Origin of the sequence: Bordetella avium, assembly GCF_034424645.1 — a bacterium.
Classification (GTDB): domain Bacteria; phylum Pseudomonadota; class Gammaproteobacteria; order Burkholderiales; family Burkholderiaceae_B; genus Bordetella; species Bordetella avium.
Genome location: NZ_CP139969.1, coordinates 741,774 through 853,070, shown reverse-complemented (window position 1 = coordinate 853,070; position 111,297 = coordinate 741,774). Strand labels below are relative to the sequence as shown.

116 protein-coding genes and 4 tRNA genes (1 of these 120 cut by a window edge) are annotated in these 111,297 nt (G+C 59.7%); 41 read left to right on the top strand and 79 right to left on the bottom strand.

All coding sequences use genetic code 11. The features are described from left to right. Positions 1-672, bottom strand: the 5' portion of a protein-coding gene (locus U0029_RS04070; RefSeq protein WP_114852264.1) for a 3-hydroxybutyrate dehydrogenase. 111 nt of this gene lie to the left of the window's left edge; 672 of the gene's 783 nt are visible here — the first part of the coding sequence; it begins with the start codon at positions 670-672; its stop codon lies off the left edge, out of view. 347 nt (positions 673-1,019) lie between these two features. Here U0029_RS04070 and U0029_RS04065 point away from each other — a divergent pair. Then, a tRNA-Ser gene (locus U0029_RS04065) sits at positions 1,020-1,109 on the top strand. A 125-nt stretch (positions 1,110-1,234) separates the two neighbouring features. Here the strand turns inward: U0029_RS04065 and U0029_RS04060 are convergent. From U0029_RS04060 to ppk2, 3 genes are all read right to left on the bottom strand, one after another. Further along, positions 1,235-1,762 (bottom strand): rhodanese family protein, encoded by a 528-nt coding sequence (locus U0029_RS04060; RefSeq protein WP_012418320.1) that lies wholly within the window; start codon positions 1,760-1,762, stop codon positions 1,235-1,237. Positions 1,763-1,784: 22 nt separating this feature from the next. Continuing rightward, on the bottom strand, positions 1,785-2,096 hold the full coding sequence (locus U0029_RS04055; RefSeq protein ID WP_012418321.1) for an ArsR/SmtB family transcription factor: 312 nt from the start codon (positions 2,094-2,096) through the stop codon (positions 1,785-1,787). Between the two features lie 105 nt (positions 2,097-2,201). Beyond that, positions 2,202-3,257 (bottom strand): polyphosphate kinase 2, encoded by a 1,056-nt coding sequence (gene ppk2, locus U0029_RS04050; RefSeq protein ID WP_012418322.1) that lies wholly within the window; start codon positions 3,255-3,257, stop codon positions 2,202-2,204. 651 nt (positions 3,258-3,908) lie between these two features. Between ppk2 and U0029_RS04045 the strand changes: the two genes are divergently transcribed. Next, positions 3,909-4,526 (top strand): GGDEF domain-containing protein, encoded by a 618-nt coding sequence (locus U0029_RS04045; protein WP_114852262.1) that lies wholly within the window; start codon positions 3,909-3,911, stop codon positions 4,524-4,526. Positions 4,527-4,549: 23 nt separating this feature from the next. On the opposite strand, the gene U0029_RS04040 is transcribed toward U0029_RS04045, so the two are convergent. Next, positions 4,550-4,744 (bottom strand): hypothetical protein, encoded by a 195-nt coding sequence (locus U0029_RS04040; protein WP_041937529.1) that lies wholly within the window; start codon positions 4,742-4,744, stop codon positions 4,550-4,552. Between the two features lie 281 nt (positions 4,745-5,025). Between U0029_RS04040 and U0029_RS04035 the strand changes: the two genes are divergently transcribed. Beyond that, positions 5,026-5,346, top strand: a complete 321-nt coding sequence (locus U0029_RS04035; protein WP_012418326.1) for a hypothetical protein — start codon at positions 5,026-5,028, stop codon at positions 5,344-5,346. Between the two features lie 67 nt (positions 5,347-5,413). Here the strand turns inward: U0029_RS04035 and U0029_RS04030 are convergent, their stop codons facing one another. From U0029_RS04030 to serS, 3 genes are all read right to left on the bottom strand, one after another. Then, the gene (locus U0029_RS04030) at positions 5,414-5,545 is read right to left on the bottom strand and encodes a hypothetical protein (protein WP_256682151.1); all 132 of its coding nucleotides are present in this window, start codon (positions 5,543-5,545) and stop codon (positions 5,414-5,416) included. Then, positions 5,532-5,780 carry a hypothetical protein gene (locus U0029_RS04025; protein ID WP_012418327.1) on the bottom strand — a complete coding sequence of 83 codons (249 nt, stop codon included), beginning with the start codon at positions 5,778-5,780 and terminating at the stop codon, positions 5,532-5,534. Before U0029_RS04025 ends, U0029_RS04030 begins: the two co-directional genes overlap by 14 nt. Positions 5,781-6,210: 430 nt before the next feature. Beyond that, the gene (serS, locus tag U0029_RS04020) at positions 6,211-7,560 is read right to left on the bottom strand and encodes a serine--tRNA ligase (protein ID WP_114852356.1); all 1,350 of its coding nucleotides are present in this window, start codon (positions 7,558-7,560) and stop codon (positions 6,211-6,213) included. Positions 7,561-8,275: 715 nt separating this feature from the next. Between serS and U0029_RS04015 the strand changes: the two genes are divergently transcribed. The 4 genes from U0029_RS04015 to U0029_RS04000 all read left to right on the top strand — a co-directional run bounded on the left by U0029_RS04015 (position 8,276) and on the right by U0029_RS04000 (position 16,309). Next, positions 8,276-9,742: a basic amino acid/polyamine antiporter gene (locus U0029_RS04015; RefSeq protein WP_012418329.1), complete on the top strand. Its 1,467-nt coding sequence runs from the start codon at positions 8,276-8,278 to the stop codon at positions 9,740-9,742. A 49-nt stretch (positions 9,743-9,791) separates the two neighbouring features. Next, on the top strand, positions 9,792-12,170 hold the full coding sequence (locus U0029_RS04010) for an Orn/Lys/Arg family decarboxylase (protein WP_114852261.1): 2,379 nt from the start codon (positions 9,792-9,794) through the stop codon (positions 12,168-12,170). A gap of 68 nt (positions 12,171-12,238) precedes the next feature. Continuing rightward, the gene (locus tag U0029_RS04005; protein WP_082011676.1) at positions 12,239-13,741 is read left to right on the top strand and encodes a basic amino acid/polyamine antiporter; all 1,503 of its coding nucleotides are present in this window, start codon (positions 12,239-12,241) and stop codon (positions 13,739-13,741) included. 1,509 nt (positions 13,742-15,250) lie between these two features. Continuing rightward, positions 15,251-16,309, top strand: coding sequence for an ATP-binding cassette domain-containing protein (locus tag U0029_RS04000; protein ID WP_114852260.1), 1,059 nt, complete (start codon positions 15,251-15,253; stop codon positions 16,307-16,309). A 141-nt stretch (positions 16,310-16,450) separates the two neighbouring features. On the opposite strand, the gene U0029_RS03995 is transcribed toward U0029_RS04000, so the two are convergent. Next, on the bottom strand, positions 16,451-17,782 hold the full coding sequence (locus tag U0029_RS03995; protein ID WP_114852259.1) for a replication-associated recombination protein A: 1,332 nt from the start codon (positions 17,780-17,782) through the stop codon (positions 16,451-16,453). A 139-nt stretch (positions 17,783-17,921) separates the two neighbouring features. Between U0029_RS03995 and U0029_RS03990 the strand changes: the two genes are divergently transcribed. Beyond that, a complete protein-coding gene (locus U0029_RS03990; RefSeq protein WP_012418335.1) occupies positions 17,922-19,181 on the top strand; it encodes an amino acid deaminase in 1,260 nt (419 codons plus the stop codon). A gap of 279 nt (positions 19,182-19,460) precedes the next feature. On the opposite strand, the gene lolA is transcribed toward U0029_RS03990, so the two are convergent. Together lolA and U0029_RS03980 are read right to left on the bottom strand one after the other, a co-directional pair. Beyond that, entirely contained in the window at positions 19,461-20,090 is a 630-nt protein-coding gene (gene lolA / locus U0029_RS03985) for an outer membrane lipoprotein chaperone LolA (RefSeq protein WP_012418336.1), read from the bottom strand. After that, entirely contained in the window at positions 20,090-22,447 is a 2,358-nt protein-coding gene (locus U0029_RS03980) for a DNA translocase FtsK (RefSeq protein WP_114852258.1), read from the bottom strand. Before U0029_RS03980 ends, lolA begins: the two co-directional genes overlap by 1 nt. A 41-nt stretch (positions 22,448-22,488) precedes the next feature. Here U0029_RS03980 and trxB point away from each other — a divergent pair, with 41 nt between their 5' ends. The 3 genes from trxB to U0029_RS03965 are packed head-to-tail and all read left to right on the top strand — an operon-like array spanning position 22,489 to position 24,423. Beyond that, positions 22,489-23,442 (top strand): thioredoxin-disulfide reductase, encoded by a 954-nt coding sequence (gene trxB, locus U0029_RS03975; RefSeq protein WP_012418338.1) that lies wholly within the window; start codon positions 22,489-22,491, stop codon positions 23,440-23,442. After that, a complete protein-coding gene (locus U0029_RS03970) occupies positions 23,429-24,097 on the top strand; it encodes a Smr/MutS family protein (RefSeq protein ID WP_012418339.1) in 669 nt (222 codons plus the stop codon). The genes trxB and U0029_RS03970 overlap by 14 nt, the downstream gene beginning before the upstream one ends. Then, a complete protein-coding gene (locus tag U0029_RS03965) occupies positions 24,094-24,423 on the top strand; it encodes a DMT family transporter (protein WP_012418340.1) in 330 nt (109 codons plus the stop codon). The genes U0029_RS03970 and U0029_RS03965 overlap by 4 nt, the downstream gene beginning before the upstream one ends. Before the next feature lie 4 nt (positions 24,424-24,427). Here the strand turns inward: U0029_RS03965 and U0029_RS03960 are convergent, their stop codons facing one another. Then, positions 24,428-26,494 (bottom strand): sodium:solute symporter family protein, encoded by a 2,067-nt coding sequence (locus U0029_RS03960; protein WP_114852257.1) that lies wholly within the window; start codon positions 26,492-26,494, stop codon positions 24,428-24,430. Next, a complete protein-coding gene (locus U0029_RS03955) occupies positions 26,494-26,739 on the bottom strand; it encodes a DUF4212 domain-containing protein (RefSeq protein ID WP_114852256.1) in 246 nt (81 codons plus the stop codon). The genes U0029_RS03960 and U0029_RS03955 overlap by 1 nt, the downstream gene beginning before the upstream one ends. A gap of 608 nt (positions 26,740-27,347) precedes the next feature. On the opposite strand from U0029_RS03955, the gene kdpF reads away from it, so the two are divergent. The 9 genes from kdpF (at position 27,348) to U0029_RS03910 (ending at position 37,533) form a co-directional block, all read left to right on the top strand. Beyond that, positions 27,348-27,437 carry a K(+)-transporting ATPase subunit F gene (gene kdpF, locus U0029_RS03950; protein WP_039051291.1) on the top strand — a complete coding sequence of 30 codons (90 nt, stop codon included), beginning with the start codon at positions 27,348-27,350 and terminating at the stop codon, positions 27,435-27,437. Then, on the top strand, positions 27,437-29,221 hold the full coding sequence (gene kdpA, locus U0029_RS03945; protein ID WP_114852255.1) for a potassium-transporting ATPase subunit KdpA: 1,785 nt from the start codon (positions 27,437-27,439) through the stop codon (positions 29,219-29,221). Before kdpF ends, kdpA begins: the two co-directional genes overlap by 1 nt. Before the next feature lie 19 nt (positions 29,222-29,240). Then, positions 29,241-31,376, top strand: a complete 2,136-nt coding sequence (gene kdpB, locus U0029_RS03940) for a potassium-transporting ATPase subunit KdpB (RefSeq protein ID WP_114852355.1) — start codon at positions 29,241-29,243, stop codon at positions 31,374-31,376. 18 nt (positions 31,377-31,394) lie between these two features. Beyond that, the gene (gene kdpC, locus U0029_RS03935; protein ID WP_012418345.1) at positions 31,395-31,979 is read left to right on the top strand and encodes a potassium-transporting ATPase subunit KdpC; all 585 of its coding nucleotides are present in this window, start codon (positions 31,395-31,397) and stop codon (positions 31,977-31,979) included. 39 nt (positions 31,980-32,018) lie between these two features. After that, positions 32,019-34,763 carry a DUF4118 domain-containing protein gene (locus U0029_RS03930; protein ID WP_114852254.1) on the top strand — a complete coding sequence of 915 codons (2,745 nt, stop codon included), beginning with the start codon at positions 32,019-32,021 and terminating at the stop codon, positions 34,761-34,763. Between the two features lie 5 nt (positions 34,764-34,768). Then, entirely contained in the window at positions 34,769-35,461 is a 693-nt protein-coding gene (gene kdpE / locus U0029_RS03925) for a two-component system response regulator KdpE (protein ID WP_012418347.1), read from the top strand. 113 nt (positions 35,462-35,574) lie between these two features. Beyond that, on the top strand, positions 35,575-36,318 hold the full coding sequence (locus U0029_RS03920; RefSeq protein ID WP_012418348.1) for a TorF family putative porin: 744 nt from the start codon (positions 35,575-35,577) through the stop codon (positions 36,316-36,318). A 97-nt stretch (positions 36,319-36,415) separates the two neighbouring features. After that, a complete protein-coding gene (locus U0029_RS03915; protein ID WP_115600675.1) occupies positions 36,416-36,643 on the top strand; it encodes a hypothetical protein in 228 nt (75 codons plus the stop codon). 11 nt (positions 36,644-36,654) lie between these two features. Next, positions 36,655-37,533, top strand: coding sequence for a dihydrodipicolinate synthase family protein (locus U0029_RS03910; protein WP_039051294.1), 879 nt, complete (start codon positions 36,655-36,657; stop codon positions 37,531-37,533). Between the two features lie 10 nt (positions 37,534-37,543). On the opposite strand, the gene icd is transcribed toward U0029_RS03910, so the two are convergent. After that, a complete protein-coding gene (icd, locus tag U0029_RS03905; RefSeq protein WP_012418351.1) occupies positions 37,544-38,800 on the bottom strand; it encodes an NADP-dependent isocitrate dehydrogenase in 1,257 nt (418 codons plus the stop codon). 158 nt (positions 38,801-38,958) lie between these two features. Here icd and U0029_RS03900 point away from each other — a divergent pair, with 158 nt between their 5' ends. From U0029_RS03900 to U0029_RS03890, 3 genes are all read left to right on the top strand, one after another. Then, a complete protein-coding gene (locus tag U0029_RS03900) occupies positions 38,959-39,384 on the top strand; it encodes a DUF1841 family protein (protein ID WP_012418352.1) in 426 nt (141 codons plus the stop codon). 111 nt (positions 39,385-39,495) lie between these two features. Then, positions 39,496-40,362: an AAA family ATPase gene (locus U0029_RS03895; RefSeq protein WP_012418353.1), complete on the top strand. Its 867-nt coding sequence runs from the start codon at positions 39,496-39,498 to the stop codon at positions 40,360-40,362. A gap of 5 nt (positions 40,363-40,367) precedes the next feature. Further along, a complete protein-coding gene (locus tag U0029_RS03890) occupies positions 40,368-41,540 on the top strand; it encodes a vWA domain-containing protein (RefSeq protein ID WP_012418354.1) in 1,173 nt (390 codons plus the stop codon). Between the two features lie 9 nt (positions 41,541-41,549). On the opposite strand, the gene U0029_RS03885 is transcribed toward U0029_RS03890, so the two are convergent. Then, positions 41,550-41,870, bottom strand: coding sequence for a hypothetical protein (locus tag U0029_RS03885; RefSeq protein ID WP_012418355.1), 321 nt, complete (start codon positions 41,868-41,870; stop codon positions 41,550-41,552). 284 nt (positions 41,871-42,154) lie between these two features. On the opposite strand from U0029_RS03885, the gene U0029_RS03880 reads away from it, so the two are divergent. Then, entirely contained in the window at positions 42,155-44,905 is a 2,751-nt protein-coding gene (locus U0029_RS03880) for a M16 family metallopeptidase (protein WP_012418356.1), read from the top strand. A gap of 185 nt (positions 44,906-45,090) precedes the next feature. Here U0029_RS03880 and dnaJ read toward each other — a convergent pair whose 3' ends face one another. From dnaJ to hrcA, 7 genes are all read right to left on the bottom strand, one after another. Next, positions 45,091-46,212, bottom strand: coding sequence for a molecular chaperone DnaJ (gene dnaJ / locus U0029_RS03875; RefSeq protein ID WP_012418357.1), 1,122 nt, complete (start codon positions 46,210-46,212; stop codon positions 45,091-45,093). Between the two features lie 111 nt (positions 46,213-46,323). Then, positions 46,324-48,258 carry a molecular chaperone DnaK gene (dnaK, locus tag U0029_RS03870; protein WP_012418358.1) on the bottom strand — a complete coding sequence of 645 codons (1,935 nt, stop codon included), beginning with the start codon at positions 48,256-48,258 and terminating at the stop codon, positions 46,324-46,326. 79 nt (positions 48,259-48,337) lie between these two features. Further along, positions 48,338-48,712 (bottom strand): thioredoxin family protein, encoded by a 375-nt coding sequence (locus U0029_RS03865; RefSeq protein WP_012418359.1) that lies wholly within the window; start codon positions 48,710-48,712, stop codon positions 48,338-48,340. Between the two features lie 25 nt (positions 48,713-48,737). After that, on the bottom strand, positions 48,738-49,274 hold the full coding sequence (gene grpE, locus U0029_RS03860) for a nucleotide exchange factor GrpE (protein WP_012418360.1): 537 nt from the start codon (positions 49,272-49,274) through the stop codon (positions 48,738-48,740). 117 nt (positions 49,275-49,391) lie between these two features. Next, complete coding sequence (locus tag U0029_RS03855; protein WP_012418361.1) at positions 49,392-49,550, bottom strand: hypothetical protein; 159 nt, start codon at positions 49,548-49,550, stop codon at positions 49,392-49,394. Between the two features lie 30 nt (positions 49,551-49,580). Next, complete coding sequence (hemH, locus tag U0029_RS03850; protein ID WP_039051295.1) at positions 49,581-50,675, bottom strand: ferrochelatase; 1,095 nt, start codon at positions 50,673-50,675, stop codon at positions 49,581-49,583. A 47-nt stretch (positions 50,676-50,722) separates the two neighbouring features. After that, positions 50,723-51,727: a heat-inducible transcriptional repressor HrcA gene (gene hrcA, locus U0029_RS03845; RefSeq protein WP_012418363.1), complete on the bottom strand. Its 1,005-nt coding sequence runs from the start codon at positions 51,725-51,727 to the stop codon at positions 50,723-50,725. Between the two features lie 109 nt (positions 51,728-51,836). Here hrcA and U0029_RS03840 point away from each other — a divergent pair, with 109 nt between their 5' ends. Next, complete coding sequence (locus U0029_RS03840; protein ID WP_012418364.1) at positions 51,837-52,736, top strand: NAD kinase; 900 nt, start codon at positions 51,837-51,839, stop codon at positions 52,734-52,736. Between the two features lie 18 nt (positions 52,737-52,754). Continuing rightward, complete coding sequence (gene recN / locus U0029_RS03835) at positions 52,755-54,407, top strand: DNA repair protein RecN (RefSeq protein WP_114852253.1); 1,653 nt, start codon at positions 52,755-52,757, stop codon at positions 54,405-54,407. A 54-nt stretch (positions 54,408-54,461) separates the two neighbouring features. On the opposite strand, the gene fur is transcribed toward recN, so the two are convergent. Then, positions 54,462-54,881: a ferric iron uptake transcriptional regulator gene (fur, locus tag U0029_RS03830; RefSeq protein WP_114852252.1), complete on the bottom strand. Its 420-nt coding sequence runs from the start codon at positions 54,879-54,881 to the stop codon at positions 54,462-54,464. 227 nt (positions 54,882-55,108) lie between these two features. Here fur and U0029_RS03825 point away from each other — a divergent pair, with 227 nt between their 5' ends. Both U0029_RS03825 and dapB read left to right on the top strand, forming a co-directional pair. Beyond that, a complete protein-coding gene (locus tag U0029_RS03825) occupies positions 55,109-55,639 on the top strand; it encodes an outer membrane protein assembly factor BamE (RefSeq protein WP_012418367.1) in 531 nt (176 codons plus the stop codon). Positions 55,640-55,656: 17 nt separating this feature from the next. Further along, the gene (gene dapB / locus U0029_RS03820) at positions 55,657-56,448 is read left to right on the top strand and encodes a 4-hydroxy-tetrahydrodipicolinate reductase (RefSeq protein ID WP_012418368.1); all 792 of its coding nucleotides are present in this window, start codon (positions 55,657-55,659) and stop codon (positions 56,446-56,448) included. A gap of 28 nt (positions 56,449-56,476) precedes the next feature. Here dapB and murB read toward each other — a convergent pair whose 3' ends face one another. Next, complete coding sequence (gene murB / locus U0029_RS03815; protein WP_114852251.1) at positions 56,477-57,493, bottom strand: UDP-N-acetylmuramate dehydrogenase; 1,017 nt, start codon at positions 57,491-57,493, stop codon at positions 56,477-56,479. Positions 57,494-57,812: 319 nt separating this feature from the next. On the opposite strand from murB, the gene U0029_RS03810 reads away from it, so the two are divergent. After that, a tRNA-Gly gene (locus U0029_RS03810) sits at positions 57,813-57,888 on the top strand. A gap of 366 nt (positions 57,889-58,254) precedes the next feature. Here U0029_RS03810 and dsbG read toward each other — a convergent pair. The 3 genes from dsbG to U0029_RS03795 all read right to left on the bottom strand — a co-directional run bounded on the left by dsbG (position 58,255) and on the right by U0029_RS03795 (position 60,600). Next, positions 58,255-59,034 (bottom strand): thiol:disulfide interchange protein DsbG, encoded by a 780-nt coding sequence (gene dsbG, locus U0029_RS03805; RefSeq protein WP_012418370.1) that lies wholly within the window; start codon positions 59,032-59,034, stop codon positions 58,255-58,257. Between the two features lie 2 nt (positions 59,035-59,036). After that, entirely contained in the window at positions 59,037-59,861 is an 825-nt protein-coding gene (locus tag U0029_RS03800) for a TlpA disulfide reductase family protein (RefSeq protein WP_114852250.1), read from the bottom strand. A 229-nt stretch (positions 59,862-60,090) separates the two neighbouring features. Continuing rightward, positions 60,091-60,600, bottom strand: coding sequence for a DUF523 domain-containing protein (locus tag U0029_RS03795; RefSeq protein ID WP_114852249.1), 510 nt, complete (start codon positions 60,598-60,600; stop codon positions 60,091-60,093). A gap of 272 nt (positions 60,601-60,872) precedes the next feature. Between U0029_RS03795 and U0029_RS03790 the strand changes: the two genes are divergently transcribed. The 5 genes from U0029_RS03790 (at position 60,873) to U0029_RS03770 (ending at position 66,266) form a co-directional block, all read left to right on the top strand. Beyond that, positions 60,873-61,574 carry a GntR family transcriptional regulator gene (locus tag U0029_RS03790; RefSeq protein WP_114852248.1) on the top strand — a complete coding sequence of 234 codons (702 nt, stop codon included), beginning with the start codon at positions 60,873-60,875 and terminating at the stop codon, positions 61,572-61,574. Further along, a complete protein-coding gene (gene acnD, locus U0029_RS03785; protein ID WP_114852247.1) occupies positions 61,571-64,180 on the top strand; it encodes a Fe/S-dependent 2-methylisocitrate dehydratase AcnD in 2,610 nt (869 codons plus the stop codon). The genes U0029_RS03790 and acnD overlap by 4 nt, the downstream gene beginning before the upstream one ends. A gap of 44 nt (positions 64,181-64,224) precedes the next feature. After that, positions 64,225-65,403 (top strand): 2-methylaconitate cis-trans isomerase PrpF, encoded by a 1,179-nt coding sequence (gene prpF / locus U0029_RS03780; RefSeq protein ID WP_012418375.1) that lies wholly within the window; start codon positions 64,225-64,227, stop codon positions 65,401-65,403. A gap of 81 nt (positions 65,404-65,484) precedes the next feature. Continuing rightward, on the top strand, positions 65,485-66,093 hold the full coding sequence (locus tag U0029_RS03775; RefSeq protein ID WP_012418376.1) for a LysE family translocator: 609 nt from the start codon (positions 65,485-65,487) through the stop codon (positions 66,091-66,093). Between the two features lie 97 nt (positions 66,094-66,190). Next, positions 66,191-66,266: transfer RNA gene (locus tag U0029_RS03770), tRNA-Gly, on the top strand. Positions 66,267-66,465: 199 nt separating this feature from the next. Here the strand turns inward: U0029_RS03770 and U0029_RS03765 are convergent. The 12 genes from U0029_RS03765 to U0029_RS03710 all read right to left on the bottom strand — a co-directional run bounded on the left by U0029_RS03765 (position 66,466) and on the right by U0029_RS03710 (position 78,670). Then, a complete protein-coding gene (locus U0029_RS03765) occupies positions 66,466-67,245 on the bottom strand; it encodes an SRPBCC family protein (protein ID WP_012418377.1) in 780 nt (259 codons plus the stop codon). Next, a complete protein-coding gene (locus U0029_RS03760) occupies positions 67,242-69,635 on the bottom strand; it encodes a xanthine dehydrogenase family protein molybdopterin-binding subunit (protein ID WP_012418378.1) in 2,394 nt (797 codons plus the stop codon). The genes U0029_RS03765 and U0029_RS03760 overlap by 4 nt, the downstream gene beginning before the upstream one ends. After that, positions 69,622-70,131 (bottom strand): (2Fe-2S)-binding protein, encoded by a 510-nt coding sequence (locus tag U0029_RS03755; protein ID WP_114852246.1) that lies wholly within the window; start codon positions 70,129-70,131, stop codon positions 69,622-69,624. Before U0029_RS03755 ends, U0029_RS03760 begins: the two co-directional genes overlap by 14 nt. Further along, positions 70,121-70,996 carry an FAD binding domain-containing protein gene (locus tag U0029_RS03750; protein WP_114852245.1) on the bottom strand — a complete coding sequence of 292 codons (876 nt, stop codon included), beginning with the start codon at positions 70,994-70,996 and terminating at the stop codon, positions 70,121-70,123. Before U0029_RS03750 ends, U0029_RS03755 begins: the two co-directional genes overlap by 11 nt. Positions 70,997-71,007: 11 nt before the next feature. Next, positions 71,008-72,003, bottom strand: coding sequence for a substrate-binding domain-containing protein (locus tag U0029_RS03745; protein ID WP_082011630.1), 996 nt, complete (start codon positions 72,001-72,003; stop codon positions 71,008-71,010). Between the two features lie 6 nt (positions 72,004-72,009). Next, positions 72,010-73,005 (bottom strand): Bug family tripartite tricarboxylate transporter substrate binding protein, encoded by a 996-nt coding sequence (locus U0029_RS03740; RefSeq protein ID WP_114852244.1) that lies wholly within the window; start codon positions 73,003-73,005, stop codon positions 72,010-72,012. Between the two features lie 564 nt (positions 73,006-73,569). Then, a complete protein-coding gene (locus U0029_RS03735) occupies positions 73,570-74,196 on the bottom strand; it encodes an isochorismatase family protein (protein ID WP_114852243.1) in 627 nt (208 codons plus the stop codon). A gap of 32 nt (positions 74,197-74,228) precedes the next feature. Further along, the gene (locus U0029_RS03730) at positions 74,229-75,260 is read right to left on the bottom strand and encodes a M29 family metallopeptidase (protein ID WP_012418384.1); all 1,032 of its coding nucleotides are present in this window, start codon (positions 75,258-75,260) and stop codon (positions 74,229-74,231) included. 3 nt (positions 75,261-75,263) lie between these two features. Next, entirely contained in the window at positions 75,264-76,091 is an 828-nt protein-coding gene (locus U0029_RS03725; RefSeq protein ID WP_012418385.1) for an alpha/beta fold hydrolase, read from the bottom strand. A 12-nt stretch (positions 76,092-76,103) separates the two neighbouring features. Continuing rightward, positions 76,104-76,856, bottom strand: a complete 753-nt coding sequence (locus U0029_RS03720; RefSeq protein WP_012418386.1) for a maleate cis-trans isomerase family protein — start codon at positions 76,854-76,856, stop codon at positions 76,104-76,106. A 26-nt stretch (positions 76,857-76,882) separates the two neighbouring features. Beyond that, positions 76,883-77,845 carry an amidohydrolase family protein gene (locus U0029_RS03715; RefSeq protein ID WP_012418387.1) on the bottom strand — a complete coding sequence of 321 codons (963 nt, stop codon included), beginning with the start codon at positions 77,843-77,845 and terminating at the stop codon, positions 76,883-76,885. Positions 77,846-78,136: 291 nt separating this feature from the next. Next, positions 78,137-78,670: a MarR family winged helix-turn-helix transcriptional regulator gene (locus U0029_RS03710; RefSeq protein WP_012418388.1), complete on the bottom strand. Its 534-nt coding sequence runs from the start codon at positions 78,668-78,670 to the stop codon at positions 78,137-78,139. Positions 78,671-79,026: 356 nt separating this feature from the next. On the opposite strand from U0029_RS03710, the gene U0029_RS03705 reads away from it, so the two are divergent. The 3 genes from U0029_RS03705 to U0029_RS03695 all read left to right on the top strand — a co-directional run bounded on the left by U0029_RS03705 (position 79,027) and on the right by U0029_RS03695 (position 80,594). Beyond that, a tRNA-Cys gene (locus U0029_RS03705) sits at positions 79,027-79,100 on the top strand. Between the two features lie 488 nt (positions 79,101-79,588). Then, positions 79,589-79,783 (top strand): hypothetical protein, encoded by a 195-nt coding sequence (locus U0029_RS03700; protein WP_114852974.1) that lies wholly within the window; start codon positions 79,589-79,591, stop codon positions 79,781-79,783. Further along, positions 79,746-80,594, top strand: coding sequence for a DUF6414 family protein (locus U0029_RS03695; protein WP_147294789.1), 849 nt, complete (start codon positions 79,746-79,748; stop codon positions 80,592-80,594). The genes U0029_RS03700 and U0029_RS03695 overlap by 38 nt, the downstream gene beginning before the upstream one ends. A 294-nt stretch (positions 80,595-80,888) precedes the next feature. On the opposite strand, the gene U0029_RS03690 is transcribed toward U0029_RS03695, so the two are convergent. The 39 genes from U0029_RS03690 to U0029_RS03510 all read right to left on the bottom strand — a co-directional run bounded on the left by U0029_RS03690 (position 80,889) and on the right by U0029_RS03510 (position 107,259). Further along, on the bottom strand, positions 80,889-81,323 hold the full coding sequence (locus tag U0029_RS03690; protein ID WP_236824243.1) for a DUF2514 family protein: 435 nt from the start codon (positions 81,321-81,323) through the stop codon (positions 80,889-80,891). Between the two features lie 44 nt (positions 81,324-81,367). Further along, positions 81,368-81,823, bottom strand: a complete 456-nt coding sequence (locus U0029_RS03685) for a lysozyme (protein ID WP_115600671.1) — start codon at positions 81,821-81,823, stop codon at positions 81,368-81,370. After that, entirely contained in the window at positions 81,816-82,028 is a 213-nt protein-coding gene (locus U0029_RS03680; RefSeq protein ID WP_039051913.1) for a hypothetical protein, read from the bottom strand. The genes U0029_RS03685 and U0029_RS03680 overlap by 8 nt, the downstream gene beginning before the upstream one ends. A 90-nt stretch (positions 82,029-82,118) precedes the next feature. Further along, positions 82,119-82,730, bottom strand: coding sequence for a tail fiber assembly protein (locus tag U0029_RS17260; protein ID WP_162790408.1), 612 nt, complete (start codon positions 82,728-82,730; stop codon positions 82,119-82,121). A gap of 11 nt (positions 82,731-82,741) precedes the next feature. Beyond that, complete coding sequence (locus U0029_RS03675; RefSeq protein WP_114852892.1) at positions 82,742-83,635, bottom strand: tail fiber protein; 894 nt, start codon at positions 83,633-83,635, stop codon at positions 82,742-82,744. A gap of 2 nt (positions 83,636-83,637) precedes the next feature. After that, positions 83,638-84,309: a DUF2612 domain-containing protein gene (locus U0029_RS03670; RefSeq protein WP_114852891.1), complete on the bottom strand. Its 672-nt coding sequence runs from the start codon at positions 84,307-84,309 to the stop codon at positions 83,638-83,640. Positions 84,310-84,316: 7 nt separating this feature from the next. Further along, positions 84,317-85,495: a baseplate J/gp47 family protein gene (locus U0029_RS03665; protein ID WP_114852890.1), complete on the bottom strand. Its 1,179-nt coding sequence runs from the start codon at positions 85,493-85,495 to the stop codon at positions 84,317-84,319. Then, complete coding sequence (locus tag U0029_RS03660) at positions 85,492-85,845, bottom strand: hypothetical protein (RefSeq protein WP_114852889.1); 354 nt, start codon at positions 85,843-85,845, stop codon at positions 85,492-85,494. The genes U0029_RS03665 and U0029_RS03660 overlap by 4 nt, the downstream gene beginning before the upstream one ends. Before the next feature lie 7 nt (positions 85,846-85,852). Next, positions 85,853-86,599, bottom strand: coding sequence for a Gp138 family membrane-puncturing spike protein (locus tag U0029_RS03655; RefSeq protein ID WP_114852888.1), 747 nt, complete (start codon positions 86,597-86,599; stop codon positions 85,853-85,855). After that, positions 86,592-87,518, bottom strand: a complete 927-nt coding sequence (locus tag U0029_RS03650; RefSeq protein ID WP_114852887.1) for a phage protein — start codon at positions 87,516-87,518, stop codon at positions 86,592-86,594. The genes U0029_RS03655 and U0029_RS03650 overlap by 8 nt, the downstream gene beginning before the upstream one ends. 3 nt (positions 87,519-87,521) lie before the next feature. Continuing rightward, positions 87,522-87,827 carry a phage baseplate plug family protein gene (locus U0029_RS03645; protein WP_114852886.1) on the bottom strand — a complete coding sequence of 102 codons (306 nt, stop codon included), beginning with the start codon at positions 87,825-87,827 and terminating at the stop codon, positions 87,522-87,524. Beyond that, the gene (locus U0029_RS03640) at positions 87,824-88,402 is read right to left on the bottom strand and encodes a phage baseplate protein (protein WP_114852885.1); all 579 of its coding nucleotides are present in this window, start codon (positions 88,400-88,402) and stop codon (positions 87,824-87,826) included. The genes U0029_RS03645 and U0029_RS03640 overlap by 4 nt, the downstream gene beginning before the upstream one ends. Next, complete coding sequence (locus tag U0029_RS03635) at positions 88,399-90,078, bottom strand: phage tail tape measure protein (protein WP_114852884.1); 1,680 nt, start codon at positions 90,076-90,078, stop codon at positions 88,399-88,401. Before U0029_RS03635 ends, U0029_RS03640 begins: the two co-directional genes overlap by 4 nt. After that, positions 90,071-90,142 (bottom strand): DUF6889 family protein, encoded by a 72-nt coding sequence (locus U0029_RS17255; protein ID WP_407655215.1) that lies wholly within the window; start codon positions 90,140-90,142, stop codon positions 90,071-90,073. Before U0029_RS17255 ends, U0029_RS03635 begins: the two co-directional genes overlap by 8 nt. 122 nt (positions 90,143-90,264) lie before the next feature. Next, positions 90,265-90,660: a phage tail assembly chaperone gene (locus U0029_RS03630; protein ID WP_114852882.1), complete on the bottom strand. Its 396-nt coding sequence runs from the start codon at positions 90,658-90,660 to the stop codon at positions 90,265-90,267. Beyond that, on the bottom strand, positions 90,661-91,104 hold the full coding sequence (locus U0029_RS03625) for a phage structural protein (RefSeq protein ID WP_114852881.1): 444 nt from the start codon (positions 91,102-91,104) through the stop codon (positions 90,661-90,663). A gap of 10 nt (positions 91,105-91,114) precedes the next feature. Continuing rightward, a complete protein-coding gene (locus tag U0029_RS03620; RefSeq protein ID WP_114852880.1) occupies positions 91,115-92,596 on the bottom strand; it encodes a DUF3383 domain-containing protein in 1,482 nt (493 codons plus the stop codon). Between the two features lie 59 nt (positions 92,597-92,655). Further along, the gene (locus U0029_RS03615; RefSeq protein WP_114852879.1) at positions 92,656-93,240 is read right to left on the bottom strand and encodes a phage neck terminator protein; all 585 of its coding nucleotides are present in this window, start codon (positions 93,238-93,240) and stop codon (positions 92,656-92,658) included. A gap of 3 nt (positions 93,241-93,243) precedes the next feature. Beyond that, the gene (locus U0029_RS03610) at positions 93,244-93,615 is read right to left on the bottom strand and encodes a hypothetical protein (RefSeq protein WP_114852878.1); all 372 of its coding nucleotides are present in this window, start codon (positions 93,613-93,615) and stop codon (positions 93,244-93,246) included. Positions 93,616-93,617: 2 nt separating this feature from the next. Beyond that, entirely contained in the window at positions 93,618-94,103 is a 486-nt protein-coding gene (locus U0029_RS03605) for a hypothetical protein (RefSeq protein WP_114852877.1), read from the bottom strand. Between the two features lie 8 nt (positions 94,104-94,111). Beyond that, the gene (locus tag U0029_RS03600) at positions 94,112-94,495 is read right to left on the bottom strand and encodes a DUF4054 domain-containing protein (protein WP_114852876.1); all 384 of its coding nucleotides are present in this window, start codon (positions 94,493-94,495) and stop codon (positions 94,112-94,114) included. A 3-nt stretch (positions 94,496-94,498) separates the two neighbouring features. Beyond that, positions 94,499-94,702 (bottom strand): STY1053 family phage-associated protein, encoded by a 204-nt coding sequence (locus U0029_RS03595; protein WP_114852875.1) that lies wholly within the window; start codon positions 94,700-94,702, stop codon positions 94,499-94,501. A gap of 10 nt (positions 94,703-94,712) precedes the next feature. Next, positions 94,713-95,699: a DUF2184 domain-containing protein gene (locus U0029_RS03590; protein WP_114852874.1), complete on the bottom strand. Its 987-nt coding sequence runs from the start codon at positions 95,697-95,699 to the stop codon at positions 94,713-94,715. A gap of 61 nt (positions 95,700-95,760) precedes the next feature. After that, entirely contained in the window at positions 95,761-96,255 is a 495-nt protein-coding gene (locus U0029_RS03585) for a structural cement protein Gp24 (RefSeq protein WP_114852873.1), read from the bottom strand. A 14-nt stretch (positions 96,256-96,269) separates the two neighbouring features. Then, a complete protein-coding gene (locus tag U0029_RS03580; RefSeq protein WP_236824170.1) occupies positions 96,270-97,550 on the bottom strand; it encodes a DUF2213 domain-containing protein in 1,281 nt (426 codons plus the stop codon). A 40-nt stretch (positions 97,551-97,590) separates the two neighbouring features. Further along, the gene (locus U0029_RS03575) at positions 97,591-98,316 is read right to left on the bottom strand and encodes a phage head morphogenesis protein (protein ID WP_236824171.1); all 726 of its coding nucleotides are present in this window, start codon (positions 98,314-98,316) and stop codon (positions 97,591-97,593) included. A gap of 4 nt (positions 98,317-98,320) precedes the next feature. Further along, positions 98,321-99,775: a DUF1073 domain-containing protein gene (locus tag U0029_RS03570; RefSeq protein ID WP_114852870.1), complete on the bottom strand. Its 1,455-nt coding sequence runs from the start codon at positions 99,773-99,775 to the stop codon at positions 98,321-98,323. A gap of 10 nt (positions 99,776-99,785) precedes the next feature. Further along, on the bottom strand, positions 99,786-101,381 hold the full coding sequence (locus U0029_RS03565) for a TerL protein (protein WP_114852869.1): 1,596 nt from the start codon (positions 101,379-101,381) through the stop codon (positions 99,786-99,788). Position 101,382: 1 nt separating this feature from the next. Then, a complete protein-coding gene (locus U0029_RS03560) occupies positions 101,383-101,967 on the bottom strand; it encodes a terminase small subunit (RefSeq protein WP_114852868.1) in 585 nt (194 codons plus the stop codon). Between the two features lie 38 nt (positions 101,968-102,005). After that, on the bottom strand, positions 102,006-102,374 hold the full coding sequence (locus U0029_RS03555) for a hypothetical protein (RefSeq protein ID WP_114852867.1): 369 nt from the start codon (positions 102,372-102,374) through the stop codon (positions 102,006-102,008). Between the two features lie 74 nt (positions 102,375-102,448). Next, complete coding sequence (locus tag U0029_RS03550; RefSeq protein WP_114852894.1) at positions 102,449-102,955, bottom strand: Rha family transcriptional regulator; 507 nt, start codon at positions 102,953-102,955, stop codon at positions 102,449-102,451. Between the two features lie 409 nt (positions 102,956-103,364). After that, complete coding sequence (locus U0029_RS03545) at positions 103,365-103,766, bottom strand: hypothetical protein (protein ID WP_115600670.1); 402 nt, start codon at positions 103,764-103,766, stop codon at positions 103,365-103,367. Then, the gene (locus U0029_RS03540; protein ID WP_115600669.1) at positions 103,766-104,212 is read right to left on the bottom strand and encodes a hypothetical protein; all 447 of its coding nucleotides are present in this window, start codon (positions 104,210-104,212) and stop codon (positions 103,766-103,768) included. The genes U0029_RS03545 and U0029_RS03540 overlap by 1 nt, the downstream gene beginning before the upstream one ends. 40 nt (positions 104,213-104,252) lie before the next feature. Further along, entirely contained in the window at positions 104,253-104,624 is a 372-nt protein-coding gene (locus U0029_RS03535) for an endonuclease (RefSeq protein WP_114852933.1), read from the bottom strand. Next, positions 104,621-105,319, bottom strand: a complete 699-nt coding sequence (locus tag U0029_RS03530; RefSeq protein ID WP_114852934.1) for a hypothetical protein — start codon at positions 105,317-105,319, stop codon at positions 104,621-104,623. The genes U0029_RS03535 and U0029_RS03530 overlap by 4 nt, the downstream gene beginning before the upstream one ends. Next, the gene (locus tag U0029_RS03525; RefSeq protein ID WP_249037552.1) at positions 105,306-106,040 is read right to left on the bottom strand and encodes a YdaU family protein; all 735 of its coding nucleotides are present in this window, start codon (positions 106,038-106,040) and stop codon (positions 105,306-105,308) included. The genes U0029_RS03530 and U0029_RS03525 overlap by 14 nt, the downstream gene beginning before the upstream one ends. A 43-nt stretch (positions 106,041-106,083) precedes the next feature. Beyond that, positions 106,084-106,455 (bottom strand): Ref family protein, encoded by a 372-nt coding sequence (locus tag U0029_RS03520; RefSeq protein WP_114852936.1) that lies wholly within the window; start codon positions 106,453-106,455, stop codon positions 106,084-106,086. After that, the gene (locus tag U0029_RS03515) at positions 106,452-106,925 is read right to left on the bottom strand and encodes a hypothetical protein (RefSeq protein WP_114852937.1); all 474 of its coding nucleotides are present in this window, start codon (positions 106,923-106,925) and stop codon (positions 106,452-106,454) included. The genes U0029_RS03520 and U0029_RS03515 overlap by 4 nt, the downstream gene beginning before the upstream one ends. A 1-nt stretch (position 106,926) precedes the next feature. Next, a complete protein-coding gene (locus tag U0029_RS03510) occupies positions 106,927-107,259 on the bottom strand; it encodes a CII family transcriptional regulator (protein WP_114852938.1) in 333 nt (110 codons plus the stop codon). Between the two features lie 21 nt (positions 107,260-107,280). On the opposite strand from U0029_RS03510, the gene U0029_RS03505 reads away from it, so the two are divergent. Then, a complete protein-coding gene (locus tag U0029_RS03505) occupies positions 107,281-107,445 on the top strand; it encodes a hypothetical protein (RefSeq protein ID WP_170137966.1) in 165 nt (54 codons plus the stop codon). A 13-nt stretch (positions 107,446-107,458) separates the two neighbouring features. Here U0029_RS03505 and U0029_RS03500 read toward each other — a convergent pair whose 3' ends face one another. Further along, positions 107,459-107,716 carry a transcriptional regulator gene (locus tag U0029_RS03500; protein WP_114852939.1) on the bottom strand — a complete coding sequence of 86 codons (258 nt, stop codon included), beginning with the start codon at positions 107,714-107,716 and terminating at the stop codon, positions 107,459-107,461. Between the two features lie 71 nt (positions 107,717-107,787). On the opposite strand from U0029_RS03500, the gene U0029_RS03495 reads away from it, so the two are divergent. From U0029_RS03495 to U0029_RS03485, 3 genes are all read left to right on the top strand, one after another. Further along, entirely contained in the window at positions 107,788-108,861 is a 1,074-nt protein-coding gene (locus U0029_RS03495; RefSeq protein ID WP_114852940.1) for a S24 family peptidase, read from the top strand. A gap of 233 nt (positions 108,862-109,094) precedes the next feature. Further along, on the top strand, positions 109,095-109,922 hold the full coding sequence (locus U0029_RS03490) for a DUF6414 family protein (protein ID WP_127815134.1): 828 nt from the start codon (positions 109,095-109,097) through the stop codon (positions 109,920-109,922). Between the two features lie 290 nt (positions 109,923-110,212). Beyond that, positions 110,213-111,004: an OB-fold protein gene (locus tag U0029_RS03485; protein WP_119536246.1), complete on the top strand. Its 792-nt coding sequence runs from the start codon at positions 110,213-110,215 to the stop codon at positions 111,002-111,004. Positions 111,005-111,297: the final 293 nt, after the last annotated feature.

The window sequence follows — 111,297 nt, the reverse complement described above, 5'->3', positions numbered from 1 at the left end:
TTGCAGCGATGGCTGCTTCTCACTCAAGAGTTCGCGGGCGGCGGCCTCCTGGTCCACGCCATCCTTGGCGGCCAGGGCGGAAATCTGCTTTTCCACCAGCGGCGTGCGTACCCAGCCCGGGCAAATGGCATTGGCTGTCACGCCCGAACCCGCAGTCTCCAGCGCCACCACCTTGGTCAGGCCCACCACGCCATGCTTGGCCGCCACATAGGCCGACTTCTGCGCCGAGCCCACCAAACCATGGGCGGAAGCGATATTGATGATCCGGCCCCAGCCCTGCTTCTTCATGTGCGGCAAGGCGGCGGCCGAACCGTGAAACACGGCCGACAGATTCAAGGCCAGAATGGCATCCCACTTCTCGACCGGAAAATCCTCGACCAAAGCGGTGTGCTGTATCCCCGCGTTATTCACCAGAATGTCGATACGGCCCAGAGATTGCACGGCATTGGCCACCAACTGGCGCACCGCCTCGCCCTTGGACAGATCGGCGCCGTCATACAGCACCCTAACCTTGTGCACCGCGGCCAGCTCGGCGCGCAGCTTCTCGATCTCGGCCGCATCGCCAAAGCCATTGATCACCACATCGGCGCCCTGCTGGGCGAATGCGCGGGCGATGCCCAAGCCGATGCCACTGGTTGAACCGGTAACGACTGCCACTTTGCCTTTGAGCATGAACAACCTCCAATGGAATTGAAGCAAGACGCCCCAAGTGTATCCCTGCTGCCGGGCAGCCACATGGATGACCCCATGACAAGGCCGCCGCCGCGCTTGCCGCATGGACTCGCGGGATAAGAAAAATTTGCGCAAAGAAATTTTTCAGGTAGAATAGCGGGCTTCGCTAGTTCGGAACCGAAATGGCGAAAGAAGCAAGAACAAAGCAAAATCCCGGCTTATCAAAGTGGCAGCAGCGTTGGCAGGCAAACATGAGTGCGCCGTCTACTAAGCACCATACTAAAAAGCACCATATCAAAGGCTAAGACCACAGCCGATATTGGACAGATTTTGCAGCAATACCACCAGGAGAGGTGGCAGAGTGGTCGAATGCGCCGGACTCGAAATCCGGTATACGTTTAGGCGTATCGTGGGTTCGAATCCCACCCTCTCCGCCAGATACCAAAAGCCCCTGAATTTTTTCAGGGGCTTTTTCTTTGCCGATCGCAATAGCTGGCAGAGACGTGGCCAGCGCTTTTTTGGCAATCACCCGCTTTGCACCTATCCCAGGGACAGGCCACGCTTACTTTAATAAAGCCTGTTGATTCCAGGGCATTCGCATCAGCAGCCGCGCCATTCCGCAGAATCCTGTCACCCCGGCGACGAACAAACCCGTCCCGACAAAGCCAGACAGCAGGAGAAACCACGGTGATACCGCTGCACCCAGTATTGTTCCCAGCAGGACCAAGAGGCCAACCGTAATCTGCACCTGGCGTTGAAGTTCTAGTGGTTGCGCGGCGTTTTTTTCAACGGATAAACCCGCTTTTTTCCAAGCGTCCAATCCGCCATCGAGTATGTAGGCCTCGCCTTCGACGCCGGCCCTCAGCGCGGCGGCATTCATCTTGGTACGGTTACCGGACTTGCAATAGAAAATGACGGCCTTGGCGCCATCACTTGCCATTTTTTTTGACTGCAAACTCTCCACCGGAACGTGCCGGGCCTGGGCAATATGCTCTCGCGCATACTCATCCATAGAACGGATGTCAGCCAGAACGGCTCCTTGGGCAATGCGCGCTTTAGCAGTCTGAGCAGAAATAAGTGGTAGCGACATAGATCAAGCCTTCTTTGAAAGATCAGGGACAAAATATGGACTTGAGCGTTGCGATGAGCTTTGCCACGTCTGGGTTTTCAATGTAGTAGTAAAGCGTTTGCGCCTCACGCCGATAAGCGACCAGCCCCTCTTCTCGCATCTTGGCCAGATGCTGAGACAGCGCCGATTGACTGAGCGTCAGATGCTCATGCAAGGAACCGACCGTCATTTCCTTGTGCTCGATCAACAAGCAAAGCACGACGAGCCGATGCGGATTGCCTAATGCACGAAGCATGCTCGCAGCGCGCGCTGCCTCATTCTGCAAAAGCTGAAGATCTTTTACCTTGGTTGCCATCACAGTCTATATTTTATGTTTTTCTAAATTAGCATTAACTAATATAAAGATCAAGAAGACGCGGATCATCCGCCCCGCCCGATCACCAGGACGGGGCAGGATTCGTCAAAGCGCCCGGCCGACGATCAGCGCATCCGTCGCCAGATCGGGGCTATCGCTGCGGCCTTCGTAAGGCAGACGGTTCAAGACATACCGCATGGCATTCAAGCGGGCGCGCTTCTTGCAATCTGACTTGACCACGATCCAGGGCGCATCGGCCGTGTCGGTATGTGCGAACATGGTCTCTTTGGCGCGGGTGTAGTCATCCCATTTATCCAGGGAAGCCAGATCGATCGGGCTGAGTTTCCACTGTTTGAGCGGATGCACTTTGCGCTGGCCGAAACGGCGGCGCTGCTCCTCCTGGCTGACCGAAAACCAGAACTTGATTAAATGAATGCCGCTGCTGACCAGATGGCGTTCGAATTCGGGCACCTGCCGCAGAAACTCCTGATATTCCTGATCGCTGCAGAAGCCCATCACACGCTCCACCCCTGCCCGGTTGTACCAGGACCGGTCAAATAGCACGATTTCACCGGCGGTCGGCAGATGCTGCACATAGCGCTGGAAATACCATTGGCCGCGTTCGGTATCGGAAGGTTTTTCCAGTGCGACCACGCGGGCGCCGCGCGGGTTCAGATGTTCCATCATGCGCTTGATGGCGCCCCCCTTGCCCGCCGCATCGCGGCCCTCAAACAGAATGACCACGCGCTGTCCGCTAGCCTTGACCCAGGCCTGTAGCTTGAGCAATTCGACCTGCAAGCGGTACTTCTGTTTTTCGTAGGTTTTACGCTGCATGCGATGGCGGTAGGGGTAGTTCCCATCGCGCCAGTCCACGGCCAACTCCAGGTCGGGATTGCGGCGGCGTCCTTGCGGAGCGGCCGCTTGCAACAGCGCCTGATGAACGGCCTGAGCGTCATCCGGAGACAAGGCCTCAATCACAGAACGCAAGGCCTCCTTGGGCTCAACCGAAGATTCGGCCCGGGCGGCGATGTCGGCCATGACGGCGACAGCTTCCTGCCGGGCCGCTTCGGCACGCGCGGCAATTTCCACGCGCTCGGGATCGAGCGCCAAGGGCTCGGGAGGAAGACCGGACTTGCGGGAAGCGCGGGGTTTTTCAGCCATGCTCAAACTCCTGTCTATTCGATTTGCGGCGCCGACCGGACGCTCTGGTGCAAGCGGTTTTGCCACAGCGAGTCCTGCGCGGCAGGATGCGATGCAGAGGGCAAATGATAGATCAGCCCTCCCCTTCACAAGGGCGCGCCCTCAGCCCGCGTGAGGAAGCGCGACAATGCGCCTGGGCTTCCATATTTTGCAGGCATGCTCCAGCGGCTTGCCCTGCTCCAGAAACCTTGTGAACCCCATCGCCTGCTCTACCGTCAGAAACTCATACCTGCGGTCAGCGTAGCTGACAACACGGCCTTCCCGAATCGCAACCAACCTTGCCCCCACTGGTTTTTCAGGTTCTGAATCGAGGTATACCACGATTCAAACGCCTGACTTGCGCTGTACCTATGCCGGTATGCAGGGGATGACGTCACACCCTATTTGATCTTGAGCACAGCACACTCGTCGGCAGGAATGCCAACGGTTCGGATTTCCAAAGTCATCCCGAAGAATCTGCTGCCTGCGCCAGTCTCTGCCCGGGCCTGCCCTGACTTGACAATCGTTGACACTCCATCACTGGAGAGGCCTAGGGAAACAACGTAGGCTAGCAACTGATGCCCGATTGCGAGGCTGCCAGCCCGGCTGGCAGCCGGAGAACTACGCATTGCAATGACTATTCAAGAAAAAAACTCAAGCCACCGCATTCCAGCGCGCAAACGCTCGGCCCCCCAGTACCGCCAACTGCAAGCCCTACAGATAGAAAACCGCCGCCTACGCAGGCTGGTCATCACCGACGAATTGACAGGCATTTTCAATCGGCGCTATTTCACCGGCCGCTTGCAAGAGGCCTTGCAAGCACATCAACGCGGCAACGGCGTCGCACTCTGCCTGTTTGATCTGGATAATTTCAAGACGGTCAATGACAGTCTTGGGCATGCCGCAGGCGACCGGCTGTTGCAGGCCGTGGCAAGAACGGTGGAAACGCAGTTGCGTCGCACCGACGATTGCGTTTGCCGTATAGGAGGAGATGAGTTCGCGACGATTTTTTCAGCCAACTCGCCTGACAAAGCGCTGGAGCAAGCCAAGCAGCTACTCGATAGCATACGAAATGTGCAGGTTCAGGGAATCAAGCGAATCAGCGCCACCTTCGGGCTGATATGGCTGCCCCCGGGTGCAAGCCAGGATTGGCAACAAGCCTATGCCAGTGCCGACAGCGTACTTTGCCGGGCCAAACAAAAAGGTAAGGGAGGCATCATGATTCATGATGCCCCACTCTTACCCGCCTGAGCCATGCCTGCCTGAGCGGCGTATCAAATCGCGGGGGGTTCAATCCAAAAGAAGCGTTCGCCCTGCCGCATCATATTGGCTACGCCGTCAGGCTCCATGCGGAAATCGGTACCCATGAGTGTGGCACCGCCATCCGCATGGATATGAATGATGGCCAGGGGATCTTTCTCCATGGTGTACCAGTAGTACCCAGGCTTGAGGTCGTGAGCGGTCGTCATGGCTGAAGTATACCGAGAAGCCGCCCGTCCGGGTTGCCATCGGTCAAACTCAAACCTCATCGTGATTTAATGTAACGCCGCCAGCCTCGCCGCAGATTGCAATTGACCGCATACGGAGGACTTTGCCTCTGAAGGCGGGATGACGCAGCGCAGCAGCACAGATCCCGGCCGTTGCGCTTTGTCGCTATTGCAATAAAGACCCGTGAACTTCCGATAGAGAAAAGACTGACAATTGCCTCGTATTTTCTCGCAGGCTGCAAAGACAGCAACACAGGTGAATAATGAAGAAATGGTTAGCTGCTGGTTTGGGCGCCGCTGCGTTGACAATGTCTACCACGGCAATGGCACATGTTGATATCGGCGTATCCATCGGCATCCCCGGCATCGCGATAGCGCCCGCTCCGGTTTACGTGCCCCCTGCCCCGGTTTATGTCGCGCCGCCACCCGCTTATGTGGTGCCCGCGCCCGTCCATGCCGGCCCCCGCTATTACGCACCGCCTTACGTGCGTCCGGTAGTGGTGGTGCCGCCGCCCGTCTACTATGGCGGTCCGCGCAAACATGGTCCGCGGCACCACCATGGCCCACATGGACGCCGCCATTGAGAGATGGCCTTGACAGCCGCCCAAAAAAAAACCGCCATTGGCGGTTTTTTTGCGGGCAAAAACCGAATCAGGCGTTAGCCTGAGCGGGTTTGGCCGGCGCGGCGGCACTCCCTTGTGAGGGTTGCTGCCGGGTGCGCATGGCATCGAGCCAGCGGCGCGGGGTGCTGGTGTTTTTCCACCAACCATTATGCGGACGCATGTGCAAACTCCGGTTCACCATTAAAACGAACACCATTGATCTTGCGAAAGACTTCCTGGCTACCCATTTCTGCCTCGGAGAGGCTGACATAAGTCGCGAGACTGGGAACATCCCAGGCTTTTTCCGGGGCGGTGCCGCCCACGCGGCGGGTCCATATCCGTACGCCGTAACGCTGCCCCTCCTCATGGATAACGGAGCAACGAACGCGAAAATCGCCAATCATTCGTGAAGTCATGGTTTGCTTCCTCTATTGAAATGAAGGGACACGGGGTAAAACAAGCGGACAAACCGCCAGACACGGCCCCTCTAATCACTCAATCACATCTGTTCACATCAATAGCAGTACGACAACCATACCTCAGTTACGCTACAAATTGATGGCAGACTGCAATATGACCCTAGAATTTTAAGTTTGAAGCTTAGCCTTAGGTTTGGTACTAGACTGAATTAAAAGTTAAAAAACAATGACTAAACAGAAGCCAAAGCTGACTTATCCGACTCGCGCGTCATAAAAATCCGGGTAATCCCTAGAAACAAGAATGAAGCAGAAAAATCCTAGGGCAAGAGAAAAAATACGGCTGCCTAACAGCATTCATTATTTTGTAATAATCACATATAAAAAAACCGGCCATATCGGCCGGTTTTTCTGTGGTGATTGATAAAAATCACGCTTTAAGCTGCTCAATCCCGCCCATATAGGGGCGCAGAGCTTCGGGAATGCGCACACTGCCATCTTCCTGCTGGTAGTTTTCCAGTACGGCGACCAAGGCGCGGCCAACCGCCAGGCCAGAACCATTCAGGGTGTGCACGAATTCGGGTTTGCTCTTGGCGTCGGCACGGAAGCGCGCCTGCATGCGACGAGCCTGGAAACTCTCGCAGTTCGAGACCGAGGAAATCTCGCGCCAAGTATTCTGAGCCGGCAGCCAGACCTCCAGATCATAGGTTTTGGCAGCGCCAAAACCCATATCGCCCGTGCACAACAGCATGACGCGGTACGGTAGACCCAAACGGCGCAACACCTCTTCGGCATGGCCGACCATCTGCTCCAGCGCATCATAGGACTGCTCTGGATTCGCCACCTGCACCATTTCCACCTTGTCGAACTGATGCTGACGAATCATGCCGCGCGTATCGCGACCGCCGCTGCCTGCCTCGGAACGGAAGCAAGGCGTATGCGCCGTCATGCGCAGCGGCAGCTCATCCCCCGGCACGATCGTGTCACGCACGACGCTGGTCAGCGTAATCTCGGAAGTGGAGATCAAATACTGATCCTCTCGCGCCAGCGGCTTGCCCTGTTCATCGACCTTAGGATCATCATCGCCGCCCCCCTTGGTCACGAAGAACATATCGTCCTTGAACTTGGGCAATTGCCCCGTTCCATAGAGCGTGGAGCTGTTGACGATATACGGCGTATAGCACTCGGTATAACCATGCTCGCCGGTCTGCAAGTCCAGCATGAACTGAGCCAAAGCGCGATGCAGCCGGGCCATCTGGCCTCGCATGAAGGAAAAACGCGCGCCGGACAGCTTGGCGGCCGTATCGAAATCCAGCCCCAGCGGTTCACCGATGGCAACGTGATCACGGGGCGCGAAACCCAGCGGCGCGGGGTTGCCGTCAGCACCCGCCTCGGCAGGTAACCAGCGGCGGACTTCGACGTTATCGTCGCTGGAGGCCCCCACGGGCACACTGGCATGCGGCAGGTTGGGCACGGACATCAACAGCTCGTTCAATTGCTGTTGCAGCATGGCGAGGCTTTCCTCGAGCTGCTTGAGCTGGCCCGGCAACGCCTGCGACTCCGCCATGACGGCTGAAGCATCCTCGCCCTTAGCCTTGAGCTGGCCAATCTGCTTGGCCAGCGCGTTGCGGCGCGCCTGCAGGGCTTCGGTCTCGGTCTGCACCAACTTGCGACGAGACTCCAGATCGTTGAACCGTTCCGTATCGAAAGAAACGCCCCGGCTCTGGAGACGGTCTACGACGGTTTGCAGGTCTTTGCGCAGCAGTATCGGATCTAGCATGTTGGTGGCTATTGAGTTGAGAAAACCGCCACCTCCGAAAACCGGAGGCAACGCTGCCGCGGCCTCCTGCATCAGCAGAGCCCGCCAGCATCCTGTTGATTTTACCCTCCAGGCGGCGATCTGCTGCGGCAAGCCACCCCAATCTCGAATTCGTCATAGCCTGAGCGCCTGAATAAGAGCCGCCCCCCGCCAATCTGGCCGACGCCTGCAAGACCGAGCAGATCAAGCCAGCGCGCCGCCACGCACCATTCGAGCCGCCAAGGTTGTGGACACAAAACGGCTCAAAAATTAGGCAAAGTCAGATTGAATCCGGCGTTCAGTTCGGTCAGGCTTGCTCGCAAGCACGTCCTGCACGGAGATCGGCTTTTTCCCGCCCGCCCCCCTTGCCGGCATCCCCTTTCGGCCTCTTTGTGACGACAGTACGGTCAGAAACTCGGTATTTCAACGCACACTGAGATTCATTATTCGCTTGCTGAACACCCTGCTCTTTGAACATGCAACAAAATGCCGGGCGCCCTATCCTGACATTTTGCTTATGCGATTGCCGCATTGTGCTTTCGGGGGCCGCTTTAATTGGCGGTCTGCATGGTTGCTCCCGCGATACCTACGCCGCCATGCACTGACGTCCTCCTCCTTAGGGTCTTGGCTGCCCCGGAGAACCAGCCAACACTGAATACGCGATGGCAAGGCTGTATTTACATCGTCAGCACTATTCATGGATAAAGAATCAAAACCCAGCGCGGCCAGTCAGAAATTCGGATTGATCGCACTGATCGCCATTGTGGTCAGTTCCATGATCGGCAGCGGGGTCGACAGCCTGCCGCAAAACATGGCGGAGCAATCGGCAGTCGGTCCCGTCACCATTGCCTGGCTGATTTGCGGCTTTGGCATGTATTTCATCGCGAAAGTTTTCATCGTACTTTCCGACCTTAGGCCAGACCTGCAAACCGGCATTTATATGTACGCCCGTGAGGGCTTTGGTCCGTTCGCGGCGTTTCTGGTGGCCTGGGGCTATTGGCTGATGAATATCTTCAGCAATGTGGCCTTCGCCGTCATGGTGATGGATACCTTGGACTATTTCATGCCCGGCACATTCAAGGGCGGCAATAATCTGAACTCCCTCATCGGCGCCTCCATATTGATTTGGGGCTTTCATGTGCTGGTACTGTCGGGCAGCAAGCTGGCGGGTACGGTCAATGTGGTCGGGACAGTAGCCAAACTGATTCCATTGGTGATTTTCGTCGGCACAGTGGTTTACTTTCTGGACGGTAGCGAGCTTACCCAGAACGTCTGGGGCCATGCGAATTCGCCCTCGATCAAGCCGCTGGGCTCCGTCATATCGCAGATTCTCTCGCCCTTGTTTGTCGCGCTCTGGTGCTTTATCGGGATAGAGGGCGCCGTCGCACTTTCGGGCCGGGCGCGCAACACGCAAGACGTGGGCAGGGCGACCTTGATCGGTTTCATCATTTCGCTGGCGATCTGCCTGATCGTTTCGGTGATTCCCTTTGGCGTGATGAACCAGCATGCCCTGAGCAGCCTGCCCAACCCCTCCACGGCAGGGGTCATGAAAGCACTGACAGGCGATTGGGGCGAATGGTTTATCAACGTCGGCGTACTGATCTCCATTCTCACGAGCTGGCTGGCCTGGACCATGATATGCGCCGAAATCCCCATGGCGGCAGCCGCAAACGGCACATTCCCCGCCTGGTTCGCCCGCAAAAACAAACACGGCGCGGCCGCCTCGTCGCTGTGGGCCAGCAGTTGGCTGATGCAGGCCGTCATGCTGCTGGTCTATTTCGCAAACAACGCATGGCTGGCCCTGCTGGCGATTTCATCCATTACCGTTTTGCCGGCCTATCTTGCCGCCTCAGCCTACCTGACCAAGCTTTGCCTGAATGGCGAATACAGCCAGCGTCAGGCCAAAGGCAAGCGGTTCGCGCTGATAAGCAGCCTGATAGGCGCCGCATTCTGCCTGTTCATGCTGTACGCCAGCGCGATCGAGTATGTGGCCATGACGCCGCTCATCATCACACTGGGAGTGCCCGTATTCATCTGGGCGCGCAAACGGGATCAGCGCGCCCAGCCCCTATTCAGTAAACGAGAAGCCGCAGCACTGATTGCGCTTTTACTTCTGGATGCCCTGATTGCTTATCTGTATTTCACGGGGGTGATAAGGCTGTAACAGGCCGCCCCAAGCGCAAAGCCTGACCAACGACTGGAGATTTCACGCAATGAAGTTCAATCACCACGTGCTTTTTGTGCTATCCAGCGCCCTTGTTGATGACCAGCCTGCAGCCGAGTCCATCGCGGCCTTGCAAGCTTCGCTGGTGCAACGGGGCTTCCAGATCCAGACCGCAGGCAGCATCAAGGCGGCCTTGAGCTACATCGAGCAGAGCCCACGCTACAGCGCCATCGCGCTCTACTGGGATTCGGGCAATGAAAACATCGACACCGAAGGCGAGGCCTTGCTGCAAAAGGTCCGTGAGCGCAATGCCAAGGTGCCCGTGTTCCTGATGTCGCAAGCCGATGTGTCGGCCGGCGTGCCGATCGGCGTTCTGAAAAGCGTCAGCGAATACATCTATCTGTACTCCGAAACGCCTGCGTTCACGGCCAACCGCATCTACACCGCCGTTCACCGTTATGCAGAAAAGTTGCTGCCGCCCTATTTCAAGACACTGAAAGACTTTACGGAAGACGGCGATTATTACTGGGATTGCCCCGGCCACATGGGAGGCATGGCTTATCTCAAACATCCAGTGGGCATAGAGTTCATCAATTTCTTCGGTGAGAACATCATGCGCGCCGACATCGGCGTGGCAACGGCCGAGATGGGGGACTACCTGATCCACGCAGGCCCGTCCAAGGCATCCGAAGAAATCGCCGCCGAACTCTTCGGCGCCGACTGGACGTTCTATGGCGTGGCGGGCTCGTCCGGCTCGAACCGCATCGTCGCCCAGGGCGCGATCGGCGCCAACGAGATCGCCGTGGTAGACCGCAATTGCCATAAATCACTCAATCATGGTCTGACACTGTCACAGGCCCGCCCGGTTTACCTCACCCCCAGCCGCAATGGCTACGGACTGATCGGTCCGATCCCGACCCATCGCCTGAAGAAACAGAGTGTGGACGCCCTGATCGCGAACAGCCCGCTCGCCCCGCAGGCCGTCAGCAAAGAGCCCACCTATGCGGTGGTGACCAACTGCACCTACGACGGCTTCTGCTACAAGGTCAGCGACGTGGTCAAGCACCTGGGCGCAAGCGTACCCCGGATTCACTTCGATGAAGCGTGGTACGCCTATGCCAAATTCCACCCGCTTTATAAAGACCGTTTTGCGATGGATATCGCCGACGATATGCCGAACCGGCCAACCATTTTTGCGGTGCAATCCACCCACAAAATGCTGCCCGCGCTTTCGATGGCGTCGATGATTCATGTCAAGAAGAGCGATCGCGCGCCCCTGAGCTTCGACGACTTCAATGATTCGTTCATGATGCACGGCACCACCTCGCCCTTCTATCCCATCATCGCGTCGATCGACGTCGCCGTCAGCATGATACAGGGCGAGGCAGGACGTTCTCTGGTGCAGGAATCCATCGAAGAAGCTGTCGCCTTCCGCCAGGCCGTCGTCAATGTGAAACGCCAACTGGCCGAACAGGAAGGCGATGGCTCGTGGTTTTTTGACGTGCTACAGCCCACCGAAGCGAAAGACCCGGTCTCGGGCAAAACCTATCCCTTCCACCAGGCGCCGATGGCTTTGCTGAGCCAAACGCCCGATGTTTGGCGTCTGCATGAAAACGATTACTGGCACGGCTTCAGCAAGGAAGACCTGCGAGAAACCGACTGCATGCTCGACCCCGTCAAGGTGTCGATCACCTGCCCCGGCATCACGCCGGACGGCCACTATCAGACAGGCGGCATCCCTGGCTACATCGTCACGAAGTTTCTTGACGACCGGCGCATCGAGGTGGCGCGCACGGGCGACTACACCCTGCTGATTCTGTTTTCGGTCGGGATTACCAAGGGCAAGTGGGGCACGCTGATCGAAAGCCTGCTGGAATTCAAAAAACTGTACGACAACGGCGCGCTGGCCGTGGACGCCATCCCATCGCTCAAGACCGCTTCTAGCCAATACGACAAGCTGACGCTCAAAGAGCTGTGCACGCAGATGCACGAGACCATGCATGAGCTGGACCTGATGAACCACATCGCCAAGGCGGTGCAGTCCACGCCCAAGCCGGTCTATACGCCTGCCGAGGCCTACCAGAAAGTGGTGCGCTACAAAACCGAACCGGTGCGTGTGACCGAGTTTGCCGGTCGTATCGCGGCCAGCATGCTGGTGCCCTACCCCCCGGGCATTCCCGTGCTAATGCCGGGAGAGCAATTGCCCACCGACGACACGGGCATCATCGGCTATCTGGAAGCCCTGCAAGAGTTCGACAAAAAATACCCTGGCTTCGAACATGAAATCCAGGGCGTGAGCGTCGATCAGCATGGCGACCATTGGGTGCGCGCCATTATCGAAGAGGACCGCGAGCCCAAGAAGCTGCCCGAACATATCAAGTTCAAGCGCCACACCACCTCCACCTCAATCAAGAAAGGCCGCCAGTAAAGGAATAGGAGTAAAGGGATGGGAGCCCTCAGGCCCCCATCGTCCCCCCCTCTCTCGGGCTCGATCCAATGACTGATAAAACTCAAGCGGCCCCGCAGGCCGCATCAGAAACGGCCGGTGGCAAACTCGGCCTCATCGCGCTAATCGCCATCGTCGTCGGCTCCATGCTGGGCGGCGGCGTCTACAGCCTGCCGCAGAATACCGCCGCATCGTCGGCCGTCGGCCCGGTCATCGTGGCCTGGATCATCGCCGGTCTGGGCGTGTACTTCATCGCCAACGCTTTCCGCCTGCTGTCGGATATGCGGCCCGATCTGCAGGCAGGCGTCTACATGTACGCCCAGGAAGGTTTCGGCTCCTTTATCGGCTTTAACGTAGCCTGGGGCTACTGGCTAATGACGTGCTTTGGCAATGTGGCCTTCGCCGTCATCTTGATGGATGCCTTTGACGAGTTTTTCCCTGGCGTCTTCACGGACGGCAACAACCTCAATTCCATCATCTGCGGCTCTATCCTGATCTGGGGCTATAACTATCTGGTGCTCTCGGGCACCAAGGTGGCCGGCTTCGTCAACACCCTGGGCACGATCGCCAAGCTGGTTCCGCTAGTGGTGTTTGTGGTGGCGCTGGGCGTGCTGATCGACTACTCGCAGGTGTTCTCGAACTTCTGGGGTTCATCACCGCAAATCACGACCGAGGTGGCAGGCCGCAGCGAGCCGGTGTCGCTGATGTCGCAGATTCTGGCCCCGATGACCGTGACGCTGTGGGCCTTTATTGGCGTCGAAGGCGCGGTGGTCTTGTCTGGCCGCGCGCGCAATAAAAGCGATGTGGGTAAAGCGACCTTGCTGGGCTTTATGCTGGCGCTGGTCACCTACATTCTGCTGTCGGTGCTGCCCTATGGCAGCATGACGCAGCCGGAACTGGCCCAAGTCGCCGACCCCTCCACGGCGGGCGTGCTGGAGCATACGGTCGGCGCGCCCTGGGGCAGTTGGCTAATGAATGTCGGCCTGATTATCTCGGTGCTGGCGGGCTGGCTGGCCTGGACCATGCTTTGCGCGGAAATTCCGATGGCAGCCGGACAGCACGGCGCCTTCCCCAAGGCCTTCGCGCGCACCAATGACAAACAGGCGGCCACGGTGTCCTTGTGGGTCAGCAGCGGTGTGATGCAGGCCGCGATGTTGCTGGTTTATTTCTCCAACAACGCCTGGAACACGATGTACAACATCAGCGCGCTGATGGTGGTGCCCGCCTACATCACCACCACGCTGTACATGACCAAGCTCTGCCTGACGCATGAGTATCTGAAATATGCGAAAAAAGGCCAGACGATGGCGCTGGTGAGCGGCATCATCGGGGCACTGTTCTGCATCTTCATTTTCTATGCCAGCAGCGTTGAGTATTTAGCGCTGGTTCCCATCCTGCTGACTTGCGGCCTGCCCATCTTCATCTGGTCGCGCAAAGACAAAAATGATGGCCAGCCAGTGTTCCAGAAGTTTGAACTGATCTATCTGGCCATCCTGCTGATTGCCGATGTGATCGTGGCATGGCTGTTCTGGAGCGGCGTGATTTCAGTCTGAAGCCAGAGGCGGATCGCGACGTGGCGTTTGCGCCGAGTCGCAATCCTAGCTGAACCGCGCGAGCTTGCAGGACATTCCGGCAAGCTCGCGCTGAGGCCTTCGCGGCGCCGCGTACTCGTGGGCGATCTGATGAAGCGCTAACGCGTTCATCTCCGAAGCCTTGGCAAAATGGGCTTATGCAAACGGGGTGCCATTAACATCAGCCAGCCTGTCTGGCCGACGCACAATACAGAGCGCGAATCCTTCAATGGCCGCCTCCCTCAGGCCAGCCTGAACAGCCATTGCGTCTCGTCATTTGCCCAAGCCAAGAGAAAATCGACGCTTGGCGAACAAACGACAAGGAGATTCGCCCCCCTCCCCGACGTCGCAGGCAGCTGCTATGCATCATTGCTGGGCCTGCGGCCAACCTAGCAAGCGCCCTCAGCCTCTACTTCCGACCAGACGCATTCGGGTTTAGCGTCAATCTCGCAGCGGCGAGAGGGTCTCTGTTAAACGCCTCCCTCCCGATCTCGGCCTTGCCCTCTCCTTGGCCTAGACTCCGAGCCGCTGAGCTGCCTGCCCTTTCTTCATGCACCGATTCCCCCCGACTCCGCTTTCGCAGGGTATCGATCACACAACGCTTCACACCACCATCAAGATCAGGAAATTACCTATAAATTCCACATACAAAAACTACAAAAAATTCAGCGATCTGTCGTTAGCATGAAACTAAGAAAAAAGAGACGAGCAAAGGAGACGCGCATCTGAGGCCTGAATTGTGCAATAGGCACTGATGTATCGCTTTCAACACGGTGCCAGACAAGGCGCCATGCGCATTGAGCAGGCGGTATCACGGGAATTCTTCCGGCGGCCTAAGCCGCTGCGCTCCTCTCTGCAAATAAATAGGGCGATATTGCACCTGCTCACGGTTTGATGAGCTGGACGTCAAGCGTCCATGTCACTTGGAGATAGACATGACAAGTCAACAACCCTTTTTAAATTGCCTGATGCGCGTAAACAATGCCGATAAAGGGGATGCGCCTCTTCGGCTGGCCACCAAAATCACGACTTCAATCAACTCAGATATTCCGCTTCGAATGATCTCTTACAAGTAAGGCTGGGTTCAGGTCGCCTTCAGAGGAAGCGGCCTGATTGAGCGTTTTTCAATATCGCTACCTGGAGTCAGCACGATGCGGTTACGGACATCAATCGACATCTCCTGCCTGGAGCACTGACTCCCGATGCAGTATCCCATCCAAGCTTCGCGTTTAAGAATTGCTTTCCTGCATGGCTGCGCACTGCTGACCCTGGCCTTGATTGTCATGCATCAAAGTCTGGTGGCTTCATCCGCTTACTTTCTTACGGATGCGATCACACAGCTACAGGCTAGTGAACCTTTCCAGTTTTCCCCGCTGCTTTACTTTGCCTCGATGGTTTTGCCCTTTATTCCAGGCTGTCTGAGCAATGTCGCCATGCGCATCTGGGCCAATGCCGTTCATGCACGGCTGATCGATCTTTACGAGCGCAGCTATGAAGGAAAAACAGCGCTGTATCGGGACTCGGCTCTCAAACACAATCGATTCATTGGTATCGCGCAATGCCTTTTCCGCGAGCTACAACTACATTGCCCATCTGCACGGCTTTGCAAGCTTCAGTTTGAACAGTGTGCTGAGTCTGGCCGTAATCATCTACCTGCTGCCATCCGGTATCTGGCAAGGCTATCTCATCAGCGTAGCGGCATGTGCGGGCGTCATTGCCGCCTTTGGCCCGCTTGTGGCCCGGCTGTCGCGCAAATCGCAAGTCAACCTGGCCGACTACGGACATGCGCTGGGCGGCCTTTGGGACAACGTCGTCAATCGCTACAACCTGGGCAACTGGAAAGCACAGACTGCGGCAATCGGTGCGCAGTACTACCGCTCGCAAACGGCGCTGGAGTGGGTCAAGCAAATCAGCAACTGCCTGCTGGGTATTGTGACGCTCATCCCAAGCGCCTATCTTATCTACCGCATGGTGACTGCACCAGCGATAGAACCTGCGTTGGTCGCCGCCACCCTGGTCAACCTGACTCGTATCTTCCACATCCTGAACTCCCTTGCTGCTCTGCTCTACCAGATACTGGAGTTCGGCTCTGCAGATGCGGCGTTCAAGCTCTTGCTTGACTCGGCTGTCTCAGCGCCATCGAGCAACACGGCCCGCATCAAACACATCCAGATCAATAGGCAAGCAGTGTCAGATCCGTGGTTTGCAGCCGAAGAGATTCGAACCCTGAAGCAAGGCCGGTTTACCGCGCGCGGCGAAAACGGTGCAGGTAAAACGACTTTTCTGCTGCACCTCAAGGCATCAGACCCAGACAATGTCTTTTACCTGCCGCCTTCGTCAGAAAAAATGGTTTGGCGCAATGTTCAAGATAGCCTGTCCACCGGACAACGCATGATGCGTGTGCTGGCGGAAATCGGGAAAATGGATGGCATAAAAGTGCTGGCGCTCGACGAGTGGGACGCCAATCTGGATCAAAAAAACAAACGCCTTGTAGACGATTATCTGAACGAGCTGGCTAAAGAAAAAGTCATCGTAGAGGTGAGGCATTGAGCGCCGGCGGGCGGCCGAGGAAGCCATCAGCCAAGCCGACCGCCGTGGTCATCTGGCAGCCGTCCCCGGCCATGCCCTTCAGGGGCAAACGCGATCCTGTCTTTCAACGACTCAGGCTCGAACTGAGAGCAGCCACCCGACTCAACGCGGCTTGCCTTTGGCCTGGGCGTCCAGCTCACGCAGAAAGGCCAGTTTTTGCTGAATTTTGGCCTCCAGCCCGCGATCGGTAGGCCGGTAAAAAGTGGGCCTCATCCCGTCGGGGAAGTAGCTTTCACCTGCCGCATAGCCATGCGGTTCGTCATGCGCATAACGGTAGGCATGCCCATGACCCAGTTGCTTCATGAGTTTGGTCGGGGCATTGCGCAAATGCAGGGGTACGGGCGCGCTGCCGTGCTCGGCGGCGAATTTACGCGCCGTGTTGTAGGCGTTGTAGACCGCATTGGACTTGGCGGCGCAAGCCAGATAAACCACGGCCTGCGCCAGCGCCAGCTCCCCCTCCGGCGAACCCAGACGCTCGTAGACATCGGCGCCGCGCAACGCGAGATCCGTCGCTCGCGGGTCCGCCAGGCCGATGTCTTCGATAGCCATGCGCACGATGCGGCGCGCCAGATACTTGGGATCGGCGCCGCCATCCAGCATGCGGGCGAACCAGTACAGCGACGCATCCGGGTCAGAGCCGCGCACGGCCTTGTGCAAAGCGCTGATCTGGTCATAGAACGCATCACCGCCCTTGTCGAAACGCCTGAGGTTTTGCGATAGCGAGATTTCCAGCCATTCGGCGTTGACCTCGTCTCGGCCTGCCGCTTCTGCCGATTCGGCCACGACTTCCACGGCGCTGATCAGGCGGCGGGCGTCTCCGTCGGCCCAGGCCGCCAGTTGCTCGCGCGCGGACGCCTCAAAACGGATAGGAGGCCGGCCTTCGTTGAAAGCGGCTACAGCACGGTCCGCCAGCAACATCAGCTCTTCAGGGCTGAGGGATTGCAGCACATAGACCCGCGCTCGCGAAAGCAAGGCCGAATTGACCTCGAAAGAGGGGTTTTCAGTGGTGGCGCCAATGAAGGTGAACAGGCCGCTTTCCACATAGGGCAGGAAAGCATCCTGTTGGGCTTTGTTGAAACGATGGACCTCATCGACGAACAAGATGGTGCGCCGGCCCTGCCCTTGCGCTACCTGGGCCGCCGTGACAGCGTCGCGGATGTCTTTGACGCCGCCCAAGACGGCGGAGATGGCGATGAAATGGGCATCGAAACCGTCCGCCATAAGCCGCGCCAGCGTGGTTTTACCGACGCCGGGCGGTCCCCAGAAAATCATGGAGTGCGGTCGGCCGGAGTCGAAGGCCACACGCAGAGGCTTGTCTGGCCCCAATAGGTGCGATTGCCCCACCACATCGGCCAGCGTGCGGGGCCGCAGGCGCTCGGCCAAAGGCACATAGGGCCGATGCGCCGGATCGGCGGAAAACAGATCGTTACTCATAGCACCAGAAAACAAGAGGACGGCAGCTTTATTACACCATGCCGCCAACGGGTGGACGGCATCGCGTATTTCAAGAAAATTAGCTTCAAATTTGTTTTATACAATTTGCTTATCTGTAAATTTATATGGATAAGCTGCCATGCCGACTGCCACACCGCTAGACCCTGATGGCAAGGGATTAGGCCTTTTTCCTGAGGGCGCCATCACCGCCCAGGCCGCGGGCCTGGGCTGGAATTTGCTGAGGGAAGAGGTCAGCTTGCCTGTGGCCGTGCTCTATGAAAGCCGTGTGCGCCACAATCTGCGCTGGATGCAGCAGTTCATGGAGGCCTATCAGGTCAAGCTGGCGCCGCATGGCAAGACGACGATGAGCCCGGCGCTCTTCGCCCGCCAGATCGAGGCCGGCGCCTGGGGCATCACCCTGGCGACGGCGCCACAAACGCTTGCCGCCTATCATCACGGCGTACGCCGCGTGATCATGGCGAATCAGCTCGTCGGCCGCGCCAATATGGCCATCATCGCGCAGTTGCTGCGCGACCCCGGATTCACCTTCTGTTGCCTAGTGGATTCTGCTGCCAATGCCGCCCAGTTGGGCGCCTATTTTCAGGAAAGGCGTTTACGCCTGCCGGTGCTGCTGGAACTGGGCGTGGCGGGCGGCCGGACAGGGGTGCGCGACGATGCGCGGGCCCAGGAAGTGCTGGCCGAAATCGAGCGCTGGCCCGCCTCGCTCGCCCTGGCCGGCGTGGAAATTTATGAGGGTGTGCTTCAGGAAGAGCCTGCCATTCGCGCCTTTGCACGCCGCGCCGCCGACACCTTGCGCGGGCTGGCCGCCGCAGGCCGTCTACGCGATGACGGCCCGGCCATCATTACCGGCGCGGGCTCGGCCTGGTTCGATGTGGTGGCCCAGGAATTCTCGGAACTGGATATCGGCCAGGCGTTGGATATCGTGCTGCGTCCGGGCTGCTATCTGAGCCATGACATAGGCATCTACCGCAGCGCCGCCGAGCGCATTGCCACGCATGACCCGATAGCCCGGAGGCTGGAGCCCGGCCTGCAAGCGGCGCTACAAGTGTGGGCCTATGTGCAATCTTTACCCGAACCGGGCCTGGCCATTATTGGCCTGGGCAAGCGGGACGCGGCCTTCGACGCCGGGCTGCCCGCGCCGGACCGCCATTTCCGGCCCGGCGCCAGCGCGCCACAAGATACGCCCGGGCACTGGAAGCTCACCGCCATGATGGATCAGCACGCTTTCATGTCCGTCGGGACGCAGGACGATATTGCCGTGGGCGACATGATCGCTTTCGGCATTTCTCATCCCTGCCTGACCTTTGACAAGTGGCGCCAGATTCTGCTGCTGGATGACAGCTTCAACGTGACAGGGGTCGCGCCCACCTATTTCTGACCGGTGGCCGACGCCCTACTGAACGACATGGCTGCGGGCGCCGATCAGATCGCAAGCCAGCCTGGCCCGAGCATCGCCACGATCTCGCGCTTTACCCGTTCGGCAGACCGCGCCGGCAGGCAGGAATGGAAACGGCTCTGGCCCAGGCTAGCGCCGTCGGTGAGCACTTTCTGGACCCTGCTGCGCAGGAAGGCCCCTTCTAGGCCCCGTCTACGCCCGTTCTCCGGCCAGAAAAAAGCCTGCGTGTTATCGCAGGCTGTTGGATGCTAGCGCAGGCGCTTACATTTTCACGACATCCACCCCTGACGGCGCGGTGAAATGAAACTCGGCGGCAGGCAGCTTGGGGTTGGCCTGAATGTTGCTGAGGTCGACCCGCGTGGTTTGCCCAAAGGCGTCGAGCAACTCGACGCGGGCGGGCAGATCGCCATTCATGGCGATATCGACCTGAGAAAAACCCGCGTCGGCGTTACGCGGCTTGGCCCGCAACCATTGCAGGCCGTCCCGGTCGGGCAGCGGGCTGACATGGAAAGCCTTATCAAGATCGCCCGAACCGAAGAGGATGGCGGCGGGTGAGGTGCCAATGGCCTGATCCACCTTGCGCTCGGTAACCTGGGCAAGGTCCGGGTCATATTGATAGACCTGCTTACCATCGGAAATGACCAATTGCTCGTAAGGCCGCGCCACCGCCCACTTAAATTTGCCCGGCCGCTGGAAGGCGAAAGAACCGCTTTGCGCGGGTTGGGTGCGGCCCTGCGGACCGACCGTGGACTGGGTGAAATCGCCTGTTGCGCTCTGCACCTTGGCGACAAAAGCCTTAAGCTGATCCTGAGCGCCATCGGCCAGCGCCAGCGCAGGGGCCAAAGCCAGCAGCGCAATGGCGCTCAGGCGGGAAATCACATAACGAGTCATCAAGCCTCCTCTCGGGCAGGCACCAGGATTTCCCGGTTGCCATTGGATTGCATGGCAGACACCATACCCGATTGCTCCATCTGTTCAAGTAAGCGCGCCGCCCGGTTGTAACCAATCCGCAAATGGCGTTGCACCAGGGAAATCGAGGCCCGGCGGTGTTTGAGCACCACTTCGCAAGCCTGATCGTACATGGGGTCGGATTCGTTATCCGCCATGCCGGTCACGCTGCTGACGCCCTCGCCGGTCTCGCCTTCGGCACCACCTTCCAGCAGGCCTTCGACATAATTGGGTTCGCCCTGGCTGCGCAGGTACTCCACCACGCGATGCACTTCATCGTCGTGCACAAAAGCGCCGTGCACACGCACCGGCAAACCGGTGCCCGGCGGCATGTAGAGCATATCGCCCTGACCCAGCAGGGTTTCGGCGCCCATCTGGTCAAGAATGGTGCGCGAATCAATTTTGGAAGAAACCTGGAAGGCGATACGGGTCGGGATATTGGCCTTGATCAGCCCGGTGATCACGTCCACGCTGGGGCGCTGCGTGGCCAGCACCAGATGAATGCCGGCGGCGCGGGCTTTCTGGGCCAGGCGCGCGATGAGTTCTTCGATCTTCTTGCCGACCACCATCATCAGGTCCGCCAGCTCGTCGATGACCACCACGATATGGGGCAAAGGAGCGAGCGGCTCGGGTGCGTCGGGGGTTAGCGAGAAGGGATTCGGTATCGGCTCTTCTCGCTTGATGGCGTCGCGGATCTTGCTGTTATAGCCAGCCAGATTGCGCACCCCCATCTTGCTCATGAGGCGATAGCGCTTTTCCATTTCGCCCACGCACCAGTTCAACGCATTGGCAGCCTGCCGCATATCGGTCACGACGGGCGACAGCAGGTGGGGAATGCCTTCATACACGCTCATTTCGAGCATCTTGGGGTCAATCAGGATGACGCGGGTCTGCGAGGCATCGGCCTTATACAGCAGCGAGAGAATCATGGCATTGATCCCCACCGATTTGCCCGAGCCTGTCGTACCTGCCACCAGCAGGTGCGGCATCTTGGCCAGATCGGCCACCACGGGATTACCGGCGATGTCTTTGCCCAATGCCATCGTCAGCACCGAACTGCTGGCATGATAGGTCTGCGAGCCGAGAATCTCGGAAAGCTTGACCATCTGGCGGCGCGGGTTCGGCAATTCCAGCCCCATCAGGTTTTTGCCGGGGATGGTTTCGACCACGCGAATGCTGACCAGACTCAACGCACGCGCCAGATCTTTCGCCAGGTTGACGATCTGGCTGCCTTTCACGCCGGTTGCGGGTTCGATTTCGTAACGGGTGATCACCGGCCCGGCCTGAGCCGCCACCACCGTGACCGACACACCGAAATCCGCCAGTTTTTTCTCAATGAGACGAGAGGTGAACTCTATAGTTTCGGCGGATACGGTTTCTTGGTTGGGCGGTGGCATATCCAGCAGGCTGATGGCGGGCAGATCCCCCTCGCTGGCCGGCGGCAGGAATAGCGCTTGCTGCTTTTCTTTTTCGACGCGGTCTGAGCGCGGCACTACGGTAATAGCGGGCTCGATGCGCACGGGTTGCTCATGAACCAGTTTTTCCTGCTTGGCGGCAACCTGCTCGGTTCGCTCGGTCTTGGCCACCTCCCCTACACGGCGGTCTTCACGCGCGGTGTAAGAATCTCGCAGTTTGCGCAGCAGGCTCTCTATCCAGCCGCCCACGCGCTCGGCGATCTGTAGCCAGGAAAAAGAGAAGAAGAGCGACAGACCAATCGCAATCATCGCGAGCAGAATCAGCGTACTGCCCGTAAACCCCACCGCCAGTTTGAGTTGAGCTGCCAGCATCTGTCCGATGACACCCCCGGCGCCGCTGGCGCCGTCAGTGCCGCCAGGCAGATGCATACCCCAGGATTGCAGACGCAAGGCCTCCAGGCCAAGCGACCCTATCAGCAACAGGGCAAAGCCGATGCCCTGCTCCCAACGGACTCTGGGCAGCAGATCGGCTGGCTTGTCATTGGCGGCGCGCAGATTCGAAGCCAGGCGGTGATAGCCCGCCCGCACCCGATGCAGCAGCAGCACGACCCACCACCAGGCAGAGAAACCAAACAGATAGAGGAGGATGTCGGCCAGATAGGCGCCCAGGGCACCGCCCTTGTTATGCAGGCTGTCGCTGGAAACAGAATGTGACCATCCCGGATCAGCAGGACTCCAGGTAATCAGTACCAGCGTCAGCCAGGCGGCCAAAGCGGCAAAGAGAATCCAGCGGGCCTCACGCAGCAGGGCGGAAATCCGCGATTGCAGGGGAGACGGCCCGTTACGGGTGTTGCGCGATGCGCGCGGGGAGACATTGCGGGGCATGCGCCTCATTATAATTGGGTGTCACCTTAAGAATAGCCGCCATGTCCACACACGCCAAAGTTCTCATTCTCGGTTCCGGCCCCGCCGGTTACACCGCAGCGGTTTACGCCGCCCGCGCCAACCTCAAGCCGCTGCTGGTCACCGGCCTGGCCCAGGGCGGCCAGCTCATGACCACCACTGAGGTGGACAACTGGCCGGCCGACGTCGACGGCGTCCAGGGTCCGGCCCTGATGGAGCGCTTCCAAAAACACGCCGAGCGCTTCAACACCGAAATCGTCTTCGATCACATCGCCAAGGTGGACCTCTCGCAGCGCCCTTTCACCCTGACGGGCGACACGGGCAATGTGTACACCTGCGATGCGCTGATTATCGCCACGGGCGCTTCGGCCAAATACCTCGGTCTGCCCTCTGAAGAAAAATTCATGGGGCGCGGCGTCTCGGGCTGCGCCACCTGCGACGGTTTCTTTTACCGCAACCAGGACGTGGTGGTGATCGGCGGCGGCAACACGGCCGTCGAAGAAGCGCTCTATCTGTCGAACATCTGCCGTAAGGTCACCCTGATTCACCGGCGCGACAAATTCCGCGCCGAGCCCATCTTGGTCGACAAACTGATGGACAAAGTCCAGAACGGCAATATGGAATTGCGCGTTTTCAGCACCCTCGAAGAAGTGCTGGGTGACGACAGCGGCGTGACGGGCGTGCGCATTCGCAACGTCGAAACCGGCGCCACCGAAGATTTGGCCGCGCTGGGCTGCTTCGTGGCCATCGGCCATCAGCCCAACACCGGCATCTTCGAAGGCCAACTCGACATGAAAGACGGCTATATCGTCACCAAGAGCGGCCTGAATGGTCTGGCCACCATGACCTCCGTGCCTGGCGTATTCGCCGCCGGCGACGTGCAGGATCATATTTACCGCCAGGCTATCACCAGCGCCGGCACCGGCTGCATGGCCGCCCTGGACGCACAACGGTGGCTGGAGAATGCGGGGAACTAAGCTTGGTCTGGCCGACCTCAAAACGCTGCAAAAAAACGTCCAGGCACGACAGGCCGAACAGGAGCGGCGCGAGCGCGAGGCGCAAGCCGAACGTGCGCGTGCGGCCACGCCAGATGACGTGACCGCCTTTCGCCGGGCGATGGCGCATGCCACGCCCATGAAAGCCGCCCCCAAGGCTCTGCACCCAAAGCGGGTGGAAATTTCTCCCGCCATCGCTCAGCGCCGCGCCTCGGCAACGGGCGAGACGCCCTCACGCGCCGATCAGGGGGTCTCTGACGGCGGCGACATCGCGCCGCTACTGTCCGAGAACGGCACGGCCTTCGTGCGCCACGATGCAGCCCCCGATACGGCGCGCAATCTCAAGCGCGGCCAGTGGCGCGTCGGCGCAGAGCTGGATCTGCACGGCTTGCGCGTGGAGCAGGCCCGCCACGCCGTGATTTCTTTCCTGAACGAGTGCCTGGAACATGGCATCCGTTGCCTGCGCATCGTGCATGGCAAGGGCTATGGCTCTCAGGGGCTGGAGCCGGTGCTCAAGGACAAGGTGCGCACCTGGCTGGTGCAAAAGGCCGAGGTGATGGCTTTTTCCGAAGCGGCCGAACGCGAGGGAGGCGCCGGCGTGCTGCTCGTCCTGATGCGTGGCGAGGCTCGCCAATGAAGTGGTTATATCTGGCGCTCGCCATCGGCTTTGAAATCATCGCCACCAGCGCGCTCAAGGCCAGCGACGGGTTTTCCCGTCTGCTGCCCTCGATCATCACCGTGGCAGGCTATATGGTTTCCTTCTACTGCCTGTCGCTCACGCTACGCGAATTGCCGGTCGGCATCGCCTATGCCGTCTGGTCAGGCGTGGGGATCGTGGCCATTTCCCTGATCGGGGTCTTCTTTTTTCAGCAGACGCTGGATCTTGCGGCCATGGTCGGCATCGCGCTGATCGTCGCAGGGGTCATCGTGATGAACGTTTTTTCGAAATCGGTGGCTCACTGACGCCTTAGCGGTGCTCAGGTTCGCGCAGATACTCGACCAACGCCAGGGTGTTGCCATCCGGTCGCGGCGTCAGCCATGACACGACGATAATCGTCAGGAAAGCGGCAGGGGCGCCGAACACGCCTGCCGCGATAGGCTGAATCCCCCACCATAGTTGCACCGGCTCGGCGCGGGCCACGCCAAATACCCATTCCCGCAACCAGGGGTGGGTATGGGCCATATAGGCAAAGGTAGTCAACACGCCCACCACCATGCCCAGGGTGGCGCCCCATTTATTGGCACGCCGCCAGAACACACCCATGACCAGCGCCGGGAAGAAAGAGGATGCGGCGAAGGAAAATGCCGCCGACACCATGAACAGAATATCGGCTGGCTTACGGGCGGCGACCCAGGCCGCCGCGAAGGCCACCAGCAGCAGAAGTATTTTGGACACCATGACGCGGCGTGCCGCTGACATGCGCGGCGACACTACCCGGAACCACATGTCATGCGAGGCCGAGTTCGACAGCGTCAGCAGCAGGCCATCGGCCGTGGAAAGCGCCGCGGCCAGCCCGCCTGCGGCCACCAGGCCCGAAATCACATAAGGCAGACCGCCGATCTCCGGCATGGCCAGCACGACGACATCCGCCCCCATGCTGATCTCGGCAGCCTGGACAATGCCGTCGCGATTGACGTCAAACACCTGCAACAGGTTGGCATCCACCGCGCTCCAGGCATGAACCCAGTTCGGCAGGCTAAGAAAACTCGACCCCACGACCTGGGTATAGATTTCATATTTGACCAGCAAGGCCAGCGACGGTGCCATGAAGTAGAGCAGCAGAATGAATAACAGCGACCAGCCCACGGAGCGCCGCGCCTCGGATACGGAAGGGGTGGTGTAAGAACGCATCAGAATATGCGGCATGCCCGCCGTGCCCAACATCAGACATAACACCAGCGCCAGAAAGTTGATCCGCATGTTCTCGCGGGCACTGGAGTCTTCCGAGGGATAGGGTTCGGCATGGGGTATGGGCGGCGCAGCCCGCGCCTCGAAGATGTCTCGCGCCTGCGACCAGAGGGTGCGGGCCTCCTCCACGCTGGCCGGATAGGCGGCCAGCTCCCGTTCCAGAGAGCGAATCTCGACCATGGGCGCGTCGCTGACGTCCATCTGGCTCAGACGGGTGCGTAGGTTTTCCTTCTCACTCAACCAGGACTGTGGCAGTCCCTGCAAACGGCCTTCCATTTCACGGGCACGGTCGGCCCAAAGCTGGCGCACCCCGATTTCATCAGCATCGATGCGCAGCGCTTTTTCTTTTTCTGTGATTTCCTGCAAAAGCGTGGCGGCGGAAAACTGCGGCAAGGGCGCATCCGTGTGCTTGACCGAGAGCCAGACTACCGGCACGAGATAGGCGATCACCAGAATGATGTACTGCCCTACCTGCGTCCAGGTGACCGCACGCATCCCCCCCAGAAAAGAACAGACCAGCATGCCCCCTAGGGCCACGAAAATACCCAACTCGAACGAAATGCCGGTCATGCGGGTGGTGATGATGCCCACGCCGTAAATCTGCGCCACCAGATAGGTGAACGAACACAACACCGCGCATACCACGCCGGTCATGCGCGCCAGGTTGCCGCCATAGCGCGCGCCTAGAAAATCGGGGATGGTGTATTGACCGAACTTGCGCAGATAGGGCGCAAGCAGCAAGGCAAGCAATACAAAGCCGCCGGTCCAGCCCATGATGTAGGCCAGACCGCCATAGCCAGTGAGATAAAGCGTACCAGCAACGCCGATAAAGGAGGCGACCGACATCCAGTCGGCCGCCGTCGCCATGCCGTTATAGATGGCAGGCACGCGCCGTCCGGCGACGTAATACTCGACCTGATCAGAAGTACGGCAAACGATGCCTATACCGGCATACAGACTGACCGTAAACAGCAGGAACACATAACCGATCCAGGCGCGCGGCATACCCAGCACTTCGGCCAACGCCAGCAAAAGCACCAGGAGCAGGAAGCCCGCCGTGTAACTGAGATAGATCCAGCGCAGCCTTCGCTTGAACTGCTGCGGCGTCGCACCTGAGAACGGCATCAGGGCTTCCGGCGGGCGCGCGCATCGGCGCGGTTCATGACGACAGCATAGACGACGATGATGACCAGATAAGCCACGGGCGCGCCATGCGCTGCCATCCAAAAGGCGAAGGGCCACCCAAGAAAATCAAAGTTCAGCTCGCGCGCGAAATAGGCGGGAACGAAGGTCAATGCCACCCAAATAGCCAACAACAGGCTGATCCACCGCAGATTGCGGCGCCAATAAGGCTTGGGAGTCTGTGGCATCGTGTTCGTCCTGGTGGCGCAGGCGCGCGTCTTTAAGCGACAACGGCCAGCACCAAGGTGCCAGCCGTCGCGCATTTACTTTTTATTTTTGGTACTGCTTTATTTTTTTACCGGTGCCGCCGGTTTATGTTGCCCATGCAGGGCATGTCTCCTCACCTGCATGGGACGGAATTCTGCACCAGATACGGGCTTGTCACACTAGGGGAATGCCCTAAGACAGCGCATTTATTTCGATATAACGCGCACCAAACCAGTGCATATCATGACAAAGCGCTGAATTTCCCACCTTTCCCCCCCTCTGCCTCCCCTAGGCCCGTCCCCGCAAGCCCGAACTGCTGCCATGCCCCACCCTGATGCACGCCCCAGGCCTGCGCAGCATTGGGGGGCATTTTTACACCGCGTTTACACCCCCGCCCCAAAGCTTTATCCCGTTTTTACCCCTCCTTTCGTAACCTGCCGGCCATACCCCGACCGGGGTCAATTCGGGCGCGTTCGCGCGCCGGGAGTACGAAAGTGGATTTCTTTTATCTCGTCTCGCTGGGTCTGTTCGCGGTCCTGACCTGGGGGCTGATCCTTTTCTGCGCCGCGCTCAACAAGGGAGAGCGCTCATGAACTGGCTTTACCTGATCAGTGGCGGCGTGGCGGCCCTGCTGTGCGTTTATCTGCTGATCGCACTATTCAAACCGGAGAAATTCTGATGGATAGCCAATTCTTCGGTCTGCTCGTCTTTTATCTGGCAATCCTCCTGATCCTGGCTCCTTTTTTGGGCCGTTACATCCGTCGCGCCATGGAGGATGAGCACTATGCGGCTACCGCCTGGGGCCGCTGGCTGGAACGCCTCATGTACCGTCTGTCCGGTGTCAATCCGGCAGCGGAAATGACTTGGCGCCAATATGCCGTGGCCGTGCTGATTTTTAGCGTACTGGGCTTTATCGCGGTCTACGCCTTGCAACGCTTACAAGGCTTTCTGCCGCTGAATCCTGTTGGCCTGGGCGCGGTGTCTCCAGACTCGGCCTTCAACACGGCCATCAGCTTCGTCAGCAACACCAACTGGCAGGGCTACTCGCCCGAGTCCACCATGAGCTATCTGACCCAGATGCTGGCGCTCACGGTGCAAAACTTTCTGTCGGCTGCCGTCGGCATGTCCGTGCTGTTCGCTCTGATCCGCGGCTTCGCCCGACATGGCTGCGCCACGGTGGGTAATTTCTGGGTCGATGCGACGCGCGCCACGCTTTATGTGCTGCTGCCGCTGGCGCTGGCCCTGGCGCTGGCCCTGGTCAGCCAGGGCGTGATCCAGAACACGGCGGCCTATCAGGAAGTCACCACACTGCAAGCACAGTCTTACGAACAAGCCCGTCTGGACAGCACGGGGCAGCCCATGATGGATGCTGCCGGCAAGCCGCTTACTGAAACCCTTGTCATACAAACGCAAACACTGGCCATGGGCCCGACCGCCTCGCAAGAGGCGATCAAGCTCCTGGGCATCAATGGCGGCGGCTTTTTCAACGCCAACTCGGCCCACCCCTACGAAAACCCGACAGGCCTGTCGAACCTGCTGGAAATGCTGGCCATCCTGATCATCCCGGCCGCCCTGTGCTTTACCTTTGGCGAGATGGTCGGCGACCGGCGCCAGGGCGTGGCCATACTGGCCGCCATGACCTTATTGTTCGTCAGCCTGGCCTGGCTGACGCAAAACGCCGAGCAAGCCCTGACGCCAGCGCTTAGCCACCTATCGGCGGATGGCTTGCTGGGCAATATGGAAGGCAAGGAAAGCCGCTTCGGCGTCGCCGCCTCGGCCCTGTTCGCGGTCGTCACCACAGCAGCGTCCTGCGGCGCGGTCAACACCATGCACGACTCGCTGTCGGCGATGGGCGGGCTGGGACCCATGCTTCTCATGCAGTTAGGAGAGGTAGTGTTCGGCGGCGTGGGTTCGGGTCTGTACGGCATGCTGGCTTTTGCCTTGCTGGGCGTGTTTATCGCCGGCCTCATGATCGGTCGCACCCCTGAGTATCTGGGTAAGAAAATCGAAGCCTTCGACATGAAAATGGTGTCGATCGCCATTCTCGTCACGCCCTTCTTGGTGCTGGCGGGTACCGCGCTCGCCGTCAGCGTGCCGCAAGGCCTGGCCGGCATGCTCAATCCTGGCGCACACGGCTTCTCTGAAGTGCTGTACGCGCTCTCATCGGCCGCCAACAACAACGGTAGCGCCTTTGCCGGTTTGTCGAGCAACACCCCCTTCTACAACAGCTTGCTGGGTCTGGCGATGTGGTTCGGCCGCTTTCTCGTCATTGTGGCGATTCTCGCCCTGGCCGGCTCCCTGGCAGGGAAAAGACGCCTGGCGCAAAGCTCGGGCAGCATGCCAACCACCGGCCCGCTATTCATCGTGCTGTTGATTGGAACGGTGCTGCTGGTGGGTGCCCTCACCTACGTTCCCGCCCTGGCGCTGGGCCCCGTTGCTGAACACCTGCAAGCCCGCCCCTGATTTCGTTGGACTGTTCATCATGCAAAAATCAACTGACTTGGCCAGCGGACATAGTGCGAGCGCGCTGACGCGCGATAGCCTCTGGTCTCGCAAGCTCGTCCAGACCGCCTTGCTGGACTGCCTGCGCAAACTCTCGCCCACTGCGCAATGGCGCAACCCCGTGATGTTCGTGGTCTACGTGGGCAGCATTCTGTGCACCGCCCTGTGGGTGTTGGCGCTGGCGGGACACGCTGACGCGCCAGCGGGCTTCATCTTCGCGGTGGCCTCTTGGCTGTGGTTTACCGTGCTGTTCGCCAACTTCGCCGAAGCGCTGGCCGAGGGTCGGGGCAAGCAGCAGGCCGCCACGCTGCGCGGCCTGCGCACCACCATTGAAGCACGCGCCTTGCGCAACTGGCGCGACGACGATGCCCGTCACCCCGATGTGCAGGCCTGGCGCGAGACCGCTACGATGCGTCCGTCCGGCGATTTGCGCCGTGGCGACGTGGTGCTCATCCTGCCGGGCGACACCGTGCCCGGCGACGGCCAGGTTATCGCCGGCATTGCCTCGGTAGACGAAAGCGCCATCACCGGCGAATCGGCGCCTGTCATCCGTGAATCGGGCGGCGACTTCTGCTCCGTCACAGGCGGCACTCGCGTGCTGTCTGATTGGATCGTGGTCCGCATCGCCGCCAATCCGGGCGAGAGCTTTCTGGACCGCATGATCTCGATGGTCGAAGGCGCCAAGCGCCAGAAGACCCCTAACGAGCTGGCCCTGACCATTCTGCTGGTCGGGCTGACGCTGGTGTTCCTGCTGGTCGTGGTGACGCTGTTGCCCTTCTCGGTTTACTCGGTGAGCGCCAACGGCTCAGGCAGCGCCGTATCGGTGACCGTGCTGGTGGCCCTGCTGGTCTGCCTGATTCCGACCACGATCGGCGGCCTGCTGTCAGCCATCGGTGTGGCGGGCATGAGCCGCATGATGCAAGCCAATGTGATCGCCACCTCGGGGCGCGCGGTGGAAGCGGCCGGCGACGTGGACGTGCTGCTGCTCGACAAGACTGGCACCATCACCTTCGGCAACCGTCAGGCATCGGCTTTCAACGCCGCACCGGGCGTGGCAGAGCGCGACCTGGCTCAGGCCGCCCGCTGGGCCTCGGAGGCCGATGAAACACCAGAAGGCCGCAGCATCGTCATGCTGGCCGAACGCCTGTTCGGCATACGCGCCGCCAACCTGGATAGCGCCGTATTCGTACCGTTTACGGCGCAAACCCGCATGAGCGGTGTTGATCTGAGCGATGGCCGCCAGGTCCGCAAGGGCGCAGTAAGCGCTATCGCCGCCTGGCTGCGGGAACAGGGCTCGGATTTGCCAAGCGCCATCGCGCGCGCCGCCGATGACATCGCTCGCCGGGGCAGCACCCCGCTGGTCGTGGCCGAGAATGGACGCGCACTGGGCGCCATCGAGCTGAAAGACATCGTCAAACCGGAAATCCAGCCGCGCTTTGCCGAACTGCGCCGCATGGACATTAAAACCGTGATGATCACGGGCGACAACAAATTGACGGCGGCCTCCATCGCGGCCGAGGCCGGCGTCGATGACTATCTGGCCGAAGCCACGCCTGAGGCCAAACTCAAGCTGATCCGCGCCTATCAGGCCGAGGGCCGGCTGGTGGCCATGACCGGCGACGGCACAAACGATGCGCCCGCCCTGGCCCAAGCCGACGTCGCCGTCGCCATGAACTCGGGCACCCAAGCCGCCAAAGAGGCGGGCAATATGGTGGACCTGGACTCCAACCCCACCAAACTGATCGAGATCGTGGAAATCGGCAAACAGATGCTGATGACGCGCGGCGCCCTCACCACGTTCAGTATGTCCAACGACGTGGCCAAGTACTTCGCGATTATTCCGGCGGCCTTCACCAGCGTCTATCCGCAGTTGGGTCTGCTCAATTTGATGGCGCTCACGACGCCCGCCTCGGCCATTATGTCCGCAGTGATTTTCAATGCACTCATCATCGTGCTGCTGATTCCGCTGGCCCTGCGCGGCGTGCGCTATCGCCCTCTGGGCGCGGCCACACTGCTGCGCCGCAACCTGCTTATCTACGGACTGGGCGGGCTGATCGTGCCTTTCGCCGGCATCAAGCTCATCGACATGGTGCTGGCCGCGCTCGGCTGGGTCTGAGCCTCATCGGAGACTGTTATGCAAACCAAGACTATCCCCCTTGTTCGTCCGGCGCTCATGCTGTTCATCGCCTTATCCCTGATCACGGGCCTGCTCTATCCCTTTGTCACCACGGGGCTGGCGCAGCTGCTCTTCCCCTCACAGGCCGCAGGCTCCCTGATCGAACGCAACGGCAAAATCGTGGGCTCGCAACTGATAGGCCAGCACTTCAGCGAGCCGCGCTATTTCTGGGGCCGTCCGTCGGCCACCGCCCCGATGGCCTACAACGGGGTGTCCAGCGGCGGCTCCAACCTGGGCCCGACCAACCCGGCGCTGGCCGAGGCGGCGCGCGCCCGCGCCCAGGCCCTGCATCAGGCAGACCCGGACAATAAGGCGCCGATTCCAGTAGATCTGCTCACGGCCTCAGGCAGCGGACTGGACCCCCACATCAGCCCCGAGGCCGCACGCTACCAGGCGGCCCGCGTCGCACGCGAACGCGGCCTGCCCCTGGAGCGGGTACAAGCTCTGATCGACCGTCACATCGAACAGCCAGGGCTAGCCATTCTGGGCCAGCCCGTGGTCAATGTACTGGCGCTGAATTTGGCGCTGGACGACGGCGTATAGTAGGCGTATCGCCTCGTGCCGCACTCTTTCCCGGCCTCCATGACCGTCCCTGGCGCCAACCGCCCCGACCCCGACCTTCTGCTGCATACGCTAGACCAGGCCGCAGCAGCCGCACGCCGGGGCCGCCTGCGCATTTACTTCGGCGCCTCGGCAGGCGTGGGCAAGACCTACGCCATGCTGGCCGGCGCCCGCGCTCAGATCGCGCAAGGCGTTCAGGTGCTGGCCGGGGTCATCGAAACCCACGGCCGCAAGGAAACACAGCAACTCTTGGATGGCCTGCCGCTGCTGCCCCCCAAAACGCTGGCCTATCGCGGACATGTGCTGCGCGAATTCGATCTGGAAGGCGCCCTGCAACGCCGCCCCGCGCTCCTTTTGCTCGATGAACTGGCGCATAGCAATGCGCCAGGCTCTCGCCACGCCAAACGCTGGCAGGATGTGCAAGACTTGCTGCATGCCGGCATCGATGTCTGGACCACGCTGAATGTCCAGCACCTCGACAGCCTGAACGAGGCCGTGGGCGGCATCACCGGCGTGCGCGTCTGGGAGACCGTGCCCGACGATATTTTCGATCAGGCCGACGAAATCATACTGGTCGATCTGTCGGCCGATGAGCTGCTGCGCCGCCTCAAGGACGGCAAGGTCTATGTGCCGGACCAGGCGCGTCATGCCACCCATCATTTTTTCCGCAAGGGCAACCTCATCGCGCTGCGCGAACTGGCTCTGCGGCGAACGGCGGATCATGTCGACGACGACGTTCAAGCTTACCGCCGCGATGCCGCCATCCAGCCAGTGTGGCGCACACGGGAAACCGTAGCAGCCTGCATCGGCCCGGATGCCGACGCCGCGCATGTCGTGCGCAATGCACACCGTCTGGCGCAACAACTGGACTGCGAGTGGCACGTCATCACCATCGAAGGCCTGAACATACGTCCTGGACAGCCGCACGGCGGCCTGGAGCAGGCCCTGGCGCTGGCTGAGACGCTTGGCGCGCACGCCGAAATTCTGGCGGGCGCCGACAGGGTGGAAGCGGCAGCCCGCTACGCCCGCCGGCACAACGTCACCAAGATGGTGGTGGGTCGCGGGCAGGCAAGACGCAGGCTCGCCCCCCAGCTGGACCGCCTGCTCGCGCCCGGCTGGCTGTGGCAGCGGCACAGCTTCGCCGATGAGCTTGCCCGTGCCTGTCCTGATATCGACATTCTGCGCGTAGCCGCTCCCGCCCACGCACCGGTAGCGCCAGTGCAACACGATCCGCTGACCGCCTCCGGCTCAAGACAGGCCGCCACGCCCGCGCCGCGCCGCTGGCCCGACTATGGCTGGGCGCTGGCCTATTGCCTGTTCGCCACCGCTGTGTCAAAGCTGGCCTTCCCTTTGCTGCACCAGACCAATATCGTGATGTTCTACCTGCTGGCCGTCGTCGGCGTAGCCTTGCGCCACGGGCGCGGGCCGGCAGCGCTGGCGTCAGTGATCAGCGTCGGGCTGTTTGACTACTTCTTCGTTCAGCCGATTTCTTCTTTCGCCGTTTCGGACGTGCAATATCTGCTGACCTTCGCCGTACTGCTCGGTGTAGGCCTGTTGATCGGCCAGCTTACCGCCGGCCTGCACGCACAGGCCGAAACATCGGTCAAACGCGAGGCTGACGCCCGCGCTCTGTACGAATTCGCACGCGAACTCTCATCCGCCCTCTTACCCGAACAGATCGTGCAGGCTGCCGACACGTTTTTAAAGGCTGCCTTCGACGCCGATAGCGCGCTTTATATTCTCGGCATGGACGATCGTCTGCAACTGGCGGCAACACCGCCTCCCTCAATGGCTGCGCCCGAACCCTCATTAGCGCAGTGGGTGCAGGATCACGGGCAGGCCGCGGGCGCGGGCACCGCCACGCTGTCTAACAGCCCCTTGCTGTACGTGCCGCTGGCCGCCCCCATGCGCGTGCGCGGCGTGCTGGTGCTGCAAACCTCGCATCCGATCGCCAGCGCACCGGCGTCGTGGCGTCAAGTGCAGGCCTACGCCACCCTGATCGCCATCGGCCTAGAACGCCTGCACTATGTAGAAGTCGCGCAGCATGCCCTGCTCAATGTCGAGTCCGAAAAACTGCGCAACTCGCTGCTGGCTGCGGTTTCGCATGATCTGCGCACACCCTTGACCGGCCTGATCGGCATGACCGAAACCCTGGCCAGCAGCGCCACCGACGCCGCCGTTCAGGAGCAGGCCAACGCCATTCGCGACCAAGCGCGACGCATGCATCGGATGGTGGTCAATCTCTTGGATATGGCACGCCTGCAAAGCCAAGGCACACCGCTCAAGCGCGAATGGCAGTCCGTCGAGGAGCTGGCCGGCGCCGCGCTGGCCAATATGCGCGAGACCTTGCGGGGCCATCAGGTAAGGGTGTTGCCGCTGTCCGAGCTGCCGCTGGTCGAATGCGACGGCATGCTCATCGAACGGGTGTTTTGCAATCTGCTGGAAAACGCGGCGAAATACAGCCCGGAAGGCGGAACCATCACGCTCGAAGGGCGCGTCAGCGATGACGCGCTGCAAGTGAGCGTGAGCGATCAGGGCCCTGGCGTGGCGCCCGGCAGCGAGGATAGGATATTTCAGAAATTCACACGCGGAGAAAGAGAGTCCGCGCTGCCCGGCGTCGGGCTAGGCCTGTCGGTTTGCCGTGCCATTGTTCAAGCCCATCAGGGCCGTATCTGGGTCGAACCGGCACCTGGCGGCCAGGGCGCGCGCTTCATCTTCGAGCTTCCACTGGGCCAGCCGCCCACCATCGACCACGAGCTTTCCTGAAAACCATGTTCGACTATCAACCCACAGTGCTGATCGTTGAAGACGACCCGCATATCCGGCGTTTCGTCAGACAAGCATTGGAATCCGAAGGCTGCGCCGTCTTCGAGACCGAAACAGTGCAACGCGGCCTGATCGAGGCAGGCACCCGCCAGCCCGACGCCATCGTGCTGGACCTGGGCCTGCCTGACGAAGACGGCATGACCCTGCTGCGCAACCTGCGCGCCTGGACTGAAGTGCCGGTGCTAGTGTTGTCGGCGCGGACCGAAGAGAGCGACAAAATCAACGCGCTGGACGCCGGCGCCGACGATTATCTGAGCAAACCCTTTGGCGTGGGCGAGCTGCTGGCGCGGCTGCGTGTGCTGTTGCGGCGCCATGCTCGCGGCGGCGCCGGGCAGGCGGCGGACACCCAATTCGGCGATGTGCACGTCGATCTGGCCCGCCGCTTGGTCACCCGCGCCGGGCAAGCTGTGCATCTGACGCCGATGGAATATCGTCTGCTCGTCGCCCTGCTGTCGCGGCGCGGCAAGGTGGTCACGCACCGCGAACTGCTGCGCGAGGTCTGGGGCCCTTCGCACGTCGAGAGCAGCCACTACCTGCGTATTTATATGGGGCATTTGCGCCAGAAGCTGGAGGCCGACCCCGCGCAGCCTCAATACCTGCTGACCGAAGTCGGCGTCGGCTATCGCTACGCGGGCTGAACCGCCACTTCTTTTGCACGGTCTTTGCGCCGGCGGGCTGATTTCATACGCGGCCTTTACGCGCCTTTTCCTAGAGTGTCGCATTCCACAACGCGTCACTCAGGAGATTATCGATGCCGCGCGCCCTCGCTTGTTTTGCCACGCTTGCCCTGTTGACCCTGCCGCTGCCCTCGCCAGCCGCCCCGGAACAAGACAGCCTCTCCGTCAATATTGGCCTGGCGTCGCAATACCGCTATCGCGGCCTTATGCAGACCAACAACCGGCCCGCCGTTTCGGGCGGTGTGGACTATCAACTCGCCAATGGCCTGTACATCGGCAACTGGAATTCCAGCATCAGCTGGTTGAACGATAGCAACCCACAGGTCAGCGCCCCGATAGAAATGGACTTCTATGGCGGCTACAAAGGCGAGCTGACCACCGATATGCCCTTTGACATCGGTGTCATGCAGTACTACTACCCCGGTGACTACCCTTCTGGCTACACCCGCCCGAATACGACCGAGCTCTATGCGGGCCTGGGCTATGGCCCGTTGTTTTTCAAGTATTCGCACAGCCTCAGCAATCTGTTCGGCTTTGCCGGTACGCAGCACAGTCAGTACTTCGATCTGAGCGCAAACGTCCCTCTGGGCTTTTGGGGGCTGACCGTAAACGCGCATGCCGGCTATCAGTATGTGCGCAATCTGGACCAGGGCTCTTACTGGGACTGGAAGCTGGGTCTGACCAAGGATTTCGGCCAGGGCTGGAGCGCACAGCTTGCCTATGTGGACACCAATGCCAATCGCGCCGTCTACACCAACAGCCATGGCCGCGACATGGGCCGCGGCGGCGCCGTGCTGAGCGTCAGCCGTAGTTTCTGAGCTTGATGGCATTTTTACGCCGGGCTGGGCGCTTTATGCACGACGTTTATGCCAGCCTTCCTATAGTGAAGCCGTGTTCCACTCTTTTGTGACCATCATGGCTACCCACTCCCCCCGCTTGCTGATTCGTGTCGAAAGCCCCCAGCTTCCCCTGCTGCGCGCCACGTTGCGCCGATGCGGCGCCCCCCGGGCGGACTATCGTCTGGTCGAACACGGCGCGCGCATTGGTATTGCGCTGGCCGCGCAGGATCGCTCGCGGATGGACATGCTGATGACAGGCATCATGCGCCTCATCCCACGCGCCGAATTCGGCCTGCTTTCCTGAGCGTGGGCACCATGAACAACACCATTGAAGGTATCTGGCTTCCCCTGATCACCCCCTTGCGCGGCAGCCGCGTAAACCTGGAAGCGCTGCAAGCGCTAGGCCGCCACTACCGTGAAGCCGGACTCGACGGTCTGGTGCTATTCGGCTCGACGGGCGAAGGCAATCTGCTGCACATCCAGGAAAAAATCGATATGATCGCCGCCCTGCGCGCCGACCCGCAGTGCCTGCCGCTGATGTTCGGCGTGGGCGGCGTCGATACCCGAGGGGTAGCCGCCTCGATGCGCCGGCTGGAACGCTACGAGCCGGTGGCCTGGCTCACGCCGCCGCCTTACTACCTCTGCCCCAGCCAACAAGGTTTGCTCTGGCACTACCGTGAATTGTCCTGGGCCACGCACCGCCCCCTCATCGCCTACAACGTGCCTAAACGCACCGGCAGCGCGCTCACCGTGGCATCGCTGGAGCGTCTGGGCTCGCAATTGCCCAATATCGTGGGCGTGAAAGAATGTAACCCGGCCGCGCTGGCCGCCTTGCGCGAACGCGGAAGTCGCATACAAGCCATCTGCGGCGAAGACATGGCCCTGCTGGATCATTGGCGAGGTGGCGGCCACACTGCGATTGCGGCCAGCGCTCATCTATTCCCGCGCCTGCATGTGCGCATGCGAAACCTGGCCCTGGCAGGCGACCACACCGCCGCCAGCGCCGCCTTCAGCGCGCTGCGGCATCTGATCCGGCTATTGTTCGCCGAACCCAACCCTGCCCCCATCAAAAAGGCTTTGGCATTACAGGGCTGGATAGAGGATGAGCTACGCCTGCCGATGATGCCGGCCAGCGAAGCGCTGGCCGACCGGCTGCGCAAGACGCTGGCCGGAATGGAGCAGGGGCCCGCCTGAGCGACGCACCTTACATATTGGCGATCATCTGCTGGCCGAAACCCGAGCAAGAAACCTGCACGGCGCCCGGCAACAGCCGGGCGAAGTCATACGTGACATGCTTGGACTGAATGGTTTTTTCCATGCTGGCGATGATCAGGTCGGCCGCCTCAAGCCAACCCATATGGCGCAGCATCATTTCGGCCGAGAGGATTTCAGAGCCCGGGTTGACGTAGTCTTTGCCGGCATACTTGGGCGCCGACCCATGCGTGGCCTCGAACATGGCGACGGAATCTGAGAGATTGCCGCCCGGCGCGATGCCGATACCCCCCACCTGCGCAGCGACCGCGTCGGAGATGTAATCGCCATTGAGGTTGAGCGTGGCGATGACATCGCACTCGGTCGGGCGCATCAAGACCTGCTGCAAGAAGGCATCGGCGATGCTGTCCCTGATCAGGATGTCGCGGCCCGTCTTGGGATTTTTAAATTTGCGCCAAGGGCCGTTGTCCACCAGTTGCGCACCGAACTCGCGTTCGGCCAGGGCGTAGCCCCAATCGCGAAAGCCCCCTTCGGTAAACTTCATGATGTTGCCCTTGTGCACCAGCGTGACCGAAGCACGGTCGTGGTCGACGGCGTACTGGATGGCCTTGCGCACCAGGCGCTCCGTGCCTTCGCGCGACACCGGCTTGACGCCGATGGAGGCGGTTCCGGGAAAACGGATCTGCGTGACCCCTAGCTCGTTTTGCAGGAAGGCGATCAGTTTGTTGGCCTCGGGCGTGCCGGCCATGTATTCAATGCCTGCATAGATGTCCTCCGAGTTTTCGCGAAAGAGCACCACATCGGTGTTCTGAGGTTCGCGCACGGGAGAAGGCACGCCCTTGAAATACCGCACCGGACGCACGCAGGCGTAAAGGTCTAATTGCTGGCGCAAGGCCACGTTCAGGGAACGCATGCCGCCGCCTACAGGGGTGGTGATCGGCCCCTTGATGGAAACGAGGTAATCCCGTACGACCTGCAGAGTTTCTTCCGGCAGCCAGGTGTCGCCGCCATAAACGCGCGTGGCCTTTTCACCAGCGTAGACTTCCATCCAGTGAATGCGCCGCTTGCCGCCATAGGCTTTTTCAACCGCCGCATTGACGACCTTCAGCATGACCGGCGTAATGTCAGCGCCGGTGCCGTCGCCCTCGATGTAGGGAATGATGACCTGATCGGGAACGTTCAGGCTGAGATCCGGATTGACCGTGATCTTCTGCCCCTCTGCGGGGACCTTGATGTGTTGGTACGGCATTGCTTGCTCCATTCTCCATTGACGCGCCGACCTGCCGGCGGCGCTGCGCTGGCGGCGAACATGGGCCTCATTCTATAGCGCAATCCTGGACCGGACCGCCAAGCCCCTGATGCCAAGCGTAAAATAAGGCCTGACTGGCCTTTTACTCTGGCGTAACGATGTTCAATCCCTCGCGCGATCAAGTTCGCGAATTCTTTATTGAAACCTGGCGCAAGCATCGCGCCAACGAGTTGCTCACACCGCTCGAGTCCATGGCGCTGGACTGGATGCTCGAACACCCCGAGTACCACGGCGATCTCGAAAGCCCCGAGGCCATGACCGCCGAATACCCAGTCGAAAAAGGCCGCACCAATCCTTTTTTGCATATGTCCATGCATCTGGCCATTGCGGAACAACTGTCGATCGACCATCCGCGCGGCATTCGCGACGCCTATCAACGCCTGGTGCGCCGCATGGACGCCCATCAGGCCGCGCACGAAATCATGGACTGCCTGGGGCAAGTGGTGTGGGAAGCCCAGCGTCTAGGCACGCCGCTGGACAGCGACGTCTACATCGATCTGATCCGCCAGCGCGCCGAGCGCTGAACCTGTCCCAAAGGCAGGAGGGCGGCCTGGGCATTTGTACGATAATTGTTGCAAACCCCGCCCGCCGCAGACCGGCCCAATGGCTGCGCCGCTCGTCCATACTGTAGATCCATGTCCCAGTCTCCTACCGCCGCAAGACCCGAACGTTTCGAAGGCACCGACCGCTACGTCGCCACCGATGACCTCAAGCTCGCCGTGAATGCGGCGCTGACCTTGCAGCGCCCGCTGCTCATCAAGGGCGAGCCGGGCACGGGCAAAACCATGCTGGCCGAAGAAGTGGCCCGCGCACTGGGCCGGCCCCTGCTGCAATGGCATATCAAATCGACCACCAAAGCCCATCAGGGCCTGTATGAATACGACGCCGTGTCGCGTCTGCGCGATTCGCAACTGGGCGACGAGAAAGTCCGCGACATCCGCAACTACATCGTGCAAGGCACGCTGTGGCAGGCTTTCCAGGCCGATGCGCCCGTAGTGCTGCTGATCGACGAGATCGACAAAGCCGACATCGAGTTTCCCAACGATTTGCTGCGCGAACTCGACCGCATGGAATTCCATGTCTACGAAACGCGCGAGACGATCGCAGCGCGCCACCGCCCCCTGGTCATCATCACGTCGAACAACGAAAAAGACCTGCCGGACGCCTTTTTGCGCCGCTGCTTCTTTCATTACATCCGCTTCCCCGAACGGGAAACCATGCGCGACATCGTCGCCACGCACTTCCCCCAGTTGCGCGAAGACGTGCTGCGCGCGGCGCTGGACACCTTCTTCGCCCTGCGCGAAGCGCCGGGCCTGAAGAAAAAACCCTCGACCTCCGAACTGCTGGACTGGCTGCGTCTTTTGCTGGCCGAAGACGTGGACGCCGACCGTATCAACGCCCACGGCGCGGTGCCCATTCTGGCGGGTGCGCTCTTGAAAAACGAACAAGACGTGCAGTTGCTGGACCGGCTGGCCGGCATCGCGCGGCAGCAACGGCGCTGACCGCCATGCTGACCGACTTTTTCTATCACCTGCGCGCGCACCGCCTGCCGGTGTCGGTCAATGAGTACCTGACCCTGCTCGAGGCCCTGCGCACCCAAGTCATGCCGCCGACGCTGGATGACTTCTATTTCCTGGCCCGCACCACGCTGGTCAAGGATGAAAGCCTGTTCGACCGCTATGACCAGGCTTTCGGCAGCTACTACAAGCAGATCGCTGCGGTGCTGCCTCCCGAGCAGGAAATCCCGCTGGATTGGCTCATCAAAGCCTTCGAAAAAAACCTGAGCGAGGAAGAAAAGGCGGCCATCCAGCAGCATGGCTGGGACAAGCTGATGGCGCTCTTCAAAGAGCGGCTGGCCGAGCAAAAAGAACGCCACGCCGGCGGTAGCAAATGGATAGGTACAGGCGGCAGCTCTCCCTTCGGCAACGGCGGCTACCATCCTGAAGGCATACGCGTCGGTGGCGAATCGGCCGGCCACCGAACAGCTGTGAAAGTATGGGAAATGCGCCAGTTCCGCGACTATGACGACCAGGTCGAGCTGGGTACGCGCAACTTCAAGGTGGCGTTGCGGCGGCTGCGGCGTTTCGCCCGCGAAGGGGCCGACCTAGAGCTAGACCTGGACGACACCATCGCCAGCACCGCGCGCAACGCCGGCCACCTCGATCTGCGGCTGCTTCCCGAACGCCGCAACAGCGTCAAGGTACTGATGCTGCTCGATGTGGGCGGCAGCATGGACGACCATATCGCACGCATCGAAGAGCTTTTTTCCGCAGCGCGCAGCGAGTTCCGCAATCTGGAAGTTTATTACTTCCATAACTGCCCCTACGAAACCCTCTGGCAGCAGAACACGCGCCGCCAGAGCGAGCGTTTCGATACCTGGGATGTATTGCGCAAGTACAACCCGGACTGGCGTCTCATCATGGTGGGCGACGCCACCATGAGCCCCTATGAAATCCTGCATCCGGGCGGCTCCGTCGAACACTACAACAAAGAGGCCGGCGCGGTCTGGATGCGGCGTCTGCTCGACGCCTGGCCCAAGGCCGTCTGGCTCAATCCCGAGCCTTCCGCCTATTGGCAATACCGTCAATCCATCGCGCTCATGCGGGACATCATGCAAGGCCGCATGTTCCCGGTGACCGTGGCCGGCCTGGAGCAGGCCATGCGCCTGCTCGCCAAGTAAGCCTGGCCCTCAGCCCGCGCGCACGGCCGGGCAGCCACGCCAGTTGATCTCGGCCATGTCGAGATCGAACAAATCGTTGGCCGCCACGCCGCGGGCGACTTCCATTTCCAGCACATGGCCTGAAAAACCGCAGGGCCGCACGCCCGGCTCGAGGTGGTAGCGTGCGCCATTCACATCCACCACATAGGTGACCGCATCATGGGTCAGAATCGCGACATAGCGCCCGTCTTCGCTGGCATAGGCATAACGAAAACTGCCGCGTAAAGAGGGCTCATTGGCGGCGCGGCCAAACAAAAACGAAAGGGCGCGGGTGACGGTATCAGTCAACATGGAAAAACTTCCTCCACAAGAGGGTGGCCCATGACGGCCACACAGCGCAATCAGGCAAGCGCGCGCGCCGCGCGCAGCACGCAGCGTGGAGGCGAAGCACGGGAAGCCAGGAGGGCTGTCGCGCATCCCGTTAGTGAACCGGTGTTCAACCCCGCTAGGGTAGCGCGCCCGCTCTGTCCCCTACAAGTCATTGACTCCAGTCCGGCATACACCCCTGTATCAGACAGAACCAATGACACCGTCTACACTCCACTCAATTAGCCGCCGATAAAGGATCTAACACCATGCGTCTTTCGCTGACCGGTCTCACCAGCCGCCTGAGCGCCCTGTTGGTCACTTCCTTCCTGAGCCTGCAGGTCGGAGCCGCTCCTATGCAGGGCATCACCGAGGTCACCTCGATCGAGGGCATCACGGAATACAAATTACAGAACGGTCTGCGGGTGCTGCTCGTGCCGGACTCCTCCAAACCCACGACAACGGTCAACATGACCTATCTGGTCGGCTCGCGTAACGAGAACTACGGTCAGACCGGCATGGCCCACCTGCTCGAGCACATGCTGTTCAAGGGCACGGCCACCACGCGCAACGCGCTGGGCGAGTTCTCCCGCCGGGGGCTGCGCGCCAACGGCTCGACCTCCACCGACCGCACCAATTACTTCGCCAGTTTCGCCTCCAATCCCGAAACCCTGCGCTGGTATCTGGGCTGGCAGGCCGACGCGATGGTCAATTCCCTGATCAGCAAGGATGACCTCGACTCCGAAATGACGGTCGTGCGCAACGAAATGGAAAGCGGTGAGAACAACCCTTTCCGCGTGCTCATGCAGAAAATGCAGGCGGCCGCCTATCAGTGGCACAACTACGGAAAAAGCACCATCGGCGCCCGGGCCGACGTCGAAAATGTCGATGTCGCCCAGCTACGCGCCTTCTACCACGAGTATTACCAGCCGGATAACGCCGTCCTGATCGTCGCCGGAAAGTTCGACCCAAAAACCACGCTCTCCGATATCGAGGCCACGCTGGGCAAGCTGCCCCGCCCCGCGCGCGAACTGCGCCGCGAGTACACCGTCGAACCCGTCCAAGACGGTGAACGCTCAGTCACGCTGCGCCGCGCCGGCGGCACGCCCTTGGTCGCCGCGATGTACCACATCCCGGCCGCCGGCAGCCCGGACTTCATTCCGATGGATCTGGCCTCGGTCATCCTTTCCGACACCCCCTCCGGGCGTCTCTATCATGCACTGGTGCCAACCAAACTGGCGTCGGGCGTGTTCGGCTTCACGATGGATCAGCGCGACCCCGGTATTGCCATGTTCGGCGCGCAACTGCAAGCCGGCATGGACGAAACCAAGGCGCTCGACACCCTGGTAAGCACGCTGGAGTCGCTGCACGAAAAACCCTTCACCCAAGAAGAGCTCGACCGCGCCCGCAACAAGTGGCTGACCTCCTGGCAGCAAACCTATAGCGATCCGCAAAAAGTGGGCGTTGCATTGTCCGAGGCTATCGCCACGGGTGACTGGCGTCTTTTCTTCTTGCAACGCGACCGCGTCCGCATGGCCAAACTGCCCGAGGTTCAGCGCGTGGCGGAAGACTATCTGCGCAAGAGCAACAGCGTGCTGGGCCGCTACATCCCCACCGACAAACCGCAACGCGCACCGCAGGACAGCCGTCCTGACCTGAGCGCGGTGTTCAAGGATTACAAGGGCGATCCGAATTTCAAGGCCGTTGAAGCCTTCGACCCGACGCCGGCCAATATCGACAAGCTGACGCTGCGCCGCACCCTCACGCTGCCGAATGGTCCCGTCGAACTCGCCCTGCTGCCCAAAGCCACACGCGGCGATCGCGTCGAGGCCAACCTGCTGGTGCAATTCGGCGATGTGGAAAGCCTGCGCGGCCAACGCACCGCCATCAGCGCCGTCGCCGACCTGCTCGAGCGTGGCACTCCGACGCTCAGCCGTCAGCAGATCAGCGACCGCATCGATCAGCTCGAAGCCGACGTCAGCATCAGCGGTGCGGGCACCGATCTGGCCATCGACCTGTCAACCACGGGCAAGAATCTGCCCGCCCTGATCGAACTGGTGATGGATGTGGTGCGTAACGCCAACTTCCCGCAAGACCAGGTCGAGGAATACAAGCGTCAGTCCATCACGGCCATCCAGAGCGCCATGACTGAACCCACCGCGCTGGCCTCCCGTGCGCTGGCCCGCCACGACAACCCCTGGAAGCCCGACGATATCCGCTATGTGCCGACCTTCGATGAAGCCCTGGCCGACATTCGCAGCCTGAATCGCGAGGCGCTGGTGCGTGCCCACGAGCGCTTTTACGGCGCGGGGCAGATCAAGGTGGCCGTGGTCGGCGAGTTCGATCCCGCCGCCGTCGAAGCTTCGCTCAAGAAAAGCCTGGATGGCTGGAAGCGCGCACCGGCCTACACCCGCATACCCACGCCTTTCCACGCAATCAAGGCCGAGCAATTCACGATCGACACGCCGGACAAGGCCAACGCCTTCTACATTTCCGGCATGCCGCTGCAACTCCAGGACACCAATCCAGATTACGTGCCGCTGTATCTAGCCAACTTCCTTCTTGGCACCTCGGAGACCTCACGCCTGTGGAATCGTGTGCGCGAAACCGATGGCCTGTCATACAACGTGCGCAGCAACCTGTCGGTATCGTCTTTTGAGCCGAGCTCCAGCTGGACGATCTACGCCATTTACGCGCCGGAAAACCGCGCCCGCGTCGAAACCGCCATTGCCGAAGAGCTGGCCCGCGTTCTGAAACAGGGTTTTGGCGACAAGGAGGTCAGCGACGGCATCACGGCCCTGCTGAACTACCGCAGCCTGTCGCGGGCCCAGGATGGCGTCCTGGCCTCCAACTGGCTGAGCTTTTTGAGCACCGGCCGCAGCTTTGCGTGGTCGGCCGATGTCGACAAACGTCTGGCGGCGCTCACCGCTGCCGAGGTCAACGCCACCCTGCGCAAGTATCTCAAGCCCGCCGATTTCAGCACCGCCGTAGCGGGTGACTTCAAAAAAACGGCGCCTTGAACCGCGTCGGCATCCCGCCGTACGCGGCGGGATGCTGGTTTCAAGCAGGTAGCGTCCACCGCAGCACAGCAGGCGCCGTCCGGCCAGCCGCATGTACAGGGCGCCGTCTGCCTCGAGTCAGTGCAAATAAAAACCCGGATCGGGCATGACGCCCGGTCCGGGTTTAAGCTTGGCCGGTAAAGGCCTTAGCTGAAGAACTCCTTCACGCGATCCGTCCAGGACTTGCTTTGCGGCGAGTGGCGATCACCCCCGTCGTTCAGCGAGGCCTCGAACTGGCGCAGGATGTTCTTTTGCTCGTCGCTTAGACGCACCGGGGTTTCGACCACGATATGGCAGTACAGATCGCCCGGATAACCGGCGCGCACACCGCGAATGCCCTTGCCGCGCAGACGGAAAGTCTTACCCGACTGCGTGCCTTCGGGGATAGAGATTTCCGCCTTGCCGCCCAATGTTGGCACCTGTAGCTCGCCGCCCAGGGCCGCCGTGGTGAACGGGATGGTCAGCTCGCAATGCAGGTCATCGCCATCGCGCTGGAAGATGCGATGCTGCTTGATGTGGATCTCGACATAAAGATCTCCCGGGGGCCCGCCGTTCACGCCCGGCTCGCCATTGCCAGCCGAGCGGATACGCATGCCGTCGTCGATACCTGCCGGAATCTTGACTTGCAGCGTCTTGTTGCGGCGGGTGCGGCCCACGCCATCGCAGCTCGTGCAGGGATCGGTGATTTCCTTGCCGCTGCCGTGGCAGGTCGGGCAGGTCTGCTGCACGCTGAAAAAACCTTGCTGCATACGCACGGCGCCCGAGCCGCCGCAGGTGCGGCAGGTTTTGGGCGTGGTGCCCGGCTTGGCGCCCGAACCGTGGCAGGTGTCACAGTTTTCCCAGCTGGGCACACGGATTTCGGTCTCAAACCCATTCGCCGCCTGCTCAAGCGTGATTTCCAGCGCGTACTTCAGATCTGCGCCACGGTAAACCTGCGGCCCGCCACCACCGCCACGGCGGCCCGCGCCAAAAATTTCGCCGAAGATGTCGCCAAACGCGTCGGCAAAGCCGCCGCCCATGCCGGCGCCGCCTGCGGAGTTAGGGTCCACGCCCGCGTGGCCATAACGGTCATACGCAGCACGCTTTTGCTCATCTCCCAGGACTTCGTAAGCCTCTTTGGCCTCCTTGAACTTCTCCTCGGCTTCCTTGTTACCCGGATTGCGGTCCGGGTGGTACTTCATGGCCAGCTTACGGTAGGCCTTCTTCAGTTCGTCGTCCGCGGCGTCTTTTGCCACACCCAGGACTTCGTAGTAATCGCGTTTTGCCATGATCAATCAAGGGCTCCGGGAAGAGCCATTTTTTTGGGGACGGATAAAAAGCATGCGCCCGATAACCAAACTGGCGGTTATCGGGCGAAGCCTTACATCATAGAACGAACATCAGTTGTCGCGCTTGACTTCCTTGAAGTCTGCGTCGACCACGTTGTCATCCACCGGCTTGGCGTTGTCCGCCGCCTGCTGGTGCGAGGCTTGCTGTGCGGCCTGCTGCGCCTGGGCGTCAGCGTACATTTTCTCGCCCAGCTTTTGCGAAGCCTGCGTCAGCGCCTCGACCTTGGCATCGATCTCGGCCTTGTCGCCCGCCTTCAGGCTCTCTTCGACATCCTTGAGCGCCTTCTCGATGCTCTCCTTCTCGGCAGCTTCCAGCTTGTCGCCGTACTCGGTCAGCGACTTGCGGGTGGCATGCACGAGGGCGTCTGCCTGGTTGCGCGCCAGGGCCAGCTCGGCGAGACGGTGATCTTCCTCGGCATTGGCCTCGGCATCCTTGACCATGCGCTGGATCTCGTCTTCCGACAGACCCGAATTGGCCTTGATGGTGATCTTGTTTTCCTTGCCAGTGCCCTTGTCCTTGGCCGACACGTGCAGGATGCCGTTGGCGTCGATGTCGAAAGTGACTTCGATCTGCGGCAGACCACGCGGCGCCGGCGGGATGCCTTCCAGATTGAACTCGCCCAGCGCCTTGTTGCCGGCAGCGATCTCGCGCTCACCCTGGAACACCTTGATGGTCACGGCCGGCTGGTTGTCGTCAGCGGTCGAGAAAGTTTGCGAGAAGCGGGTCGGGATGGTCGTGTTCTTCTGGATCATCTTGGTCATCACGCCGCCCAGGGTTTCGATACCCAGGGAAAGCGGGGTGACGTCCAGCAGCAGCACGTCCTTACGGTCGCCCGACAGCACGGAACCCTGAATCGCGGCACCTGCGGCAACGGCTTCATCCGGGTTGACGTCCTTGCGCGGCTCGCGGCCAAAGAACTCCTTGACCTTCTCTTGCACCTTGGGCATGCGGGTCATACCGCCCACCAGGATCACGTCATCGATATCCGACACTTTCACGCCGGCATCCTTGATGGCCACGCGGCAGGGCTCGATGGTGCGCTCGATGAGCTCTTCAACCAAGGATTCCAGCTTGGCGCGCGTGATCTTCAGATTTAAGTGCTTAGGACCGGAAGCATCTGCCGTGATGTAAGGCAGGTTGATTTCGGTCTGCTGGCTCGAGGACAGTTCGATCTTGGCCTTTTCAGCCGCTTCTTTCAGGCGCTGCAGAGCCAGCACATCCTTGGACAGGTCAACGCCTTGTTCTTTCTTGAACTCGCCGATGATGTAGTCAATGATGCGCTGATCGAAGTCTTCGCCGCCCAGGAAGGTGTCGCCATTGGTCGACAGCACTTCGAACTGCTTTTCGCCATCAACGTCGGCGATTTCGATGATGGACACGTCGAACGTACCGCCACCCAGGTCATACACGGCGATCTTGCGGTCGCCCTTTTCGGTCTTGTCGAGGCCGAAAGCCAGCGCGGCCGCGGTCGGCTCGTTGATGATGCGCTTGACTTCCAGGCCGGCGATGCGACCGGCGTCCTTGGTCGCCTGGCGCTGGCTGTCATTGAAGTAGGCAGGCACCGTGATAACGGCTTCGGTGACCGGCTCGCCCAGGTAGTCCTCGGCGGTCTTCTTCATCTTGCGCAGCACTTCGGCCGAGACTTGGGGCGGCGCCAGCTTGCTGCCGCGCACTTCAACCCAGGCGTCGCCGTTATCGGCCTTGGTGATGGTGTAGGGCATCAGGTGGATGTCCTTCTGCACCGCTTTCTCGTCGAACTTGCGGCCGATCAGGCGCTTGACCGCGTACAGGGTGTTCTTGGGATTGGTGACTGCCTGGCGCTTGGCCGGCGCGCCCACCAGAATTTCGCCGTCTTCCATATAGGCGACGATAGAGGGCGTGGTGCGTGCGCCCTCGGCGTTTTCAATAATCTTGACCTGACCACCGTCCATCACTGCCACGCAGCTATTGGTCGTACCCAGATCGATGCCGATGATTTTGCTCATGGTAGGGATACCTTGAAGAATCAGTTATTAGTCGAAAGAATTTCAGTCTCCCCATAACTGGGGATCACCGCAGGGTTTTTCAAGATCCGGCTTGCAAGCGCCGGACGGTCTCGCTGAATTGCGGCAGACCCGGCCAGCCAGTGATGCGTCCCAGGCGCTTTCCGCCCCGGAACATCACGAAAGTTGGCACGCCGTGCAAGCCGAAACGCTGGCCGAGCGCCGGATCGGCATAGACATCGGCCTGTAACCAGGACAGGCGCAGTGCGAGTAGAGCATCGCGATGCAACAGCGCCGTTTGCTTGAAAATATTACAGTTGTAACAATTTTCACCCCAGAGGAAAACGCAGCGCAGATCATCACCCGGCGCTTCGACGACGCGTTCGTCGAAGGTGGCACTCGAGACCGGCTGCATGCCGAACACCTCGAACACCTGGCCGGGATCAAAGCTGCTCATGACTGCGTCTTGAACCAGGGATGGATTAACCCTGCCCTGCCGACACCACCACAAGGGCGGGGCGCAGGGTACGGTCGGCGATGACATAGCCTTTCTGGAGCAATTGCACCACCGTATTGGCCGGCTGGGGCGCGGGCACCGAAGAAATAGCCTGATGCAGATGCGGATCGAACTTATCGCCCTGCGCCGGCGCAATGTCTTTGAGCATGTTGCGCTCAAAAGCGCCATTGAGCTGCTTGAGCGTGACTTCCACCCCCTCGCGCAAGGCTTGGGCAGTCTGCTCCGGCTGAGCCAGCGCGGCTTCCAAGCTGTCCTTGACGGGCACCAAACTCTCGGCAAACGATTCAATGCCGAATTTACGTGCCTTGGACACATCTTCCTGAGCCCGGCGGCGCACGTTCTCGGCCTCGGCCATTGCGCGCAAGGCCTGTTCCTGATGGGCCTGGGCCTGAGCTTGGGCTGCAGCCAATTCGGCGCGCAGCGCATCAATTTCGGCTTGAAGATCGGGCGCTTCGACGCCTGCGTCTTGAATCGGATCGACAGGCTCTTGAGGTGCCGTCATGAGAGTCCTCCAGCAAAGATTAGTACGGTATGTGCCCATAAATGGGGGTTGCCTCCCCAATTTCAAGGGCGAAAGCGATCCGGCCCCGGGCCATCGCACACCATGCCACGCAAACGCCTAGTCGGCGTCTTCTTCGGGGCGCTCGTCTTCGGGAGTGATGGAAACCGGATCGCTGGCCGGAAAGGTCTGGATCAGGGCATTATCGAGATCTCGCTCAAGACCGTCCTCGGCGAGCTCTCCTTGGTCTGATCGAGGGGATTGCGTAGAAGCTGTCATCTTGCCGTCTCCTTAAGAAAGCGGTCTTACTCAGCCTGCGCGTTTTACGGGCCACGCCTGAAGCTGGGTTTCGACCAGATCGGCCAGCCCACTCACCCACAGAGGGCTGTCATTGAGGGCCGGAATGTAGCGAAACTGCTGACCGCCCGCCTCCATAAAGGCATGGCGGCACTCCTGGTTGATTTCTTCCAGCGTTTCCAAACAGTCTGCCACAAAGCCAGGACAAACAACATCGATGTGTGTAATGCCCTGAGCTGCCAGCATCTTCAAGGTGGGTTCGGTATAAGGTTCCATCCAGCGCGCCGAACCGAACCGGCTTTGGAACGTGACCTCGACCTCCTCGGGCGACAAACCCAGGCGCTTGCGCAGCAGGCGTGCCGTATCCAGGCAATCGCGGTAATAGGGATCGCCCAGCTCGATCGAATAACGGGGCAGACCATGAAAACTCATGAGCAGTTTTTGCGGCTTGCCCTGCGCATCCCAGAAGGATTGGATGCGTTCGGCCTGCGCCTCGATATAGGCCGGATCGGCATAGAAGCGTTTGACAAAGCGCAGCGCCGGCTGATCGCGCAGGCGGCTCGCATGGCGGGTCACGGCATCGACGGCCGTCGCTGTCGTACTGGCCGCATACTGCGGATAAAGCGGCACGGTCAGAATATGATCGCAACCCTGAGCGCGCAGCTGCGCGATCGCATCGGGCACCGAGGGATTGCCATAGCGCATGCCCAGCGCAACCGGCACATCCAACCCGCGTTCGGCCAGGGCGGCGGCCACCCCTTCGGCCTGTTTACGGCTATAGACCATGAGGGGCGACCCGCCCTCCATCCAGATACCCGCGTAGCGCGGCGCCAGCTTCTTCGGCCGGAAAGTCAGCACCAGACCATGCAGAATCGGTTTCCAGAGATAGCGCGGAATCTCGATCACGCGCTGATCGGAGAGAAACTCGGCCAGATATTTACGAATATCCGCAGCCGTCGGGGCGTCAGGCGTGCCCAGGTTGATCAGCAGCACGCCAGCGCGGCCCGGCCCACGCGGCGGGGGGTTGTCATCAAAGCGGTCTTCCGCAGTAGCGGGTTCCGGGAGAAAACGCTCAGGCCACAAATACTTGAACAGACGAAGAAACACAAACGCCTCCCAGGGGGCACCCCCGAGGGATGCCGTCTTATGAACAGTTATTGATTATGACTGAGTGCGTTGGACAGCAAACGGGCCGTGATATCCACGATCGGAATCACCCTTTCGTAAGACATCCGGGTAGGACCGATCACGCCCAAGGTGCCGACAATCTGCCCGTCCACGCCATAGGGCGCGGTCACGACGGTCACCTCATCCATCGGCAGCAGTTGCGAATCCCCGCCGATATAGATCTGTACCCCTTGCGCCCGACTGGAGACATCCAGCAATTGCAACAGGTCTGTTTTCTTCTCGAAGAGTGAAAACATCTTGCGCAGCCTGTCCATATCGGAAGCAATATCCGTGACGTTCAGCAGTTTGCGCTCGCCAGAAATCACCACTGAGTCGGTTTCCTCGGCAGCCTCGGCCCCGACCTCCACAGCGGCCTGCATGAGGCGCGAAATATCTTCGCGCAACTGGATCAGTTCGGTGGACAGCGTCCGACGCACCGCGTCGAAGGACTTGCCCGAGAAATGCTGATTAAAGAAATTGGCCGCCTCGACCAGCTCAGATTCGGCGTAATCGCGCTGCACCTGCATGATGCGGTTCTGAACGTCGCCGTCGGGCGTGACGATAATCAACAATACCCGCTTATCCGACAGGCGCACGAATTCGATCTGGCGAAACACCTGCGCCCGCTTGGGCGTGAGCACCATGCCGGCGAACTGGGTCAGATTGGACAGCAGGGCCGCAGCCGCATTGACCGCCCGGCTGGGTTCGATCATGGGCAGCAGTTCCGCCATATTGGCGGGTTCGAACTGATAGGGGTGTACGGCCAGCAGCGAATCGACGAACATACGATAGCCGCGCGGCGTAGGCACTCGGCCCGCCGAGGTATGCGGGCTCTGGATCAGCCCCAGTTCTTCCAGGTCGGCCATGACATTGCGTATGGTCGCGGGAGACAGATCAAAAACTTTGGATAGCGTGCGCGAGCCTACCGGTTGGCCATCGGCGATATAGCGTTCAATCAGGGCTTTCAACAAAGCGTGAGCACGGTCGTCCATGGCGGTATTTTAGGGAAAGTTTCGCCAGGAGGCGATTTTTGTCCTCTGGCAGAATATGCGGCCCCATATAATCGTCTGATACGCTCCACGAATCCACAGAAACCTGCTCATGCACTTTCCCATCGTCGCCCTCATCGGACGCTATCAAGACACCGGTCTTGATGCGCCCTTGCGCGCCCTCGCCGCCATGCTCACGCAGGCCGGCCGACGGGTGCTGGTCGACGCCGATACCGCACGCAATACGGCCGTGCACGAATACCCCGTCGCCACCATGCAGGAAATCGGCGAATCGGCTTCGCTGGCCGTGGTCATGGGCGGAGATGGCACGGTGCTGGGCGTGGCCCGCCACCTGGCGCCCTACGGCGTGCCGCTGATCGGCATCAACCATGGCCGTCTGGGCTTTATTACCGATATCCCGCTGCAAGATGCTCATGACGCGCTGGCGCGCGTCCTCGACGGCAATTTCCAGATCGAGGAACGGATGCTGCTGCAAGGCAGCGTCTGGCGTGGCGACGCCTTGATGTACACAGCCTCGGCCCTAAACGACGTGGTGCTTAACCGCGCCGGGCGCGGCGGCATGATCGAAATGCGGGTCGAACTCGACGGCGTCTACATGTATACGCAGCGCGCCGATGGCCTCATCATCGCCACGCCCACCGGCTCGACCGCCTATGCGCTGTCGGCCAACGGGCCGCTGCTACACCCTGGCCTGAATGCGATGGTGCTGGTTCCGGTAGCGCCCCAGAGTCTATCCAACCGCCCCATTGTCATCCCCGACACCGGGGTGCTGAATATGACGCTCACGGCCATCGGCCGGGTCGAAACCGGCGCCTCGGCACATTTCGATATGCAAACCTGGTCCGATCTGCAACTAGGCGACCGCATCACGGTGCAACGCGCACCGCACACGGCCCGCCTGGTTCATCCCCAGGGCTACAGCTTCTTCTCCACCCTGCGCCGCAAACTGCACTGGAATCAGATGCCGCAGGTCTCCGACAACATTGAGTAATTTCCGGCAGCGCCCGCCATGTTGCGAACCCTGCATATCCGCGACTTCGTCATCGTCGAACAGACGGAAATCCACTTCGGCGCCGGCTTCACCGTATTCACGGGTGAAACCGGCGCCGGCAAATCGATATTGATCGACGCACTCGCCCTGGCCCTGGGCGAACGCGGCGACGCCAGCGTCCTACGTGAAGGGGCTGCGCGCGCTGACATCACGGCCATTTTCGACAGCCCGCAACACCTGTCAGACTGGCTGACCGAGCGCGAACTTGAGCCCGCCGAGGAACTATCGTTGCGCCGCGTAATCGACGCACACGGCCGCAGCCGCGCCTTCATCAACGGCTTGCCAGCCACCGTCACCCAATTGCGTGAACTAGGTGAGGAACTCGTCGATATCCACGGCCAGCATGCCCACCAAAGCCTGATGCGGCCCGAGGCGCAGCGCGAACTGCTGGACGCGCATGGCGGCCATGCCGAATTGCGCCAAACGGTGGCGCAGGCCTGGAAACGCTGGCGCGGCCTGGTCCGCCAGCTCGAAACGGCGGAACAGGATGCCGAAACGCTCGCTGCCGAACGGGAACGCCTCCAATGGCAGGCCGACGACCTGGACCGCCTCAACCTGGCTGAAGGCGAATGGGAAACCCTGCAAGCCGAGCACAATCGTCTTTCGCATGCCCAGGGCTTGCTTGACGGGGCGAGCCAGATTCTCGAAGCTCTGGACGGCGAACAAGATTCCGCCCTCTCTCGCCTGAATGCCGCCACGCATCGCCTCCAACAGATGCAGCGCCATGACAGCGGCCTGCGCAGCATTACCGAAACGCTGGAATCGGCCCGCATCACCATGAGCGAAGCGGTGTCTGACCTGAACAATTATTTGGGCCGCGTCGATCTCGATCCCGCACGCCTGAACGCGGCCGAAGCGCGCCTGAGCGCGGTCTTCGAAACGGCACGCAAATTCAAGGTCGAACCCGAGCAATTGCCAACGCTGCGGCTGTCATTGCACGAACAACTGACGCAATTGCAGGCAGCAGGCGACATCCAGACGCTACGTGCCCAGACCGAAGCGGCCAGCCGCAGCTACGACAGCGCGGCAGCACGCCTGAGCCAGGCGCGCCAGAAGATCGCCCGCGACTTGAGCCGTCAGGTCAGCCAGGCCATGCAAACGCTCTCCATGAGCGGCGGACGTTTCGAAGCCGCCCTCACGGCGGGCCCGGCCAGTGCGCAGGGCAATGAAATCGTGGAGTTTCTGGTGGCAGGCCATGCCGGCACCGCACTGCGCCCGCTGGCCAAAGTCGCCTCGGGCGGCGAACTCTCGCGTATCTCGCTGGCGCTATCCGTTATCGCCAGCCGCGCCGCACGCGTGCCCACCCTGATCTTCGATGAGGTCGACAGCGGGGTCGGCGGCGCCGTCGCCGAAGTCGTGGGCAAGCTGCTGCGAGAATTGGGGGCTCGCCATCAGGTGTTGTGCGTCACGCACTTGCCTCAGGTAGCGGCCTGCGGCAATCACCAATTCCGCGTCAGCAAGAGCGAAAAAGGCGGCGTCACGCGTTCGCACATTACCGAGCTCGCCGAAACCGACCGCGTCGAAGAGGTCGCCCGCATGCTGGGCGGCATCACCATCACTCCCACCACGCGCGAACATGCCCGCGAAATGCTGCAAGGCATTGCCAGCTAACAATAAAAAAACCCCCGGCCGCCAGGCCGGGGGTCAAGGATGCAATCAGAACGCTCAGCGGCCGCGCTGGCAGTCCGAGCACATGCCATAGAGCACCATGGCATGGCTTTCGAGCACAAAGCCGTTGTCCTTGGCTACCTTGTGCTGACGCTTTTCGATATCGGCATCGGAGAACTCGACGACCTTGCCGCAATTGGTGCAGATCAGGTGATCGTGATGGTCGCCATCATTCAGCTCGAACACCGCCTTGCCCGTGTCGAACTGGCTGCGGGCCAGAATGCCGGCCTGCTCGAACTGGGTGAGCACGCGATACACCGTGGCCAGGCCGATTTCGACACTGTCAGCGATCAGGGCGCGATAGACGTCTTCGGCGCTCAGATGGCGCTGGTCCGACTTACGGAAAATATCGAGAATTTTCAGGCGAGGAAACGTCGCCTTCAAACCCATATTCTTCAATTCGCTTTGGTCGCTCATAAATTGCTCTCCGTCCGCTAAAGCACGGTATTGAGGCCGGCCCGGCCTGGGTGTGGGTCTAGGTCGGCTACTGCGGCCCCAATTTTCCGCAATGCTGCCTCGTCGTGGCAAGGCAATCTACAAGCCATCGGCAGACCCGCAGTCCGTAACTCTGCGGAACTATCCGTTATTTAAACCTTTATGATAACGGTTTTGTACGTTTCCAATAATAGGGGCGCGTTGTGTCCATGATTCGTCGTAATCCTTCCCGGCCGGCCAAGGTGCTGCTGGGAACCCTGGTACTGGCCGCGGCCCTGGCCGGCTGCTCTTCGGGCAAATGGGGCTTCCCCTATCGCGCCGATATGCAACAAGGCAATTGGATCACCCAGGAGCAGGTCGCCTTGCTGCAGCAGGGCATGTCGCGCGAGCAAGTCCGCTTCGCGCTGGGCAGCCCCACCCTGACCAGCGTGCTGCACGCCGACCGCTGGGACTACCCCTATTACTTCAAACCGGGCTACGGCAAACCCGAGGAACGCAAGTTCACCGTCTTCTTCGAGAATGACCGGCTGGTGCGCTGGGAAGGCGATAAACAGCCCGAACTGCAACCCTTCCAGATCGACAAGCTCAACGCCACCCAGACCAAGCAGGCCGAAGCAAACGAGACCGCCCGCGCCAAACAGGACGAAGCCGAGGCGCCCAAACCTGCATCGGACACGTCGGCAAACCCCGTCAACCCGGCGCCGAGCCAGCCGGGCACCGCAACCGAACCTCTCAAGTAACGCTGCAAGGATTTTTTATGCGCATTGCAATTGCTGGCGCCAGCGGCCGCATGGGCCATATGCTGGTCGAAGCGCTGCTCGACGCCGAAGGCGCGGAGCTATCCGTAGCCCTGGACCGCAAAGGCTCAGCCGCCATCGGTCAGGATGCCGGCGCCTTTCTGGGCCGCGACACGGGCGTCATCATTACCGATGACCTCAACGCGCTCGCCAACGCCGACTGCCTGATCGACTTCACCCGCCCAGAAGGCACGCTGGAGCATCTGCAAGCCTGCGTGCGCTACGGCACCCGCATCGTCATTGGCACCACGGGGTTTGACGATGCGGGCCGCGCCGCTATCGAAGTCGCCGCGCAAAAGATCGCGGTCGTTTTCGCCCCCAACATGAGCGTCGGTGTCAACGCCACGCTCAAGCTGCTGGACATGGCCGCCCGCATCCTCAATAGCGGCTATGACGTCGAAGTCTTTGAGGCACATCATCGCAACAAGGTGGATGCGCCGTCGGGCACGGCACTGGCAATGGGCGAAGCGGTGGCTTCCGCCTGGGATGTCGCACTCCCCGATGTCGCCACCTGGGCGCGTCACGGTGAAACCGGGCCCCGCAAGCCGGGCACCATCGGTTTTTCCGTCATGCGTGGCGGCGATCTGGTTGGCGAGCACACCGTCTATTTCTGCGGGCCGGGTGAACGCATCGAAATCACTCATCGCTCCAGCAACCGCGCCACCTATGCCCAGGGCGCCGTGCGTGCGGCGAAGTTCTTGGCAGACAAACACAACGGTCTGTACGACATGCAGGCCGTTCTGGCCGCTTGAACAAGACCAGCCCGGAAAGGGCTGGACTCTAGGCCTGCAAAACCGGCTCTGGCTCCAGACGCACGCCATAGCGGGCCATCACATCATCCTGAATGGCGCGGGCCAAAGCCATAATATCGGCGGCGGTCGCCCCTCCCCGATTGACCAACACCAGCGCCTGCCGGTCATGCACTCCGGCCGGCCCCAGTGACCGGCCCTTCCAACCGCACTGATCAATCAGCCAGCCAGCGGCGAGTTTGTAGCGCCCATCCGCTTGCGGATAGGACACCAGACCCGGATGCGCCGCCAGCAATCGCCCGCGCGTCTCGGCGTCAACCAATGGATTCTTGAAAAAACTGCCCGCGTTGCCGATGACAGCAGGGTCGGGCAGCTTGGCCCGGCGAATATTGCACACAGCATTGAAAATAGCCTGCGCATCCGGCTTCCCCTGTTGCAACGCGGGCCAGCGCTGCAAATCGGGATAGGCCAGCACGGCCTTCCACGGACGAGGCAGGGCAAAACGCACCCGGGTGATGATCCAGCGGGCCTCGTGCTTAAAATGGCTGTCGCGATAAGCAAAACGGCAATCCTGGGCAGAAAGCTGCATCAGACGCGAAGCCTGAGTGTCCCAAGCGCTCAGGCTATGAAAACGGTCGGCCAACTCCACCCCGTAAGCGCCGATGTTCTGCACCGGCGCCGCACCCACGGTGCCCGGAATGAGCGCCAGATTCTCCAGACCGCCCCACCCCTGCGCGACACAATATGCCACGAAATCATGCCAGCGCTCTCCCGCTGCGGCCTCAACGATCCAGTTGTCATGACGCACATCGACCAGACGCAGGCCACGCAAACCCATGCGGATGACCAAGCCAGCCAGCGATGCCCCCAGCACCATATTGCTGCCTGCGCCGAGCACAAACCACGAGGGATAACGGCGCAACAAGGCCGTGAGCGCCGGCAACTGCGCCTCATCATCCAGCGTGACACAAGCCTGCGCGCGCGATGCCAGCCCCAGGGTATTGAAATGGCTGAGGTCTTGCGCGGTAGGTTCAAGGAGCAATGACATGGGCACGAAAAGCTATGCTATAGTTTTGATCTTCGCTCATATTACTTGAACGATGGTTTGCGCTACACCTCCTTAGGTAAGCTTGATTGGGTAAGCTTGATTAAGTCGGTTGATCGGGTCAGCCCTCATTGCAGCAGACGAGCTTAAGTAAACAGATAAGCAAGTTCGCTTATCTACTGAGTTTGCAAATATAGGACACAGGCGTAGCAAACAGGAAAATGCATCGCATTTTTTGCACAAACCAAAAAATTCATGTAAAATGCGCGTCTTTCGTGAGTGCTGCAAGGTTTTAACAACCCCGATGCAATAACGAAAAAATGCGGGAGTAGCTCAGTTGGTAGAGCGCAACCTTGCCAAGGTTGAGGTCGCGAGTTCGAGACTCGTCTCCCGCTCCAAAATTTTTATTCATGAACATCCAGCAATGCTCATGAATAAATAAAAAAGCCGAACACTTTGTGTTTCGGCTTTTTTCGTTCTGCTGCGCACGATGCCCTGATCGCACGGTGAATGATCGCAGCGTGAAGATTGCAATAATGTAGACGCAGTATGTAAATCGCTTTCGGGCATCGCCACATGCGCGTCGAGAGAAGCCCGGGGCGAGAAAACACTGAGACCCTGCACGGCCAAAGACTCAAAGACACAAGGTCTCAAAGACGCAAGAGCTCAAAAGCTTATCGCCACCGGCATTGAGCAAAATGGCGGCGCCACGAAGAACCGCTCAATGTCCGGCTCTCTCGTGGCAACCCCATCGCAAGAAAGCCTTAACGCGGCCCGAACACCTCTTCAAAGGAAGCGGCCTGCGGCATGCCACGTATCTTCTGAACCAACCCCGTGTCATCCTTGATCACGATACCGGGCGTGCCGCGAAAGCCCATATCCAGCATCAACAGGCGATTGTCCTCAAGGGTTCTGCGCACGCTGTCTGAAATTTTGGCCAGGGGCTTGATGCCACCCTTGTCGAAATTCAACTCGTTTTCGACGAGCGCAGCCGAAGGATCGGAGGCCTCGAGAATCGCCGCCGCCTTGCCCGGGCTGTCTTGGCGGATCACGCCGACCATAATGTGCCGCAACTGCACCTTGCCAGCATCAACCCAGGGACGCGCCGCCTCCCAGAAACGATGGCAATACGGGCAATTGGCATCGCTGAAAGTGTAGATCACGCGCGGCGCGTTGGCGCTGCCATCACGCACCCACTTGGCGGCCTCCAGCTGCGCCCAGGTTTTGTCGCTGATGGGTTTGGCGGCCAGCTTTTCCAGGGTTTCGTCGTCCAGCGACTCACCCTTGCTGTCGAGGCGCGTGCCAAGAATGGCATTGCCATCGCTGGTGACATAGATGGCAACCGGCTGATCGCCGGCAACGGCGGCAAATGCCCGCAAGCCGCCGCCCACCTTGAACTCCTGCATGACAACCAGCCCCTGGCCCTCCAGCGCCTTCAGGACGGCGGGCTGTTCTGTGGCCTGAGCATAGCTGCCCGCAGACAGAAGCATAAGGCCGGCAATAAGAGAATGACGCAGGGAATGGGGCGAAGGCCACGAGAACATGATTACTCCGTATGTGACGGGGAAGAAAAAGAAAAGCGACGCGACAAGGTGTGCTTCAAGGTAGCCATCGTAAGCTCCCCAAGATGGGTATCCACCAGCCGACCCTGCGCATCGAAGAATAGGGTTGCAGGCAGGCCGCGCGCGCCCATCGCGTGCATCATGCGCGATGCCGGGTCCAGAAGCATATCCTTAAACTCCAGATGTTCGCGCCCGAGAAAATCACGTATGTGCTGCGCGCTTTCGCCTTGATTGATCAGCACGAAGTTGACCTGGGGGAATTCCGCCTGCGCCTGCTGCAATACCGGCATCTCACGCCGGCAGGGCGGACACCAACTGGCCCAGAGGTTAAGCACGACGGGTTTGCCTAAGTAGGCGTCCAGACTGACCGATTGCCCATCCAGCGCATGCAGCGCCACATCCGGCAGCGGCAGCGGCGGCGCCTGCGTCCGCAACTGCTGGAGCACGCCAGCGGCCGCAAACCACACCACCACGCCAGCCGCAAGGCCAGACAGAAGCGGCGCGCGCAGCGCCCGGCTACTTCGGGTTTTCCACCAGACCAGAGCCAAGGCGACGCACACGCCGGCCCACCAGCTAAAACCGCCATCACTCAAAGACACTATGCTTCTGGGCGACGCGGCATAGTCGGGCCACCACATGGCCACATAGACCAGACGGGCCGCGACCGCCCCCCAGAAAACCGCATCGAGCAGCAGGCCATGGACAGAGCCCGGGACCTTGCGGGCAGCCAGCCGCGCCGTCACCCAGGCGATGAGCACCGCAGCAAAGAAAAAAATCACTTCAAACGAATAAGGCCCGATGCCCGTCATAGCACTCCCATCAGATCCGCAAACCCTCTTTCGCCCTCCTGGCGGGGCAACCCTTGCCGCCCCCGATGGCGGGCGAGGCAGGCGCAAGCGCGCAGCCTAGGTAATGATGCGCTGACAGGCAGTTAAGTTCAGACCGCTCAGAAGAAACAGCCCGATATCACGACCAGCCCGGACTAGCGCCACAGACTATCGATGTCACGCCAGAACGCGGCAAGCGCTGCGCAAGGCCTCAGTTAGGCTCAGCATCCGTCTGCTCAAGCTGGCGCAGGCAGGCATCGGCATCGGCCAGTTGATGCTCGCTAAACACCCGGATACCCTCACTTTGCAGCAAGGCGGCCGTGACGCCCATGCCCGGCATACGCCGGCCAGAAAAACTGCCATCGTAAATACGTGCCGAGCCACAGGAAGGGCTATCCTCCTTGAGCACAGCGATACGAACCGCATGGCGGCGCGCCAGGATCAAAGCCTGCGCCGCCCCGAGCCTGAACGCGGCCGTTACATCCTGGCCCCGAGCGTCCAGCACCCGCGCTACACCCACGAGCGCCTGAGCGCCGCCGCCGCCAAGCAACTCTGCAGGCGGGCGCGGCACCGGCATGCCGCCCGCAACCTCAGGGCACACCGAAACCACACGGCCTTCAGCCAGCCAGCGTGTCAACACATCGCTATCGGCACGCTTGTGGCTACCGTTGTAACGGACGGGGCTGCCAAGCAGACAGGCGCTGACGAGAACAAATTCCATAATACGCGCAGGGTAAACCTTGCATGATACGCGCCCCGCCCCTGGCCCCTCCTGTGCTGCGAAGCTGCTTGGGATCTGCCGGTCCCTGGTCCTGGTCACGGACGCCACCGAGCCGACGCGAATGAAAGGGCAAAGGGCGGCGAACAACAATACAACCGCCATGCCCTCCCCTTGCAGCGAATCGAGTTCAGCACTAAATTGTTGACAATCAAAGCCAGAAACTCCATCCAGCTCACACCCGATGGCGATTAACAGCATAAATTGTCAACACAATGGCTAAAGCCCTCCTTCTTTCCGAGCCAGACAGCGAAACCCTGTCGGATCAGCTTTTCCGCAAGCTGCAATCGGCCATTGTTAAAGGCGATATCGCCCCTGGCAGCAAGATTTCCGAGCCCGAACTGGCGCGTGCGCACGGCGTCAGCCGCGGCCCGTTGCGCGAAGCCCTGCATCGCCTGGAAGGACAACGGCTGCTGGTGCGCGTACCGCACGCCGGCGCACGCGTCGTCTCCCTGAGCCAGCAGGAACTGTGCGAGCTCTATGAAATCCGCGAGTCGCTCGAAGGCATGGCCTGCCGGCTGGCAGCCGAGCGCATGTCGGCCACCGAGGTCCAGGAACTGCGCGACGTACTGCTGGCTCACGAGAAAGATGCCGCTTTCCAGGCTGGTGTCGGCTATTACCAGCAGGAAGGCGACTATGACTTTCACTATCGCATCGTCAAAGGCAGCGGCAACGAGATGCTGTTCCGCATGCTGTGCGATGAGCTGTATCAGCTCGCCCGCATGTATCGCATCCAGTACTCGAACACGCCCAACCGGCCACGGCAGTCTTATGCCGAGCATCACCGCATTCTGGACGCCATTGCCGAGCGCGACGGCGAACTGGCGGAAATCCTGATGCGCCGGCATATCCGGGCGTCCCGTCTCAATATCGAGCAGCAAATAACCCTAGGCAAGCAACAAAAGAGCGAAGCATGAACCATTCCTATCGCAAGCCCCTGCAGGGCACTCGTCTGGACTATTTCGACGCACGCACCGCCGTCGAGGCCATCGCCCCCGGCGCCTACAATGAACTGCCTTACACCTCAAGGGTACTGGCCGAGAACCTGGTGCGCCGCTGCGACCCGGCCTTGCTGAGCGATGCGCTCAAGCAGCTTATCGAACGCCGCCGCGACCTCGACTTCCCCTGGTATCCGGCGCGCGTGGTCTGCCACGACATTCTGGGCCAGACCGCGCTGGTGGATCTGGCCGGTTTGCGCGATGCCATCGCCGACAAAGGCGGAGACCCATCCAAAGTCAATCCGGTCGTGCCGGTGCAACTCATCGTGGACCACTCGCTGGCCGTGGAATACGGGGGCGACGATCCCCAGGCCTTCGAGAAAAACCGCGCAGTGGAAGACCGCCGCAACGAAGACCGCTTTCACTTCATCGACTGGACCAAACAGGCTTTCCGCAATATCGATATCGTGCCGCCGGGCAATGGCATCATGCACCAGATCAACCTGGAGCGCATGTCACCGGTCATTTACACCCAGGACGGCGTAGCCTTCCCCGATACGCTGGTCGGCACCGACAGCCACACCCCCCACGTTGACGCGCTGGGTGTGCTCGCCATTGGTGTGGGCGGCCTGGAAGCCGAGAATGTGATGCTGGGCCGCGCATCGTGGATGCGCCTGCCCGATATCGTCGGCGTCTCCCTGAGCGGGCGGCCACAACCCGGCATCACCGCCACCGACATCGTGCTCACGCTGACCGAGTTTCTGCGCAAGGAGAAAGTGGTCGGTGCCTATCTGGAGTTCTACGGCGAAGGCGCCGCGGCGCTCACACTGGGCGATCGCGCAACGATTTCCAATATGGCGCCCGAGTACGGCGCAACGGCGGCCATGTTCGCGATCGACGAGCAAACCATCGCCTATCTGCGCCTCACCGGACGCGATGAAGAACAGATTGCGCTGGTGGAAACCTATGCCAAAACCGCAGGCCTCTGGGCCGACAGCCTGAAACAGGCCCGCTACGAACGCGTATTGAACTTCGATCTGGCCAGCGTGGTGCGCACGCTCGCCGGCCCGTCCAACCCCCATCGCCGCCTGCCCGTCTCGGCGCTGGCCGAACGCGGCATCTCCGGTCAGGTGGAACATACACCGGGCTTGATGCCCGATGGCGCGGTCATCATCGCCGCCATCACGAGCTGCACCAACACCAGCAACCCGCGCAATGTCATCGCCGCCGGCCTGCTGGCGCGCAACGCCAACCGCGCCGGCCTGACGCGCCAGCCCTGGGTCAAGAGCTCATTAGCCCCCGGCTCTAAAGCCGTTGCGCTCTATCTCGAAGAAGCCGGCCTGCTGCCCGAACTGGAAAAACTCGGGTTTGGCGTCGTGGCCTTTGCCTGTACCACTTGCAATGGCATGTCGGGCGCCCTCGATCCGAAGATTCAGCAAGAAATCATCGACCGCGACCTCTACAGCACCGCTGTGCTGTCGGGCAACCGCAATTTCGACGGCCGTATCCATCCCTATGCCAAGCAGGCTTTCCTGACCTCGCCGCCCCTGGTCGTGGCTTACGCTATCGCCGGCACTATCCGCTTTGACATCGAGCGCGACGTACTCGGCGTCAGCGCCGAAGGCAAGGAAATCCGCCTTCAAGACATCTGGCCCAGCGACGAAGAAATCGATGCCGTCGTAAGCAAGGCCGTCAAGCCCGAACACTTCCGCAAGGTTTATGCTCCCATGTTCGGCATCCAGAACGAGCGGCACGCCGCCGTGGACCCGCTCTACCCCTGGCGTCCCATGAGCACCTATATCCGCCGCCCGCCCTATTGGGAGGGCGCCCTGGCCGGAGAGCGCACCCTGCGCGGCATGCGGCCGCTGGCGCTGCTGGGCGACAACATCACCACCGATCACCTTTCGCCCTCCAACGCCATTCTGGCCGACAGCGCGGCAGGCGAATATCTCGCCAAAATGGGTCTGCCCGAGGAGGACTTCAACTCCTACGCCACCCACCGGGGCGATCATCTGACCGCACAGCGCGCCACCTTCGCCAACCCCAAACTCTTTAACGAAATGGTGAAGAACGCCGACGGCAGCGTGCATCAGGGTTCACTGGCCCGGGTCGAGCCGGAAGGCCAGGTGATGCGTATGTGGGAAGCCATCGAAACCTATATGGAACGCAAACAGCCCCTCATCATTGTGGCGGGCGCCGACTACGGCCAGGGCTCTTCGCGAGACTGGGCGGCCAAGGGCGTGCGCCTGGCCGGGGTAGAAACCATCGTGGCGGAAGGCTTTGAACGCATCCACCGCACCAACCTGATCGGCATGGGCGTGCTGCCACTGGAGTTCAAACCCGGCGTGAACCGCAAAACGCTGGCGTTGGACGGCACCGAAACCTATGACGTCATCGGCGAACGCCGCCCCCGCGCCGACCTCCAGCTGGTCATTCACCGCCGCAACGGCAGCAGCGAATCCGTCAGCGTGACCTGCCGCCTGGATACCGCCGAAGAAGTTTCTATTTACGAGGCCGGTGGCGTGCTGCAACGTTTCGCCCAGGACTTTCTGGAAGCCCGCGCCAAGCAACAACAAGCAAGCTGACCCCCACGGCCCCTCACCCTCTTTACTGACATCAGGACCGCGTCATGGCATATGCTCCTCAGACCCGCATCCCGGCCACCTATATGCGTGGCGGCACCAGCAAAGGCGTTTTCTTCAAGCTCGACGACCTGCCCGAAGCGGCCCGCGCGCCCGGCCCGGCGCGCGACGCTCTGCTTCTGCGCGTGATCGGCAGCCCCGACCCCTACGGCAAACAGATCGACGGCATGGGCGGCGCCACGTCCAGCACCAGCAAAACCGTCATCCTGTCCAAAAGCAGCCGCCCGGACCATGATGTGGACTATCTGTTTGGCCAGGTGTCCATCGATCGGCCTTTCGTGGACTGGAGCGGCAACTGCGGCAACCTATCGGCGGCCGTCGGCCCCTTCGCCATCCGCAACGGCCTGGTCGATAAGCTGCCCGCCAATGGCGTGGCCGTCGTGCGCATCTGGCAGGCCAACATCGGCAAGACCATCATCGCCCACGTCCCCATGAGCGATGGCGAAGTTCAGGAAACCGGCGATTTCGAACTCGATGGCGTGACCTTCCCCGCCGCCGAGATCGTGCTGGAATTCATGAACCCGGCCGAAGACGGCGACGGCGGTTCCATGTTCCCGACGGGCAATGTCATCGACGAACTGGATGTGCCGGGCGTGGGCCGCTTCAAGGCCACCTTGATCAATTCCGGCATCCCGACCATCTTCCTGGAAGCCGAAGCCCTGGGCTATCAGGGTACCGAGCTACAAGATGACATCAATGGCGATGCCGCCGCGCTGGCGCGATTTGAAACCCTACGCGCATACGGCGCGCTGAAAATGGGCCTGATCAATACACTCGAAGAAGCTGCCTCGCGGCAGCACACGCCCAAAGTCGCCTTCGTCGCCCCCGCCCGAAGCTATACCGCCTCCAGCGGCAAACCCATCGCCGCGTCGGATGTGGATGTGCTGGTGCGCGCTCTGTCCATGGGCAAGCTGCATCACGCCATGATGGGCACCGCCTCGGTCGCCATCGCCACCGCTGCCGCCGTGCCCGGCACCCTGGTCAACCTGGCCGCTGGCGGCGGCGAGCGCGACAGCCTCTGCTTCGGCCATCCCTCAGGCACCCTGCGCGTCGGCGCCAAGGCCGAAGCCGTCAAGGGCGAATGGACCGTCACCAAAGCCATCATGAGCCGCAGCGCCCGCGTTCTTATGGATGGCGCGGTGCACGTGCCGCGCAACGCCTTCTGAAGCGCGCGCGGGCGCCTCTTGCGCCCGCGCGCCACCCGGCACTAGACTGCCGGCCCGTTTCTACTCTCCGGTCTTATCCTCATGGCGCTGCATAGCTGGCTGATCTACCTGGCCGCCGTCACAGGTCTGTCGCTCACCCCAGGTCCCAATACCCTGCTCGCTCTCACGCACGGCGCCTTACACGGGCATCGCCGCGCCCTTTGCACCATTGCGGGTGGCGCCCTGGGCTTCATCGCCCTGATCGGACTCTCCATGCTCGGCATCAGCGCGCTGCTCAAAGCCTGGGCGCCCGCCTTGACCGTACTGAAATGGGCAGGCGGCGCCTACCTGATCTGGCTCGGCATCCAACTCTGGCGCTCACCAGGCGTGCAGTTGCGGCCCGCCCCCCACATGCTGCACCCCCGCGCCACCCGCATGTTCAGCCAAGGTTTTCTGTCGGCGATCGCCAACCCCAAGGCCCTTCTGTTCTACGGCGCCTTCCTGCCGCAATTCATCGACCCGGCACGCAGCCTCTTCACCCAATTCGTCATCATGGCCGCCACCTTCGCCGGCATCGAATTCATGGTCGAATACATGCTGGCCCGCATGGCCCATCGCGCCCGCCCCTGGCTGGAGCGTTCGGGCAAGCGCTTCAACAAAGTCTGCGGCGGCCTGTTCAGCATCATGGGCATCGCCCTGCCCACGACCTGAAACGCCAAAAATTTTTATCGCAGCCTTGCACATCAGGCAAAAACCTGTGTATAATTCTTTTCTTCGCTGAACACGCAACAACGTGAACACGAAGCATGCGGGAGTAGCTCAGTTGGTAGAGCGCAACCTTGCCAAGGTTGAGGTCGCGAGTTCGAGACTCGTCTCCCGCTCCAAATTCTTCATGATTGCCCAAGCATTCATGATAAAAGCCAGGAAAAAGCCGAAAACAATGTTTTCGGCTTTTTTTCGTCTTGCAGCAAGCCAGAACATCTGGAACACAGGAACTTCGACAGACCTGCTTTAAGATCGTTGTGCCCGCTTAGCCCGATCGGGCGCCATGCCGCCGGCATGGCCTTGGGCCCTCAAAAGCACTTAGTCTTTACGGCCAAACAAACGGCCTATCGAATACCGTAGCTGCGACCACATGGCTTTCAGGCCAATGGACAACATATTCAGCTCACCCTCATCTTTGCTGGCGCGCCCGCGCGTTTGCGTGCGCGCGATGACCAACTGCATCTGCGCCTGTAGCTGCTGCACCTGGCTCAAGATGGCCTGCGCCTGATAGAGAATGGCTTGCGCATCGGCATTCGAAGCCGCGCAAGGCATGCCGGCCTGTGCGGCGGCGCCTGACGCTGCGGCCGCGCCAGCCGGCGCCACGACGGGGCTTGCCAGCGGCGCCTCAGAAGCCACGCCTGCCTCGCCTTGCACCATGCGCGCAAGGTTGCGCTCGAACTGCCCCAATATCTGGCCTGCAACCTCCGCGATCATGCCGCTGCCACGGCCGTATTGCGCCACCGCCCCCGACAGCGTGAGATCGGTGCTGACCTCCACCTCGGTGCCCCCATCGGCCGAGGGAGTCAACGCGAAATTGAAGTCAGAACTCGCCGATCCCCGCCCTTTGGGGTCCAGGCCGGCGCCATGCAGATAGGCAATATGGTTCTGCTCATCGGTGCGCACCATTTCGACCGTGCCATCGAAAGACAGCTTGATCGGTCCCAGTTTGATCGTCACCGAACCCTGGTACTTGTTTCCGTCGATCACATCATGCAGCTTGGCTCCCGGTAAACAGGGCATGATGCGAGGCACGTCCAGCATCAGCGCCCAGGCCTGATCCAGCGGCAGAGGGACATGGAATCGGTTCTTGAAATTCATGACTGCATTTCCTGTTGTGTACTGCCGCCCGCCTGATCGATCAATTCCAGCAAACGCATGGGGCTAAGCGGAAACTCGTTGATGCGCACCTGCAGAGACGCCAAGGCCTGCTCCACGGCGGCGATGATGGCCGCCGCGACAGCGATGGTCGAGCACTCGCCCACACCCTTTACACCTAAAGGATTCAGCGGCGTAGGCGACGGGCAGTACAACACCTCGATATGCGGCACCTCAGGCGCGGTTGGCAGCAGATATTCTGCGCAAGTCGTCGACAGCGGCTGGCCCTCAGCGTCATAGGACATCTGTTCAAACAAGGTATTGCCTATCCCATGCACCACCCCGCCGACGACCTGCCCCTCAACGATCAAGGGATTGATCAAGTTACCGCAGTCTTGCACTGCTACATACCGCAGGATCTCGATAGCCCCCGTGCTAGCGTCCACCTCGACCTCGCAGGCATGCGTCGAGCCTGCATAGGCCTGATCGTCGCAATGAAAGTGCGCCGTGCATTCCAGGCCCGGCTCGGTCTTGAGCGGCAGGCTGTAACCGGGCACGCCCTTGAGCACCATGGCCAGGCGAGCCAGGCTGATGGTTTCCTGGCTAGCGCTGCTGCTGACAATGCCATAGGCGATGTCCAGCGAGTCTTCGGGCACCTTCAGTATGGCCGCGGCGGCCAGCAACACCTTGCTGCGCAGCTGCGCCGACGCCTGGGTGACGGCGGACCCCGCCATGATCGCCTGACGGCTGGCGAATCCTCCCATGCCAAAACCGATATGGCGGGTGTCGCCGGCATGCACATCCACACCGGCCGGATCTACGCCAAAGTAGGCCGCACAGATCTGCGCCAGCGAGGTCTTGATGCCCTGCCCCATCGCCAGCGCCCCCGTGGCGATGGCGATCCGGCCCGAAGGGAATATCTTGACAGTCGCCGACTCGTAGGGGCCTCGGCCGGTCGGCTTCACCGCATTCGCTAAACCCAGACCGCGGTATTTACCCGAGGCGAGAGAAGCCTCTCGCCGCCGCTCGAAACCAGGCCGATCCATCGCGGCTTCGGCCATCGCCTGCATGCGGGGAAAATCCCCGCTATCGATCACCAGCGGCACCCCTGCGCGCGACTTCAAAGGCTTGGTGTAGGGAATCTTGCTGGTGGGGATAAGATTCAACTCGCGACAACGGATCGCATCCAGCCCGGTCCGGCTGGCCAGCCTTTCCATCAGGCGGTCCATGACGAAGGCGGCCTGCGGATAACCCGCGCCTCGCACCGTAGCAACCGGCACCTTATTGGTGTAAGCCACGTCCACCGTAAGCGAAAACGCCGGCACGACATAGGGCCCGGTCATGGACGATGCCGCGTTGTACGGCACGTTCGTACCCTGCGGCGTATAGGCGCCATGATCATGGATGAAGTTGCCACGCAGGCCGCGAATGCGGCCTTGCGCATCGGCAGCCAAGGCCACCGTCCAGAATTGATCGCGCTCCTGGATCGAGGTCAGGAAGTTCTCGCGCCGGTCCTCTACCCACTTCACAGGCCGCCCGATCTTGCGCGCGACAGCGGGAATGGCGATTTCTTCAGGGTAGATCATGAATTTGACGCCAAACCCCCCGCCGACATCCGGCGTGATCACGCGCAGCTGATCTTCCCGCTGCCCCAACATCAAAGCCAGGGTGTAATGCAGTTCGTGGGCCATCTGCGTCGATGACCACACTGTCAGCTCATTGCTGGCGACATCCAATCGCGCCAAGACGCCGCGCCCCTCGATGGGATGGGCACAACCACGATGCACCGAGAAAGACTCTTCGATCACAATCTCGGCGCCAGAAAATGCCTGATCCACATCGCCATAAGCGAGGGTGTAATTCTGCAAACAATTGCTCTGCAACTCCGTACGCACCAGCGGTGCGTCAGGAGCCAGCGCAAGACGGGCATCCGCCACAGCGGGAAGAACCTCGAAGTCAATGTTCACCAGCGCCATGGCATCTTCGGCAAGATGCCGAGTCTCGGCCACGACCACCGCAATGGCCTCGCCGACAAAAGCCACCTCATCACGCGCCAGGACGAACGGCAAGGTATTGTCGGGCAACACGGCGAACGCGAATCCCAAGGGCAAACGCCAATGGGTGAGCTCATCCATCAAGTCCTGCGCAGCGAACACGCCGCACACGCCGGGCAACGCTCGTGCCGCAGACAGATCGATGGACTTGATCCGTGCATGAGCGTGCGGACTGCGAACAAAGCAAGCGTGCAATACCCCCTCGACACGCACGTCGTCCAGGAAGCGGGCCTGGCCTGTCAGCAAGGCCTCGTCTTCCAGGCGTTTGAAGGACTGGCCGATGCCCGGCAACAGCGTGGCAGCCGCCTTTTCCGGCTCGAGACTTTCATTGATGCCCATGGCAAGTCCTCATCACCTCGGCCGCTTTTTGCACCGCGCGCACGATATTCTGATACCCGGTGCAGCGGCACAAATGCCCGGAAAGCACATCACGGATCTCCGCTTCGCTAGGATCGGTATTTCTCTCGAGCAACTCCACCACCGACATCAAAATACCGGGCGTACAGAACCCGCATTGCAGGGCATGCAGTTCACGAAAGGCCTCCTGGACCGGATGCAAGTTGCCCTGCTCGTCGGCCAGACCCTCGATCGTGCGGATGCGCTTGCCCTGGGCCTGAACCGCCAGCATGAGACAGCTACGCATCGAATGCCCGTCGACCTGCACCGTACAGGCGCCGCACACGCCATGCTCACACCCCACATGCGTGCCCGTCAGGCACAGTTCCTGGCGCATAAAGTCGGCAAGATTGACTCGCGGTTCGGCGCAGGCCGTCAGATTGCTCCCATTGATATGCAGCGTGATGGGACGGCTGCCCGAAGAAGTGCTACGACCCATGCCGTGCTCCTGTGCGAGAAAGCGCGAGCCGCAGCGCCCGCGCCGTATATTCTTTGGCAAGCCGCTGACGGTACCACCCCTGCACATAACTATCGCTGGACGCCTCTACCTGGCCGCACAGTTCTGCGGCGCGGGCGATATCGTCCGGCGTGGCCTGTGTGCCCAGCAGGCTGTTTTCGGCATCGGACATGCGCAGAGGAAACGGACCCACGCCGCCGAGCGTGATGCTGGCGCGGCTAACGCGGCCATCCTCATCGCGCAGCAACAATACGGCCGTCGAGACAATGGCGAAATCGCCATGACGGCGCGAAAACTCCAAAAAGGCCCAACCGTGGCCCGCCGGCCAGGGCTGCACCCGCAGACCTGTCAATAGCTCGTCGGGCTGCATGCTGGGCGTCATGTAGGCGGCCGGAAACTCGGCCATGGGAATGGCCCGCTCCCCACGCACACTGGACACCGTCAGCACGGCGTCCATCGCCATACAGACCGTGGGGATCTCCGCTGAAGGATCGAGCTGGCAAAGGCTCCCCCCGACCGTTCCACGGTTACGCGTCTGGCGGTGGCCCACGTTCAGAATGGCCTCTTTCCAGAGCGGCAGCCGCATGGCGATCAACTCGGAGAATTCGACATCCCTCTGCCGGGTCATGGCTCCCACGCGAACCTGGCCTTCCTCCTCGCGGATATAGGCCAGCTCGGATAAGGCGTTGATATCCACCAGGCAATCCGGAAAGGCGAAGCGCATATTGAGCATCGCCATCAGAGACTGGCCGCCAGCCAACACGCGCGCGTTCTCCTGAGAGGACAGCAAATCCAGTGCCGCCGCCAGCGTGTCAGGAGCGTAGTAGTCGAAAACGGGAGCCTTCATGCGCCGTGGCCTCAGATCTTGGAGAGGTCCAGCGACGAAGCCGCGAACAATTCCTCGGGCCGGACCAGGCGTTTAGACATGCCCTGGTCGTGGTGATAGTTGGCGAAGGTTTCGATGGTGTGCCGGTTGGCATCAAGCCCATAGGGCCAGAAATCCGGGCCCATCAAAGCCTGGGCCTCGTTGTAGTGATGCACCATCCAGGGCAGCGTGACGGCAAGATGGCAGAGCTCGTTCAACTCATGAACGGCCAGTTCCTTGGCCTTGATAAAGGCCTTATAGACACTCACCGGCAGCCAGGGATTCTCCTGCACCAGAGACTTGCGGATGCCCACCATATGCATGATCGGGAAAATACCCGTGCGTCGGAAGTAATCCTTCTCGACCTCGATGTATTCGTCGCCGAACAGACGGCCGACATGTTCCGCGCCACGCAGGAAACACGAAGGCGCGCGCGCGCCGATATAGCCGTCGATCTCGCCTTTCTCCAGCATGTCGGAAAGCGTGCGGTCATCGGGAATCTGCTCCAGACTGATATCGGCCGGCAAATCGATGGGCGCGCGCTCGCCGCGACCCGGTTCTTCGATGCCGCCGCGCACCCATTTGATCTGGTTGGGCCGAATACCGAACTCATCTTGCAAAATGCCGCGAATCCAGACATTGGCGGTGATTTGGTATTCGGGCACGCCGATGATCTTGCCTTTGAGATCTTCAGGCTTGCGGATGCGGTCGGTGCGCACATAAATGCCCGAGTGGCGGAACACACGCGACAGAAAGGCCGGGATGCCGACATACTGGTTATCTCCGCGAGCTGTCGTCATCATGTGACTGCTCATCGAGATTTCAGTGACATCGAACTCTTCGTAACGGAAGGCGCGATGAAAGGCTTCTTCCGGCTCCAGCGACACGACGTTGACTTCACAACCCTCTATCCCCACTCGGCCATCCTTCAGGGCCTGAGTTCGGTCGTAGTTGCCAATGGACATGCTTAACTTCAGTTTGCTCATGATGCGTCCTTAGTTGATCTTCAGGTCAATCTTTTGGGCCAGGTCTTTAAAGCGGCCGATGTCGTTGTCAATCATGGTTTGGAACTGCGCGGGACCGTCGTTGGCCACGGTATAGCCAAGGCTGGCAAGCTTCGCCTGCACATCTTCGCGCGCGATGATTTTCTGTACAGTCTGTTGCAGCTTCTCGACAACGGCGCCGGGGGTGCCCTTGGGCGCCAGCAAACCATGCCATTGATTCAACTCATAGCCGGGAAAACCCAGCTCGGCGACAGTCGGAACATCGGGTATGAGCGAGTTGCGCTCAGGTGACGTAACCGCCAAAGTGCGCAGCTTTCCGCTCTGAATGAAGGGCAGCGCGCTTGATGCGGTCACGAAGGCGGCGCCGACCTGATTGCCCATCACGTCGTTCATCGCAGCGCCGCAGCCCTTGTACGGAATGTGCGACATCTTGACCTTGGCCGCCATATTGAGCATTTCTCCGGCCAGATGCTGCGGCGTTCCATTGCCGCAGGAAGCAAAAAACACATCGCCCGGCTTGGCCTTTGCCGCGGTGAGCATTTCCTTGAGCGTCTTATAGGGCGACTCGGCGGGCACGATGATCACCGAAGGCACAAAAGCGAAATTGATGACGGCGGAGAAATCCTTGCTCGGATCAAAGGGCAGATTACTGAATACCGCAGGATTGACGGCGAAGGAACTATTAACCATCAAGAGGGAGTAGCCATCCGGGGCGCGTTGCGCCACCAATCGCGCGCCGATGTTGCCACTCGCCCCGGGACGATTCTCAACGATGACGGACTGCCCGAGTTCGCCGTTGAAATAGTTGCCGATCAGCCGCGCCAGCAGATCCGTGCCTCCGCCGGGCGGAAAGGTGACGGTGATTTCTATCGGTTTGTTGGGAAAATCGCCGGCCGCCACGGCAGCCGGACTGACGATGGCCCCACCCAGCAAAGTCAGCGCGCCCAAGCGCCTGGATTGGCGCAGACAAGACGCCCCCAGCCGCATAGCGGCACGCGCTGGACGCGCGGTGGCGAGACTGACGGAACAGGACTGCAGAAACGAACTAAGCATGGAATTTCCCCTTGGTTTTTTTAGAAACAAGACTGGCCAGCAATCTGCACTCGCAGCATGTCGAAGAACACACTGCCTGCCAGCACTGCAAAAACGCCATGCCCTCTGCGGACTGACGCCGACCCCATCAACCAGCCGAGCCCTGGCGATTGCGGTCGGTTGAGCTTCAACCAGACCCATCGCTTGGCTTCGACCTCTGCTTACGCGCTGCCAATAACCGTTAGTACACTGAGTTATTAGTCAGTATACTGACCGTATTTTTGAATTGTCATTAGGGTTTGCGCCTATCATTGAAAACCCCTTGTTTAGCGATGAAATTCCTCGGGTAAGCCCTAGCCAGTCGCATGCCAAGACCATGCACTTTGGCCGCTATTGTGCAGCATACTGATTAAAAAATCGCAAACTGGACAGGACATGAAGGGCACTCGCACGATGCACGCCCGCGAATGACAAGAGGCCCGCATGGCGGGCCTCGCTTCTTGCTGCTTTCGCTGATGCTCAGCGCACCTGGGCGATGGCGGCCAGCGCCTGATCCAGAGGCATGACCGCCGCGTACTTCTGCTGCATATCAAACAGATTGGCCTCATGCGGCCCGATGGCGCGGTCGCCTACGCAATCAGAGACCACCAGCGGCCTGAAACCGGCGGACATGGCATCGACCACACTCGCGCGCACGCAGCCGCTAGTGGTGGCGCCCGCCACCACTAGCGTCTGGACCCCACGCTGGGCCAGCCAGGGCGCGAGCATGGTGCCGAAGAATGCCGAGGGCGTGGCCTTGCGCACCACGTACTCCCCCGCCTCGGGCGCCAACTCAGGCACGATGGCGCTTGCGTGTGAGTGCTCTTTCAGTGTCAGCATGCCTGGCACTTTGATGCTGAAAATATTGCCGTCGGCATCATCATCGGCGTAGACAATACGGGAATGCGCCACTGCCCAGCCCTGCTCACGCGCGGCGTCGAGCAAGACGCGCGTACGCGCGATGGCCTCGGGAATATTGCCACCGCCGAACTGCGCCGGATCGGCAAAGCCATTAACGAAGTCGATGATCAGCAGCCCGAAAGGCGCTTTGAGCGGCAGGTCGGTGCCAAAGCCCTGCCGTTGGTAGGTGTCGAGTTCATTGTTCATGATATGAGAACCTTATGAATTACTCAGGGATATCAGGAGACGACCTTACCGTCCTTCACGACCGCCTCACCATCGAGCATCACCGTGCAGGCGCGCAAGGGAATATCGATGTGGCAGGCGGTAGTACGGCTGCCTCCCGCCTCGTTGTTCGGCCCCAGCGAAAACAGGAAATTCCCTTCATAGGCACGCGCATCCATGCCTATGGTCGCCTCACGGTCGTACATCCCCAGCGTTGACCAATGAGCACGCGGCTGCAAACCCCAGCCGATATGCGAGATCGCATAGGCTTCGGGGTCTTTGAAAGAGGCCATGTATTCACTGAGCAGCTCGGCGTCTACACCGCCGGTGATGCGCGTGGCGTAGCCCTGCTCAACGGTCAGCACAATACGTCCGCTGGCATAGGACTTCTGCGGCAGCAGGATGTCGCCAGCATCGATGACGATGGTGCCGTTGCTGCCGCCCTCGTCGGGCCAGGTCAGCACAAAACCGCTAGGCCAGTGATCCCAACGGCCGGGTTCATCAACGAAACCGTACTCGCTGATGGCCGGGAACTCCCCCAGCCGGCAATGCAGATCTGTGCCCGCCGCCGAGGTCACCCGCATTTCTCCTGCCCGCGCAAGACGCGCCGACGCGGCTTTTACCCGTTCGCGGTCTGCCTCGGTGGGCACTAGCCGGGCCAGGATCTCCGGCGGCTCCACCGCCAGCAGAATCTTGGTGCCTGTTTGCAGAATCTCGTGCTGCTCCGGGGAGAACAACAGAGTCATCAAATCCAGCACCAGATCGCTGGCCTTGAGCATGGCGATAGCGGCCGGATTGCCGGTCAGAGGCGTCGTGCCCAAGTAGGCCAGCGCATCACGGCTGAGCGCCTTCTCGCCATTGACCGGCGGCAGATCGAGCCGGTTGACGATGGCACCCTTGGCCTGGGCGGCGATGAGCGCCGTCGCGAGCGTCTGGGGATGAGTGGCCGCGCTGGTCAGAATGGTGACCGTCTGTCCGGACTGAAGACGAGACAGCGTGAGCACCTGCTCCCAGGCGCGGATCATTTCATAATCGCTGACAGGCATGTCTCACCTCCGTCCGTTCGGAATGGATGCGCCGAGAAAATCGCCCAGGCTGGCATAAAACCCTTCTTCGTTATCCCAGGGAATCATATGACCCGCGTCAGCAACCCTCACATGGGCGGTCCCTGGCGCCAGGCGCTGAATCTCGGCCGCGTCTTCGTCGCGCACCACATCGCCCCGCTCGGCGCTCAACAACAGCAATTGCGCCTGCACTTGCGGCAGATCCGCATGGATATCGTCCATCGCGAACCCATCGAAACTGGCCACAATGGCGCGTTCGTCGCAGGTATGCAGCCACTGCGCGCGCAACTGGCGCTGCTCCTGGGTCCAGGTCGGGCAGAAAGCCAGCATGTCTTCGGCCGACATCCCCGCCCGGGCCTGCGCCATCGAGCCCACATACCAGGGCAATTTGGCCGGGTAAGCCCTGCGCCCCGGCCCGGAAACGGGTGGATCGGCCATCACCAGGCGCACCAGGCCGGCGGGCTGGCTGCGCGCAGCGCGTATACCGATACGCGCGCCCATGGAATGGCCCAGCACGCTATAGCGCGCCAGGCCCAGCGCGTCGGCAAACGCGAGCAGATCGGCCGCCTGCGCATCAAGGCTGTAGTCCAGCGAAGCATCGGCCTGCGACAGTCCGCGCCCGCGCACATCCAGCACATAGGTGTCGAACGCCTGACCCAGGCGCTCCGCCACAAAACCCCAGGTCACGGCCGGACTGGTAATACCCGGCACGATGATCACCGGATCACGGCCTGGCTGCTCTCCGCCATAACGCAGATAGTGCTGGCGAATACCATTGGCGTGCACCTGCGCGCCATACAGATAAGTGCTCATCGCAGCGCCCCTTCAGTATGCGCCCGACAGCAAGGCGCCTGCGCCCGGCACGACCGGCTCCAATTCCAGCGCCTTAAGCATGGCATAAGTCGTCGCGACCGCGGCAGTCAGCACGGGCTTGCCAGTCAGCGCTTCGACCTTGGCGATGGCCGGCAGCGAGGGCATCTGCACGCAGGCCGAGAGCACGATCACATCGGCGTCTTGGTAGTTCATGCCCAGCACGATCTCGGGCAGACGCGCCGGATCATGCCGCCCGACCTCCAGATTGTCGGGAATTTCTAGCGCGCGATAATCCACGACCTCATAGCCCTCGTTGGCGATATAGCTCACCACCAACTCCGTCAGGGGCTTCATATAGGGCGCGACGACAGCGATCTTGCGAGCGCCCATCACTTTCAGGGCATCGACCAGCGCACCGGCGCTGGTAATGACCGGCGCCTCGCCACCATTGCTGGCGGTGTGTGCGGTCAAACGCGCCTGAGACTGGCGATGGTAGCCATGTCCCATCGCCATAATGGCCACCAGGCAGGCGTAACCCAAGACGTCCACGCGGGCATCGCTCAGCTCCAGAGCGCAGCGGTCTGACTCCGCATCCATGGCCGCGAGCTCCTCCTTGACCACTTTCTTCATCCGCATCCGGCTCGAATGAAAAGTGAAGCGTTCCGGGCGGATCTGCTGGCGCGCCAACAACATAGCGGGAATCTCCGTCTCCATCGTCGTATTCGAACTCGGCACGATCTGACCGATACGGTAATTTTTTTGCATGATTTGCTCCTCCAGGAAGGGATGCCTTAAAGCTTGAAAAGACGGGCGGCGTTGCCGTAGCAGACCTGATCACGTGTCGCAGCGTCCAGCGGTGCGGACTCGATGAACTCAACCGCCTGCGCCGTCGATTCATAGGGATAGTCGACCGAAAACATCACGGCTTCGGGGCCCATTTCCGCAATGGCGCCGATCAAGGCCGGATGAGAACAGACACCTGAGGTCGTGATCAGAATATTGGAACCTATGTATTCCGAGGGTGCGCGCTGCAAGGTCACGCCATAGGGATAGGCGGCAAAACGGCTGTCAAAACGCCAGCGCTGGAAGGGCAGCCCCTCGCCCATATGACCCAGAATGACCTTGACCTTGGGGAAACGGTCGAACACGCCGCCAAACAAAAGGCGCAAGGCATGCGTGCCCGTCTCGACGCCCCATCCCCAGGTTGCCCCGGCCAATTCGGGATGGCCCTTGAAAGCATGCGGCAACACATAGGCATCGAAAGGGTGCAGATACAAGGGCACATCCAGCTCCTGCATCTGCTCCCAGAAACGGTCGTACATGGGGTCGTCGTAATAAACGCCCTGGGTGTGGCCATTGACCAAAGCCCCTTTGAAACCCAAGTCACGCACCGCGCGCGTCAGCTCTGCCGCCGCCGTTTCGGGGTCGTGCATGGGCAGGGTCGCAAACCCGCCGAAACGATCGGGATGCAGGGCTATCTGCTGCGCGAGGAAATCATTGTTTTCGCGGGCGCGCCGCAAGGCCACCGCGGCATCCGGCTCGCCTTGCACGCCAGGCCCGGTTTGCGACAGGATCACATAATCAATGCCCGCCGCGTCCATCTCTGCCAGACGCCCCTCACCGATATCGCTCAACCGGGCCACAAGCTCAGCCGTCGTCTTCGGGTCAAGATGCTGCACGAAGGCCTTCGAATAATCGCCGAAACCGACTGCGGTGAAATGCTCCTCGATGGCGATCTTTCGCACTTTTGTCATATGCCTGCTCCCTGGATAATGAATCGTGTGACGGCGCGGCTTCAAGGCCACACGCTTTAATCAGTACACTGAGAATATGGATACAGCCTGGCTAACCATAGGCTCCCCACCCCGTCTGCACGCGGGTAGGCACAAGCTACCCAGCATTGGAAAACTCAGCATACTGATTTTATATTCCGTATACTGATAATTGAAAGAAAAATATCGGCACCCTAGGGCTAACCTTTACTAGGCCAGCAACGGTGCCGAAGATGTCTGGCGGCCACGCCTGGCGCGACCATTCCGTACGACTTACATGCCTTTGACGATTGCGCGGCTGTATTGATTGTTTGCCTCCACCAGCGTGGACAGCAACTTCATGAAGATTTCTTGATTGCGAGGCGACAAGGGAGAGACCAAACGCTGTTGCGCGCGCGCCATCCCCGTCTGCAACAGACCCATGATCCGCAAACCCTCCTGCGTGATCACGGCCTGACGCGAACGTCTGTCATTGGGATTGACACGCCGGTTGACCAGCCCACGTTCCTGCAGACGTTTGATCACGTCGGCCGTTGTCGTGCGGTCCAGCCCCAATTCCATGCCGACAGCGGTTTGATCCAGCCAGGGGCTGAGTGACAGGGCCGTCAACACGCCATACTGGACCGGGGTGATGTTCTGCGTTTTGCACTCCTCATAGAAGAGCGCATAATGGATTTGGTTGAGACGCCGCACCAGATAGCCTGGCCGAGACCACAGCACCTGTTTGGTGGGATCAAATACGGTGTCGTCACCCGTCGGTGTGGTCGCACGCCGTTTCTTGGCCGCTTTTGTCTTCGCGTCTGCCATAGGCTTCAATTCGGGTCACAGAGAAATTAGTTTGTATACTGAATATTACATGACTCCGGACCGTGCTGGCACCGCAGCCTGACGATGCGGCCCCATGTAGCAGCCGGTCAAACATGACAAACCCTCCGACGGCGCCAGAGTGCGCAGGCTCTGCCGGCGGCATGGCGACAAACACTTGTAGTAATAATTTGACAAGACGCTCGGCGCATTTCATAATCACGTTCTTTCCCGGATCATGATTTTCTGGCACGGGAATGCAAATACTTGAAGTGAAAACGCGTGGGGTAAAAATGCGTGGGGTGAAAACACCCGCAGTCAAAACACCCGCAGTAGCGCACTTCACACATTTGCCTGCCGGCGCAATGGCAGAGTGGTTATGCAGCGGATTGCAAATCCGTGTACGTCGGTTCGATTCCGGCTTGCGCCTCCAAATACAGCAAGGCCCGCAGCGATGCGGGCCTTTTTCTTTCTCTTTGCTGTGTGGGGATTTTCTGACATACCCCCCCCGACTATCCATGCAAGATAGTGTCAATAGTCGTATCGGAGGCCAGAGCCCTGCCTTGCGCGGGGCTTTGTTATTTGGGCTGGGCTCGCGCCTACTTGCTCAGGCCATCATAGATCCGCTCGCACGTCAGCCCCGCTACGCCGTACAGAGGCGCGCCCACGTCTCATTGCCCTCGAAAGTCTGACGCCGAATCGGCCACGGCGTCAGATCGACCGCGTAGCCGAAGCAAACCAAATCGGTTTGGCGTGGTCGCGGTGCCCAGCCCCATACTTGCTGCCGAGTGCTCGCCCCAGCCCCCCCATCACGCGTTACGGCGTTTTCATGCCCACCGCGCCCGAGCCCGCTCCTATCGGCGTACGTTAAACTGCGCAGACGTTCTCTTGCGCTCTTGACTTGATTTGCTAGAATGGGCTATGGACATTCGTCTTGATCACCTCCTCGCCAAGCTCACCGCCAGCAAGCCAGCGGTGGACGACGCGCGCGCGACGATACGTGCCATAGGCGAAGACCTGATTGCCAAACAGCGAGCGCTTGAGTCCAAAAAACAAGAGATACAAAAGGACATCAAACGTGGATCAAGACTCACCAAGCATAGATTTTCTCTATGACTTTCTGTACGTGGACACGCCGCGTGTCCACTCATGGTTGGCTCAGCTTTTTGATGAAGGCGTCTTAAAGACTTTTAAGCACTCGTCTTCCACTTCCGACACCGCAGAAGGCACTGTGGGCATCAAAGCCGTGATGCAAGGCGGCTTGAAACACAACGGAACCGTTACCGAAGGGCAAGAGCGAGTTTACGACGCAGAATGGAGCCTGCCCATTCTACTTATCGACCGCCTAGATGAAATCGGCCATGTCACGAAGAACATCCTGTCAGCCAGGATTGGCGATTTAGTGATGGTCGCTGGCCGCATGGAACTTACCGATGTGCAGACACTGCAAAAGATGTGGAGCCCAGCAATCAAAATCATGATTGCTGAGCAAAAAGTAACTCACGCCAATAAGCAGGAACTGTCCAAGCTCAAAGAACTGATGGCTCATTTCGGAGAGGCTATCGCGGCCATGCCTCCGGATGCGCAGTTGTACATGAGAGATCGCACCGAGGCAGCCGTATGGGCAAGCCTCCGAGCCGAGCACACCATCATCAATACCTCCACGTTGGCGTTAGCCCACGGCGCTGCAATAGCGGGAGAGTGGATCATGCTCGCTGTTTTGGATTCAAAGCCTGACTGGGAAAACCCCTTTGCGGAGGGCGGGCCCATGATAAATACGTCAGACATGGCAGAAAGCATGCATGGCGTCCTAAATTTGGTGCGAAAACTCGCCGGTAGAAGTCCAACTGCTTATGCGGTGACGCCTGTGGCGATCTTCCGCCCGGTACTCCGCGCAGCAGCCGACACCCTCCCTGCCAATTCGTAGCGTTTATTTTCCTCGGCACAGCAGGCGCCAAGTCTCATTGCCCTCAAGCACCTGGCGCCTCACCGGCGCCGGCGTGGCGTCAACCTGCGCGGCAGAATCAAAATAGATCGGCCGCGCGTGGTCGCAATACTCAACCCCCACCCTTGCCGCCGGGGCCGCGCACCCAGCGAGACTTAAGCTCAGCAGCGATAGCATCATCATCCTTGCGGGCCACGTCCATTTGCACATCACGCACCTACTGGCTGGCCTGTGCCGCCCTTATTGAGCACCTAGCGCCGTATAACGAGCGAGACTCTACCGGCGCATAGCGTCGTAGATCCGCTCACACGTTAACCCCGCTACTCGGGCACGGTCTGCAATTGCTGCAAGCTCCGTAGCTCGATCGCTAACCCGGCCGAGCATGTAGGCGAGCAGATCGGCGCCAGCGGCCCCTGGCGGGCTTCCGTTGGCAGCGGCGGGATCTCGATCTGCTGCGGCACGAGCCAGCGCGTTTGCGCGGGAGCGCAGCCGGTCACGCTCATTACGAGCGCCAGCGGCATCAGCAACCGCAGCAGCAGCCAGTCGTTGGGCTTTATCACGCTCATCCTCCATTGCGGCAGTGCGCCGTCTTCCTTCCTCTCTGGCCTCCTCGATGGCGGCCACCGTTGCCTGCGCCTGACCATCACGCTCGATGGCAAATGCCGCCGCCTGTGCGGCTATCACGGCATCCTTGCGCCATCCCTGGGCCATCCAAGCGGCACCAGCGGCCAGCGCAGCAATCAACACCATCGCAATCACTGCAAATCGGACAGGCATATCCGCATCTCCGCATCGCGCCGCCGCTCAAGGCCGCGCAGCTTGTTGCCGCCCGCGTAAACCCACCGCGGCAGCTCACGGCAAGCCCCGGCCAGATCACCAGCGCGCAACTTGCGCGTCAGCGTAGACCCGCCGTATGCACCAGGCCCGACGTTGTACACAAAGCTGGCCAGCGCCACCCGCACGCTGTCCGGCAGCGGGCGCGGCACAGATCCGTCCACTACGGCGAGCGCCCGGCGCACCTCCTGCTCAGTCAGCGCATCGCATCGCTCAGGCGTGGCCACGTCGCCCAGCTTTACCCCGTGCGTGTAGCCCTCGCAGATCGTCGGGATTCCGATCGGGTCAACGTAAGCCACTAGAGAGCGCCCCTCCCAGGCGGCCACCAGGGCGATGGCTGCCGACACAACGCCTGCGGCGATCTTCCCCTTATCCATGGCGACCCCGGCGCACAATGGATACCACCCATGCGCAGGCTCGGCGGAACAGTGCGTTTTTTTCGTGTAGCTCCGGCAGCTTGATAGCGATCAGGATCAGCACATAGACCCCCCACAATACGGGCACTACCGCGCTAAATGTCGCCAGCCAAGCAGCAACGCCAGTCCCCGCGCTGATTGCCAAATTCAGCCCATCATTGTTCATTCGGATTGTCCTTTGTGGCATGGCTGCCTCTTTGTGGGCGTAAAAAAGCCCGCTCTAGGGCGGGCTGACACAGTATTTTGAGAAGCTGGCTTACGCCGTCGGTTCAACCGGCCAAACTGGGGATTCAGCTGAGACGTCAACACGCGACAACTCGACCCGATAGACGCGCCACAACTTTAGCGCCGCAACCTCCTGCTCCGTTGCGATGCCTAGGTCAACAGCATCCTGCAGTGTCGCGATATGCCCGTTAGCATCCGCTGTCATTTGCGATTTCTTGGCGATATTTCCAGCTACGACCGATGCGCGCCAAGCCGCCTCATCGCGAACCCATGCGCCAGAGTTCCACACGCTCCATGGATCAGGCCGGGCCTCGGTCGTAAGCCACCCCGGGATCGGCCCCAGGCCAGCATACGTGCCATCTTCGCCATGCTGGCGTCCTGGCTCGTAGGCTTGGCCGTCGCTAGTCCGATACAAAACCGCCCCTCGATTATCATCGACGGCCAACCAGCCCGAGTGATCCTCTCTCGGCCGGAATGCTTTCCCGGAGACCAGCTCAGGCGGAGCGATATCCACAGCCCCACCAGGTATGAGGTACACGCCAGACTCAAGTGGCGACTCGTCAGCGACCGTCGGACGGCAATAGCAGCCGTCGGCATCAAGCTGTGATACGACCTTGCCCGAATTAATACCAGAAGCTTCCATGTCTTTTCTCATTAATATTTGATGCAAGCGAGTAGCGCGACGTTGCGAGAGCGAGTCTCTGCGGCAGTTCTTGCGGCTTTGGACAAATCAAAATTTACAGACCCGCCGGAACCAGACGCGCCAGAACCATATACGCCTGTCGATTGGTTCGCGATAGAAAAAACGCCGTTGGCTGTTATCGACCCGCCAGCGCCGACCATAGTCCCAAACGCGCCTGTCACGTTTTGCAAAGAATCTTGTTGCGCACTGCCAAATGCGCGCCCCGGGTCAACGCCACGTCCGTCATCCCAGCCTCGGGGGAACTCCCCGCGAAGATCAGGCAACACGATATAAGCGCCGCTCGTACTGCGCGTCGTTGTTGGGTTAACTGGGTCTGTGCAGCGATACCCGAAGATCGCCGTCGCGTTTAGAGCGTCGCCACAGTAAATATTTGCTGCGAGTGCCGCATAAGCAGCAACAGACACGGCCGCTCCATTAGCCTTTAGCCAGCCAAACGGTGCATTGCTCATCGCAAAATATCCTACGATCCCAGCTGGCAATGCCTGATAAATGGAAGTCTGCACAAACGCTGTGTTCGCGAGCTGAGTGGTATTGGTCCCAGGCGCAGCGGTTGGAGCGGTTGGCGTGCCGGTAAAGCTTGGGGAGGCAGCCAGAGCGGCGATAAAGTTGATCTTCAAGGCGTCGATGTCACCATTATCCATGACATCTTTGCCTGATTTTTCAGAAATATACTGGCCGATCATTGCTGCCACAAAGGCAGATTGCCGCGCAGCCTTATTCACCAATTTTGAACGAGCAACCCCCGGGATGTTGCCAGAAATGCGCTGCGGGTCCGCACTGTACTCATCCTGCGTTAACACATTAGTGTCGGCAGTGGCGAACTGGAGAAGCTGATTAATTGCCATTTTTACGTTCCCGTCGTTATTTCAATGCCCCAATTCCCGGCGTCCCAGCCCGCCAGGGCTGTGCTCTCTGCATCCCAAGCCAGCAATTGGCCATCAACTGGGGTAATGATGTAAAAATTGATGCGCACGCCCTCTGGCTTCAAGGGCAGATAGCCATTCGTCAGAAGTGCGCGAGTTACGATATCCAAAGGCTGGCCGGCAATCGCAACCGACATGGACATGTCTTGGTTGTCTTGGATGATGATGTGGGACTGCCCGCCAAAAGCCGCATCCCAGATCGCATACGCACCCGGGATACTCCCATCCCAAGAATTTGCGGCAACCTTTGCCTTCAGTAGCGTTCGATAGGATTCGTCCGGGAGAGAAATGAGGCCAGACTCAGGGTCGAATTGGCCTTTCCAAAGTCCGGATGACCACCCGACATCAGCCGTATCATCCCAGGTGAAATACAGCCCGGTGAGCGGTATATCAACGAACCGTGAGCGCCCGATCCATTGACCAATGTGGTCTAGCTGGGCTCCTATGGCAGCGTCAAGATCAAATGCTTGCGTATAGCTGCCGAGGAAATGAAACAGAGAGCAGAATGGCTGTGTGTTGTTAAAAACAACTCCCATGAACTTAGGGCGCTGGCTGTGTTCGCTCGTGATTTTGGCTGTGTATTTATTTTCAGCCATTGGACCCTCACGCTGTTACGTTAAGAGTTATGCCTGCAGCATCGCACTCGGGCAACTCATCGATGCTGATCTCCACGTTCTCAGCTGCAGGTGCGGCATTATCGCGAGCTACAAGGATCGAAGTAATGGAGAACGTCTCTCCTGATGCTTGCCCTGGCAGGTTTGCCGGTGTGTACAGCTTCGTATACAGTACGTCAGCGCCTATCCCAAGCGCGTTTATATAAGAAGCGACAGCGGCTTTAATCTGATCGCCATAGGGCGTTGAATACCCCTGCAAGGCTTGGATATTAACGATAACCGAAATCGAAACAACCTTAGGCCGGAAAAAACGGATGGTATTAGGCACTCCGTACGCGTCGTAAACCATCACCTCAGTGTTGCCGTGTGTATATGTTCCCGGGGTTTTATGAACGGCAATCGCCTGCGCGATCTCGAAAGCATCCCCCCCTTCCGCAACTATCGCAATAGAGTGCGGCGGGAGCCCGTCCGCAGAAATAGCATTTGCGTCGTTCTCATAGCCTTTGAACCGCGTGACACCCCTGACATTCCCAACAGCACCAACGGTTCCATCAAGCACTGATCGCGACGGCAAAGCAGTGGAAAACGTTTGCCTGTTCCGCAGCTCGGCGTCAGTTTCCACCGCGGCTCCTGGCGTAGCGGAAAGCGGGTTAGTTACCGACTGCCAGCCTCTAGTGGGCGTTCCAATGCGAGTAATTGAGCCCGGAACTGCTGAAATAGCGCCGAAATTTTGCGCAGTTGCAGTGACAGTGACTGCGCCAGATAGAGGGATAGTCACAGATGGCGGCAAACTCCAGCGGTTATTAAAGTTATCTAGGGCCTGGCCATTTGAGATTACCGTACCTGCCTGTCCAGTTACCGTGAGGTCTACTGTAGATTTCGTGGCTACACGCCGCCGGATGCCGTTAATCTTCACATTTGCGGATAATCCAACCCCTTGAGAGGTGCCAGGGGAAAAGGAGTTGTAAACTGCAGAGGCAAGTGACACGCAGTCATAGAAAGCAAGGGCAAAAACTCCGATCAGTTGACCGTCCTGGGAGTCTTCCTCAAGATAAATGTCGTTGCCATAAATCTCACGATACTTTCTTTTGATGTAATCAACGACGTCTTGATACGTAGGGCCATGAAACCCGGTTTCGTCGATATACGGCGTAATTGGAGTGCTCATATTGTCTGTTGAACCTGTATCTGGCCGTACGCAGTGGTGATCGTGGCGGTAACGGAAAGCTTGCGAGCCTCGCGATCCAGAACGCTTCTATACGCATCTACCCTAAGAACGCCGGTCGTTTCAAGAATGCGAGCCATCAGAACCGCGTCGTAGCTGCTATCCGTATTTCGGCCCAAAATAAATGGCAGGTATGGAGTCCCGGCAGCCGTATTCGCAAACCATTCATTTGTCCATAACCTTAATCTGGTTCCAACCGCCTGTGCCGGGGCTTCAGGTACGTCTCTGTATAAATCTGCCTGACCATTCCCAAAAATATAATCACCAGCCTCATCCAATTTTCGATAGCGCATTTCCACCTCATACAACTTCCCCGGAATTGCTAGCCCCGGGCTGGACTCCAGAATGGCGGTGAGTGTCGTCTACGCGTTTACCGTTTGCGATGATCTGCCCAACCACGTTAAAAATACCGGTAATTTCTGCAGCACTTCCTGCCCCACCGCTGCCGATCAAACCGGCAACGTAGGTCAACAGACCATTCACAAGGACCTCGCCAGAAAAATTTGACTGCGGAGCTTGGACGTCAAATCCACCCGGCGCCACAATTTTTACCTTCCCAGTTGTTGGATCAAGCTCGATGAAGGTAAGGCCATCGTTGCTCCTTAACTGGGCTGAATTGGTGCTAATACCGTTTATTTTGGTCACTTGCGAAAACAGACCCGGTATTGCAATGGCGTCACTAAGGCTGTGCATTCTGGCGTCCATCGCCGGACCGACTTGCCCTGTTTGCCACCAGCCATCAATGCATCGGCTAGAGAAAACAAGCAAAACTTCATCACCGGCAGAGATGGGGAAGGTCAGAGTGCATCCCCCGCCACGAGGAAACGCTACTGGAACGTCCTGTAGCACTGGCAGATTGACCGTTGAATAAGCGCCCGTGGCTGCCTGTACAGTCCCCTGCACTACCGGCTGAGCTGCCAACGTCACAGTTTCTGGGTCGAAGGAAACCACGATTGCCGGGATAGCAGTTTGCACGCCCGATTGACGTGCCTCCAAAGCAGCTCGAATAGCCTCCTCTGGATCGTTCCAGCGCTCTCGTCTATCCATTATTCGGCACCACCGTAAGAATTGACCTGCTCATCGGGGCTGTTCCATCAATTGCTTGGCAGATTGAATCGGTGTACCAAGACTGGCCGCGCGTATCGCCGATGTGTGTAACCGCTAGAGCCTTGTATTTCCCATCCTGAGCAATACTGGGGAAGTAATTAAAAGCGGTATAGGCAACGTTAATCTGTGCCTCCTGAACACTCCCGTTGTTGATCTGAATGCCGCGCCCAATGAAGATGTTAGGGTTTAACAAGCATCTGACATGAATCCCGTTGATGGTCTGCTCAGGAAACCCGATCAGCCCGGTCTTGGATGTCAAGACAACGGTATCCCCTGGGATATACCCAGAAATCGGTATGAGATACAGCCGGTTGTCATGGATAGACCAAGAGCATCCAACCATCTCAGCCAATTCCCTCAAGCGATCCCGCACCATTCCATAGAAAGATGTGGCTCGCGGGTACACGGTGGCTGGAAACGGTGGCGCATAACCTGCCGTAACCCCGTACAAAGAGAGTTCTTGCAGAAGTGCGTTGTACAATTCCGCTGCCGTCCAGCCAGCTGCAAGCGTAAAGTTGGCGACAGCGAAGTTGTAAGCCATATCGCCATTAGCGGCGGTGATATCCAGATACTTGTCTATCGAAGTTTCTTTGCCGCGACGGATTTGTTTTACATCTCCAGAAAAGATTGTCCCGAAATTGCCCTCGTACCCGGCCCGCAAAGTAACCTTGGCAAACTCTTTCTGGATCCGCTGAGCGGTGTTATCGCTCAAGTTGTAAACTCTAATTTGAGCTGCGGCAGGGGTTTGCACATCAGCAGCCGATATCACAAACTTGAAGTGAAGCTCAGAGATGTCCAACTGGTCTCCGGACGCATTCTCCAGCGCAAGGGCGGACTTACGCAGCCATTGAATCGCCATCGCCTACTCCGTTACGTAATACATCAATGATTCTTTGCCAAGACCATCGTAAGTCGGGTAGATCAGAGCAGCCCCATCAGTGAGCACAACCAGCCCGCCACCGATTCCAAGGTAGTCGAACTGCCGAAGAAGATTTACGCCCGGGATAAGCGGCATGCCGCAAAGAATTGGGTTGTTAAGGCTATCCAAGATATCCAAAACCCAACCCTGCGGATCGCGCCATACGATACGGAATCGGTATTCCACATTCGACAGAACAATCGGGAAAGTCTGAGCACGGTTAGCTAATGGTATTTTGAAGACGTTCATGACTTGCTACCCGGCAGCCCTTCGACAGCATTAATTCCATCAGGAATGGCCAGAAGCGGCTGCGGCTGCTCAATAGGAAATACCTCCACATTTCCTGTTACTTCAGGATTAGATTGATCCTCGTGAGGTGCCGCTGCCGTCAAATATGTCGGCACAGTGATGATCTGACGGCAGATAGCCGAGATATACAGAACATCGTTAGTGATAATGTTCGTCTCAACTTTCAAACTGACGATAAGCATGTTGTTGTAAGCACGCTTACCAGTGATCAGATCGAAAGGCTCCCTCGACTCCTGTAAAGCCAGTAACTTTTGGTAGACATCTTCAACCGAAACTGTAAGGCCGCCCCGCATTACGTTATTGACTGCTGAGCTGTTGGACCACCCATACCGCAGTGCCACTTCAGCCGGTTTCTTGAATGCATGATCCGAAATCGAAGCCCCTTGCTCCACAGGATGGTCCGTGACGATTAAGTCGTCACTGTGAATCTCTTCCACTGCCACATCCGGGATTACATCTGCAATAGATCGCTTGCGCCGGATAAAGATTGAGCTTAGAACGTCACCAACCATCATCGCGTTGCCCCTCTTAAATTCCGGATTGCATCCGACCCGATAGCCCGCTGCTGCCGCGCCACCTCGTTAGCAGTGGCATAAGGGTCTTCCGTGCCAGCCACGCTAATTTGCACGTTTTGAGTAAGGTTTACCGTAGACATTCCAGCAGCCTGCGCGATCATGTCGTTGCTGTAAGGGTTGCGTCCGTTCTCGTACTCCACAACGCCTCGGATAAGTGCAGCTAGCGCAGAGGGATCGGAATTAACGTCGAATTTTGTGCTCGTGCCGATACCCATCTTCTGCGCCAGATAATTGGCGTAGGCGCCGGTATCATTCTCGCTGGCGGGGGCATAGGTGTTGACAATCGACTGAATGCTGTTCAGCCCGCGCTGGCCATAGCGTCGCAACTGCGCGGCCAGTGCATTCAACCCCTCTTGAGCACTGGAAAACGTAGCAAATCGGCCGTTGGCTTCTTTGCTTGCTCCCGCCTGCCCTACATAAACCAGATTGCCAGGGTTGTTATTGCGAATGCCCCGGGGGTCTTTTGAAGAAGGTGAATATCCATCACCAGCCGGTCTCGCCGCTTGGCGTGCTTTGCGCTGATCAATGACAGCCTTTGCGCCTGCCAGATCGCCCTTCAGCAACGCAGCACCAATCCCAGCCAAATCCCCTGCCTCGTCCACCGTAGACTGCAAGAACTTGTCTAGGTTGCCCATCCCCAATTTCTTGAAGATAGGCTCAATGACCCGCCAAACATCCTGGGTTGCATCGCCAAGCCGCTTGAACTGGGCGGCTGCATCCGATAAATCCAGATGGCCGAATGCCTTATCGGCCTCTTCGCCGAATTCCTTGATGTACTTAACTGCATCGCGGACATATGGCCCTATTGCAGTCCCAATCCGGCCAAGCAAGTTCAAGAAACCGCCCGCCGTATCCCCGAGAAGAACAATAATCTCGTTGATCTCTTGAAAGTTCTCGCGCACGAGCCTCTGGAATCGCTGAACGATATCGCCCAGGCCCTTCAGCAGACTCGTGCCGGCCTTCTTGGACAGAATGTCAAACGTCGCGCCCAAGAGGCGCAACTGGTTCATGAACTCCTTGCTGTCCTTGGACGCCTCTTCAGCGTCAAGGCCCGCATCCTTAAGCATCGCCTGATACTCGGCGCTGAACTCGCCCAGGCCGCGCTGCAAGGCCATCAGGGTATTTTCATCGATACCCAGAACGTCCGCGTAAGCCTTTGCCCGATAGTAGGGCATCGCCTTCAGACGCTCCCCAAGATCGGTCAGGACCTCCCCGGTGTCCTTGAGCTGCCCGTTTGCATCGCGGGTCTGCACCCCGATGCTTTGAATCAAGTTCTCCGAACCAGGCGCGCTACGGATCAAGCGCGCAAGGTTTTCCAGCGAACCACGCAGGGCATTCGCTGACGACCCAGCCTGGCCGGCGGCGAACCCCAAAGCCAGAATATTCTGCGAGGATGTTTTTGTGCGCTGGGAAGTGTAGTAAATCTCCTCCAGCCCCGCCGCCATCTTTGCAGTAGCAGCAACAACCGCCGCTGCAGCTGCGGTTGCGGCCGTACCCAGGGCAATAACGCGCTTGGTTGACTTCTCGACCGTTTCAACAAAACGGCGCTCACCCTTGTCGTCGATCTTCCAGCCCAAGCTAACCAGAAACTCGCGGATAATATTCTGGTCAGCCATGCCGTTGCCTCGCTCTATCTAAATTTTCTGCCCTGACATCAAGGGCGTCATTCATGAGTGACACGTCGGCGAGATCCAAAGTGCCATCTTTCAGGCTCTCGTACCTGCATATCCCTTCGAGAACTGGCCTCAAAAGCCAATCCTCGCCGCCCGGAAGCGTCTCGACGCGCACCCCATAGCCAGCAATTACTGGCCGGCGGTAAGGAGTGCGCTGAAAGTATTTCCCAAGTTGACCTTGATGACCTCGGCAGTCAGGCGAAGCAGTCCCACCATATCGATGTCATCGAACATGCAGTTGCCAGAGCTGAACACTGGGGCCGCAGTCTTATTCCCAGTCTTGCGCGAGACAACCCCCAGGCAGGTACCGATGATCAGTTCGGTATCCTCGTCAGACAACTTGGATACCGCGAGAACCATGGGCTCCACGGCCTGTTTGAAGTCAAGCGTTTTCCCTTCAGATGCCATTGCCATATCGGCCAACCCAGTCAGGATCGGTGCCACCCGCCGGGCGACATGCAATTGCTTGAAGGCGCTCAGCTTGCCAATGCTGTACTGGTGACCGCCGTATTCAAAGTCACTCATTTAGAAAACCCCCTGCGTCTTATCGATCTTCCCAGCGTCGAACGTCCATTCAACAATCTGGCCTTCTTTGGCGTATACAGCTTCCGGTTGGCGCTTGAAGGCCACGCCACGGCACACCACCTGCTCACCGGTCCCTGTGATCGACACGGTGATGATGTTCTGACCGTGCAGCAACGAGCTGGCCGTCTGCGCGTTATAGGCCAGCTGCAACTTGGCATTGACCGGGCTTGTCTTCAAAACACGCACAGTCACCGTTCCAGACTTGTCGGCGTGCAGCGAGTGCATGTACTCGCCATCGGCACCAATAGTCATGGTGTTCTTGTCACCGACTGGGGTGATGGTGATCCCTTCCTCTGCCGTCCCAGCTCCGTAGCCCAGGTCGAATACGCCAGTCGGGCCAGTCAAGGTGGCGTTGACATCAATGAAGCTATATGCCTGAGTCATCTGCTACCCCTTAGCGATTGACGTTGATGATGATATTGACGAAGTGAACCGCACCGGCCAACTTGATCGCGCACTGAATCACGGGCGACTTGCGGGCCTCTCGGTCGGCTTGCGATTGCGTAGCGACGGGCGGCGCATAGGTGTAGTAGCCGGCCGGTAGATAATCTCCACGATTCAAGGCGCCGAAGCCATCAGCGTTCCATTGACCAGGCGCGACCAGGCCGTTGGCGACAGCTTGGTCCATGCGCGAGTTGATCGTATTAACGATCTGGTTGATGCCGCCGTCCGTCTGAGGAATCCTGGTCGTGCTGGTGTAAAGCAGGTTGTAGACCGCCGTTTGCACGTCGTTTTGCAACCAGTCCGTGCCATGCACTTCGTCGAAGAAGTACCCGTTGGCCATAACGCCTTGCTGGATGATTGCCGTGTTGTTGTAGTTGACAAAGACGTTGCAGTTCTTCGCTGTCAGGGCAGCCGCCTGGGAAGCAGTCAGGTTCTCGGCACCCACGGCCGGCTCTTGCTTGAACTTGAGCGTAATGACCGTGTTGTTGCCCTGGAAGTTGACCGTAAACGCACGCCCGTACAGCGAGGCTGACGCATAGGGCGAGCTGGACGAGTACTGAATGAACGTGCGCTTCAGCTTAGCCGCTTTCAGCTTACTGGCGATATCCGTGGACAGCGTTCCATCCAGGATTGCAGTGCTTTGCGACGTGACACCGTAGATACGGGTCGGGCTGGCCGACTCGATATAGGCGGCAACCGCCAGATGATCGTCATCGGTTATCGTTGCCGTGGTCGCGGTCATCGACCCATACCACGCCGTCGATGCATTGCCTAGGGCCTGATACGCCTCCAGCATCGTCTCAGCAGCAACGCCAGGCACGGGCACGGCAGATTGTGCTTGCGTCAGGCCAAGAAGGCCGGAAATATCAGTGCCGGTCGTGTTCGCAGTTGCATAGCCCACCGAAGAAGACGCGCCAGTGGTGGAACTCGTGACGATAAACCTGTCGCTTGCCCCATCCCACGTTACAACAGCGCCCGTCAGCAAGGAATTGATCTCTGAGGCGACACCGTTCAGGTTCGTCTCAGCCGAAAAGTCAGCGCCAGTGATGGTTTTTTCAACGCCATCAACAGTAATCTTCATTGAGCCATCGGTAACGCTCGTGAAGTTCGACATTGCCTGTTGCCCATTGGCAAGTATCGCGCCACGCAGAAGGCCCGCAGTCGCGGTTTGCGCCCAGCGGCCGATGTACAAAATCGACGGCTGGGGCGATTGCGAGAAGAACAGATTGGCGGCCAGGTATTCGGCCGCAGTCGCGCCAAAGTCGTTTGCCACACCATCAATGTCGCTGTACTGGCGGATGCGCTCCTGAACGTCAATCACGGAAGATGTGCCGACAATCATCAGGGCGCCGAAGTCCCGAGTAGCAGCAGCCAGCGGGGACATGACTATCTGCACGTTCACTACGTCGCTGACGGGCAATCCTTGAGCCATGGAATACTCCAGAAAAGAAAAAGCCCGCTATAAGCGGGCCTTGGTTGTGTTTGTTCGGGCTAAGGGACGTTGATTGAATTCGTCAACCCGTTGTCTGCCTCTATATCGCCCTGAGCTTCCAGGATGTTCAGCACCGGGTAGGTGCGAACGATCATGCGCCGGAACCTGAAGGACAGATCCCACCGCCTGATCCACTGCTGGTTGTAGAAATCGGCGGCCTGGCGCAAAGGGCCAGACTCGATGAGCGTCAGCCCAGCACGCTTCAGCGTTTCGTTGTTCTGCTGCACGTAAGCGCCGTCTCGCGCCATATCTGCGTACTGCATGGAGTTCGGCCCGTAGAACGAACACAGAACCCGCAATTCCTGCTGCCTCTGAAGCGTGCCGGAGCCATCCCCGGTGCCGTTATGCCGGATCGTCGGGAAGTCCTCGGACAGCGTTTCCATGACGCCGAACGCCACCCAATCAACATTCTGCTCGGGCTGCTTAGGCACAGTCGGTTGCCACCTCGGACGCACGTACTGCCCGTCGATCCCGGTCAGACCCTTTAAATAGGCCTGCAACAGCCGGTCAAGCTGCTGGTCCTGGGTTGGCGGCGTAGGCGCTACGGGAGCGAGATAACCCCCGGTCGCTGATGTATTGGCCATGCCTTACCCCTTCAACGGAATGAGGTCGCATAGCGCCTCTACGAAGCCAGGACCATAGGTTGTGTAGTCGTTGACGTTCGACACCGTGTATTGCCGACCCTGCCATGTCACAAGGTCAGCGTCACGACCAGCGGTACCGGGGATGAGGGTGAACTTGGTACATATCAGGATGGAGCCCTTGATGCGGCTGCCTTCTGCAATCCGGTCGAGGATATCGCCTTGATCGCTGGTTACCACCCCAGAAAAGGGGATGACCTGTTGCGCGTTGACTGCTTCACCATACTGATTCACGGTCTGAGTCTGCCGGGTACAAGTCAGCGTGGTGTCAAGGAAATCCGGATCCAGCAGCACCTCTGTAACGTCGAGTAGAGGCATGGCTATTTGTCCTTTTTCCTGACCACGTAGGTCTGCGAGTTCCGATATTGACCGGTATCCAACAGCGGCTTATCGCCCGTCCTTCCGGCTTCCCGGCGTTTCTGGAGCGTATATGGCGCCAGCGGGGGGAAATCTCCCTCCTGGATGGTCTTGCGCACCGAATTCACAGCCAGCAGACCGGCTGCATGCAAGGATTGATCCACAGCCTGTGCGTCACCATCCAAGGCACGTTGGCCACCACGCTTGAGGATGCCAGCGGCCTGATCCTGGATCGCCTCTACGCCTGGAATCAGGTGAGGGCGCGCCGGGATATTATTTGGAGGAGAGCCGAACTCGTTGATGTAGCCGATCTGAGCATTCGAATACTCTGCATCGTCATCACGCTCTGGCGAGCTATCGGGAACGCCTACAAGCACGTCCTTTTGGGCAATCGAATGCAGCGTCTTGATGATGTCCTGAAGACGATCAACCCTCATCTCAACGCCCATGGATCACCTCATAGCTGAACGCCACCGGCGCCAAACATCTGGATCAGACGCCACAGTTCGATACCGTAGGTGGTTAGATTCCAGAATGTCGCATCCGGGTTGGCCGCCGAACCGGTGTCGTAGCTCACACTGACCTTATCTACCGATTTGGAGCTTTGCGGACCTGTCACTTGACCGGGGATTCCGCCCGCCGCTGAAGCTTGCTGATTCCTGACGGCAATCGCTAGATGGTGAGCGGTGTATAGCTTCACCCCTAACGGCCAGAGAGTTCCCCAGCGGCTTTGGTTTAGCATCGCCTCAGCCATCGTGCTCCAAAGAGTCAACTGGCTATCCGTATACCGGGCAGTATCAGCAAACTCCGGAAAGTCTGCGCGAAAGGCTGCTAGATCCATGGGTTACTCGCTTTCGTCTTTGGGCGGCCGACCCGGGCGTCGGGCCTCCGGCTTGGCTTCCTGAACCTTTTCCGCCTCGATATGCGCCTGGACGAACCAATGGTTCACCAGACCATCATCGATCTGCTGGACGCCTTTCTGGAACTCCAGTTGGCGCCCATCAGGGGCATTGAGGCGGAAGGCCTTGATAACTCGTACCTTAGCCATCCCATCCTCCTTAGATGCCGTCGCGGTAACCGACCGTTTCCGGGTACACGAATTCCACGGCACCCAGACGACCGAAGTAGGTAGTCAGTTGACGCAGATCGCGGTATTCCAGCGGGGTGCGTTGCAGCGGAACCAGAGGGAAGCGCACACGATCCATTTCTTTCGTGTACGCAACCATGCGGTTGGTGTTGCTCGTGCCGCGACCTACCAGCCACTTGAGCGGCTGAATGTCCAGCGGGCGCCCGTTGACGGCATTGCTCAGGCTGTTGACCTTCAGGAATTCCAGGATGCTGATGTTACCAGCGCTGGAGACGATGGTGGACACCAGGCGGCCGTAGTTGGTGGGATCGATCAGCAGGCGTGACGGCATCACAGCATAGGCCGAAGCCGCCCAAACGCTGCTCAGCAGTTCGTTGACATCGGCCAGGATCTGGGCAGCGGTAGCAGTAGCCCAGTTGCCAGTGGTGGCGTTGGCCACATTGGTAACGGCAGCGCCGTTCACCAGGCCAGTTTGACCCAAGCCGACATCACCAATGTAGACCTGCTCATCAATGTCCATGTTGTACTTGAGCTGCATGCCCGCGTACTTTTGCTGATCAACCGGGCGGCCCAGCTTCTGCGCCGATTCCAGTTCGGGCAGCGTCCAGCCCAGTTGCATTCCCCACAAGGACAACGCTTGTGCGGTCTTGCCGATGTCCAAACCGATACCAGTGATGGCGTTGGCTTCTTTGCCAATCCACGCCTTGCCGCTCAGGCCGGTTCCCGAAGCAGCCGCAAAGCTGGAGTTCGTAAACGACGAGAACTCATCGGCCACTGACACATCCTCGCGCAGGTCGATGTCACGGCTCCAGGTCACCGCAGCCAGCGGGGCGTGCAGGTTCTGGTCCAGGCGTTCCAGTTCGCCGACCAAAAAAGCGCCAGCGCTGTCGATCGTGCGCTGATCGAAGGTCATCAGACCGTCACGCGTATACGCACGAATGATGTTGGATTTTTTCATTTTCCCTTCCTATGGGCGTAAAAAAACCCGCCGAAGCGGGCTCTTTGTGCGTTGCGGTCGGTTAGACCTTGAACGAGATTTCCACGTTGCCGTCCGCGTCAGCGGCGGACATGAAAATGCAGCTGGCAACTTCGATAGTGTTGGTGCTATCCGCAGCGGCCTCGATGCCACCGATGGGCTGGTCGGCTGTTTCGTTTGCGACACGCACATAGACCTGGCCATTCAGGGCGGCAGCAGCCGAACCGCGCAGCTTGACAGCGGCGTATCCCCGGCGCAGGACGTCGGCCGGGCCAGTGGCGGGCGGCTGGGCAATGCCCATAGCAGTGGAGGCCGATTGCGTCGGGAAGGGGCGAACCAGCAAGCCATAGACGGCGGCGGCAGCGTCACCCGCGCCAATCGGCACGAACCGGCCGTTGTCGATCTTGCCAAACAGGCCATAGGCGGGAAAGGTGGCGGCCGGGTTGAACAGTTGCGGCTCAATCGTTGATTGCGATTGGCGCGTAACGTCGCCCGGGATGCCGTAGGGCATGCGGTAGAGAATTGCGTTGGTGGCCATTCTTTGGTCCTCAGTTATTTGGCCGAACGGCCGTCCCAATGAGCGCGGTTACGCGCGTTGATTTCGGCAGCCGTCACCGGCCCACCAAAGTCCCGAGTGGTGATGCCGGATCGGATGCCAGCGGCGTTGTTCTGCATTCGGCGGACCTCGGCGGCGCCTGCGAAGATCGCTACCACTTGCTCGGGCTTCATGCCAGCGAAGTCGGCAGTTTTCCCTCCCAGGAAGGGCTCGATAGCCTTTCGGCCTGCTTCCGTGTCGTAGGCGGCGGCCAGGGCTTTGCGTTGGCAAGAGCAAGCCGCATCGGCGGTCATGCCCTTGGCAGCATCGAAGGTCGGCAGCTTGAAGCCAGGCGCCAGGATCTCGGCACGTTCAGCCAGCTTCCGCAGGCTGTCGCCGGTATAGGCTTCGCCTTTGGCCTCGGTGTTGTGCTCGCCCTCTTCGGCGTTGAGGATTGTGTCTTTCGTCTTTTCCTCGTCGTCGTTCTTTTCTTTGTCGGTCGCGCCATCCACTAGCTTGGCGACCATAGCCTCCAGACGATCCATGCGGGCCAAGATGTCGCGGTCCAGGTCGTTGTCAACCTTTTCCTCCGACTCATCCTTTGCTTCCTTCTGGTCCTTTCTCTCTTCGGACTCGTCCATGGTTTCCAGCTCTTCCATGGCTTCTGTCATTGCCGCGGCGTCCCGGGTGCCAAAGGCGCCCCAGAGCCGCTGCACGAGGGTCTTCTTTTTCATACTCGGTTCCTTATCTCCGATTGCGCAACGAGGCCCGCATCGGCCACGCTCCACGAGGGCAACATGGTTGCCGATGATGTTGCGCTGCTCCCCGCGCCCGGGTTCTACCTGCTCGTAATCCGCCTCGTAGCCGCAGGAAACTTCCCGCAGGCCCGACCGGATGTCCTCAATAGCTTGCGCATCGGTGATCAACAGATCCGCAAACAGGTAATCGTTCTCGATGCCTTGACCCTGGCGCACGTTCTGCACCGTACCCACCGCAAGCTGGCGCCATGTCTCAGGCGTCACAAAGTCGTCTGGGTGATCCAGGGTGACCGGCTTTCCTTCAAAGCTGGCAATCGTTTCCGGTCGAAATACTTCTTCTGGGCTGCGGTTGATCTTTATGAGACCGTCTGGGGTTGCCTCTACAGGCACCTCACCATCGGCGTATAGGAGCTCACCGATACGTGCGATAGGCACATCCCGGCAGAGTAAGAAGCCTTCGTTGGTAAGCTCCTGCTTTTCACCAAGTTTCTGCACCGTATAAAAAGGCATCGGCGTCTTGTCGTTTGTCTTTATCGACATTGTTTGCCTAGCTCCAATTAAGAATGCTCCCCAGCCAAATTTAAAGGTCGGGGATAATCGGCTCCGCATAGCAGCGACAGTTCCATATCTCCCCCGGGTGGTGCGCTATCCAATTTGGCGCCGCTGGAGTGCCCTCATTTACGAGAGGTGGGTCGCTCCAGGCGCACACCTTGCCATTCATGGCTTTATGCCCGGGCCTTACATCCGAATCGCCTAAAGTTCGCCATATGTAATGCGTACTGCCGATGTACTGCGCCCGAGCTTGGGTAAGGTGGGCAGCAGTACGAGCAACTTCCGTGCGTGCAATCAGCGTTGCTCGGCTTTCGGAAACCTCGCCGGATCGCTGAATCTCCTTCACTATCTCTGACGCCCTGGTGCTGTCTTCCAACCCCTTGAGCGTCAGCTCATGCACGCGCTTAGCGGCGTCTAGCGGCAGGCTCTTGATGAGGCCAACCTGCTCCGCCAGCAAGCCCCTCATGACCTCGCCCGTCGGGGCATTCCGGATTTCATCTGCCAGAGCCTTGGACATCTCCTTGGCTTTCTCGAAATACGTCTGCTTGTCGCGTCGGTCAACGTCTAGCAACATCTTCTGAGACGTGACCGTGGCCCAAGCCGTCAGCGCGTCCGAATATCGCCGCAGCATGTCGTCAATCGACGGCAGATACTGAGGGTCTCCAGCGGGGAAGCCGTTGATGATCTCCCCGATGTGCCGAGCGACCTTACGCAGTTGGAAGGCAAAGGAATTCTCAGCCTTCCTGGTTGGCACAGGGTTACGCCGGTGCCTCTTGTCGAGCGTTCGGGTCTTGGCCCGGCTTGCCAATCTCTGAGCCAGGTACATTCATTTCTCCCGGGTCAGGTGGGTCATCGTTGGCGGACTCAATGTCCTCGTCGGTGATCTTGGACCAAACGCCGGAAACATGGCTTGCATTACGCAGCTCCGACAGCGCTGTCTTCTGCGTAACCAAACCAGCATCCAAGCCGGTTGCCACAGTATTTGTGATCTTCTCGGCGATCTCTGCCTTCTCGGTGTCGCTTAGCTGCCAAAGAGGGCGGAACTCAAACGAGAAATTTTCATCAGGGGCCGAGCCGAGCTCAGACCGGTGGATCACATCCAGCAACGTGGTTAGACCGGGCCTTAGCTTGCGGTCTTGGTGCTGGCTCACCTGGTCGTAGTAGTTGCGCAGCTCTCCATCGTGGTTTCCGCTAAGACCTGCCGGAGCCTGCCCAAAGAGGCGCACCATGGGAATCTGCGTGGCCCCTGATATCTGCTGACCCATCTGGAGCAGCACGTTATCCAGGCCAGTAAACGAGTACTGATGCGCCTCAAACGTGTCTTTCGCGTCCATGAGGGTCATCCCCTCGTTAGACTGGAAGCGCCGGATCATGTCGATCTGACCCAGCAAGCCCATGTATGCAAGGTTGCCGCTGTCCTGGCCGCCCGCCGCGATGATCTCGCGCAGCCCCTCTACTTTGTATGTGCGCAGATGGGCTTTGTAGACGAGTTGGGCCGTACCTTGGGTCGTGCTGTCGAACGCCAACAGGCGATCCCACAGGCGCTCCAGGACTGACTGGCCCCACAGGTTCTCGGCGATGCGCTGCCAGTAGGGAAGCTCCACGCCATCCATGCGGATCACGCGGGTATAGTGGATAGTCTGGTTGATCAAAGCCTGAGCATCGGCCAAGACGTGGTAATACTTTGGCTTACCCATGTCTGGCCCATATTCTGTCACTAGGTCTTGTAGCGAAGGCTGAACCAGCCAGCGGTCAAGGACTAGGAGGCCCTTAAACTGGCCAGGGCCTACCGTATCAAGGTTGAGCGGCGTCTTAACGTCCTGGCCGTCGATCAGCATCACGCAGATCGCACCGCCATACAGACGCGCCCACTTGGCCGTATCGCAAAGCTGATTCCAGATCTGGAAGCGCTCCATCGCGCTGTTCAACTTCTCGATGTCTTCCGGCCGGCGATCCGAATGGATGTCAATGCCAGCACGGGTCATGTCCTCCGCTACAGCATCTACAGCGATACCGCACACCCAAGACGACCGGTAAGCCGCCTCCATCTGAATGCGGTTTCGGGTGACGTAATCAAAGGTGTAATGACCGGCTTTGCTTTGGTTTGCGGCCTGGATGCCGACACGCGATTCAAAGTTGACAAACGAGTCGCGGGTAGGCTTAGGCGCAGCAGATGCCTGGCGCGCCATCGCCTTTCGTTGTTTGCGATTCATCCGTCTTCCCTTATTTCGCTAGCGCCTCCCACACGCTCAGGGCGCGGGTTGCGGGTTGGTAGCAGATCATCACCGCGTCCGCCAAGTTGGGGGATTTGGTGCCATCTGGCCTTTTGTCGATAACGATCTTGCCAACCGTGTTGACCGTGTAGGTTGGCTGCGACAGTTCCATCGTGAGCTGTGTCAGGTGCTTCAAGTCAGGCGAAATCGAGATGATCTCGTCCGGCTTGTATTCCTGCCCCTCAACCACGGCGCGGTGCGTAGCCTGGAAGCGCAGACGCAGCGCCCACCAGGCTTGAGCCTTGGCATTGGCGAAGAAGTCTTTGTTTTTGCGCTTTGGCACCATCTCGCCATCTGGGTCGTACACCTCTCCAGATCCCCTGAAGGGGTTGGCATGGATAGGCGGCCGATTCGCAGCCCTGCGCTGCCGGTTGATCTCAGCAGCATCCCCACGCACCCCAGCGCCAAGGCCGTCAGCGTCGTAATCCAGCGCATTCAGGCCGTCCGCCTCGCACAGTCCGAAGGCCTTGACGACCGTCTTGTAAATGTCGCTGTCCTTGCCTGACCACATGTCGAGGTTGGCCAGCAGTACCCCGTGACGCATCGCATAGGCGTTTGCGTCGGTGCCCTCGTCAGCCACGTCTAGACCGGCGTACTTACGCCCGCTAGGGTCAATGCCTAGCTTCTGGTGTGCTCCGATAGCAGCTTGCACCCAGGCAGATGGGATAACCACCCCCTCAACAGAAGCCGCGTAGTTGATGTCGATTTCCTGAGCCACCGTCACGGTGTCAAGTTCCTCAACCTGCTTGGCGTACCATGCATCATCCTTGCGCGGATCATCTCGCCAGTGGAACGTAAACACCGGCACACGGCCGCTATGGCGCTTTTGAGCAAACGGATTGCCCATACCGTTGGGGGTAGAGATGTCCTGGCGGCAGTTCGTCGTCTGCGACAACGATGCGTCGGTCAGTTGTGGGCGTTCCAGGAACGCCGATTCGTCTACGAAATAGGCGCTGGTGCGATCGCCTCGGCCGATGCCATCCCCAGATTCCCCGGTGATGATGGAGTCAGATTCCGGGAAGATGATACGCATGTGCGGCGCATGCTTCCCGGAATCCCAGCCACCCCTGAATTCGGCAGGCAGCATCCGCATAAACGTGCGCGCCTTGTCAAACAGCGACTTAGGCGAGCCGATCTTGTCTACGTATTCTTCCTTGCGCGACCCAAAGCCCAGCACCATGCCGTTGTTGTGCAGGCACAGCGTGCAGGCCAGGCCAATGGTCAGCCAGGACATGCCCATGTCGCGGGTCTTTTCGGTGATTCCAGGCTCTTGGCGCTTCCAACGCTCCATGAACCAATACACCCATTCCTCTTGCCTGGGGAACAGCAGGAACGGCACAGACGATGGCAGCCCCCGCTCAACATTTCGCGGGTCCAGCGTCATGCCCCAGTCGATAATGAACTGCGCAGGATGGCTCTTGTAGTAAGCCTTCATGGCAGGCAAGCATGCAGGATTCGCCCTGATACGGTTTAGCCTCTCTATCCGCCACTCGAAGACAGCCTTGTAATCAGGGCTCTTGAAGTCGAATGGGAAAGGAATCGGCATGTTAGGCGCTCATCATTTGCTGATATATCTTGGCCGCTTCTTCCGGGGTGGCAGCCACGGCCGATATCGATTTGATTGGCCCGCCACCAGGGCCGGAATGCTCCACCCGATCCTTGAACATGCCAAGGTGGCGCCCAATATCCACCAGTGCGCCTTTCTTGTCGTGGAACTTGACCTTCAGCCCCTCGCGCCCTTCCGACACCTCGGAAATGGCGGCAGCCGTCGCGTCGTCAATTTCATTGGATGCAACCAAGACCAGGCCATGGTGCACCTCGGTCGTAGGGTTGCCGTCATCATCGACGCCCGCCTGTAGCGTCGTGCTGCCCCAATTGACGACCTTACGAATGTCCGCAAAGCCGATCTTGGCCAGCTCGCGCAGCACCATGTCCTGAGTGATTTCGGTGCGCTTGGAGCGAGCCGCCTGGGCCTCCTGAACCGCCTTGGCGATGTCAGGTTTTGACAGGTTCTCTTCACCTATCTGCCTTGCGGTTTTTTTGCTATACCCCGCCCTGATCGCCGCTTGCGTGGCGTTGAGATCAACGAGGTACTCATCCACGAAGCGGCGCTGCTTTGCTGTCAGCGCCATACGTAATGCTCCAAATAAAAACCTGGCGCTTGGCCGGGTCAGTGAATTGTTTGCCGCAGCGCAGCGAGTTGATCGCCTGCATCCTTCATGTCAGCCATAGCGTGGGCCGTGAAAATTGCCAAGTCGCGGCAGCCGCGGTCAAAGTTCGGCAAGCCACTTGCCCACTGGAACGCAAAATCCGCGTCGCCCACCTTATGACCAAGCCGATCAGCCATCGCATCACTAAAGTTCGCCAGCGCCATGTACACCAGCACAATCGGCAGGTCATCGCCCTCGATCTTCATCTGTGCCCGATCAGCCGCCGTGTGCCACAGAGCCTCAATCTCCTCAGTAGGCAGGTCGATGCCATCGTCAAACAGATCGAAGTGCATTTCACTGGCAACGCCAACTAGACTGAGCGAGTCCATGTTTCACACCTCAAAGCGGAGTGGAAATAAAAAAGCCCGCACGTGGCGGGCAAACCCATGAGAGGCGGGTAAATCTATGCGAGCCGTAACGGGTGCTGGATGCGGGCCATCAGATCGGCAAATCGCTGTTCAAGCAAGGGCTTTTCTCGCTTACGATCCAGCATCAGCCGGGAACCCACCGAGGCGCGAGCCTTGGAGTCTGCATCGGTAGCCAGCAAGGCGTGCATCTGCTGCCACAGCCCCTCCCGGCCCGACCGGATGTACTCGGCCATCGAGTTAAACGCCTCGATGAACGACTCCTTGACGGCGGCGGCTGCGCGGGTCGCGCAGCACATCACCAGGAACATAAATCCGTCCTTGGTCATCTGGACGTCCGGCTCGGGCTTTCCGTTCGCTAAGTCGTTGATTTCAAAGCACTGCGCAAAATTGCGCGCCCTGAAGTCAGCACTACATTCCAGTACCCGAATAGCGCGCAGCACATCACGGTGCCGCTTTTTGAATTTCTCGGCCACGCGGCGGGAGTCGGTCACGAGCCGATCACCGGCCAGCGAGACCATATCTTGCACTTGAGTCAAATCCATATCGCACCTCTCAGGATAAAAGCCCATGAATGCGGGCATCGCTGATCTGAGTCAGCTTTAAGGGACAAGCGCAGACGCAAAAAAGCCCGCGAACCTTTCGGCTAGCGGGCTGCGTTTCTTCAGGGCGCAATTGTCCTGCGAGAATTATGGCACTCTAGGTGGCACTTTTGATAAACCTCATGTGGCACTTTCCACGAGTAGAGAGCATACCCACCTCGCGCCTGGGCTGGCCCCACCCGTGTGATTGAGCCGTTTTGCTCGAGCTCAGCCAACACGCGCAACACACCGTTCCGAATCCGCTGACGCTCGGCCCCTTCCGCCATGGGATTTACGCCCCTGACCAATTCGGCCATTCTGAACTGCCGCCCAGGATACGGCCGCATCAAACCCAAGATCTCCCGCGCGTACTTCATTCAAACATCCTCCACACCTGAATCTTGAAACTGCCCAGCGCGATCTTGTAATAGGCCGCCGGAATGCCGATGAGCTGGCTCGCTGCCTCCTGCCGCTCCTTGATGGTCATATCGCCGTATTCGCGCCGCCTGGTGTATTCAGCCTGGATCACGCGCCGCTCGATCAGCGGCAGGGCTTCGTATAGCGCGTGTACCTTATAGGCGCGGTCGTAGCAGATCGGAACCAGTACATCGCCGCCCTCGTCGTCTGGCTGCCGCGGAAATTCGCAAACCACGGGTGCGCCGTGATCCGGGCGGCCAGGCCCAGGCCACTCTCCCTCCCACTGCGAACGCGCCCAGTTGTGCAGCTCGTCCTCGACCCAGCGCGGGATAGCCGAATCTCCAACGGCTCTACGCATTACGGATAACTCCGCACAGAGGGCGAGCCCAAAGCCTTCAGGCTCGGCTCAGCCTGCTGGCTGCGCAGCGCCGCGAATCGCATAGCTGCGCTGGGCATATAGATTCGGCGTTGCACTTCCACTTTCGGCGCGGCGGCAGCTCCCATCCAGGCGCGGATCACAAGGTTAGGATCGCCGCCCCGGTACGCTGGCTCAATCCTGCGGATCTCTGAAGCTACGCCCTCAGCGTTTTGGCGGAATCGGTTGAGCTTGATGCCCATACCGCGCAGCCGCTCTACCGCCGCCTGGCGCCAGTAACGGTCAGATTGCTCAACTGTTCTCGGGTGTCCCATTACGCCGCTCCGATATTTGAGTGATTGATGCCCCGCCGCGTAGCCCAGGCCCGGTATGCCTCGTCGAACGTCGCCCGAGGACTGGGGCCGATATGGGCGCACCAGACGAGCCATGCGCCGCGCTCCTGCCGAGCTCGGGGTTTCTGAATAATCGTCATACGCCCTCCTTGAGCGATTCAATGGTTACGCGGACAAGCCCGCCCTTCTCTTTGCTGCCAATGGCAACCGGCGCGAAGTGAAAGCCACGGTCATTCATACCCAGCGCGTCCGAGATTCCATCTGTAGCGGCTTTCATCCGCGCCGCCAGGTTGTCCCGGTCGTAGGCTCTCGCAGTCGGTGGGCAAAATTCGTAGGTAATGCGCACACCGCCGAAGCGGTCAAATCTCTCTGCGTGGCGCAACGCCTTCATTGCGGTCAAACGCGCAGCGGTGCGGTAGCTTTTCTTCGCCCGCGAGATCGGCGCCCAATGGCCCCGGAAGTTGGGGCTCAGCTCTTTGGGCGGCCAGGGTAGACGAAGGGAAATCATGCTTCCCCCGGATTCAGCTCAAGGCCAAGCGCCCGCTTTGCCATCGTCAGCGTGGCGAACGCGTAGCGCCTGCCGCCCTTCCTTTCCTGCTCCTCCAGAATCTTTTTGGCCCAGTTGCGCGGATCTCGTGACCGCTTGGGTTCAAGAACCTTGTCTGCACCCATAGCCTTGAGCGCAGCGGCAGCCTCTTCGCGGGTAGCCTGGGTCTGGCCTGGGGCCGGCAATACCTCAAGCACCTCCGGGATGCCGTGCCATTGCCCCTTGGCGAGCTCGTCGCCAAAAGCCCGCTCCCAGCGCGTTTTCATCACGCTGTACGAGCTGTTGAGCAAGTCATGCGATCCAGCATGGACGGCTGCCCAGTAAATCGCCGGATGCGACCACGTGCCCATGTCGCCGCGACGACGCGAAGCCATACCTACGACCGCCTCGTGGTAAGCCACCTCGGGATTCATCCACGGGCGGCACAAACGCAGAAATTCGGGCAAGCTCGGCGGCCAGTCACGGGTCAGGCAGGCGGTCAGGCCCGTTCGGACTTCGCGCTCGGTCAGGCCGGACAGCTTCTGATCCCAGGAATCCTTCAGCTCTCGCGCTGTCAGCCCCTGCCACTGCTGGCCGAACTTCGTGCCGTACATCAGCCGCATTTCGTTGATGACCAAGGCGCCAAGCGATGTCATGTGGTGGTCAGTGAGTTGCATCAATCGTCCCCATGAAAATCTCGGTCGGCCGACGGCTTTCGGCCAGAACATCATTCAGCTCGGCGTTCCACTCGTCCATGCGCTGAGACTTGCTCGCCGGGGTGGCATTGCCCCGCGCCTTCGGCGCAAACAGCCCCTGGTAGCCGCTGGCGATGCTGTGCGCGATCACGTCGGCCGGGGGGTGCCCTTGCTGCAAGAGGTCTGCAAGCTGCTTGATCTGCAGCTCGGCGGCTTTCTCGGTGATCGGCTTCTTGCGGGCCTTGCGGTCAGCGACCCAGGTTTCCCAGGACTCACGGTCAAGCCAGTCCGGCAGATCAATCGCGGCAGCGTCGAACGACTGCCCCCGCTTGCGGGGGTTAGGGGGTATTTCTTTTTCTTGGTTATTGGTTATTGGTTCTTGGTTAGGTGGCGCTTCGTTCACGCCTTGTGCACGTTTCGTGCTCGATTGCTCACGAGCCGTGCGGCGCTTTGCCTCGCGCTCTTCAGCAATCTCTTTGTTCTTCAAAGACTTAGCATGGAAGGCGTCAATCTCTTCTTGAATGCGCGCTTGCACATACCGGCCATCAACCAGATCGAAGAATTTGCCCAGGACAAAGCGCACGGCCGCGATTTCTTCTTCCGTTCTGGCCCAGCACCAGTCAATTGCCTCATCAATGGTGGGGAAGCGTTCACGGTCGTAGCACGAGTCGATCAAGAGCGTGTACGCTCCGTGCTCAAGCATGGACAGACGCCCAGCCTTCTTGTGATAGTCCCCAATGTTCCGCTTAAAGTAATGCACGGCTTTCCTCCAGCATCCCAGCGGCCCGCAAAGCGCCATCAGGGACGTTCAAGCCTTGGGCTTGCAGTTGTTCGATGCACCAGACCAGCAAATCACGCTGCTTGCCGTAGCGCTCTTCAAATCGTGTTTTCCAGGGATGGACGGCAATGCGCCCAGGTGCGCCAGTCCCGTCTTGGTGATTGCCCGCCGACAGCGGCAACACGAGCCAATGCGCATCAGGCTTAGTCCGGCCGTCAATGTGATGGATCGAACACTGGCTATCGAAGAAGCCATCCATGCGGGATGCCACGCATCCGATGTTCCGGGCCAACATGTCCCAGAAGCGCTTTTGTTCTGCGGTAGGGTTGCGGCCTTTCATGCACCAAACCCCGCCAGAATCGCCTCGATGCCTGCCAGTGCTGCCGAGTCATCTACGTCAGGCCACAGAAAACGCGTAGCAGCTTGCGAACGCAGAAACTCCACTACCTTGATGTGGTGGTCGTAAAACTCGGCGTCGTCCAAGCTCTCATAGGAGATAGACAACGGCAGCGCCACCAGACGCCCTTTCGGGCCGGGCACAAACCGGCAATGCCCAGCGCCAACCTCAACCCACTTACGAAGATCCTCGGGGCTGACGAATTGGTCTTGGTTGTCGAAGATCGCGCCAAGCAGCGCAAAGTGCAGCCGGTGAAACTTCGGGCTGCGCGGGAAACGATGCTCAAAGCTGATCGTGTCACCAGGGCGCAGAAGGCCCAGCTTCTTTTTGAAGCGGCTATATGCGCGGTCATCAAAAGGCGTCAGGCCCGCGAGCTTGCCGCGCTCGTCCACGCGGAGGGCGATCTTTGCCATATCACTTTGCCTTTTGGCGGACAGTTTCCAGCCGCGCTTGGTGTCGGGCCTGCATCCACTTGAGCGCCATGCTTTCAATGGCGATCTGCTCGTTCTGATCCATAACTACCGAATCTCCGGTGGTGAGCTGGAACCCAGCCGCTGCAAGCAGGCAGCAAAATTCCATCAGGTCTTCGCTCACCATCCGGCTGACTTTGCTCGGGTGCACGCCCATGCATTCGGCCGCATGCTTCTGCGTGATGGCTGCAAGACGCTGCAACACCTCAGCCTGAAGCCGTGCGCCGATGTTGCTTACCATTGCACGCTGCTCGTCGGATACTGCTTGCTCGTTCATGATGTAAATCCAGGGGATGCAATGAGTGATACAGAGAAGTTATTGAGCGCCGCGCAAGACCTTGCCCGCCGCCACTTTGAAGACCCGGCCGATGCCGTCGTAATGGATCTGTTCCGCGAGCTGTGCGCGGAGCGTGAGCGCACCGCCTACGACGAGCCGGAACATGTGGGCGCTACGCTGCATTGATTGGGCGTATTCCTCACGCATGGCTGGCCTCTTGCTTGGGAGTGGATTGATTCGCAAGCTCGGGCCAAAAAAGCTGCCAATCGTCTTGGCGGAGCTCACGGCGAGTTACCAGCCCAGAGGTGGCCTTCTCAATGGCGAGGCACCACTTAACGGAAACGGGTCGAATCCCCTGGCGCCACTGATAGAGGAGCGCCGAAGAAACCCCAATGATTCGCGCAAACTCGGCGGCCTTGGGCGAGCCTTTCCGGTCTAGGTATTGGTTCAGGTTCATGGCTTGAACTATAGCTTTGCTATAGTTTTGACGCAAGCCATGCTATAGATTTATTTAAATAGCATTGCTATATGAAGATATGGTCGGTAGAAGAAGAAGCGGAAAATTTGCGCGCACGCTTTCAGGGCGTGAACCGCGCAGCTTTCGCTCGTGAGAACAAAATCCCTGGGGGCCAGGCGATGGTCTACCAGCACGTTACCGGCCGACGACCATTAAACTTGGAGGCGGCCACAGCCTACGCGGCAGGCTTTGGCTGCCCGCTTGCGGATATAAGTCCAAGACTGGCGATAGAAGCGGGAAAAGCCGCTGCGCTTAGCTCGGAAGCCTCGCCCGGGCAATCAAACAAACCCTACGCGTGGCCGTTCCCATCGATCGACGAATCGGAAATCCGAGGGCTGCCCGAGAGTCAACTGAGGGCGCTGGAAGGAGCATTGGCTCTAGCGGTTGCCCAACTTAAAATAGGCATCACGGTGTCCAGGCAGCCGGCGGCCTCAGAGGCAAAGACTGGCAGCCGAACCACGAACTTTGACTCTGCGCCGGACGAATTCCCTATGCGCATTCCAGGCATACCCCCGGCGCCGACCCAGATTAAAGAGCCAGTCCCGGCATACGTTACTCCGCGCTTGAGCCTCGCGCAGGCAACCGCGGTTAATGTCGTAGCCGCCGAGCAGCATGCAGATAATGATGAATGGGAATCGGTGCCTGAGATGGCGGATGTTCGCCTTGCCGCTGGCGAAGGTATCGAGAACCACACCGAAGAAATGACCGGCTACGTGTATTTCCGTCGTTCTTTTCTGCGCTCGGTCGGCGCGGACGGCCAGCGCGGGCGAATGGTTTACGCCAAAGGCGACAGCATGGAGCCGGTTATCCGAGATGGAGCGGCACTGCTTGTTGTGCCCGATCTGGGGTTGACCCTGCATGACCTGGCCGCCGGCGGCGTCTACGCCATCAACTATGACGGGAAGATGCTCGTCAAGACGGTAGCTAAGGATCGGCTAACGGGGCGCTGGGTGGCCCGGTCGTTCAATGCGCGGCATCCGGATATTCCCCTGGAAGATGGGGCCTCGGTCAGAGTGCTGGGGCGCGTGGTGTGGGCTGGCGCTCAGTTGGGGGAGGATGAGCAGGGGCAGTGGGTGCGGCGGTAAAAAAGAGCCTACAACTCAGCATGCTGATGCTTAAAATCAGATTTGCGCGTTCAGGAACTTTCAATACAATGTGCTGATGAGCCAAGACCAAGAGAAAATTTTGAAGGCCGCACGTTCTGCAGCAAAAGCTGCGGAACCCTTGCGGCTGTCACTTTTGGCACTTGGAAATAGCCTGCTGCAACGCCAAAAAAAAGTCGAAGAACGAAAAGCCCGTGTTGAAGAGGAGATGCGGCGTGGGTCAAGAGTCACCAAGCATAGATTTTCTCTATGATTTTCTGTATCTAGATAAGCCCAGGGCCCAGTCGTGGCTAGCGCAACTCGTAGCGGACGGCGTACCTCTTTCTACGAAGTACCAAAGCAGCTCAACTGATAGCAGCAAAGTAAATGCAGCCGGCGGAATTCCGGGCGTTCTAAAAGGGGGCGGGTCTTCCGTCGAGTCAGTTACAGAAACTATGGAGCGTAGTTTCAATACTGAATGGAGCATACCCCTTAATTTGCTGGATACGCTATCTGAGGCTAACTACGTCTCGAAAGGCCTGAACGGAGCGCCAATTGGGTCGGTGATCCACATCCACGGCCAAGCCAACATTATTGACATTAGCTTCATGCAAGCTGGGTGGAGTGCATTCACCGACCTCATGCTTGGCCAAGTGAAGACAACACACTCCAACAAAGCGGCAAAGGCTGCTGAGAAAACGGAGGTTGCCCAGCTTGGGGCGGCTCTGAAGGTCATGCCGCCCATGCCGCAGCTTTACTTGAGCACAGTCGGAGGGGAAGTAGCTTGGTCAGTGCTTCACGAGGACCATATGCTCATCGATCCGTCCGCGCTGACACTTACATACGGGGCAAACATCAAAGGGGACTGGCATGTGCTTGCGGTACTTGATGCATTGCCTGATGGGAACGACACGCCAGGCACTTCTATCAAAATAGGCAAACCCATTTCGGATGGTTTGCTCCCCGTAATGGAAGCCATCCGAGAAGCGATGGGCCGCCCCGGCGATGCTTATGCGGTTAACCCAATTGCGATCTTTCGGGCCATCAAGCCCAGCACACGCTAATTCCAGGAAATCCCAAGCACAAAGCCCCCCCTCTCAAGGGGCTTTGTGCTTTCTGGGCAGGCCACCCCTTCCCCCCTGGAAACTCAGGTGGCAGCATCGGGCGCCAGGGTGGGCTGCGACTGGTGCCCCAACTTCCGGCCGCAAGATACTCGACCGGTGGATCAGGCCGACTCCAAACGCGAACGGCTCTATGCGCAGGAAGTTGAAATTCAAGACAAGCAGGGCAATGTGAAGTCCTTATACACGGCTTTACAATCAGGCCACCTACAGCCAATAGAAGGACGTGAGACGTGAAACTCCCCCGCAATCAGTTAGGACTTGCATTATTCGGCGCGACGCTCGTGCTGTCACCCATGGCAGCATCAGCGCAAGAGAAAGTGGTTAGCGAGTTTTCCGCAGGAAAATCACATCGATACGAGCTTTCGAAACTTGAATACAGCGTCTTCAAGACGCTTGTTGATGATGACGCCAACAACCTTGCCTCTGGCAACGACAGCCTGCTTGGCGAGCGGATGGGCCTGACCGACACTACCGCCTCGGAATTAGCGAAGGCGTACTCCGATAATGAAGTGGCAGCCGATAAGCGGTTCAAAAAGAAACCACTTTTGATCAACGGAAAAATCGGCAGCATCAACTCCGGCATAGGCGGAGCGCCATACCTCGCGCTTGGTACGCAACCATCATCACCACACGCAAGGCTGCATAAAAGCGCCCTGGATTTCGCAGCAAGTGCGAAAAAAGGGCAATCCGTTTCACTGATCTGCACCGGCGCAGGCGCGACCATTACGATCCCCATGCTGGACGATTGCAGGCCCGCACGCGCCGTCGCGGACGAGGAGGCCACCAAATTGACGCGCAGGGTAGACCGCGTGCTTAAAGGCCTTGGCAGCGACGAGTCGGCGCAACAATTACTCGCCATTTCAATTTATGCGGCTAGCACCATCAAGGGCGACTCCTGCGGCCCAAATGCAGCCGCCTGCTTAAAAAATGTGAAAACCGCCATGAAGGCGCCGGGCGCAAAGGAAGGGATTCTCAAGGCGATGGAAACATTGAAACTGGCCGGAATATCATTGGCCAAGTAATGCGCTAGCGCAGATCGCCCCGCCTTAGAGCGGGGCTTTTTTTCGCCTGTTACAAAAAAGCGTAGCTTTTGCTATTGCATCGATGCGTAGCGATTGCTACTATTCATCCCATGCACTCACCCACCGCTTAGGCCAAGGCCAGCAAGGGATAGCGCAAACGCTCTTTAACAACCCGCTAGCCGATGTTGCTCACCCTACCTGTGGGGTGTTCGTCCGGCTCAATCGCACCTACGGGCATGGCCGTAGCTCTGCGCGGCATCCCTGCCGTATCCAGTCCGCCAAGCGCGGTACAC

Excerpts from the sequence above, each read along its gene's own strand:
- U0029_RS04060 (WP_012418320.1), bottom strand. The coding sequence starts at position 1,762 with ATGTCGCTACCACTTATTTCTGCTCAGACTGCTAAAGCGCGCATTGCC.
- U0029_RS04055 (WP_012418321.1), bottom strand. The coding sequence starts at position 2,096 with ATGGCAACCAAGGTAAAAGATCTTCAGCTTTTGCAGAATGAGGCAGCG.
- ppk2 (WP_012418322.1), bottom strand. The coding sequence starts at position 3,257 with ATGGCTGAAAAACCCCGCGCTTCCCGCAAGTCCGGTCTTCCTCCCGAG.
- U0029_RS04045 (WP_114852262.1), top strand. The coding sequence starts at position 3,909 with ATGACTATTCAAGAAAAAAACTCAAGCCACCGCATTCCAGCGCGCAAA.
- U0029_RS04040 (WP_041937529.1), bottom strand. The coding sequence starts at position 4,744 with ATGACGACCGCTCACGACCTCAAGCCTGGGTACTACTGGTACACCATG.
- U0029_RS04035 (WP_012418326.1), top strand. The coding sequence starts at position 5,026 with ATGAAGAAATGGTTAGCTGCTGGTTTGGGCGCCGCTGCGTTGACAATG.
- U0029_RS04030 (WP_256682151.1), bottom strand. The coding sequence starts at position 5,545 with ATGCGTCCGCATAATGGTTGGTGGAAAAACACCAGCACCCCGCGCCGC.
- U0029_RS04025 (WP_012418327.1), bottom strand. The coding sequence starts at position 5,780 with ATGACTTCACGAATGATTGGCGATTTTCGCGTTCGTTGCTCCGTTATC.
- serS (WP_114852356.1), bottom strand. The coding sequence starts at position 7,560 with ATGCTAGATCCGATACTGCTGCGCAAAGACCTGCAAACCGTCGTAGAC.
- U0029_RS04015 (WP_012418329.1), top strand. The coding sequence starts at position 8,276 with ATGGATAAAGAATCAAAACCCAGCGCGGCCAGTCAGAAATTCGGATTG.
- U0029_RS04010 (WP_114852261.1), top strand. The coding sequence starts at position 9,792 with ATGAAGTTCAATCACCACGTGCTTTTTGTGCTATCCAGCGCCCTTGTT.
- U0029_RS04005 (WP_082011676.1), top strand. The coding sequence starts at position 12,239 with ATGACTGATAAAACTCAAGCGGCCCCGCAGGCCGCATCAGAAACGGCC.
- U0029_RS04000 (WP_114852260.1), top strand. The coding sequence starts at position 15,251 with ATGAAGGAAAAACAGCGCTGTATCGGGACTCGGCTCTCAAACACAATC.
- U0029_RS03995 (WP_114852259.1), bottom strand. The coding sequence starts at position 17,782 with ATGAGTAACGATCTGTTTTCCGCCGATCCGGCGCATCGGCCCTATGTG.
- U0029_RS03990 (WP_012418335.1), top strand. The coding sequence starts at position 17,922 with ATGCCGACTGCCACACCGCTAGACCCTGATGGCAAGGGATTAGGCCTT.
- lolA (WP_012418336.1), bottom strand. The coding sequence starts at position 20,090 with ATGACTCGTTATGTGATTTCCCGCCTGAGCGCCATTGCGCTGCTGGCT.
- U0029_RS03980 (WP_114852258.1), bottom strand. The coding sequence starts at position 22,447 with ATGCCCCGCAATGTCTCCCCGCGCGCATCGCGCAACACCCGTAACGGG.
- trxB (WP_012418338.1), top strand. The coding sequence starts at position 22,489 with ATGTCCACACACGCCAAAGTTCTCATTCTCGGTTCCGGCCCCGCCGGT.
- U0029_RS03970 (WP_012418339.1), top strand. The coding sequence starts at position 23,429 with ATGCGGGGAACTAAGCTTGGTCTGGCCGACCTCAAAACGCTGCAAAAA.
- U0029_RS03965 (WP_012418340.1), top strand. The coding sequence starts at position 24,094 with ATGAAGTGGTTATATCTGGCGCTCGCCATCGGCTTTGAAATCATCGCC.
- U0029_RS03960 (WP_114852257.1), bottom strand. The coding sequence starts at position 26,494 with ATGCCGTTCTCAGGTGCGACGCCGCAGCAGTTCAAGCGAAGGCTGCGC.
- U0029_RS03955 (WP_114852256.1), bottom strand. The coding sequence starts at position 26,739 with ATGCCACAGACTCCCAAGCCTTATTGGCGCCGCAATCTGCGGTGGATC.
- kdpF (WP_039051291.1), top strand. The coding sequence starts at position 27,348 with ATGAACTGGCTTTACCTGATCAGTGGCGGCGTGGCGGCCCTGCTGTGC.
- kdpA (WP_114852255.1), top strand. The coding sequence starts at position 27,437 with ATGGATAGCCAATTCTTCGGTCTGCTCGTCTTTTATCTGGCAATCCTC.
- kdpB (WP_114852355.1), top strand. The coding sequence starts at position 29,241 with ATGCAAAAATCAACTGACTTGGCCAGCGGACATAGTGCGAGCGCGCTG.
- kdpC (WP_012418345.1), top strand. The coding sequence starts at position 31,395 with ATGCAAACCAAGACTATCCCCCTTGTTCGTCCGGCGCTCATGCTGTTC.
- U0029_RS03930 (WP_114852254.1), top strand. The coding sequence starts at position 32,019 with ATGACCGTCCCTGGCGCCAACCGCCCCGACCCCGACCTTCTGCTGCAT.
- kdpE (WP_012418347.1), top strand. The coding sequence starts at position 34,769 with ATGTTCGACTATCAACCCACAGTGCTGATCGTTGAAGACGACCCGCAT.
- U0029_RS03920 (WP_012418348.1), top strand. The coding sequence starts at position 35,575 with ATGCCGCGCGCCCTCGCTTGTTTTGCCACGCTTGCCCTGTTGACCCTG.
- U0029_RS03915 (WP_115600675.1), top strand. The coding sequence starts at position 36,416 with ATGGCTACCCACTCCCCCCGCTTGCTGATTCGTGTCGAAAGCCCCCAG.
- U0029_RS03910 (WP_039051294.1), top strand. The coding sequence starts at position 36,655 with ATGAACAACACCATTGAAGGTATCTGGCTTCCCCTGATCACCCCCTTG.
- icd (WP_012418351.1), bottom strand. The coding sequence starts at position 38,800 with ATGCCGTACCAACACATCAAGGTCCCCGCAGAGGGGCAGAAGATCACG.
- U0029_RS03900 (WP_012418352.1), top strand. The coding sequence starts at position 38,959 with ATGTTCAATCCCTCGCGCGATCAAGTTCGCGAATTCTTTATTGAAACC.
- U0029_RS03895 (WP_012418353.1), top strand. The coding sequence starts at position 39,496 with ATGTCCCAGTCTCCTACCGCCGCAAGACCCGAACGTTTCGAAGGCACC.
- U0029_RS03890 (WP_012418354.1), top strand. The coding sequence starts at position 40,368 with ATGCTGACCGACTTTTTCTATCACCTGCGCGCGCACCGCCTGCCGGTG.
- U0029_RS03885 (WP_012418355.1), bottom strand. The coding sequence starts at position 41,870 with ATGTTGACTGATACCGTCACCCGCGCCCTTTCGTTTTTGTTTGGCCGC.
- U0029_RS03880 (WP_012418356.1), top strand. The coding sequence starts at position 42,155 with ATGCGTCTTTCGCTGACCGGTCTCACCAGCCGCCTGAGCGCCCTGTTG.
- dnaJ (WP_012418357.1), bottom strand. The coding sequence starts at position 46,212 with ATGGCAAAACGCGATTACTACGAAGTCCTGGGTGTGGCAAAAGACGCC.
- dnaK (WP_012418358.1), bottom strand. The coding sequence starts at position 48,258 with ATGAGCAAAATCATCGGCATCGATCTGGGTACGACCAATAGCTGCGTG.
- U0029_RS03865 (WP_012418359.1), bottom strand. The coding sequence starts at position 48,712 with ATGAGCAGCTTTGATCCCGGCCAGGTGTTCGAGGTGTTCGGCATGCAG.
- grpE (WP_012418360.1), bottom strand. The coding sequence starts at position 49,274 with ATGACGGCACCTCAAGAGCCTGTCGATCCGATTCAAGACGCAGGCGTC.
- U0029_RS03855 (WP_012418361.1), bottom strand. The coding sequence starts at position 49,550 with ATGACAGCTTCTACGCAATCCCCTCGATCAGACCAAGGAGAGCTCGCC.
- hrcA (WP_012418363.1), bottom strand. The coding sequence starts at position 51,727 with ATGGACGACCGTGCTCACGCTTTGTTGAAAGCCCTGATTGAACGCTAT.
- U0029_RS03840 (WP_012418364.1), top strand. The coding sequence starts at position 51,837 with ATGCACTTTCCCATCGTCGCCCTCATCGGACGCTATCAAGACACCGGT.
- recN (WP_114852253.1), top strand. The coding sequence starts at position 52,755 with ATGTTGCGAACCCTGCATATCCGCGACTTCGTCATCGTCGAACAGACG.
- fur (WP_114852252.1), bottom strand. The coding sequence starts at position 54,881 with ATGAGCGACCAAAGCGAATTGAAGAATATGGGTTTGAAGGCGACGTTT.
- U0029_RS03825 (WP_012418367.1), top strand. The coding sequence starts at position 55,109 with ATGATTCGTCGTAATCCTTCCCGGCCGGCCAAGGTGCTGCTGGGAACC.
- dapB (WP_012418368.1), top strand. The coding sequence starts at position 55,657 with ATGCGCATTGCAATTGCTGGCGCCAGCGGCCGCATGGGCCATATGCTG.
- murB (WP_114852251.1), bottom strand. The coding sequence starts at position 57,493 with ATGTCATTGCTCCTTGAACCTACCGCGCAAGACCTCAGCCATTTCAAT.
- dsbG (WP_012418370.1), bottom strand. The coding sequence starts at position 59,034 with ATGTTCTCGTGGCCTTCGCCCCATTCCCTGCGTCATTCTCTTATTGCC.
- U0029_RS03800 (WP_114852250.1), bottom strand. The coding sequence starts at position 59,861 with ATGACGGGCATCGGGCCTTATTCGTTTGAAGTGATTTTTTTCTTTGCT.
- U0029_RS03795 (WP_114852249.1), bottom strand. The coding sequence starts at position 60,600 with ATGGAATTTGTTCTCGTCAGCGCCTGTCTGCTTGGCAGCCCCGTCCGT.
- U0029_RS03790 (WP_114852248.1), top strand. The coding sequence starts at position 60,873 with ATGGCTAAAGCCCTCCTTCTTTCCGAGCCAGACAGCGAAACCCTGTCG.
- acnD (WP_114852247.1), top strand. The coding sequence starts at position 61,571 with ATGAACCATTCCTATCGCAAGCCCCTGCAGGGCACTCGTCTGGACTAT.
- prpF (WP_012418375.1), top strand. The coding sequence starts at position 64,225 with ATGGCATATGCTCCTCAGACCCGCATCCCGGCCACCTATATGCGTGGC.
- U0029_RS03775 (WP_012418376.1), top strand. The coding sequence starts at position 65,485 with ATGGCGCTGCATAGCTGGCTGATCTACCTGGCCGCCGTCACAGGTCTG.
- U0029_RS03765 (WP_012418377.1), bottom strand. The coding sequence starts at position 67,245 with ATGAATTTCAAGAACCGATTCCATGTCCCTCTGCCGCTGGATCAGGCC.
- U0029_RS03760 (WP_012418378.1), bottom strand. The coding sequence starts at position 69,635 with ATGGGCATCAATGAAAGTCTCGAGCCGGAAAAGGCGGCTGCCACGCTG.
- U0029_RS03755 (WP_114852246.1), bottom strand. The coding sequence starts at position 70,131 with ATGGGTCGTAGCACTTCTTCGGGCAGCCGTCCCATCACGCTGCATATC.
- U0029_RS03750 (WP_114852245.1), bottom strand. The coding sequence starts at position 70,996 with ATGAAGGCTCCCGTTTTCGACTACTACGCTCCTGACACGCTGGCGGCG.
- U0029_RS03740 (WP_114852244.1), bottom strand. The coding sequence starts at position 73,005 with ATGCGGCTGGGGGCGTCTTGTCTGCGCCAATCCAGGCGCTTGGGCGCG.
- U0029_RS03735 (WP_114852243.1), bottom strand. The coding sequence starts at position 74,196 with ATGAACAATGAACTCGACACCTACCAACGGCAGGGCTTTGGCACCGAC.
- U0029_RS03730 (WP_012418384.1), bottom strand. The coding sequence starts at position 75,260 with ATGCCTGTCAGCGATTATGAAATGATCCGCGCCTGGGAGCAGGTGCTC.
- U0029_RS03725 (WP_012418385.1), bottom strand. The coding sequence starts at position 76,091 with ATGAGCACTTATCTGTATGGCGCGCAGGTGCACGCCAATGGTATTCGC.
- U0029_RS03720 (WP_012418386.1), bottom strand. The coding sequence starts at position 76,856 with ATGCAAAAAAATTACCGTATCGGTCAGATCGTGCCGAGTTCGAATACG.
- U0029_RS03715 (WP_012418387.1), bottom strand. The coding sequence starts at position 77,845 with ATGACAAAAGTGCGAAAGATCGCCATCGAGGAGCATTTCACCGCAGTC.
- U0029_RS03710 (WP_012418388.1), bottom strand. The coding sequence starts at position 78,670 with ATGGCAGACGCGAAGACAAAAGCGGCCAAGAAACGGCGTGCGACCACA.
- U0029_RS03700 (WP_114852974.1), top strand. The coding sequence starts at position 79,589 with ATGGACATTCGTCTTGATCACCTCCTCGCCAAGCTCACCGCCAGCAAG.
- U0029_RS03690 (WP_236824243.1), bottom strand. The coding sequence starts at position 81,323 with ATGGCCCAGGGATGGCGCAAGGATGCCGTGATAGCCGCACAGGCGGCG.
- U0029_RS03685 (WP_115600671.1), bottom strand. The coding sequence starts at position 81,823 with ATGGATAAGGGGAAGATCGCCGCAGGCGTTGTGTCGGCAGCCATCGCC.
- U0029_RS03680 (WP_039051913.1), bottom strand. The coding sequence starts at position 82,028 with ATGAACAATGATGGGCTGAATTTGGCAATCAGCGCGGGGACTGGCGTT.
- U0029_RS17260 (WP_162790408.1), bottom strand. The coding sequence starts at position 82,730 with ATGGAAGCTTCTGGTATTAATTCGGGCAAGGTCGTATCACAGCTTGAT.
- U0029_RS03675 (WP_114852892.1), bottom strand. The coding sequence starts at position 83,635 with ATGGCAATTAATCAGCTTCTCCAGTTCGCCACTGCCGACACTAATGTG.
- U0029_RS03670 (WP_114852891.1), bottom strand. The coding sequence starts at position 84,309 with ATGGCTGAAAATAAATACACAGCCAAAATCACGAGCGAACACAGCCAG.
- U0029_RS03665 (WP_114852890.1), bottom strand. The coding sequence starts at position 85,495 with ATGAGCACTCCAATTACGCCGTATATCGACGAAACCGGGTTTCATGGC.
- U0029_RS03660 (WP_114852889.1), bottom strand. The coding sequence starts at position 85,845 with ATGCGCTATCGAAAATTGGATGAGGCTGGTGATTATATTTTTGGGAAT.
- U0029_RS03655 (WP_114852888.1), bottom strand. The coding sequence starts at position 86,599 with ATGGATAGACGAGAGCGCTGGAACGATCCAGAGGAGGCTATTCGAGCT.
- U0029_RS03650 (WP_114852887.1), bottom strand. The coding sequence starts at position 87,518 with ATGGCGATTCAATGGCTGCGTAAGTCCGCCCTTGCGCTGGAGAATGCG.
- U0029_RS03645 (WP_114852886.1), bottom strand. The coding sequence starts at position 87,827 with ATGAACGTCTTCAAAATACCATTAGCTAACCGTGCTCAGACTTTCCCG.
- U0029_RS03640 (WP_114852885.1), bottom strand. The coding sequence starts at position 88,402 with ATGATGGTTGGTGACGTTCTAAGCTCAATCTTTATCCGGCGCAAGCGA.
- U0029_RS03635 (WP_114852884.1), bottom strand. The coding sequence starts at position 90,078 with ATGGCTGACCAGAATATTATCCGCGAGTTTCTGGTTAGCTTGGGCTGG.
- U0029_RS03630 (WP_114852882.1), bottom strand. The coding sequence starts at position 90,660 with ATGAGTGACTTTGAATACGGCGGTCACCAGTACAGCATTGGCAAGCTG.
- U0029_RS03625 (WP_114852881.1), bottom strand. The coding sequence starts at position 91,104 with ATGACTCAGGCATATAGCTTCATTGATGTCAACGCCACCTTGACTGGC.
- U0029_RS03620 (WP_114852880.1), bottom strand. The coding sequence starts at position 92,596 with ATGGCTCAAGGATTGCCCGTCAGCGACGTAGTGAACGTGCAGATAGTC.
- U0029_RS03615 (WP_114852879.1), bottom strand. The coding sequence starts at position 93,240 with ATGGCCAATACATCAGCGACCGGGGGTTATCTCGCTCCCGTAGCGCCT.
- U0029_RS03610 (WP_114852878.1), bottom strand. The coding sequence starts at position 93,615 with ATGCCTCTACTCGACGTTACAGAGGTGCTGCTGGATCCGGATTTCCTT.
- U0029_RS03605 (WP_114852877.1), bottom strand. The coding sequence starts at position 94,103 with ATGGGCGTTGAGATGAGGGTTGATCGTCTTCAGGACATCATCAAGACG.
- U0029_RS03600 (WP_114852876.1), bottom strand. The coding sequence starts at position 94,495 with ATGGATCTAGCAGCCTTTCGCGCAGACTTTCCGGAGTTTGCTGATACT.
- U0029_RS03595 (WP_114852875.1), bottom strand. The coding sequence starts at position 94,702 with ATGGCTAAGGTACGAGTTATCAAGGCCTTCCGCCTCAATGCCCCTGAT.
- U0029_RS03590 (WP_114852874.1), bottom strand. The coding sequence starts at position 95,699 with ATGAAAAAATCCAACATCATTCGTGCGTATACGCGTGACGGTCTGATG.
- U0029_RS03585 (WP_114852873.1), bottom strand. The coding sequence starts at position 96,255 with ATGGCCACCAACGCAATTCTCTACCGCATGCCCTACGGCATCCCGGGC.
- U0029_RS03580 (WP_236824170.1), bottom strand. The coding sequence starts at position 97,550 with ATGTCGATAAAGACAAACGACAAGACGCCGATGCCTTTTTATACGGTG.
- U0029_RS03570 (WP_114852870.1), bottom strand. The coding sequence starts at position 99,775 with ATGAATCGCAAACAACGAAAGGCGATGGCGCGCCAGGCATCTGCTGCG.
- U0029_RS03565 (WP_114852869.1), bottom strand. The coding sequence starts at position 101,381 with ATGCCGATTCCTTTCCCATTCGACTTCAAGAGCCCTGATTACAAGGCT.
- U0029_RS03560 (WP_114852868.1), bottom strand. The coding sequence starts at position 101,967 with ATGGCGCTGACAGCAAAGCAGCGCCGCTTCGTGGATGAGTACCTCGTT.
- U0029_RS03555 (WP_114852867.1), bottom strand. The coding sequence starts at position 102,374 with ATGGACTCGCTCAGTCTAGTTGGCGTTGCCAGTGAAATGCACTTCGAT.
- U0029_RS03550 (WP_114852894.1), bottom strand. The coding sequence starts at position 102,955 with ATGGATTTGACTCAAGTGCAAGATATGGTCTCGCTGGCCGGTGATCGG.
- U0029_RS03545 (WP_115600670.1), bottom strand. The coding sequence starts at position 103,766 with ATGCGTAGAGCCGTTGGAGATTCGGCTATCCCGCGCTGGGTCGAGGAC.
- U0029_RS03540 (WP_115600669.1), bottom strand. The coding sequence starts at position 104,212 with ATGGCTCGTCTGGTGCGCCCATATCGGCCCCAGTCCTCGGGCGACGTT.
- U0029_RS03535 (WP_114852933.1), bottom strand. The coding sequence starts at position 104,624 with ATGATTTCCCTTCGTCTACCCTGGCCGCCCAAAGAGCTGAGCCCCAAC.
- U0029_RS03530 (WP_114852934.1), bottom strand. The coding sequence starts at position 105,319 with ATGCAACTCACTGACCACCACATGACATCGCTTGGCGCCTTGGTCATC.
- U0029_RS03525 (WP_249037552.1), bottom strand. The coding sequence starts at position 106,040 with ATGCTTGAGCACGGAGCGTACACGCTCTTGATCGACTCGTGCTACGAC.
- U0029_RS03520 (WP_114852936.1), bottom strand. The coding sequence starts at position 106,455 with ATGAAAGGCCGCAACCCTACCGCAGAACAAAAGCGCTTCTGGGACATG.
- U0029_RS03515 (WP_114852937.1), bottom strand. The coding sequence starts at position 106,925 with ATGGCAAAGATCGCCCTCCGCGTGGACGAGCGCGGCAAGCTCGCGGGC.
- U0029_RS03510 (WP_114852938.1), bottom strand. The coding sequence starts at position 107,259 with ATGAACGAGCAAGCAGTATCCGACGAGCAGCGTGCAATGGTAAGCAAC.
- U0029_RS03505 (WP_170137966.1), top strand. The coding sequence starts at position 107,281 with ATGAGTGATACAGAGAAGTTATTGAGCGCCGCGCAAGACCTTGCCCGC.
- U0029_RS03500 (WP_114852939.1), bottom strand. The coding sequence starts at position 107,716 with ATGAACCTGAACCAATACCTAGACCGGAAAGGCTCGCCCAAGGCCGCC.
- U0029_RS03495 (WP_114852940.1), top strand. The coding sequence starts at position 107,788 with ATGAAGATATGGTCGGTAGAAGAAGAAGCGGAAAATTTGCGCGCACGC.